This is a genomic window from Salinivibrio sp. EAGSL (genome assembly GCF_013366455.1).
GTDB lineage: Bacteria > Pseudomonadota > Gammaproteobacteria > Enterobacterales > Vibrionaceae > Salinivibrio > Salinivibrio costicola.
Window position 1 is genome coordinate 1 of record NZ_JABWMG010000002.1, and the last position, 115,343, is coordinate 115,343.

A 115,343-nucleotide genomic window follows, 5' to 3' on the forward strand; every position below is an offset into this window, starting at 1 on the left:
CACGCGCAGCACCGCCGTATACTTTTGCAAGTACAGTACAGATAGCTGCAGTCAGCGTAGTTTTACCATGGTCAACGTGGCCAATAGTACCAACGTTAACGTGCGTTTTCGTACGTTCAAATTTTTCTTTAGACACGATCGTCTTCCTTCCTAGTTGTGAGTTAAGGGGCTTTGCCTAATAACTCAGAAGTCAGTGTTTGATGCCGGTGATCGCACCGGCATCAGGACCAAAATAATTAGCTACGCTCAGCAATTAGAGCATCAGCAATGTTCTTCGGCACTTCACCATACTCGCTGAATTCCATCGAGTATGACGCACGGCCTTGTGTTGCACTACGTAGGTCTGTAGCGTAACCGAACATTTCAGACAGTGGCACTTGGGCACGTACGATCTTCAGACCCGCTGGGCCTTCGTCCATACCGCCAATCAGGCCACGACGACGGTTCAAGTCACCGACAACGTCACCCATCCACTCTTCTGGCGTGGTTACTTCAACCTTCATCATTGGTTCAAGCATAACAGGTTGCGCGTCGTGTGCACCTTTCTTGAATGCCATTGATGCAGCGATCTTAAACGCCATTTCGTTGGAGTCAACATCGTGGTAAGAACCATCGAACAAGGTCGCTTTAACGTCGAGCACTGGATAACCGGCGAGTACACCGTTTTTCATTTGCTCTTCGATACCTTTTGATACCGCACCGATGTATTCGCGTGGAACCACACCACCAACGATTTCGTCAACAAAGACGAAGCCTTCGTTTGGCTCTGAAGGTTCGATCTTCAGCCATACGTGACCGAATTGACCACGACCACCAGACTGCTTCACGAATTTACCTTCAACTTTGGTGCTACCACGGATGGTTTCGCGATAAGCAACCTGAGGCTTACCAACGTTACACTCAACGTTAAACTCGCGACGCATACGGTCAACGATGATGTCTAGGTGAAGCTCACCCATACCCGAGATCAGGGTCTGGCCAGACTCTTCGTCAGACTCAACGCGGAAAGACGGATCTTCTGCCGCTAGTTTACCCAGCGCGATACCCATTTTCTCTTGGTCTGCTTTAGACTTAGGCTCAACCGCGATCTGGATAACAGGATCTGGGAACTCCATGCGCTCAAGAATAACTTTTGAGTCCATAGAACATAGAGTGTCACCCGTAGTCACGTCTTTGAGACCAACACCTGCAGCGATATCACCGGCGCGGATTTCTTTGATCTCTTCACGCTTGTTAGAGTGCATCTGTACGATACGGCCCAAGCGCTCACGCTTTTGCTTCACTGAGTTGTATACACTGTCGCCAGAGTTCACCACACCAGAGTAAACACGCATAAAGGTCAGCGTACCTACGAATGGGTCAGTTGCAATTTTGAATGCCAACGCAGAGAACGGTTCTTTGTCGTCTGCATGACGCTCAATTGGGTTACCGTCTTCGTCTTCACCTTTGATCGCTTTAACGTCGATCGGTGAAGGCAAGTATTCGATAACCGCATCCAGTACCGCCTGAACGCCTTTGTTTTTAAACGCCGAACCACAGGTAGCTAGAACAATCTCGTTATCAAGGGTGCGCTGACGTAGCGCTTTCTTGATTTCTTCTTCGGACAATTCGCCTTCTTCAAGGTATTTGTCCATCAGTTCTTCAGAAGCTTCAGCAGCAGACTCAACCAGGAAGTTGTGCCACTCTTCTGCTTGCTCTTTCAGATCGTCTGGAATTTCTTCATAGGTATACGTCATACCCATGTCTTCTTCATTCCAGTTGATCGCTTTCATTTTGATCAGGTCGATAACGCCCTTGAACTGGTCTTCTGCACCAATGTTCAAGTGAATTGGCACAGGGTGTGCACCAAGGCGATTTTTGATTTGATCAACAACGCGCAGGAAGTCAGCGCCCGCACGGTCCATCTTGTTGACGAATACCATACGCGGTACTTCGTACTTGTCAGCCTGACGCCATACGGTCTCAGACTGAGGCTCAACACCTGATGAACCACAGAATACAACCACAGCACCATCAAGCACACGCAAAGAACGCTCAACTTCGATGGTGAAGTCAACGTGTCCAGGGGTGTCGATGATGTTTACACGGTGCTGTTTAAACTGCTGATCAGAACCGGCCCAGAAAGTGGTGGTCGCCGCAGAGGTAATAGTGATACCACGCTCTTGTTCTTGCGACATCCAGTCCATGGTCGCGGCACCGTCGTGTACTTCACCGATTTTGTGTGACAGACCTGTGTAAAACAGGATCCGCTCGGTAGTCGTGGTTTTACCGGCGTCTACGTGAGCACAAATACCGATGTTACGGTAGTGCTCGATAGGGGTTTTACGAGCCACAATAGTATCCTCTTGCTAAGGTTAACCTTAGAAAATGGGTTTGGCGTGCTCCGAGCGGAACACGCCATGAAGGCATTACCAGCGGTAATGTGCGAACGCTTTGTTCGCGTCTGCCATACGGTGAACGTCTTCACGTTTCTTAACAGCAGTACCTTTGTTTTCTGATGCGTCTAGCATCTCGCTTGCTAGGCGCTGAGCCATAGATTTTTCACCACGCTTACGAGCGGCTTCAACCAACCAACGCATAGCCAGGGCATTACGACGCACTGGACGTACTTCTACTGGCACTTGGTAAGTTGAACCACCTACACGGCGAGATTTCACCTCGACCGCTGGGCGTACGTTTTCAAGAGCTTGTTCAAATACAGCCAAGTGCTCTTTACCAGAACGCTCAGCCATGATGTCTAGAGCACCATAAACGATTTTTTCAGCAGTTGACTTCTTACCGTCAACCATCAGGATGTTTACAAATTTTGCCAGCAATTCGGATCCGAACTTAGGATCTGGAAGAATTTTACGCTGACCAATTACGCGACGACGTGGCATGGATTATCTCCGTTGTCTTCTTCAGGTTTTATCCAAAACTTTTCAGTTTTTTCAAAATTCAATTGTTTGAGTGTTTGGCCTTACTTAACGGAATCCATTAAGACTTAGGACGCTTCACACCGTACTTAGAACGACCTTGTTTACGGCCGTTAACGCCTGCACAGTCAAGTGCGCCACGAACAGTGTGGTAACGCACACCCGGCAAGTCTTTAACACGACCGCCGCGGATCAGAACAACACTGTGCTCTTGCAGGTTGTGGCCTTCACCACCAATGTATGAGGTGACTTCAAAGCCATTAGTCAAACGTACACGGCATACTTTACGCAGTGCGGAGTTTGGTTTCTTTGGAGTAGTAGTGTAAACACGAGTACATACACCACGTTTTTGTGGACACGCTTCCAGCGCAGGCACGTTGCTTTTCGCAACTTGCTTCAAGCGTGGTTTGCGGACCAGCTGGTTAATAGTTGCCATTAAATAGCTCCTGATATTACTTAACGTATAAGTGTGAAAAATCTAGCCCCAATACAACAGGGACGCGAAATTTTAGGCGTCGGGGTATAGGGTGTCAAGATTTATACAGAGATCTTTGCATTGTTTGTTTTTCAAGCAGCGCGCAGGGGGCGTTTTCACGCTATACAGGCTAGGGTATTACCATGTCATTTGCGTGACATGCTCGACGCTCAAGCTCACTAATTTGTTCATCTCAATCATCACCGCGCTGGGATGAAGCTTATCGCCGAGTCCTCGAGCGTGAACATCATCACTGAGCAAATAAACAACATGATTCCCGGTAAATAAGCGCGTCGCCCACTCGCTTTTATCTACTCCCGCCAGTACCGCATCACTGATTAGTACAATCACACTGTCCTTATCGATGTAGTTTAAGCACAACGTTAGCGCTTGGTCACGATAGGGAGACGATTTCACGATATGAAGCACGTCGACTCCTTAAAAATGTAGTATACGGTCGCACTCTGACAACCGCTTTTTGACTTGTTCAAGTGCCAGAACTTGAGTGGGTAAGACGGTCTCGGCGTGCTCCAGCCCACGAGATGCCAATGAAGCGCGGCACACATAGATGTTCTCAACGTCACACAGCGGTAGCATTTTAAAGCTGGCAATGTAATCGCGGCTCAGGATCTGTTGCGGTTGCTGATCCGCTATAAGTTGTAGAACCCCATCACCAATAAAAAAAACCGATAAGGTGTCGCAAAACGCCGAGGTGGCGAGTAACGCATCTAGCCCTTCTCGACCGCTCGCCGACCCGTGGGGCGATGTAGAAAATACAAACCCTATTTGCATGAAGCCCTCTTAAAATTGCATCACTCGGTCAGCGGTTAACAAAGCGTCAGCCAATGCGCCTAAGCCTGCCTGAGAGAATCCTTCTGCCAAGGTCGCCGTCGATAATTGATGCTGCGTCGCTTCTTGCTCACTGATAATCCCGCGTCGTAATGCCGCGGCAACACAAGTTTCCAGCGCAACACCGTGATCATGCGCCAACCGCTGCCACGCTTCCACCAAATCAAATTCATCATTTGCAGGCACTGTGGTTGCGACGCCATTCAGTACACCTTCTTGATAGAAGAAGACTTTACTCACCTGATGCCCCGCCTTTATTGCTGCACAGGCAAACTGATAGGCAGTGCGTGCCAACTGTGATCCATACGCTGGCTCGGTCACGACTAACACATAACGCAGACTCATGATTCGATCTCTTCTGTTTTGCGCTGTCTAACGTAAAGATAGACCGTATGTTTCGAGATATTGAGACGAGATGCCACACGATGAATGGCATCTTTAATATCAAAAATCCCTTTGTCATAGAGCGCCATGACTATCTGACGGTTTTTAGTGTTATTAGACACCGTTTTGTCGGCATTGACTTCTTCAACTGTCCGTTCAACGGTTTGATCCACCAGCTCTTCCACGTCACTGGCAAAGTTTACCGACGAGGCCGCTTGTTTGGCGAGATCATCCGGAATGAAGGCTTGTAGTACCTGTGAAAAAGGCGCATCTAAATTAATGTTGATACACAATAGCCCGATGATACGATTATCCCCATTGCGAATCGCTACCGTGATCGACTTCATCAAGGTGCCACTTTTCGCTCGGGTAAAATAAGCCCGTGAAAAATTACGCTCTGAGCCTTCAATATCGCGCAACATCCGCAGCGCAAGATCGGTGATTGGCGATCCCACTTTTCTACCCGTGTTTTCACCATTCGCGATCTTGATCGCTGATTTATTTAAATCGTCTAATGCGTGCAGCACGATTTCACAATGTTCACCGATCAGCGCCGCAAGCCCATCCACTACCGCCGCATAAGACCGCAGAATAACACTGTCTTGTTGATTCAATGGATTAGACTCAATGAGCTCATTTTCCGTCATCACGTTCGCGCCAAAGCCTTCTGTCGGTACCACGTACGCCTATCCTTATTCGACCGTCAATGTAAATGTCTCTGCGCACAGTTTAACAGAATTTAAGCCTAAAAATGCAAAAAGCCCCGGCGATGCCGGGGCGGATATTACACAGTCAGACGAGGCTGTCGTTTAGCCTTCGCTCGCCGCGTCTTTTTTGGTATCGTCTTTTATTTCAAGCAGTTCAACATCAAACACCAGGGTTGAGTTGGCAGGAATTGATGCGGTATCTTGATCACCGTAAGCCAACTCAGGTGGCACAACAAAAGTAAATTTAGAGCCAACAGGCATTAGCTGCACACCTTCAGTCCAGCCTGGAATCACGCGGTTAAGCGGGAAGGTAGCTGGCTCACCACGATCGTAGGAGCTATCGAACTGGGTACCGTCAGTCAAGGTGCCTTTGTAGTGAACAACCACGGTATCTTCTGCGGCTGGCTTATCGCCCTCACCCATGCTATCCACTTTGTAAAGTAAGCCAGAGTCCGTTTCTTTAACGCCGTCTTGCTGGGCAAAGTCAGCACGGTATTTTTCACCTTCCGAAATCGCGGCTTCTGCTTTCTCTTTGGCTTGCTGTTGCGCCAGTTTAGTCACGCGCTGATCAAGTGATTGCAATGCCGCTTGCGCTTGCTCATCGGTCAGTTTTGATTCTCCTTGAAAGACATCTTGCACCCCTTGAAGTACCACCTCTTTATCAAGCTCTAAGCCGATGTCTGCTTGTTGCTCTAAGTTAGCGTTGAGGTATTGGGCTAAAGACGCACCGATCGCGTAGGCTGCTTTGTCGTCATCGTTGGCAAACGTTGCTTCTGCTTGTTCGGCAGCTTGATTGGTTTGCTCTACTTTAGCGTCGTCTTGCTGACAGCCGACGGCAAAGGCAACGGTTGCCGCGAGTAGCGACATCTTCATTACTGATTTCATTGGGTACTCCGTTGATGACAAGGATAAATCCTCGTATGGTTGTTACTGACGCATCAACAATGCGAAAGCCTGATTCTATCAATATACTCGTGGTTATATGGCTGCAAACACTGGAACTCAAGCATGATGCCAAAAATCCGCCACATTATTTGCATTTTTATAGTTATTAACAGCTTAACCGGTTGTTGGCAGTCTGGCAAAGAAGCCCAGCGCTGGTCAATCCATCCGGAAGGGGCGACCAGTTTTAGCCTCAGTCGTGACGGCCGTTTTGCCCTGATCGCGTCTGAAGAAACGGATATTGTCCTATGGGATCTTGTCACTAATCAGCAGCTAGCCGAACTCGGTGCGCAAGATCCGGACGCCAATCCGGTCGTTGTTAGTCATATTTCCGATAATAAGCGCTATGCCATTACCACAACAGCACAAAACTTTGCCGTCTGGGACCTCGCCTGGAGCCAAGCTCAAGGGTTATGGTCCATTTCTGAAGGCATCATACGCGATGCCGCGATCAGTAATAACGGTGAAAAATTGGTGCTAGCGTTGTCGAATGGAAAAGCACTATTTATCGACTTAGGCACGGGAAGGCGCTTAGAGTTCCTCGCCCACCGCGATAAAATCAATGCAGTCTCGATTTCCCCCAACGGCGCCTATGTGCTCTCAGGTGGCAATGACCATCACGCCTACTTCTGGGATACCCAGTCTGGCCAGATCATCAATGACTTTGCTTATGATCGGCGAGTGAAACAAGTCGCCTTGCATCGTGAGGGGAAGTACGCATTTGTCTCTGACGGTGGCAACCGCGCTGTGATTTGGGCCCTACCCAGTGGCGAGAAAGTCAGTGAGTTGGATATCTTTGCCCGCCAAGCCATTTATGTCAGTGCCCGGTTTTCCGATGATGGTACCTTGCTAGCCACCGGCTCACCGTCACAACGGGTCGAATTGTGGGATGTGAAAACGGGTGAAAATATAGGTCGTTGGCAAGCATTGGCCCAGCCGGATACTCGCCCACCCAGCGCAGTGGTGTATGATGTAGCGATTGATCCAACTGGACGTGTTATTTCAGGTACCTCGGCCGGGATTGCCCAAGCTTGGTTAACCGACGCGCAATAACGAGAGAGCAATATGAGCGAGATAGATAAGTTACAACAGCAAATTGATGATCTTGAGTACAAAGTGGCGTTTCAAGAAGACACGATCGACCAGCTCAATACCGCATTGACGCGACAACAAGGTGATATTGAGCGCATGACGGTCCAAATCCAGTACCTTGTCAGCAAGCTCCAACATGTTGAGCCAGAGAATATTGCTAGCCAAGCTGAAGAAACACCCCCCCCGCATTATTGAAACCACACCGTATGCGTGACGATTAGCGCGCGGTCACGACGGCCAAATAAAAAAAAGGCGCCAAACGGCGCCTTTTATTCGATGGTACTCATTACCACTTATCTGTCGTCGTGATTAGTGGTCGTGGCCACATTCTTCACCGTCTTGGTGAATGTGCCCGTGTGAAAGCTCGTCTTCAGTGGCTTCACGCACATCAACGATTTCCACTGAGAAGGACAGGGTTTGGCCTGCAAGCATGTGGTTGGCATCAACAACAACTTCATCACCTTCAACCTCAGTCACTTCGACTGGGATCTGGCCTTGGTCGGTTTCAGCCATAAAACGCATACCAACTTCAACTTGATCGACGCCTTGGAACACGTTAGCCGGTACACGTTGTACCATGGCTTCTTGGTAATCACCGTAAGCTTCGTCTGGGCCTACCGTCACTTCAAAGTTCTCGCCTTTTTCACGGCCTTCCAGCGCGCTCTCAAGTCCGACGATCAAGTTACGATGACCGTGTAGGTATTGGAGAGGCTCTTGTGCTGTTGATTCATCAACAAGTGCACCGTCTTCATTTTTTACTTGGTAAGCCAGGCTGACTACCACATCTTTTGCAATTTTCATGCTCGCTCCGAGACCGGAAGGTAAATGGACTGCCGATGATAACGGATCCCCTACTCCGGTTTAAAGATCCCAATGACATTCTCTGCCGACTCGGCGCCAGAGTGTGACTGTTGTGCCGATTCCGGTAACCGACTATCATGGTAATCGCAGCTGACACATTCCACTTTGTCAATGTTATTCTCACGCCACACTCGCAATGTATCGCGTTGTTGGCACGACGGACAGGCAGCGCCTGCGATAAAACGTTTTTTCACATCAACACCTTATTCGTCTCGATTCCAACTTTGATGCCGCTCACTATCACCGCGCATCTCTCGGTCAAAAATTTCTTCCAGCTCTTTGCGCGCTTCTTTAACTCGTGATGCAGTCGCGACATCTTGACTGTGCTGAGGCAATAAATCTTCCAGCACCCGCATATCGAGTTTACGGAACAATATTTCTGCGCGTTTCGCTTTGTATGGGTGCATGCCTAGGGACTCTAACGTTTGCCGCCCAAGATCCAGCGCGCCCAAAAAGGTTTCCCGAGAAAACTGATCGACACCGTGCGCCATCAACTGATACGCCTCGACACGACTACGCGCACGCGCCATTACTTTTAGATTAGGGAAGTGATGGGCACAAAGATCAACAATCTCCATCACTTCGTCTGGCGAATCGGTACAAATCACGATCGCTTCAGCCGTCTTTGCACCAGCGGCACGTAATAAATCGAGTTGCGTAGCATCACCATAATACACTTCGTAGCCATAGCGGCGTAGTAACTTGATTTGAGTCGGATCACGTTCCAGGATGGTCACCCCGATTTTATTGGCGAACATCAAGCGACCGACTACCTGACCAAACCGACCAAATCCGGCAATGATGACTCGCGAGTCTGTCTCAGTAAATGGCGCTTGCGGAGGCAAGGATTCAGGCTCGTTAAAAGTACGCGCAAACCAACGCTGCTGGAGCGAGAGAATTAACGGTGTAGTCATCATCGACAAGCTCACGACCACAAGCAAAAAGGCATTTAATTCTTTATCCAATAGCCCTTGGCTACGCGCGGCAGTGAAAATCACAAAGGCAAACTCTCCCCCCTGACTGAGCAATACCGCCATTTGACTGCGCGCCTTGGGCGCGACACCAAACGCACGCGCCAGTCCATACAGTAAGCAGGCTTTACCACCGACTAACGCAGCCACGGCACCGATGATCGCCCAGGGATATTCCAGTAAAAGCCCTAAGTCGACCGTCATCCCGACCGCTATAAAAAACAGCCCGAGTAATAACCCTTTAAAGGGCTCAATTGCCGTCTCAAGCTCATGGCGGTATTCACTCTCAGCCAACAACACCCCGGCTAAAAACGCCCCCAGCGCCATCGATAGACCAAGGCTTTGCATGGCCAATGCAATCCCGATGACCAAGGCAAGCGCGGTGACATTAAACAACTCGGTGACGCCACTCATCGCGATCAGACGAAAAATAGGGCGCAAGAAAAAGTGACCGCCGGCCAAGAGAGCGCCAATGCCTAAAAACATCCAGAGGACATCAAACCAACTGCCTGCACTGCCACCGGCCAACGCTGGGATCACAGCCAGTATCGGGATCACGGCGATATCTTGAAATAATAAAACGGCAAATCCAGATTGTCCGGTTTCGCTGCGCATTAAGCGTTGGTCTTCGATGATTTTCATCGCAATCGCGGTAGAAGAAAGTGCCAGCCCCGCCCCGATCACCACGCCTTGTGGCAACGTGAGCCCAGCGAAGACACTTAATGCCCCTATCACGACCCCGGTCAGCACCACTTGACTACCACCAAGGCCGATAATGGGGCGCCACATTTTCAATAACTTTTTAGGGTTAAGCTCCAAGCCAATCAAAAACAGCAGCAGCACCACACCAAATTCGGCAAAATGCAGGGTTGAGTCGACATCATCGATTAAACCCAGCCCCCAAGGGCCAATCACAATGCCTGCTACCAAGTAGCCAAGCACCGAGCCCATCCCCAAACGCTGCGCCAAAGGCACCGCAATCACAGCTGCCAATAAAAAGATAAACGCAATGAGCAGAAAGCTATGATCCACGATGTGCCTCCTGCTTCGCTAAAGGGTTAGCCAACCAGTCCGCATAGAGTTCAGCAAAGGCATTGCGATCAGCATCGGTGACGCGGCGCGCCCAGTGAAGAACTAAAGGTGAGACCCAGTGCATGCGGCATAACGCCGCCGTCAGTTCAAAAGGTTGCAATAACTCCTCCATGGAATATTTGTTGTAGCCGATTTTACTGAACGCTTCTGCTGCTCCACCTGTGGTGACCACAAAACGACATGTTTTTCCCGCTAACGCATCCCCCCCTTGCCCATGAGCAAAGCCTTTTCCGAGTACCACATCAATCCACTCTTTCAATAACGCCGGGCATGAGTACATCTGTAGGGGGTGTTGAAACACCAACACATCGGCGTCAGTCACCAACGCACGCTCGTGATGGACATCCACCACAAAATCCGGATAAGCGGCGTAAATATCATGCACAGTGACATTCGCCAGCGGGCGTATCGATTCGAGTAATCGGCGATTGGCGACCGATTCATCCGGATCAGGATGCGCCACGATAACAAGCACCTTGGGAGAGCGTGGGTTGTCCTTCTTGTCTTGAGGCATACGCTTCCTTGTCGTTATGATTGGCCAAGCACACAATCTGTTCTTTATGCCATGTTTTTAACTTTAACATACAAAAAGGCCAACCCCCTGTCTAACCACTCGCGCCACCGGTGGAATTTGGCAATCTCCGCATCAAGCTGGTATAACGACCGCGCAACGTGCATCCATCAACCCAAGACAGACTGAGTAATCATGATTCGCTTCTCCGACATTCAATTGCTTCGTGGTGGTAAGCCCCTGCTTGACCACACCTCTGCCATCATCGCACCCGGGGACAAAGTCGGCTTGGTGGGTAAAAATGGCTGTGGCAAGTCCAGCCTGTTTGCCTTGCTACGCCACCAACTTTCTCTTGATGCAGGGCACTATGATTACCCCAGTCAATGGCAAGTGGCTTGGGTGGCACAAGAAACCCCCGCATTGGATAAAAGTGCGCTGGAATATGTGATTGATGGCGATACTGAATACCGTGAGCTGCAAGACGCGCTGCGTAACGCCGAAGCCAAAGATGATGGCAATGCAGTGGCGTTGTTACACGATAAGCTCGATGCGATTGGCGGCTATACCATAGAGGCGCGCGCCGCAAGTTTGCTGGATGGCTTGGGGTTTAGTCAGACGCAAATCCATTGGTCATTAACGCAGTTCTCTGGGGGCTGGCGCATGCGACTTAACTTGGCACAAGCTTTGTTATGTCGCTCAGATTTACTGCTACTCGACGAGCCCACCAACCACCTCGATTTGGACGCAGTGATGTGGCTAGAAAAATGGTTGCAGCAGTATCCGGGAACCTTGGTCTTGATCTCACACGACCGTGATTTTCTTGATCCTGTGGTCAATCGTATCATTCATATTGAGCACGCTAAGCTGAATGAATACACCGGTAACTACTCGGATTTTGAAAGCATGCGCGCGCAAAAGTTAGCACAACAGCAAGCGCAATATGAGAAGCAACAAAAGCAAGTTGCTCACATGCAATCCTACATTGACCGTTTCCGATACAAAGCCAGCAAAGCCCGCCAAGCGCAAAGTCGGATAAAAGCGCTGGAACGCATGGAAAAGGTGCTACCGGCTCAATACGATAATCCATTTAGCTTTACCTTTTTACCCCCTGATGCATTGCCCACTCCCATTCTTATGATGGATAAGGTGGCCGCTGGCTATAACAAAACGCCAATTATCGAGAACATTCGCCTTAACTTAGTGCCTGGGGCGCGCATTGGCCTGTTAGGGCGTAACGGCGCGGGCAAATCAACGCTGATCAAGTTATTGTCGGGCGATTTGCCGGCGATGGCTGGCGAGCTAAGCTACTCTCAAGGGGTGAAAATAGGTTATTTTGCCCAGCATCAACTCGATACCTTACGTATCGATGAAACGCCGCTCCAGCATCTAAATCGCTTAGCACCAACTACTGCCGAGCAAACCCTGCGAGATTTTCTCGGACGGTTTGGCTTTCAAGGTGACAAAGCGTTGGAAAACATTGGCCCTTTCTCTGGCGGCGAAAAAGCACGTTTAGTCCTTGCATTGTTAGTTTGGCAAAAACCGAACTTGTTACTGTTGGATGAACCGACTAACCATTTGGATCTCGACATGCGCCAAGCGTTAACGCTCGCATTGCAATCCTATGATGGCGCGATAGTGATCGTCAGCCACGATCGCTTTTTATTGCGTGCGACAGCCGATGACTTGTATTTGGTGGACAAGGGCGCAGTGCTACCCTTTGATGGCGACTTAGACGACTATCACCGCTGGCTGACCGAACAACAACGCGCTGATCGTGCGGAAAACAAAAAGCAAGCCGCAGACGAAAAGCTTGCCCCACAGCAAACGCAGTTAGATCGAAAAGCACAAAAGCGTCGTGAAGCCGAATGCCGAAAACAAACGGCGCCACTACGAAAAAAAATTGACCGTTTAGACACAAAGATCGAACAACTTTCTGCCATTATCGCAGAAGCAGAAAACCAATTAGCGGATCCCGCTATTTACCAGAGTGACAACAAAGCCCGTTTAACGGAGCAATTGCAACGCCAAGCCGATGCAAAGTCGACGCTCGAAGAGGTGGAACAAGAATGGATGGAGCAACAAGAAGCGCTAGAAGCCCTGGAGGCGACATTCAACCAACACTAACGCCTGGGATGGCAAACGCCGCCGATCTTTGGCAGTTTTGTTTGCACCACTATGCTAAGCAAGAGGTCAAACAAGCCTGCCTTAAATTACAAGACGAGCACCAAGGCAATGTGAACCTTGCTTTGTTGCTCGCTTGGATTGAAAGCCACGGTTACGGGCTTAGCCCCGAGAGCCTCACCCAGCTTAAGCACGCCTTGAGCCGGTCTGAACATTTGCTGATCGCTTATCGCCATCTAAGACGCGATCTCAAGCCACGCGTGGGCACCGGCCAATATAAAAAAATGCTCAACTTTGAACTCAGTTTAGAGAAGTTCCAGCAACAAGACTTGATTGAAGTGCTTAATCGTCAATCCTGGCTCACACAAGCCGCGTCTCCCTTGGCCTATTATTGCCGCCAGCTATCCCCCTCTGCCCGTAATCTCTATACACCACTACGGGTAGACCGGCCTACAAAAGAGGATGGAGCAGACGATGATGATACCCTTTAACCCCATTCCAACTGCCCGTAATGCGCATCTGCAAACCTTACTGCCACGCCTGCTGCGCCGGCAACCGCTTTTTGCGCCTATTTGGCAAGCGTTTGATCTGCCTGACGGTGACTTTGTCGATCTTGCATGGACGCATCATCCCGAGGTAGGACAGCCTATTATTGTCTTGTTTCATGGCCTAGCAGGAAGCTTTGATAGCCCTTATGCCAATGGATTATTGGCCGCTTTTAAACAGCAAGGCTGGTGCGGTGTGGTGATGCATTTTCGCGGTTGCAGTGGCCGTCTTAATCGCGCGCCGCGGACTTATCATTCCGGCGAAACGGAGGACGCTCGGGCATTTTTGACCTATTTACGCCAGACCTACCCGAACAATGAGATTGCCGCTGTGGGAGTCTCTTTGGGAGGAAACATGTTGGTGCGCTACCTGGCCGACTATCAGCATGATCCGATTGTCAGTTGTGGTTGTGCTATTTCTCCCCCGCTCGATTTAGCGGCGTGCTCGACCCGTATTCAACAAGGGTTTTCCCGTGTTTATCAAGCGTATTTGCTACGGTCGATGCGACAAACCTTATCGGAAAAACTTACCCGACACCAAAAAGTGGGTCGGTGGCATGCTGGGGAGCGGCCAAAGATTAAAACTCTGTTCGAGTTTGATCAAACGGTCACCGCACCGCTGCATGGCTTTGACGATGCTCAACACTACTATCAAAGCTGTAGTGGTTTATCTGTCCTTGACGCTATTACGGTCCCACTTGCGATTATCCATGCGAAAGACGATCCCTTTATGACCGACGCAGTGATCCCAACCTCGCCTCTGCCCGCGAATATTGACTATCAACTGAGCGAACATGGTGGGCATGTTGGTTTTGTTACCGGCAGTTGGCGCCAGCCACAGTTCTGGCTGGAGCAGTCGGTGCCTCACTGGTTAGCCTCACGCCTTTGCTCGTCCCGTTAAAAAAGGACGCCACGCAAAGCAAAAAAGACCGACGCACATTGATCTACTGCATTGTGTTGAATGATTGGGTAAAATGCGAGCTGATTCACAATATCAGCATCAAGCACCCTAACGTCTCAGCCATAAATCAACAAAAGGTGATGTAGTATGATGGTTCCTTGGCAATCGGTCCCTGAGGAAACACTGACTCGTTTAATCGAGCACTTTGTGTTACGGGAAGGAACCGATTATGGTGAGCAGGAAGTCAGCTTTGCACAAAAAGTGGCGGATGTTCGCCAACAACTGCAATCCGGCGACGCCGTGATTGTGTATTCTGAGTTGCACGAGACAGTGGATATTCGTCGTAAAGAAGCACTCAGATCTTAGCATCGCTGTACGCAATAAACAGCGATACACATTCAGACTGAATGACAGGGCGCGTCATGTCGGCTAAACATCCAATCATCGCGGTCACCGGCTCTTCAGGAGCAGGGACCACCACCACATCCGAAGCATTCCGTAAGATGTTCCAGATGATGAACATCAAAGCGGCGTGGCTAGAAGGGGACAGTTTCCATCGCTTTACGCGACCGGAAATGGACGTCGAGATCCGTAAAGCACGTGAGCAAGGACGGCACATTAGTTACTTTGGCCCCACCGCCAATGATTTTCCGCGATTAGAGCAGTTTTTCCGTGAGTACGGTGAACTCGGCACAGGCAAATATCGCCGCTACTTGCATACCTTTGACGAAGCGGTGCCCTACAATCAAATGCCAGGGACCTTCACACCATGGCAGGATTTACCCGACAATACCAACGTACTATTTTACGAAGGCTTGCACGGCGGTGTGGTTGATGGTGAGGTCAATGTCGCCCAACATGTCGACCTATTGATTGGTATGGTCCCGATCGTCAACCTTGAGTGGATTCAGAAGTTTGTCCGCGATACCCGCGATAGGGGCCACTCACGCGAAGCGGTCACCGACTCGATTGTGCGGTCGATGGACGATTATTTGCATTATATTACGCCGCAATTCTCACGCACTCACATTAACTTTCAACGGGTGCCGACGGTCGATACCTCCAACCCACTGAACGCCAAAGGCATTCCTTCGTTGGATGAGAGCTTTGTGGTGATCCGCTTTCGAGGGATGAAAAACGTCGACTTTCCTTATCTGCTGCAAATGATCACGGGGTCTTTTATGTCACGGCATAATACACTCGTCGTGCCAGGCGGTAAGATGGGCTTTGCGATGGAACTTATCATCCGTCCATTGATTCAGCAGCTAATCGAAAAAGGCAAGATTGGCTAGGGCGTAGCGCATCTATCGTGTATTACTTCTCAAGCCGTGATCTTAGCCACGTTTTTGCCAGTTTTTTAGGCGGTTGGCCTAGATCAAAATCAAGAAATTGCTAACAAAAAAAGATACACTCTTGTTAACATACAGTGAGCTTGTAGCCCGCGCCCAGACTTCGTATTCTGTGCATAGATCTGGTGGGTTACCCCTCAGACAAAGATAGGACGTTGTTGCCGGGCAACACATGCAGAGGAAATAAGTTATATGGTTCCAGGAAAACCTCAAACAGACCCTACACTCGAGTGGTTCCTTTCACATTGTCACATCCACAAGTATCCGTCTAAAAGCACGCTGATTCATGCAGGCGAAAAAGCGGAGACCTTGTATTACATCGTGAAAGGGTCTGTCGCCGTTCTAATCAAAGATGAAGAAGGCAAGGAAATGATCCTGTCTTATCTTAACCAAGGTGATTTCATCGGTGAGCTAGGCCTTTTCGAAGATGATCAGGAGCGTACCGCTTGGGTTCGGGCTAAGTCTCCTTGTGAAGTGGCAGAAATCTCATTCAAAAAGTTCCGCCAACTGATCCAGGTTAACCCCGATATATTGATGCGTTTGTCCTCACAAATGGCGCGCCGTTTGCAAGTGACCAGCCAAAAAGTGGGGGATCTTGCCTTCCTGGACGTCACGGGCCGTATTGCGCAAACCTTGTTGAATTTAGCGAAGCAACCCGATGCCATGACGCACCCTGATGGCATGCAAATTAAGATCACACGTCAAGAAATTGGCCAAATCGTTGGCTGCTCGCGTGAAACCGTGGGGCGTATTCTTAAAATGCTGGAAGAGCAAAACCTTATTTCAGCCCATGGTAAAACCATCGTGGTATACGGTACCCGCTAATCACAGCGCTCTCTGTATTCCCAACCGACGCCCTGGCGTCGGTTTTTCTTTTTAAAACAAAAAAAAAGGAAGAGCGAACTCTTCCTTAACCGTTTAGGCCTCGTTATATCCACTATTTGTTAGTGCGTGCTCTCAAAAATTTTATCCGCTGAAGCGGCAACAAACCCCTGGTACAACTCACCGTTGGGCAACACATAACGCTTAGCAAACTCATAAAACCCACCTGGAATGGTTTGCGTGCCATCAGAGAAAACAACAGGGACACGGTCAGCCATGGTGGAGGATTGCTCCAGATAAACGGATGCGTCCCCTTTTACTTCCCCACCCGCTTCGTTAATTGCAAAGCCATTGTCTCGCAGCTTTTGATTAACCGATTGGCAATGATCATGAGCCTTTAACTGATTGACACTCACTGTGAAATGATTCGCGCCATAACCGTGCGCGGCTACCCAGGACGCGTATTCACTCTCCTCAGCAAGCGCTTGATAGGTGGCGCTATCGATGTCCCAAAGCCGCCCCTGATGAAGAAAATCGCTCCCTGTTAGTGACGACGCATCGACTTGTGCCACCAGCTTATGAACAATGGCTTGCAGCGCAGGCGAGCATTGCTCGACCATCAATTCACTGATAAACACTTTCGGCATCAAAGGATCGGGGTGCTCGAAATGGCAGGCATTGAGCTTTTTCGCTTCAAAGGTATAGTCCCCTTTTTGCTGATAGCCTAGCGCCAGGAAGGGGCGCGCCAAGACCTCAAGCCCAACCTTGGGCAAACCAAATGTCCGCAAGGCAATATGATCATTGATTAAAGGCTGCCCTTCTTCGAGCAAGGCATGTACCTGATGTGCCGATGGGCAAAGACGGTTAATATAGTCTTGCCATAATTTATCGAATAACGCTTGGCCACTGTCCATATTGGTCTCCTTAATCTTGTTGAGTCGGAATACCGGGGGCGAACGTCTCAGGCAGTACCACCTGCTCCCCTTCCATTGATGCCATGGGATAAGCGCAATAATCGGCGGCATAGTAAGCGCTTGGACGTAAATTACCCGACGCACCTGGCCCGCCAAATGGCGCATCACCGCTTGCCCCTGTCAACTGACGATTACGATTCACAATCCCTGCGCGAATATGATCGAGGAAGTATTGCCATTCGCCCTCGTCTTCACTGATAAGGCCTGCCGACAAACCATAGCGGGTATCATTCGCCTTCGTGATCGCATCAGCCATATCCTGATAGCGCTGCACTTGTAGTAGCGGACCGAAATACTCTTCGTCGGGTAACGCTTGAATGCCACTCACATCTAAAATCCCTGGAGAAATCACCGCATCGTGTAAATGCTCGCACTCTATGACGGGGGTAGCTCCCAGATCGATCAATTTCTGTTGTGTGGCCAAAATCCCCTCGGCGGCAGCCATTGAAATTTGGGCGCCCATGAAAGGCGCGGGATCATCAAACTGGCCACCCACTCGCACGGTTTTGGTCCATTGTGCTAGGCGAGTCAAGATCTTGTCACCCACTTCTCCCTCAGGCAGCAGCAGGCGGCGTGCACACGTACACCGCTGACCGGCACTGAGGTAGGCCGATTGAATAATGGTGTATACCGTGGCGTCTAAATCACCGAACTGATCACTCACCACCAAGGGGTTATTGCCTCCCATTTCCAGCGCCAGCATTTTATCGGGCTGGCCAGCAAACTGACGATGAAGAATATGCCCCGTATTGGCGCTACCGGTAAACAATAAACCGTCAATACCGCGCGCTTGGGCCAGCGCCTCGCCGGTATTGCGCCCACCTTGTACCAGGCTGATCAGTCCTTGCGGTAATCCCGCTTCGAGCCAATAGCCCAAGGTCTTCTCTGCGACTTTTGGCGTCAGCTCAGAGGGTTTAAATACTACGCTGTTGCCCGCCAATAAAGCTGGAACAATGTGGCCATTAGGTAGATGCCCAGGGAAATTGTAAGGCCCGAATACCGCCATAACGCCAAGTGGACGATGGCGTAATACCGCTTGGGTGCCATTGACGTCTTTTTCACGTGAGCCTGTTCTTTCGTGGTACGCGCGCAAGGAGATCGCCACTTTGCCTACCATGGCCCCGACTTCGGTTTTGGTTTCCCACAAGGGTTTGCCCGTTTCTTCGGCAATGACCCGAGCCAGTTCATCGGTATTGGCTTTCACTATCTCGGCAAAGCGCTCCACCAGCGCTTGGCGCTCAGAAAAATCGGTATTACGCCAACGCAAAAACGCGTCGCGTGCGGCGCTGACTGCTTGCTCCACTTGCGAACGACTCGCTTCTGCACCTTGCCAAATACATTGACTATCAAAGGGGTTTTGCGAGGTCATGATCTCGCCCTCGCCTTTTACCCACTCGCCATGAATCAAATGGCCTGCTGATTGCTTTGTCATTTTATCCCCCCATGGCAATCAAACGCAGTTGATCGCCGTTTTTTACATTCAATGCATCGGCAACCGCTGGGCTAATCACAACTTGATTGGTTTCGTGATCGATCGCAGCTTTCGCCGCGGTGGCACGGAAGCCAGCAAAATCGGTATTCGATATTAAATAATCCTGTGCGCTACTGTGCTCTCGTACGCGCGCTGAGGCGGTGAAAGAGTGACGTACAGACTCAATATTGGGGCGTAAGCATTCTACCGTTGGGCCCGCATCAAAGATGTCGACATAACCACGGCAAGAAAAGCCCTCTTTTTCCAACAAGCGTAATGCTGGACGGGTATTCGGGTGCACTTGACCGATAACTGCACGAGCTTCCTCACTCAGTAGGCTCACATAAATCGGCAATTTAGGCATTAAGTCGGCAATAAACCCTTTGGCACCAATCCCGGTGAGATAATCCGCCAAGGTAAAGTCAATGTTAAAAAAGTTGTCTTTTAGCCACTGCCAAAACGGCGAGTTACCCTCGTCATCCGACACACCGCGCATTTCGGCAAACACCACGTCAGCGAAGCGCTCTGGAAATTGCGCCAGCATTAGGAAGCGGCATTTAGACAATAACTTACCGTTTAACCCGCCACGAAACTCTGGACGCATAAACAGGGTGCAGATTTCTGTCGCCCCCGTGTAGTTGTTGCCAAAGGTCAACACTTCAACAATGTTGTGCACGTTCAGTTTGCGTGATGAATGTACCACCTTGGTCAGATGGTAACTGTAAAACGGGTTATCAAGACCAATGGCGGCTTCGATGCCCGTGGTCCCTGCGATTTCACCGGTTTCTAAATCTTCGGCGACCATCAGATATCCCTCTGGCCCCGGCTCTGTCACCTGTTTGGCAAAACTCTCAAGCGAATTATTAATCCGCCCCTGTAGCAAATCGGCATCGACCGGCAAGGAGGTGAATCCATGCCCGGACGCTTCCGCACACAACATCAGTGCATCAAAATCTGATGCACGGATCGGCCGAATAACTAACATCTCAAATCCCTCCGAGTGAGTCAGGTCGCTTATCCTGCGACGACCTTGGCAATCGCACGTTCTAGGCGTGCCATTCCTTCTTCAATATCCGCTTTGGTAATGACCAGTGAGGGAGTAAAACGCACCACATTAGGCCCGGCAACGAGAACCAATAAGCCTTCTTCGCCTGCCGCAACCAAGATATCGCGTGCTCGGCCTTCCCAGTTTTGGTTCAGTGCCGCACCGAGTAACAAGCCTTTGCCACGCACTTCACTGAAGATGCCATATTTATCATTGATCGCTTCTAACCCGTCACGGAACCATTGCTCACGCTCTATGACACCGGCAAGCACGTCGGGTTTGGTCACTTCATTAACCACCGCTTCTGCCACCGCACAGGCCAGTGGATTACCGCCATAAGTAGAGCCATGAACCCCCGGCTTCATATGCGCAGCCAAGGCGTCGGTCGTTAACATGGCACCAATTGGGATCCCGCCACCGAGTGATTTTGCGGTGGCCAAAATATCGGGCTCGACCCCAGACTCTTGATAAGCATAAAAAGTACCGGTGCGCCCGTTCCCCGTTTGCACTTCATCAAACACTAAAAGCGCATTGTGTTTATCACACAGTTCACGCACGGCTTGGAGAAAACCTGGCTCTGGCGGCACAATCCCACCTTCACCTTGTAAAGGCTCCATCATCACCGCACAGGTTCGGTCCGAAATATGATCGGCCAATGCGGCAATGTCATTGTAAGGAAGGTGTGTGACATCGCCGGGTTTAGGTCCAAAGCCATCGGAATACGCGGGCTGACCACCTACGGTGACAGTAAAGAAGGTGCGACCATGGAAGCCTTTGGTAAAGGCAATGATTTCACTTTTATGCTCACCATGTTCTTCTTTTGCCCAACGACGTGCCAGTTTCAGGGCCGCTTCGTTCGCTTCAGCGCCCGAGTTAGCGTAAAACACGCGGTCGGCAAATGAGAGTTCGGTGAGGCGTTTAGCCAGACGCAACGCGGGCGCATTGGTCATGACATTACTCAAATGCCACAGCTTCTGGGCTTGCTCCGTTAACGCATCAACCATGACCGGATGACAATGGCCTAAACAGCTCACCGCGATACCACCGGCAAAATCGATATACTCTCGGCCTTCTTGGTCCCAAATGCGCGACCCTTTACCGTGATCAGGAATCATCGGCATTGGGTTGTAACATGGCACCATGACTTCATCGAAGAGTTTACGTTCTACTTTGTGCTCCATTGTCATCACTCAATCCTTCTATGTTTTATCTATGAGGCATAGTATTTACATTATTTTAACCGCAGCAATAGCAGATTATGTTTTGTTTTCAGCATGGTAACAAAGCTCATGCAGTTTAAAGAGATAGTTATGCATAAACTGTGAGCAAAGAGAAGATGAAAGTGAGTAAGGCTATGATGCTAAGAAGGCAAGATTAACGGACTAGAGACCGACAGTTGCATAAGGTTGCAGCCGTTGACAAAGTGATTAAAAACAGCGAAATGTAAAATTAGTGATAAAGATCGCTATTTTTTGCAACCATTGCTGAAAAAAAAGACTCAAGAAAGGAAGACATACGGTAAAGGCTGCACGATAGAGGCCGCCACAGATAGAGCGTCAAAAGACGAACATATTAACCTGCCCGCACCGCTACCTAAGATTGTTGAAGAAAATTGGCTAACAAGGCATGGCCCTGCTCCGTCAGAATACTTTCCGGATGAAATTGCACCCCCTCAATCGCCAGCTGGCGATGTTTGAGCGCCATTATAATCTCACTGCCATCGTTATCGATAGCGGTCGCTGTGACGGCCAAACAGTGAGGTAGGCTTTGAGGTTCAACTAATAAAGAATGATAACGCGTGACAGTGACAGGGCTAGGCAGGCCTGCGAAGACCCCTTCTCCTTGGTGGGTAACTTGGGACGTTTTGCCATGCATTACCGTACGAGCTCTCACGACGTTCGCGCCAAATACTTGTGCCAGCGCCTGATAGCCAAGACAGACCCCTAAAATTGGAATTTTCCCGGCAAAGTGTGCAATCACCGCTAAGGAAATCCCCGCTTCATCCGGGGTACAAGGGCCAGGGGAGATAACGATGTGCGAGGGAGCCATCACCTCAATATCCGCCACACTAATGGCGTCATTTCGCGCAACATGGACCGATGCGCCCAGCTCACAAAAGTACTGATAAAGGTTATAGGTAAAGGAATCGTAATTATCGATGATAAGAAGCACTGTGCTACGCCATGCGATGGAAAACCGGCATGATGCTACCACAGTGCTGAATAGGCGTCATCCAGGTGCGAGCAACCTTCGCTGCCCGCCACAAGATTACGGCTGGGTGAGCTGACAGCGAAATCCGGTGTATTTAACCGTCATCGCGCTATCTGCAGGTGCACGGCCGCAGTAAACCGGGATCAGCCCTAGCGCTTTCACGGATACCCTTATCGAATCATCCGGCTGCAGCGCCAAGGATTGAACTAAAGGGCTAGCCTGGTCAAAGGTGCGCGTCGCGCGCCATTTCATCCACGCATGATCCGGACTTTTTTGTCCATTAAGTAAGGGGATAATAGGCAAGAAACTGCGATTATTGATCGTCACCGAGACGGGGACCACGGGCTCAGGATAATCGAGTGAGATCAGCACAGGATCGTGATCGGATGACGAGAATGGATTACTCGATTTCACCAATTCTCCGCTATATTGTCGGCTGTACTCAAACAGAGTGCTCTCTACCGAGTTAATATGCCACTCTTCCACCCCGACCACTTTGCTCGCCAAACTGGCATTGGCGAGTGCATGATCTAACGCGCCCAGTTCTCCAGAAAATGAGTACGAGTAGGCTTTATCCCCTAACCACTGCGTTGCGAGGTTGGTATAACCAAGACCTTGCTCAACGACGCTTGGCGTTGGATGCATAGGCACACCACGAATTTCAGTGCCCGCCGCGGTGATAATATCGCGCTGGCCCTCAGTACGCTGATAATCCGTTAGCACCCGCACCGGATCTTCTTGCGCATAAGCATTGAGATCACCCAAAATTAATACGTCACCGTCGACCGCTTTGAGATGGTCACGCAATGCAACGGCGGCAGACACGCGAAACGCATTGCAGTGTCCCTGCATATCCGCGGTATCGGTATCAAACTCACCCGCGATCCAGTCTTCATAGCAGCCTGAGCCTTTCGATTTAAAGTGATTCACCACCACACTGAGCGGCTGGTCGTTAACCATAAAGCGTTGAATTAGGCTATCGCGCTGGTATTTGTCGAGTGTCTTGGTTTCTCCGTCTGGACTTTCGCCGCTGATATGCTGCTCTGGCATGGGTACCGCTTGCGCCTCACCTGCGAGATTGACCTTCGCGGGGCGATAAATCATGCCCACCATAATCGCATCTGAGCCAAAATAGGCGCCCTGATTTTTCTCTTGGTCACTGGGTTCGACAAATTGGTAATGATCACGCGAGTCAGCAAATTGCGCATTTAAATGGGTCACCAGATCAGCAATGGCGCTGCCAGCCTCAAAGCCATTATTCTCAATTTCCATCAAACCGACAATGTCGGCGTCCATCGCGGTGAGTGCATTGACAATTTTAGTGCGTTGCAACCCAAACTCAGCCGCCGTTTTCGCCCCACGGTTACAGCCACGATTCGCATCGGCATCGGCACGATCATCACAGGTCACGTTGAGTGGGCCACCGACCGCACTGGCACTGGTGAAATAGTTAAGTACGTTAAAACTCGCCACCTTAATGTCAGCGCCAGGCACGTTATTCGGTGCCAGTTGACGATCATTTTGGTGCACAATATCACCGGCAGTGATGGTGTTTGTTGCAACAAGTCGGTATTGGTCGTAGCTATAACCCATAACACCGCTCAAACGCTCGACCCGATCGCCAATACGTAGATATCCCTGCTCGGCATCTAAGCCTGGAAAATACGGGATCTTGCCGTCTTTCGCTTTTTGATCGCTCTCGATATACAGCTGGTTATCGCTATTTTTTGCGGCTAATGCCTCAGCGTCAGGCGTTAACGCGGGATACTGTTGCGTGGGTTTGTATAAAGGGGATTGATGCGATAACACCATATTGTTACGGAAGGCATCGTAGTCAAAGCCAAAGTTACGCGTGATCACCAAATCGCTATCCGCGTCCATGGTGACGTACATCCCTTCGTAGCGCTCAAGTGCCTCGTGCAAAGTCTCATCGGGTTGAACACGGAGTGCCGTCGGTGCAATCGTCCCCTGAGGTGCTCCCTTAGCCACTTGTTCATCGGTAACACCCAGTTGGGTATGGCCGTAATACTCGTTGATGTAACCACTGGCACATAAGGTGTCACCGGGCTGTAAGTTGAGGTCATCAGCGCCTCGCAAGTAAACAAATAAGCCATCGGAAGTGGCACGATTACCATCGCCTTGCGGATCTTGTATCCAGGCTCCTTTATACAAGCCTTGGGTAACGGCAGTGACTACGCCTTGTACCGCATAAATTTTATCTGAGCGGTACTGCCCGTCTGGAACCAATGGGCTACGCGCGCCGTCACCTTGAATCGCGTAGATGGGGGTTGGGGTTGTCACACCACATTGATAAGTTTCAGTCGGTGGGGCTTTTGCCGCCGCGGGCAGTGCAACGCCGGCCAGCACCAAAGCAAGGGGCGACCACATCAATGGCTTTTTCATACCTGTTCCTTCACGTAAATTGAGTGTTTACTCGAAAATCGGATGCATTATTCATGATAGATACAGAATATGACGTGATATGAATCGCATCGAGGCTAGCGATTATTGATGAATTCGTTAGAAGTGAGAGGCCGGTTCAGCCTTGATCAAAAAAGCAGCGAGACTGGCCCGCTGCTTACTTGTTTTGTGATTGTACCAGGTTTGTACTATTACAAACGCGTGCTACACACGTGGCACAAAACCGACCGCATCATAAACTTTGCGTAAGGTGTCTTGTGCCCGTGCAGAGGCATGCGCCGCCCCTTTTTGCATCACATTATCGAGCATTGCGCGATCAGCTCGAAACGCATGATAGCGCGCTTGCAACGGCTCTAGCATCGCGACGACGGCGTCTGCAGTGTCTTTTTTCAGGTGGCCATACATCTTGCCTTCATACGCTTTTTCTAGCGTATCAATTGACTCACCCGTCGCCCCAGACAATAACCCAAGCAAGTTGGAAACACCCGGTTTTTGTGCACTATCAAAACGGACACGCGGCGGCTCTTCTGAGTCCGTGACCGCACGTTTGATTTTTTTCGCAATCGCTTTTGGATCTTCGAGCAGCCCGATCACATTGTTACGGTTGTCGTCAGATTTCGACATTTTTTTGGTCGGATCTTGCAGGCTCATGACCCGCGCATTGACATCGGGTGTGTAAGGCTCAGGCAGAGCAAACACATCGCCATAGCGATTATTAAAACGGGTCGCAACGTCACGCGCCAGTTCAAGGTGCTGCTTTTGATCGTTACCCACCGGCACTTGGTTGGTTTGATACAAAAGAATGTCTGCCGCCATCAATACCGGATAACTAAACAATCCCGCGTTAATGTTCTCAGCATGGCGCTGCGACTTATCTTTAAACTGGGTCATCCGATTCAACTCACCCATTTGGGTGTAGCAGTTTAACACCCAGCTGAGTTGAGCATGCTCAGGCACGTGGGACTGGACAAACAAGTTGCTTTTTTCTGGACTGACTCCCACCGCGAGACACAGCGCCAGCGCATCTAAAGTCGCTTCGCGCAAGGCATCCGCATCTTGGTGAACCGTAATGGCATGTAAATCCACCACACAGTACTGACAATCATAATCATCTTGCATCTGTTCCCACTGACGCAACGCGCCCAGATAATTACCAATACTCAGCTCGCCTGAGGGCTGCACACCACTCAATACAATGGGTTTCGAAGATTGACTCATGATGATTCGGTTCCTTTACATGTTGCCCGTGTGGGCGGTCTTATTTGCTGGTTGAAAGCGTTACGCGGAGTAATTAGCCACCACTGCCTCTAGTTGGCTAAAATGGTCCAGCACATAGCTGGGTTGGCTGTCACTGATTGGCTCACCGTAGTTGTAGCCATAAGTGAGGCCAACGGAGGCCATTCCCGCATTGTGTGCTGCTAAGATATCATTTTTTGAGTCACCGACCATCAACATCTGGGCATTGGTTAACCCATGCTTATCGCGCAACAGGTGCAAGCCTTCTGGGTCAGGTTTGCTGGTTGACAGACTATCACCACCAATCACATCACTGAACAAGGGCGCTAACCCTAAATCCTCTAAAATAGCGGGCACGAAAGCGATCGGTTTATTCGTGACGACGCCCAGCTGATATCCCTGCTGGTGCAATGCGGTTAGGGTCTCTTTCACGCCAGGGTACAGCACGGTTTTTTCGTGACCATTGTGCTCATAATGGTAATTAAAACGCGTGCGTGCAGTTGCGACCAGCTCAGGGTCAAGCGCTGGATCATGATCATGCGCACGGGACAATGCGCGACGAATCATAATATCCGCACCATTCCCTATCCAACCGGTCACCTCGGCTACACTCACTGTTGGCCGGTCCAAATCCGCCAGCATCATCTGCAGCGCTTGGGTCAAATCGGGCACGCTATCAACCAAGGTGCCATCTAAATCAAATGCAATATAACGCAGGCTCATACGACTTCATTACCTTTCTACTTTTGCCAGTTCGGCACGCATTTCTTCAATTGCGGTTTTATAATCCGGTTGACCAAAAATGGCCGACCCTGCGACAAACATATCCGCACCCGCTTGGGCAACGTCTGCAATGTTATTGGCCTTTACACCGCCGTCAATTTCCAGACGAATATCTCGCCCGCTGGCATCAATACGCTGACGGACCTCACGCAGTTTATCTAAGGTGGTGGGAATAAAAGACTGGCCGCCAAACCCAGGATTGACCGACATCAGCAGGATCATATCGAGCTTATCCATCACATAATCTAAGTGGTGGAGCGGCGTTGCCGGGTTAAAGACCAAACCCGCTTGCATGCCGTGCTCTTTGATCAACTGCAACGTGCGGTCAATATGCTCACTGGCTTCAGCATGAAACGTCACCATGTTCGCGCCCGCTTTAGCAAAATCAGGAATAATGCGGTCGACCGGCTTAACCATCAAGTGAACATCAATCGGTGCGGTGATCCCATAGTCACGTAAAGCCTGACAAACCGGGGCACCAAATGTCAGGTTCGGAACGTAATGGTTATCCATCACATCAAAGTGAATCACATCTGCACCCGCCGCCAATACGTTTTCAACTTCTTCGCCCAATCGGGCAAAGTCTGCAGATAAAATCGATGGCGCAATCAAAAAATCCTTCATAGTGCGGTCGCCTCAATTGCCAAAAAGTCGCCGTAATTCTACCCGATATCGGCCATGAAGTCTTACCTTAACCATGCTTAATCTCAGCGAACACTGGCAAGTGCCAGAGAATTAACTAGAGTAAAAACAGAGGCTGAAAATGGAGGCAGGATGGGCGAAAAACCTAGACTGAAACAGGTAGTAACAAGTGTCATCGCTGCTTTGTTTGGGGTGCAATCACAACGCAATCGCGAGCGAGATTTCGGCTATGATTCACCGGCAATTTATATCATTACCGGCGTTATCATGATCGGACTCGTCATTGGCGCGCTGCTGGTGATCGTGAGCTGGTTGACGTGAGCGCTTTGAGGCAACAGCGCTTAAGGCGTGGATGGCTGAGGGGAAAAAAGTGCCAATAGCTCATCTACCTTATTACGACCATTGCCATTACGGCTGATGGTACGCTTAACTTTCACCACATTAAAACTCGCGCCACGATATAAACGGCGTGTATAGGGCGTATCGTGATTGGAGATTAATACCGGCACCCCTTGGGCCAACGACGCTTGCTCAGCATGCTCAGCCAGCAAGGCTTGATCATCCAGCGTAAAACCATTGGTGGCGTAGGTGGTAAAATTCGCCGTAGCAGTTAAAGGCGCGTAAGGAGGGTCGCAATAAATCACTGTTCCTTTCGTCGCCCGAGCAAAACTCTCCCCATACCCTTCACATACAAATTCTGCACGCTGGGCCTTTTCTGCAAAGATCGCGAGCTCTTTTTCCGGAAAATATGGCTTTTTGTACGACCCAAATGGGACATTGAAGCCGCCTTTTTTATTGTACCGACACAAGCCATTAAAGCCGTGACGATTCATATACAAAAAGTACAGCGAGCGTAAATAAGGGTCTGTGGTAAGATTAAACTCCCGGCGGACATCTAGATAGCGCTCTTTTTGGTTGTACTCTTGGCAAAAGAAGACGCGCGCATCCGCCACAAAACGCAACGGCGTTTGCTTAATAATATTGTATAGGTTGATAAGATCTGGGTTGATGTCAGCCAGAATGTAATGTTCGTAATCGGTGTTTAAAAATACCGATCCAGCACCGACGAAGGGCTCGATAAGCGTGTTCCCTTCGGGAAGATGACGACGAATGTCATCGACTAGCGAGTATTTACCACCAGCCCACTTTAGAAACGCGCGATGCTTTCTCATTGCCCCTGATCTATCTCTGCGGTGTGAAAAGGGGCGGATTGTACCCTATTTTGGCTCATCAATCAGCGGATTTTACTGCCCATTTGCGCGGTTGATTTCACGGTGAACCTGACTAAAAGACTTCACAAACGGCTGCAGCGCCCGTAGATTATCCGCCAATGTCAGTTCCGCACGACGCGCATCCGTGACGCTGGCATAATCACCCAGTAACACCATGTACCAGTCAGCATTGTTGCGTTGGGTTTGATATACCTGAACCCGATCACTCAGTTGGTAGTTAGCGATAAAGTCTGTCGCATCTTGACGCGAACGCAACGCTGCGAGCTGCAGGGCATAACGCTGGGCAGGTACATCAAGCAAAGCTTGCGCGTCAAAAGATAAGCGATTATCACTGGCCGCGTCTGCTGTCGACGCTGTCTCTGTAGACGACGAGGCGGCGGTATTTTGCGATTGCGCCACATCTGAGGGCTCATCCGGTGTCGCGGGCGCAGGAATCGCTTGGTTAATCTCGCTAGCAAGTGCTTCCTCAACCGCCTGGGTGCCATCGCCACCGGCATCTTGTTCGTTAATAATGGCGTCAACAACATCATCAGGTAAAACCACTCTCTGGCCCGCATCATTGCGACCGACGGTTAACCCCTCACCGTTGACTTCCTGCGGTAAATTCGCCTGATCATCGGTCACCGCTGCATTCGAGCCCGCTACGGTGTCGGTTTGATCCACTGCCGAGTTGCTATCTTGGCCCGTCACTTGCCCATCAAGGGTTTGTGGGTCAGTGGTCGCTTGCTGCTCGTTGAGCAAATCATCCAAGTTTTTTAACCCGTCAGGGAGCATTGTCTCAGCCGACGAGGCGTCATCTTGACTCGGAAAAGCCCACCAGATCGCACCGGCACCCACAATCATCAGCACCACGGCCAACAGCAGCATTAAAAAGGGTTTATTATTTTTCGCGGGCTTTTTATTGTCTTTACTCACAGCGCCTATCTCCTGATTGTCCTTTCCCATGATGGTGCCGGGGTAAACGGTTTGATTAGCAAGCTTGGCTAACCACTGTTTTTTACCCGCTGCATCAATACGTTGCGTGACGGCTAACACATCGATGAACATCTCTTCTTCACCGTCATTAAGCGGCGAGATCTCGAGCTCCAGCGGCTTTTGGTCGTGCCCGTAAGACACCTGACGTAGCCACTTGTTCAACTTTCCTGGCAAGGCAAAGAGTACAACATTGATACGCCAGTGTGCTTGATGCTGTGCATATTGCACCAACGCCCATAGCTCAGACAGTAATCCAGGAGTCAGCCGATGCGCATCATCAATCACAATGAGTGCATCACACCCAGCCCCGTCAAGCATCATCGTCAAGCTATCTAGCAGCGGATCCGCTTGATTAAAAACACCGTCTTTGACAATTTGTCGTAGCAAGATAGCGCGACGTTGGTCATCGCTTTGTGCCGTATGGCACGCGAGTAAGGCATGAACATGGGCATCCGCCCACTGCTCCATGTAGCGCTCACTTAACCAGGTTTTACCCGCCCCATCAGGCCCGGTGACTTGGATCAGATTCGCGCTAAATCGAGTGATAAATTGCAGTCGAGAAAGGAGCTGGGTTTGGCTTTCCAGATCCAGAGCTAGCGTATCAAACGTGTCTGTCATGCATTCAATGGTTAACCGGCATCAATCACATCAGCGATTAGCTGGTGTGGAACATCTGCAACCACTTGAGCCTGGCCTATCGCTGTTGGTAAAACCAGACGCAACTGTCCTGAAAGCACTTTTTTATCACGCATCATGTGCTTAATAAAAGCATCGTAGTCCATTTCACGGGGAGCCTGCACGGGAAGATGTGCACTTTGTAACAGGGCCGTGATGCGAGTAACCGTTTTTTCATCAATCAAACCATGCTGGCACGCCGTTTTTGCCGCCAACACGGTTCCAGCAGAGACCGCTTCACCATGAAGCCAATTGCCGTAGCCCATTTCTGCTTCAATCGCATGACCAAACGTGTGCCCCAAATTCAACAGCGCGCGCACGCCTGTTTCGGTTTCATCTTCGGCCACCACATCGGCTTTGATTTGACAACAACGCCTTATCGCGTAAATCAATGCATCAGGAGAGAGCGCGGTCAGCGCCACCATTTCACTGTCAAGCCAATCAAAGAAAGGGGCATCGGCAATCACACCATACTTGATCACTTCTGCCATCCCCGCAGCAAACTCACGACCGGGCAAGGTGCTTAGCACCTGCGTATCAATCACCACCGCTTTGGGTTGATAAAATGCGCCAATCATGTTTTTGCCAAGAGGATGATTAATTGCTGTTTTCCCACCGACGGACGAATCGACTTGCGACAGTAATGTCGTGGGAACTTGAATAAAATCAACGCCGCGCTGGTAACAAGCACTGGCAAATCCAACAATATCGCCAATCACGCCGCCCCCGAGGGCGACGAGCACGACATCACGGTTATAATTATTTTCTAAAAGAAAGGTGTTGATGGTGTTAAACGTTTCGAGCGATTTATACGCTTCACCATCAGGCAAGCTAAGGCAGGCTACATCAGTTGCGCCTGCCCGCTGAAGGGTTGAGACCAGAGTGGCGCCATAAAGCGGCATCACTGTCTCATTGCTAATAACAGCAACCCGACGGGAATGGACGCCCTCAAACAGGCTCGCATCTGCTAAAAGCCCTTCACCAATCGAGATAGGGTAGCTACGTGCCCCTAAGTTAACGTCTATCCGTTCCATGGTCGGGTCCTGTGGTCGGTTATTGCTGCTCTAAGAGCGCCATGATTTGATTTGCCACCACTTTAGCGCTTTGATCATCAGTTCGTACAACGTAATCCGCAATTTCTTGATACAAAGGATTACGTTCTTCTGCCAATGACTCCAGCACTTCACGTGGTTGGTCAGTTTGCAACAATGGTCGTTTCTTATCGCGTTGGGTACGTGCGAGCTGCTTTTCGATGGTGGTTTCCAAATACACCACCACCCCACGAGCAGAGAGGCGATTACGGCTTTCTTTGCTCATAATCGAGCCACCGCCAGTCGCGAGAACGATACCTTGCTCTTCAGTGAGGTCGTTTATCACGTTTTCTTCGCGTTTACGGAAACCTTCTTCACCCTCAACGTCAAAGACCCATGCAATGTCTGCTCCAGTACGATCTTCAATCACTGAATCAGAATCATAGAATTCCATGTGAAGTTGCTGAGCGAGATGACGACCAATTGTGCTTTTACCAGCCCCCATAGGGCCTACCAAAAAGATGTTTCGTTTTTCAGCCATTTTAAGCAATTTTACGCGCGGTTAAATAAGACAACACCGCCCGCAGGCTTAATGTAAAAAGCCCGAGGCGCCAATTCCTCACAGATATTTCGTGATCAGATTAAAAATTATCTCAGGACAGTGACCCCTTTGGCAACACCTAACCTACCCTGTGACGATTTTAGGGGTCACAAAGATCAGAAGTTCGCGTTTTGCATGGTCTTTTAACTGATGTCGAAACAAACCTCCGAGCAAGGGAATATCCCCAAGGAGAGGCACTTTGGTTTCTTTGTTGATCATCGTGTGCTGAAAAATGCCACCTAAGACCACGGTTTCGCCATTCCGCGCCAAGACTTGGGTATTGATCCGTTTGGTACTGATCGACATCGCCTCACCTTTTCCGGCCACGACCGACTTTTCCGGCATATCTTGGGTCAGCTTTAAATCCAGCACCAACGTATTATCCGGCGTGATCTGAGGCGTGACCGACAAACTCAACACTGCTTTCTTAAAAGAGACGGCCACCGCCCCACTGGAAGAAGCTTCTAAATAGGGCAACTCCGTCCCTTGTTCAATATAGGCGGCTTTTTTATTGGTAGTGATTAATCTTGGGCTCGAGACCACTTCGGCTTTTCGTTCGCTCTCGAGCGCAGAAAGCTCCAAATCGAGCAGTAAATCGTTGCCTAACTTAGCCACTTGAAAGGCCATGCTCGAGGCAGAAGGATTGACTGCAGCTAAATTAACATTGAGGAAATCACCAATACTGCTCCCCTCACCGGCGGCTTCATTTAGGCTGTCAGGACCTTGCTGCGCCAAATCGCTATCCCACATGATATTCCCTTCGACCGACGATCCCACCGAGGTTGAGCCGTTGCGATTCAAAAGCCCCCAACGTACGCCAAGCTCGTCGACCGAACCTTGCTCTACCGTGACAATACGCGCTTCGATTTCCACCTGCTTAACCGGCACATCGAGGTGCTGAACCAAGGTGCGGATACGATCAATGTTCTTGTCAATATCGCGAATGATGATCGCATTGGTCCGCTCATCCAGCGACACCGCCCCCCTTGGAGATAACAAGCTCACGCCTTGCGTTTGACCGCGAATTAATGCGGCTACCTCGCTGGCTTTGGCATAATTTACCGTGATAACCGCCGACGATAGCGGCAACAAGGTTTCTGCTTGCTGCGCCATTTCCAAATCCTGCTTTTCTTGCGCCATCAGCTCTCGACGAGGGGCAACAAGCATCACCTCGCCACGTTGACGCTTGTCCAACCCTTTCACTCTTAAGATAACCTCTAACACGTCTTGCCAAGGCACACCGTCAATCCGCATGGTGATATTGCCCTGAACACTGTCTGAGGTGACTAAATTAAACTGATTTTGCTCGGCAATCAGTTGGAGCACAGCACGAACTGGAATGTCTTGGAAGTTGATCGATATCGGTGCATTCGGATCAAAGGATGCAGGTGTCGTCGGTTCGGTGGCTTGTATGGTTACCACTAACTGTTGTTTTTGTTGATGGTAATCAAAGGCGATCGCTTGCGCCGCTTGCAGATAAATTTTTGCGTGTCCAGAGGATTGCGACACATCGATCGCCGTAATTGCCGAATCCCTGTCTTGGGTATCGATCCGCTTCATTAATGACGGTTTAATCGTTACCTGCGGTAATCGGATATGGAGTTGATCGGCGCTGGGCTGACGAAAATCCGCCATGATCGCAGGGCTGTCGAAGCCCAAAATCAGTTGCGCCTCTCCCTGAGCAGAGCGGGTTAACTGCAACTGGCTCAAGGTTGTCATCTCCGCAGCCTGAGCGCACGCGCCCATAAAACACACCAGGATCAGCGCCACGCGCACAAGCGACCACGGTATAAGGGTATATCGGGCGTTATACGCCGCGAAAATCATCATAACAGTTATCCTTTACGACAGGTTAGGTTCGATTGAAAGCGTCACGGTCCGTTGCTGCCAGCATCCTAAACCATCAGGTAGTGCCTGGTTTATCGCGACATGATCACGCGTCACCGCCATCACTCGGCCGTGGTGTTCACCAAGCCGGTCGCCACGTGCGACTTGCTTGACCATCCCATTCGGCAAAGCAATGAGTGCCTGTTTTTGCCCCCCTTTAGTGAGGCTTCCTTTCATTTCAAGTTGTGCTAAAGGTAAGGTTGAAAGCGGACTGTCACGCCAATGCAAGGCCGGTTGCCAGCAGTCACCAGGAGACATCCGTTGTGGGTCCGATGCGACCGACAGAACAAATGGATCGCGCGTTTCTTTTGCAAAAGGGACAGGTTGATAAACACTAGGCGGCGGCGTGCGTGTCGCGGTAACCGTCGCTTGCGCTTGCACCTGGCGCATAAACTGATGAATGTCATCATCCGTTTTTTGACAACCACTCAAGATCACGATCAACACAAATACACAGGCTCTTAACATGACGCGTCCTAGTTTGTAGGTTGATTGAGCGCGGGGCGGCCGGTATAGCGATACGTCGTCGCAGACACCGAAAATTGCAATGGCGCTGCAGACGGCGGCTGTTCGGTCTCGCGCGCGAGGACAAAGTCCTGCAATGACACTAAGCGAGTCATCGCGGCAATATCGGCACTGAACGCGCCAATATCTCGATACTGGCCTTCAAGGACAATGTTGATTGGAATGGCGTCTAGCCAGCTTCCTTGCTTTCTCGGCTGCCATGCGAGCGTTTCAAACTGCAACTGGTGACGCATCCCCACCTCGTTCACACCAGCCAGCAGGCCCGCGAGCTCTTCTTCCTCAGGCAATTGCTGAATCAGTCTTGCGTAGCGTTGATTAAGCGTCTCTATTTGCGCCTGGACATCGGGTAACGCAGCCACCTCATGCGCTAACTGTCGATAACGTGCTTTCAGGTGAGACTCTTGCCGGTGAGCATCAAGCAAGGTCGCTTGATTTGGCTGTCCAGCGCCTAACCAGCCGACATACCCCATCACTGTCAGTAAAGCACCCCATAAACTCAGCTTTACCGACCAAGGCGCAAACGGTAGTCGTCGCCACTCCCATGCCATCGAATCCATCACTGTTCGTCCTCCTCGCGCTCCGGTAATTGGGGGGAAACATAGTGTGTCAGTGAAAAGCTCAGTCGAAACCGTTTATTGGGCCCGACGGTGTGATCACCCGTCACTACGGTATCGATATCGAGCGCCTCTACCGCTTGCTGCGCTTCCAACGCGGCCAGCAAACGCGCGAGCTCTGCGTTTGAATTCACCCACCCTTCTAAACGGATATGGCCTTTTTGTTGAGCCAACCGGGTTAAATAGGCACCAGCAGGCATCACCGTCGGTATAAAGTTGAGTACCTCAGTGACATTATTACGCTGTCTTTGCAGTTGATTGACCAACCCGAGCCGTGATTGCAAGGCGCGACGTTTAGTGTCTTGTTGCTCAAAGCGCACTAAGGTTTGTTTAAACTGCGTGATGCCTTGTTCAAGTTGTTGATTACGGTGTTGCTGCCCCACTATCTGATAATGCTGCCACTGGATGAATCCCATCACGATGATCAGTGCGCTCCCCGCAACCGCAAGGGTTTGCAGGATAAAATAGCGTGCCTGTCGACGTTGCACTTGCGCGCGCCAGGGGAGTAAGTTAATCCTCATGAACCACTCGCTCCTCGGAGCGCAAGCCCAAGCGCCGAGCAAGCATGAGGGCTTAGAGAGGACGCGCCAAAGGGTTCGCCAGGTTGAATAAACACACGTTGGGCAGATGAGGGGCAGAGAATGTCGCTGGGCCAGTGACCGCTTAGCCATAGGGTTGAGATAGGCACCGCGTGTTCGCTCTCCACGCGTTGATAGGCATGTTCCAAATGTTGTTGTAGAACGCGAGAGGACGCTGTTGCCTCGCCTTCTGAGCCAGATCCTCCTAGCGGCATTGCGACGGTCAAAGATTGTTGGTACAGCCCGCCATCGGATAACGCGCGCACCGCCGTCAACTTGCCGGCATCAAGATGTAGCCATAGCGGTGAAGTCTGTGGTTGGTAGTGACCTATCAACGCATCATAAACTGCTTGCAGCCCATGCTGCTGCGTATCGACAACACTTACCTTTAATCCCACGTCTTTCAACGCCGAAAGTATTGGCGTGAGTGTCTGTTGGCGACAGGCCACTACCTGGTACTGCGCCTGTCCTGACTGATGGTTCAACGCATGCTGTTTGGTGAAATCGAAGAAAAGACCACTAATTTCCATATTGAGCGCCATGCCTAATGCTTGTCCGACCACGGCTTCCTGCTCGAGAGGATCATCCACATCGGCTGCCATCAGGGTCTTACTGATCACGGTGTCATCCTCAACGCCTACCACCACACTCGGTGACAAACGTTGATACCAGGATACTCGGCTCAATAGTGTGTCTTTGAGCGTTTTCATCGTGGTTGTCAGGGTGTCTTCATCACCAGCGGTCAAGATATGATGCCCGGAAACCTTGAAGGATGAAGGGGACGGGCATAGCGCAATCGCGTGGCTTTCCGTTTGGCCCAAAGCGATACCTAAAACTGCCGAACTTGGAATCATTTCGTGTTAGGCTCCAACGTCAGAGTAAGGTCAGTATTTACAAAACTGTCCTCATCACGGGTTATTTTTTATGCTGGTGCCTTTATACTACTCACGTATGATTATTAAACGGCTAAACGGCAACGAAACGGGAAATCTCAGGTGAAGTTCATAAAGCGTTTGCTTATCTTTGCACTGGTTTGCACAGTGCTTGGAGTCACAACAATCTTTGGGTTTTACCTTTATGTGAAACCCGACCTCCCCGATGTGGCGACATTGCAAGATGTTGAGCTACAAACTCCGATGCAGGTCTATAGCGCGGATGGTGAGTTAATCTCGCAATTCGGCGAAAAACGGCGTATTCCAGTCAAACTCGAGGATATACCTCAACCCATGATTGATGCCTTAATTGCCACCGAAGATAGCCGCTTTTATCAACACCCAGGCATTGATCCTATTGGTATTGTTCGTGCCGCGGCGGTTGTCGCCATGTCTGGCAGTGCCAAGCAAGGTGCCAGCACCATCACCCAACAGCTAGCACGAAACTTCTTCCTGACCAACGAAAAGCGAATTATGCGCAAGATAAAAGAAATTTTTATCGCGGTGCATATCGAACAATTGCTCAGTAAAGAAGAGATCCTTGAGCTCTATTTCAACAAAGTCTTCTTGGGGTATCGCTCTTATGGCGTAGGGGCAGCCGCACACGTGTATTTTGGCAAAACCTTAGATCAACTGACCTTAAGCGAAATGGCCGTGATCGTGGGGTTACCCAAAGCGCCCTCCACCATGAACCCACTTTACTCGCTTTCACGCTCAACCGAGCGACGGAACGTAGTGCTCGGCCGGATGTTGAATGAGGGCTACATTTCTAATGCGGAATACCAGCAAGCGAAAAACGAGCCTATTGTCGCCAGCTACCATGGCGCCGAAATAGAACTCTCAGCACCCTATGTTGCTGAAATGGCTAGGGCTTGGGCGGTCGATGCGCTTGGCGAAGACGCCTATACCTCAGGGGTACGTATTTTCACCAGTGTGGATGCGGATATGCAGCGCGCGGCCAATCACGCCGCCATAGAGAATATCCTCGCCTATGACCGACGCCATGGTTTTCGTGGCCCAGTAGCCACGCTTTGGCAAGCACCTAGCGAACGCTGGCAACATCAACGTATTGTTGATCACCTTGCCAAGCAACCCAGTTACGGCCCCTTGGAGCCTGCGGTCGTGACCGATGTAAAGGCACAATCGGCTCAGGTTGTCGGCCCTAATGGTCGTGATATCGAGCTGCCTTGGAAAGGACTCGACTGGGCGCGACCTTATATTACTGATAGTCGCCAAGGCCCAGCGCCCAAACGTGCTGACGAGTTCCTCGCCAGTGGCCAACAAGTGTTTATTCGTCGCGTCAATGACAGCTGGCATTTGGCGCAAGTACCTACCACCAATACGGCCTTAGTTTCTATGTCTCCGTCAACGGGGGCAATCAAAGCCTTGGTCGGTGGGTTTAACTTTGTCCACTCCAAGTTTAACCGTGCCACCCAGTCGGTACGGCAAGTCGGGTCGAGTATCAAACCCTTTATTTACTCCGCCGCAGTCAATGAGGGAATGACGCTAGCCAGCCTTATCAATGACGCGCCCATTAACCGTTGGGATCGCAGCCAAGGGGTGGCATGGCGTCCGAAAAACTCGCCGCCACGTTATGAAGGGCCACTACGTGCTCGCCTTGGACTGGCACAATCGAAAAACGTGATGGCTGTGCGTGTCCTCCGTCGTGTTGGCTTGGACGATACCTTAGATTATCTGACTCGCTTTGGCTTTAAACGTGATGATCTCCCTCGCGCCGAAGCCATTGCACTCGGCGCAGGCAGCTTAACCCCCGTCGAAATGGCACAAGGCTTTAGCGTGTTTGCCAATGGCGGCTATTTTATGGAGCCTTTTATCATTGATCGCGTTGAAACCCCCTTCGGCGCGGAGATCTATCGTGCCAACCCACCGGTTATATGCGACCACTGTGAGCGCAAACCGGAAAAGGCTGACCCGTTTAATGAGCAAAACTTATTGACGGACAATGGTAATGACCAACCAACAGCGAGCAATGCCAAGCAAGTGATTGATGAACAAAATGCCTTCTTAGTGCGCGAAATGATGCAAAGCAACATTTGGGGCGGCGGCGATTGGCGTTATGGCACCGGTTGGAACGGCACGGGCTGGCGCGCTCAAGCGCTTAAACGTCGCGATATCGGCGGTAAAACCGGGACCACCAATGACTCAAAGGATACTTGGTACACTGGCTATGGCCCAGGTATCGTCACCACGGTTTGGGTTGGCTTTGATGATCATTCGCGTGAACTCGGTCGCACCACTCGTAATGCTAATTTAGGCGACGAGCGTCAACCGATTTATGGGGCGGAATCTGGCGCGAAAACCGCAGAACCTGCTTGGATTGACTTTATGCAACAAGCTCTCGCTGACGTGCCAGAGCAAAATAAAGTGGTGCCGTCCGGCATAGTCAAAGTACGGATCGATCGCGAGACCGGACTGCTGACAAGAAAAACCGATCATACCTCGATGTTTGAGTACTTTATCAAAGGCACCGAGCCGACAGAATATGTATCGGATCAGTCTGATGGCAACATTTACGAGTCCAGCACGGAATCCTTGTTTTAACTCGATAAACGCTTAAACCACAACGCCCACATCCGTGGGCGTTGTCACCTCAATGCCAGTATCTTGTGTTAGCGGTGATTTAAGCCGCTCATTATCGCGGTCATCTGGCCACCAATGGCGTCCGCAAGCTGTTCATATCGTCCTCGTAGCGGCGAGCCAGGGCGATAATCGAGCGTGATTTGTCGCGACGGCGTCGGTGACGTAATGGGGATATACACCACACCATCGCGTTTATCGGCAGGCACGGACAGCTGAGGCAATAAGGTAATCCCACTTCCTGCGGCCACCATGTTGCGTAACGTTTCTAGACTGGTCGCGCGGAAACGTTGATCCTCTTGCGCACCGACTTTAAAACAAAAGCCCATGGCTTGATCGCGCAAACAGTGGCCATCGCCCAGCATCAACAAGGTTTCCCCGTCTAACACATCAAGCGCAACTTCAGCACATTCCGCCAACCGGTGCTTTTCGTTGACCGCAAGCAACATCGGCTCATCATAGAGTGGCAGCTCTTTAAGGTGCTGTGTTTCTTCGACAGAGGCCAGGATAACGCAATCGAGCTTGCCTTCTTCCAACTGCTGAACCAGTTGCTGGGTTTGTCCCTCATGAATAAACAGCTCTAAATCTGGGAAACAATCTCGCAGCATCGGAATGATTTTGGGTAATAGATACGGCCCCACGGTGGGAATAAAGCCAATATGTAGGGGGCCGGTCATACTTTCACCTTGCTCACTGGCCAATTCGGTTAAAATTGTGACTTCCCGCAATACGTTACGTGCTTGCTGTACTAACCTCATACCGGCATCGGTGAACAGAACCCGACGACTGGTACGCTCAAGTAAGCTGACGCCGAGTTCATCCTCCAGTTTACGAATTTGGCCACTCAAGGTCGGCTGGCTGACAAAGCAAGCCTCAGCGGCTTTGCGAAAATGTCGGTGTTCAGCCAACGCAACCAAATACTCCAAGTCACGAATGTTCATCGTTGTCTCTTCTATAGGGGATAACTATCAAAACCATAGCATCAAGCGATTAGAACTATCAATCTTATTTAGCAATACTAGACCCATCAAAACACAGCGAGTCACTTCTCGCTTAACAACTTTAATTGAAAACAAAAGGAACGATTCATGACAGCAACCAAAGAAGGCCAGCCAGTACCACAAGTAACCTTCCGCACTCGCGAAGGCGATCAGTGGAAAGACGTGACCAGCGATGACATCTTTGCCAACAAAACCGTCATTGTGTTCAGCCTGCCAGGCGCGTTCACCCCGACGTGTTCTTCTTCGCATCTACCACGCTATAACGAGCTGTACCCTGTCTTTCAACAACACGGCGTTGATGACATCGTTTGTGTCTCGGTCAATGACACCTTTGTAATGAACGCATGGAAAGCCGACCAAGATGCTGACAACATCCATGTACTACCTGATGGTAACGGTGAGTTCACCGATGGCATGGACATGCTGGTCGACAAAAATGATCTTGGCTTTGGCAAACGCTCATGGCGCTACAGCATGCTGGTAAAAAACGGCGTGGTCGAAAAAATGTTTGTTGAGCCAAACGAACCAGGTGACCCGTTCAAGGTCTCTGATGCCGACACCATGCTGGGCTATATTGCTCCTGAGCATAAACTGCAAGACTCGATCACCGTGTTTAGCAAGCCAGGCTGCCCATTCTGTGCCAAAGCAAAACAAGCACTGATCGATGAAGGACTTCAGTTCGAAGAAATCATCCTCGGTAAAGATGCCACCACGGTCTCTTTGCGCGCAGTCACCGGCCGTGCCACGGTGCCACAAGTATTTATCGGTGGCCGTCACATCGGTGGCAGCGAAGAGCTCGACACTTACCTAAACCAGTAATCCGCTGTTTGGGCGGCAGCCTTGCCGCCCGTTATTTTCCCAGGAGAAAGCAATGAAAACATTAACGGTTGATGTGGCTGTGATTGGTGGCGGGACCGCCGGACTCGGTGCCTATCGCGCGGCAAAAGCACAGACAGATAGCGTGGTGATGATTGAAGGCGGCCCGTATGGCACCACCTGTGCACGTGTTGGCTGCATGCCATCCAAACTGTTAATTGCGGCCGCCGAAGCGGCGCACCATATCGACAAAGCGCCCGGTTTTGGTGTCTACCCAGGCGGAAGTACCGAGATAAATGGTCGTGAGGTAATGGATCGGGTTAAGCGCGAGCGTGATCGCTTTGTCGGCTTTGTATTGGAAAGTGTCGACGACATCCCCGCCCAAGACAAAATCGATGGCTATGCACGTTTTGTCGATGATCATACCTTGATGGTTGACGATCACACCACTATCCATGCTGACCGCATTGTGATTGCGACCGGCTCGCGTCCGAGCTGGCCCGAGGCCTGGAATCACCTCGGTGATCGTTTGGTGGTTAACGATGATATTTTCGAATGGGATGACTTACCTGAATCGGTCGCCGTGTTTGGTCCGGGCGTGATTGGCCTTGAACTGGGTCAAGCGTTACACCGCCTCGGTGTCGAGATGACTATGTTTGGCGTCGGCGGCCAAGTGGGTCCACTCACCGACCCAGATATCATGGCATATGCGGATAAAACCTTCAGCGAGGAGTTTTATCTCGATGCCGATGCCAAGGTTGAAGAGATGATCCGTGAAGGTGATAAGGTCCAAATCCGTTACCGCGACAAAAACGGCGAAAGCCAGTTGCGTTGGGTTGATTACGTGGTTGCCGCCACCGGTCGTCGCCCCAATGTCGACAAACTTAACCTTGACGCGACCAGCATCAAAGTGGATGCCCGCGGGGTGCCGGTTGCCGATAGTTACACCCTGCAAACCACCGCACCGCACATTTTTATTGCCGGTGATGCTAACAACCAAATTCCACTGCTGCACGAAGCGGCTGACCAAGCCAGAATTGCCGGTGACAACGCGGGGCGCGGCAAAGATATCCGTGCGGGACTGCGCCGTAGCAAGCTATCCGCGGTCTTCTCCGACCCGCAAATTGCGATGGTGGGCGAAAGCTATAAAGCAATTACCGATCGTCTCGGCCCATGTGGCTGTTTTGAAATCGGTGTGGTTTCCTTTGAGGGACAAGGTCGCTCACGGGTCATGCTACGCAATAAAGGCTTATTGCATGTTTATGCCGAGCAAGGCACAGGGCGTTTCTTGGGCGCAGAAATGATTGGGCCGAACGCCGAGCACTTAGCACACTTACTCGCCTGGGCTCACCAAAACCAAATGACCATTTCGCAAATGTTGGATATGCCCTTTTATCACCCAGTGATTGAAGAAGGGGTACGTACCGCGCTGCGGGATGTGAATGCCAAGCTCAAACTCGGCCCTGAAATGATCAAACACTGCATGGACTGTGGCCCAGGCTGCTAATCCACTGCCCTTTTCGCCGATTTTCGGCGCTTTACAGGCACTGCCTGTTGCTTCCCCAAGCACTTGCTTACCTTTTGCCCTCCTTCGCGGAGGGCTTTTTTGTATCCAACGACTCACTGCGCCACAATGGCGTATCGCCCTCACTGACCAAGAGAGCCCATATGGCTTGTAAATATTGTCAATCTGGCATTTGGAAGCAGAAGTTAGGACGCTGCACGCGCTGTATGACCCAACTTGCTGTCATTTCTGCCATACTTTGGCCGTTTTGGTGGTGGGTCTATGCCGACACACCACGACAAGTGGAGTCGATTGCCTTGTTGTTCGCCGCCGGCAGTGCCAGCGCCTTGCTCACGCTTCATTTATTAATTTATCCATTTCGGCGCAACAGAAAGCGGCCCTAAAGCCGCCCCACACTTTTTTACTCAATCTCTGCATGTGAGAAGGTCGAGATCGTCGCTGGCCCCGCAATGTTATAGGTCAGAGCCACTTCGTCACAGGCATGAAAGCGCGGACAGATTTCACAATCTTTCATCACTTTCTCAGGCAGTTGCGATTTCGACACTGGGGTAAAGCCTAATTGGGTGAAAAACTCGGGCACCCGGGTGAGGACAAAGACTTGCTCGATCGCCATTTGCTTGGCTTTTTTAATCAAGTGCATCATCAACGCCGTACCGTGACCTTGGCGCTGCCAGCCAGCTTCTATTCCCAAAGAGCGAATTTCTGCCAGCCCTGAGTCGTAAATATACAGCGAGCCGCAACCGGTCAAATCCCCTTGATGCTCGGATACCGCAAACAGGCCAATATTGCGCACCAATTCATGGCGGTCGCGCGGTAAGTTCTCCCCCAACTTCGCCCAATACACCACCATGCCTTCGATGGTATCGAGATCGGTGAGCCTTGCTGAGCGCACCGTGACTTTGGGGGTAAAGCGCTTATCCAAACGCTTTTGCGCTTCTTGAATGGCAAAGCTAACCTGCTCGGGCGCGACCCCACCGAGTGCACGACGTTGGGCCAGGCAGGATTCAATCGTGAGCATGGCATACACATCATCTTCAACCACCGGTGAGAATTGCTGCAAGGTTTCTAGCGGCAGCGCTTCCAGCGCACACCCTTGCTCAATGGCTGACACCACCGCCACGCCAACAATATGGTGGGCTTCACGGAACGGGATCCCTTTGCTCACCAAATAATCGGCCAGCTCGGTCGCATTGGCATGACCTTGCTGCGCCGCTTGCAAGGTTTTGTCTTTATGGATGGTGATGCCTTCAAAGCACAGGGCCGCCATGTCTAAGCAGTCATGCCAGGTGTCCATGGCATCGAATAGCCCTTCTTTGTCTTCTTGCATGTCCTTGTTGTAGGCCAGCGGCAAGGCTTTCACTGTCATCATCATTGCCGACAAGGAACCATACACCCGACCCGTTCGACCACGTATCAGTTCTAACGCATCGGGGTTTTTCTTTTGTGGCATCAGCGACGAGCCTGAGGTGACGGTATCGGCCAGCTCGATAAACCCGGACTCGCCCGAGTTATAGAAGATCATATCTTCGGCCATCCGCGACAGATGCAACATCGACATGGATGCAGCAGACATCATCTCCATCACATGATCGCGGTCCGAGACCGAATCCAAACTATTACGGGTGGCCCGTCTAAATCCCAGGTTTTGTGCCAAGGCATCGCGATCAATCGGGTACGCGGTGCCTGCCAGCGCCCCCGATCCGAGTGGGCAGGTATCCAAGCGACTAAGCGCATCTTGCAAACGCGTGGTATCACGCTCAAACATCTCCAGATAGGCCAGACACCAATGGGCAAAGGTCACCGGTTGTGCACGCTGCAAGTGGGTGTAGCCAGGCAGCACGGTACCATGGTGCTGACCCGCCACATCCACCAGCTGCTGCTGAAGCTTATCGAGAGACAGCAAGATTTGCTGGCCTTGCTGGCGACACCACAGTTTGAGATCCGTGGCCACCTGATCGTTGCGTGAGCGCCCGGTATGCAGCTTTTTGCCCAAATCCCCGACTTTATCGATCAGTTGCTGCTCGACCCAGCTGTGAATGTCTTCGGCCTCTGAGTTTAAGATCTGCTCAGGGTTTTCCATCACCGACAGCTTGAGCTCATTGAGCGCCAGCTCCAATTGCTGTTGCTCGTCATCACTCAGCACGCCCACTGAACGCAAGGCTTTCGACCAAGCAATGGAGCCCACAATGTCTTGCTCTGCTAAGCGATAGTCAAAGCGCAGCGAATCATTAAACGCTTGAAACCGTTTGTCTGCTGCTTGACTAAAGCGTCCGCCCCATAATGCCATGCTGTCTCTCCTTACTGCTCACGATGCTTTTTTAATTAGGATTGTTTTTGTTTGTTCAGTGTCCGAATCCGGCTCGACAGCGAATACAAACGGATAAAGCCTTCGGCGTGGCTGTGATCGTAGACGTCATCATCACCAAAAGTGGCAAAGTCTTCCGAGTACAAGCTATTGGTCGAGCGCTTTTGTACCACCGTCGCTTGCCCTTTATAGAGTTTGATCACCACCTCGCCCGTTACCGGCGCGGCAAGGGAATTGGCCGCGGCAACAATCGACTGACAAAGTGGCGTAAACCAACGCCCATCATAAATCAGGTGAGAGGCTTTTAAACCGAGCTCCTCACGGAACTGATAACTCTCTTTATCTAGCACCAATTGTTCAACGCCGCGCAGCGCTTCCATGATGATGGTGCCACCCGGGGTTTCATAGCAGCCGCGAGATTTCATCCCCACCAAACGGTTCTCAACGATATCAATCCGTCCCACGCCATGTTCAGCACCTTTGTCATTCAATAGCGTTAACACGTCATAAGGCGACATGCATTCACCATCGACCGAGACCACTTCCCCGCTTTGTACTCCCAAGGTGACAAACTCGGGCGTATTGGGCGCCTCTTCCGGCGCGACAGTCCATACCCAGCAATCTTGGTTGGCCGCCGTCCAGGTATCTTCTAACACGCCGCCTTCGGTTGAGACGTGCCAAGCATTGGCATCACGTGAATAGATTTTCTCAAGGCTCGCCGTGCACGGAATATCACGGGCGGCCAAGTAATCGAGCAGGGCTTCACGACTGGTGAGATCCCACTCACGCCAAGGCGCAATCACTTTCAGCTGCGGCGCCAGCGCGGAGAAGGTGCTCTCAAAACGGACTTGATCGTTCCCCTTTCCGGTACAGCCGTGGCAAAGCGCATCCGCGCCGACCTCGAGGGCGCACGCGACCTGCGCTTTGGCAATGATAGGACGCGCCATCGAGGTGCCAAGTAGGTACTTGCCTTCATACACCGCACCGGTTTTCAGGCTGGAATAAATATAATCCGCTACCATTTCGTGTTTTAGATCGGCGATAAAACACTGTGATGCCCCCGAAGCGAGCGCTTTTTGCTCAATGCCTTCGAGCTCTTGTTCGCCTTGACCGACGTCGGCGACAAAGGCGACGACTTCACAGTCATAGTTTTCTTTTAGCCAGGGAATGATGGCCGAGGTATCCAATCCACCCGAATAGGCCAGTACCACTTTGTTGACTTTGCTCATCTTGCTCTCCTTAAATCATGATGCGACGGTTTGAGTAGCGTCGTTATACGTCTTATTAACTGGCGCTAAACCGGGTGCCGATTTGCTGGCCATCGAATAATTGGGTGAGTTTTTCTGGGTAACGCCAAGTGGCAATCTCCACCGGTTTACCCAGTTCGCGGGCGGCGGCAAACGCCGCGTTGACCTTGACCACCATGCCATCGGTGATCACGCCTTTTTCTATCAGGTGTTGCGCATCCAGCTCGGTCAAACAGGGCAGTAGATGGCCTTTGCCATCCAATACACCACTGACATCCGACAGCAGCACTAGCTCCGCCCCGAGGGTGGTAGCCACCGCGACCGCTGCTTGGTCGGCATTAACGTTCATCAGCTCACCTTGGTCACTGATACCAATCGAGCTAATAATGGGGACACAATCTGCGGCCAGTACCGCCTGCAGCAGGCTGGGATCGCCGGCGCTGGCTTCTCCCACCGCACCCAGCTCAGGGTCCAGCTGGCTGACCTGACACAGGCCACCGTCGGCCAAGCTCAAGCCACAGCTTTTAATGTTTGCTTTACGTGCTTGGGCTAACAGCAACTTGTTTGCTGTCCCTGCCAACGCACCGGTGACATAATCAATCTGGTCGGCGGGCGTGACCCGTAAGCCTTGGTTTTTGACACTGGTGAGGTTGAGCTTTTTGAGCAGATCATCGACCAAGTAACCGCCACCATGCACCAGCACTAACGGGCGATCCGCCTCACTGCGATAGGTATTGATCGCGCCGAAAACCTTGGCGAGGGTCTCGCTGCAGCTCAGTGCCGCGCCGCCTAATTTAATCACTAATGGCGTTTTCATCCGTTTCTCCTAGACAATCGCGGTAGTTTCGGCAAAGCCAAACTTCAGGTTTAAACACTGCACGGCTTGGCTGGCCGCGCCTTTAAGTAAATTATCAATCGCACTGGTAAGGATCAGATGCCCATGCGCGGCCTGATAGCCAATATCGCAAAAGCCGGTATGTTGCACCGCGTGTAGCTTGGCCACCTCACCGGCAGGAAGCACCCGTACCAAAGGCGCCTTTGATAGGCGTGAGAGAGTGCCTGCCCCACCTCCGCCTCACTAACACCTGGCGCTAATTTGGCGGTAATGGTGGCAAGAATGCCGCGTTTGTAGCTGCCAAGGTGCGGGGTGAAAATCACCGGCGTATCTAGGTGTGCGGCAATCTCTGGCTGATGACGATGAGAAAACACCCCGTAGGCATGCAGGCTCACTTCGCAAAAACTGTTGGTCAGACTCGCTTTGCGCCCCGCGCCCGTCACGCCGCTGGTAGCATTAATCACCGGCCACATTTGTTTATCCAACAAGCCTGCATCCAGCATAGGTTTCAGCGCTAATTGACTGGCGGTGGGGTAACACCCAGGTACGGCGACTAGCTGCGCTGCTTGCAATGCCTCACCCTGCCACTCGGCCAAGCCATACACGGCTTGCGCCAGCCATGTCGGCGATTGGTGCGCAAAACCGTAGTGTTCGGGATAAAAATCGGCTTGATTGACCCGATACGCCCCCGACAAATCAAACACCACGCAACCTTGAGCCAGAAAAACCGGCGCCAATTCATGACTGACCGCATGCGCGGTGGCTAAAAACACCACATCAGCTTGCTTGGCGACATCCTGTGGCGAGGACAATGGCATCAGTGGCATATCCACCACGCCACGCAGTTGCCCGTGCAACGCACTCACAGGACGATTAGCGTCTTCACTGCCTGCCGAGACATATAAACCGGCCAAGTGCAATTGCGGATGGCGATGGACAAGGGCGACAAGCTCGGCTCCTGTGTAGCCACTGGCACCGACAATAATGGTGTTAAGTGTCATGGGTGTCTCTCTTTATGGATATTTAAGGCGTGCTGCGGCGCAGCAGAGTATCGAGGGCGTAGCGGATAGCCACGCAAAGCAGGCTAGCGTCGTCGAAGGGCAAGGATATTGTGTTTGGCGGTACCTAGTATCATGGTCGACTCGTCTTAGAAAATATTTTTATTCATAAATAGTGAATGGTTATTTTTTATCGCATTCCCGTTTACCCGTCAACCCCAAAAAGCGTAAAAAATCACTTTTAATCTCTATTTATTCATATTAGAGCAATAATTCTATCTAACCATGCAAATAACACGGTCGTCATTTACGACAAAATCCCACGATGACGAGCGCGGAGAGACCCTCTAGAAGCTAGCAAACATGAAAGCTGAAACTTTTTTTCATCTTTTGAGGTGGCTCTATGATAAGCATCAAATCCGGTAGCCAGTTTTCGCGCTAACTTGCGGTTAAGTTGACCCGATCACGCAACATTCGCTAGATTGGGTCTTTACAGTCACAGTAGGATGTAACTTTGTTACAGAATGGATACGCTATGAACGAAAAGTACTCTGCCTTAAAAAGTAACGTCAGTATGCTTGGCCATCTGCTGGGCAACACCATTGAAGATGCCCATGGCCCCGCACTTTTAGAAAAAGTTGAGGAAATTCGTCAGCTCTCAAAATCGGCTGCAGCAGGTAATCAGGATGATCATGCTAAGCTGAAAACCGTGCTGCAAAACTTACCCGCAGACCAACTGCTTCCGGTCGCCCGCGCCTTTAGCCAATTTTTGAATCTGACTAATATTGCTGAGCAATACCATACGGTGTCGCGCCAATCTGACACCCATGAGTGTAGCCCCGATGCGATTGATAACCTGCTCCGACGCGTCAGCCAAGGTGAGATTGATGCCAATGACGCGCAGAAGGCGATCGCCGATTTAAAAATTGAGTTAGTCCTGACCGCGCACCCCACTGAAATTGCGCGCCGTACCACCATTCATAACTTGGTGCAAATCAATAAATGCTTATCCAAACTCGAGCTGAGCGACTATTTAGGCGCCGACGAGCGAGCCAAAACCGAGAAACGCCTTGAACAGTTGATTGCACAAGCCTGGCATACCGATGTGATTCGCCAAGAGCGCCCGACACCGCTCGACGAGGCCAAGTGGGGCTTCGCGGTGATTGAAAATTCATTATGGCAAGCAGTGCCCGCATTTTTACGCCAATTCGATCAGCAGCTTGAGAGCCATTTAGACATCAACTTGCCCATTGATGCCAAGCCAGTACAAATTTCCTCTTGGATGGGCGGTGACCGCGACGGCAACCCGTATGTCACCAGCGAGGTCACCCGTGAAGTGATGCTGCTTTCACGCTGGAAAGCCGCCGACCTGTATTTGCGTGATGTGCAAGATCTGATCAGCGAACTGTCGATGACTCAGTGTGATGACACCGTGCGCGAGATGGCCGGCGAGGCGCACGAACCGTATCGCGCGATCTTGAAAACGCTGCGCAGTCAGCTCAATCACACATTAAGTTATTTAGATGCCAAGCTGAAAGGCGAACGCACGTCATCACAGGGCATTCTGACCGACACCCAGCAGCTGTGGCAGCCATTACTGGCGTGTTATCAGTCACTCCACCAATGCGGCATGGGCATTATTGCCGACGGTAAGTTGCTTGATTTGCTTCGCTGCGTGCAATGTTTTGGTGTTCACTTAATCAAGCTCGATATTCGCCAAGAAAGCACTCGTCATGCCGATGTGCTCTCAGAAGTGACCCGCTATTTGGGGATGGGCGATTACGCACAATGGAGCGAGCAAGACAAACAAGCCTTCTTGATCCGTGAATTGTCCTCGAAACGGCCGCTATTACCCCGTGATTGGACCCCGTCGGATGACGTCAAAGAGGTGATCGACACCTGCCGGGTGATTGCCCAGCAGCCGCGTGAAGCGCTGGGTGCCTATGTGATTTCAATGGCGAGGACCGCATCGGACGTGCTGGCGGTACATTTGATACTCCAAGAAGCCGGCTGCCCATTCCGCATGGATGTGTGCCCGTTATTCGAAACCTTGGACGACCTGAACAACGCGGAATCAGTCATTGGCGAGCTCATGGCGATTGATTGGTACCGTGGCTTTACTCAGAACTTCCAAATGGTGATGATAGGCTATTCGGACTCAGCTAAAGATGCCGGGGTGATGGCAGCCGGTTGGGCGCAATATCGCGCCATGGAAGCACTGGTCAACTTATGCGATGACCAAGGGGTTGATTTAACCCTCTTCCATGGCCGTGGCGGCACCGTAGGCCGTGGCGGTGCGCCCGCCCATGCCGCCTTGTTGTCACAGCCCCCTCGTAGTTTAAAAGGTGGCCTCCGTGTGACCGAACAAGGCGAGATGATCCGCTTTAAACTGGGGCTGCCCGATGTCGCGGTCAACAGTTTGAACCTCTACACCAGCGCCATTTTGGAAGCTAACCTGCTACCGCCACCAGAGCCCAAACAAGAGTGGCGTGCGCTGATGGATACCTTGAGTGACATTTCTTGCCAAGCCTATCGCGATGTGGTTCGCGGCCATGAGCAATTTGTGCCTTACTTCCGCTCCACCACACCAGAGCTTGAGTTAGGCAAATTGCCACTGGGATCGCGCCCTTCCAAACGTAACCCCAATGGCGGTGTCGAGAGCTTACGGGCAATTCCTTGGATTTTCGCCTGGAGTCAAAATCGCCTCTTACTTCCAGCTTGGCTGGGCGCTGGACAAGCGATCGATCATGCCATTTCCAAAGGCCATAAAGCCCAGCTAGAAGAAATGTGTCGTGAGTGGCCATTCTTCTCCACCCGGCTTGGCATGCTGGAGATGGTGTTTACCAAAACCAACCTCGATATTGCCAAATACTATGATCAGCGTTTGGTCGATGAAAGCCTCTGGCCTTTGGGTGAATCACTCCGCGATCAATTACGCCAAGACATTCAAGTGATTTTGGCGGTGGAAAACAGCGATAACCTGATGGAGCAAAACCCATGGGGCGCTGAAGCGATTCGCTTACGTAATATTTACGTCGAGCCACTGAATATGCTGCAAGCTGAGCTGTTATACCGTACACGGCAATGTGAAGAGGACGATCAGTCGCTTGACGATGCCTTGATGATCTCCATCGCGGGCATTGCCGCAGGCCTGCGTAACACTGGCTAATCGACTCAAGCCGTACCCTCGGGTGCGGCTTTTTTTGTATCAAGCGAGCAAATAGAAACCGACGCACACGCGAGATTTTTTATCCATAGCCACGTCTAAGGCTTGCTGTTACATTGATAGTATTATTACTATGGAAGGTCGCGGTGACGCGATTTAACAACGCAAAGGAAAACGCAAAGGAATTGCCATGAAAGACGAAACCCTCTCGATTCATTACGGTTATCAGACCGATCCGACCACCAAATCAGTCGCTACCCCCATCTATCAAACCGTCGCCTATGAGTTTGATAACGCCCAACATGGTGCTGATCTGTTTAACCTCGATGTGCCGGGCAATATCTATTCGCGGATCATGAATCCCACCAACGATGTATTAGAACAACGTGTGGCGGCATTAGAGGGCGGTATCGCAGGCCTATGCGTCAGTGCTGGCGCCGCGGCAATTACCTATGCAATCCAAACCCTAGCCAAGGCCGGTGATAACATCGTCGCCACACCACAGCTTTACGGCGGCACCTATACCTTGTTTGCTCATATGCTCCCCGAACAAGGCATTGAAGTACGTTTTGCCCAAAGTGACGACGCCAGTGCGATTGAAGCGCTGATTGATGCCAATACCAAAGCGGTGTATTGCGAATCGGTTGGTAATCCGGCCGGCAATATTGCCGATATCCCCGGTCTTGCCAAGGTTGCCCACGCGCACGGTGTCCCTTTGGTGGTCGACAATACCGTGGCCACGCCCGTGCTATGCAAACCGATTGAACATGGCGCCGATATCGTGGTGCACTCGCTAACCAAATACATTGGCGGCCATGGCACCACCCTAGGCGGTATGATCGTTGATGGCGGCACCTTTGATTGGGTGGCACATCAAGCCCGCTTCCCGCAATTTTCACAGCCCGAGCCGGCGTATCACGGCGTGGTCTATAGCGATACCTTTGGCCCGGCGGCATTTATTGCCCGCGCGCGTACCGTGCCTTTGCGTAACAGCGGCGCCGCCTTATCGCCGATGAACGCCTTTATGTTGATGCAAGGTCTCGAAACCTTGAGCCTGCGTATGGAGCGTCACTGCGAGAATGCCAAAGCGGTGGCGGATTACCTTGCCAGTCATCCAGCGGTGGCATGGGTGAACTATGCCGGTCAACAAACTCATCCTCATTACCAACGTGCCCAGTCGCTTATCCGCGGCGGATTGCCCGCATCACTGCTGTCTTTCGGCTTAAAAGGTGGCTTTGATGAGGGGGTACAGTTTTATGATGCGCTGAATGTATTTAAACGCCTGGTCAATATTGGTGATGCTAAGTCACTTGCTTGCCATCCCGCCTCTACCACCCATCGTCAACTGAATGCGCAAGAGCAAGCGAAGGCCGGGGTGACCCCAGAAATGATCCGTCTTTGTATCGGCATTGAGCATATTGATGACATCATTGCCGACCTTGAACAAGCATTGAGTGCAGTAAAATAGCCCGAGACAGGCGACTCATGCGAACCGATTGTTATACCAATAAATGTGGATATAAAAGATGTCACTTCCCCATGTCATACTGACGGTACTCAGCAACTGCGAAGCCACGGGTTATGATATTACCAAGGCGTTTTCTACCACTATCAGTAATGTGTGGAAAGCCAGCCATCAACAGGTATATCGTGAACTGACTAAGCTCGCCGAGCGAGGTGCTGTGACCTATCGACTTGAGCCGCAAGTCGGCAAACCAGATAGAAAAGTCTATGCCATCACCCCTGTCGGCACCGAGGTGTTAGAGGCGTGGTTTATCCAAGCGCCTAAGCTGGCCCCGCCTCGCGACGAGTACGTCGCACGCCTACTCAGCTGTGAGGTCTTGGACCCCACGCCGATGCTCGAGCATATCAATAACTTGATTGCGGAATCACAACAACTACTTAATCATTATGCTCTGCTTGAGCAGCGTGATTACGGTCAATCCACATCATTAACGCAACAACAACGCCTCATGCGATTAGCATTACGACGCAGCATTCATCAACGTCGCGCTTGGATGGCCTGGGCGCAAGAAGTGCGCGATGAGCTTACGATGCTGGCCGCCAGCGCCTAACCAGAACAATAAACACAACTCGCAACCTAGGCGCCCCACGAAACGGGGCGCTTTTTTTGGCTAAAGGTAAACCGGTTTGGCGGTTTAGCGGTTTAGCGGTTTAACGGTTTAGCTAAGGTGCGACAGCCAATGGGCGAACCCCCAAAGTATGGCAAAGTGCATAGGTCAATTCGGCCCGGTTGAGGGTATAAAAATGAAAATCTTTTACCCCTTCACGGCTGAGTACGCGCACCATATCGATAGCAATCGAGGCACCGACCATCTGCCGGGTCACAGGGTCATCCTCAAGACCTTGATACTGTTTGTGCATCCACTGTGGGACACGCACATGCGTCATTTGCGCAAACCGAGAAGCCTGCTTAAAGTTGGAGACGGGCAAAATCCCCGGCACAATCTCGACATCAATCCCCGCCGCCACACAGCGGTCACGAAAACGTAGGTAGCTTTCCACATCAAAGAAAAACTGGGTAATGGCACGACTGGCACCGGCATCGACTTTCCGTTTCAGATTAATGAGGTCCGCTTGCGCACTTTTCGCTTCCGGGTGCACTTCAGGATAAGCGGCGACAGAAATATCAAAGTCATGTTCTTCTTTGAGCAACCGCACCAAGTCCGCCGCATACATAGTCGGCTTTTTCTCCGGCGACGGTAAGTCTCCGCGCAAAGCCACAATGTCACGAATACCATTTTGCCAGTAGTCACGGGCAATATGGCGCAGCTCATCTTCAGTGGCGTCGATACAGGTTAGATGGGGCGCCGCCGCGACCCCCGTTTGATCATGAATACTTTTCACGATGTCATGGGTGCGATCACGCTCACCAGAATTGGCGCCATAAGTCACTGACATAAACTTAGGTTTAAGCCCTTTGAGGCGGTGCACGGAATTCCAGAGAGTTTCTTCCATACTGGGCGTGCTGGGCGGAAAAAACTCAAATGAGACGTTAATATCACCGTCTAAGTCGGCAATATTCTGATTAAGTGCATCAATGTGGCCTGCGTGCGTATAGCTCATACCCTCTCCCTGCAACCGGTTTTATTCGCGATGATGTGCGTTTTTGGTTTATACGTTTAGACGTCCATATGTCTAAAGGTTGTCGTTATTTGGGTGAAATGTCAACGATCTCGGCCATGAAAAGAACTCATAGTATTATGAAGATAGTCAACATGCAGGAAGCAACCGAGAGCAGCAGCCAAAAGCGCGTCATATAACGTGATCTTCAGATAAAAAAAAGCTGTCTTATGTGGAGTAAGACAGCTTTCACGTTTGCGAAGATCACGTTTACTAAAAGGACATTAGTGAAGACGCCCAATTAAGCGATTCAAATCCGATTGTATCGCCCCAGCGGTGACATCACGCCCCGCTCCCGGTCCGCGGATCACTAATGGATTTTCACGATACCATTGGCTTTCAATCGCAAACACATTATCACAGGGCAGTAGATGCGCCAGCGGATGCTCACTCGGTAAGGTTTCTAAGCTCACCTGCGCATTACCATTGGCTTCTAGACGCGCCACATAGCGCAACACGGCGCGATCTTGCTGCGCTTTTTCCAATCGCTCCTGTAAACACGCATCCATTTGATGGGCGTTATCGAGAAACGCATCTAACGACAAAGATTGCAGCGCTGGCGGTATCAGTGACTCAACCTTGACCTGCTCGGGCTCCAATGACAGGCCCGCCTCTCTTGCGAGAATCACTAATTTACGCACCACGTCGGCACCCGACAGATCGTCACGCGGATCAGGTTCAGTTAGCCCTTGCTGCCATGCCTGTTCAAGTAAAGCACTGAACGGGACCTCGCCGGTGAATTGCAAAAAAAGCCAGGATAACGTGCCGGAAAAGATCCCTGAGAGTGCGAGGATATGATCACCGCTTTCACGTAAGTCTTGAACCGCATAGTTAATCGGCAGCCCAGCGCCTACCGTGGCGTTATATAACCAATGGCGCCCCGTTTTCGCAAACGCATGTTGAATCGCATGGTATTGTTCGGCCGGTGCCGCGCCGGCTTCTTTGTTGGCGGAGATTAAATGAAAACCATGCTCGGCGAGACGCGGATAGAGAGCTGCCAGTGAGGTATTGGCAGTGACATCCAAAATCACCACATCATCATAAGGATGATTCAATAAGCGTGTTAACCATTCATCATCAAAGTATGGCGTGCCATTGTCATCAAAGTCATCCCTGATCTGCATTGGATCGATGCCAGCAAAATCTAACCATTGATTACGACTATCTACCACAGAAATCAGCGACACCTCCTTGCCATGACGCTTTTCGAGGTGCGATTTTTGCTCGGCAAACAAGCTGAGCCAACGCGCGCCAATGTTTCCTTTTCCTACCAACACCAAGCCAATGCGACGTTGGGCTTGGAACAGCGCATCATGCAAGCTGGCCACAAGGGCAGGCGTATGCACCTGACGCAAAATCGCCACCATGCTCAGTCCAGATGCAGATTCACTGATAAACTCTACAGGCTGTGACTTCAGCTGCTGATAAAAACCATGACAGTGCACGGGATTATTGACCACGCCGGCTCCGACGGCAGCAACCATGTTAAACCCTTCGCGCAGCTTCAACTCCGCGGATAGCCCGGCATCCTGGATCTGGGCCATGACCGAGGCCACGACCTCCGCCGTAAAGGCCAGCAAGATACGATACTGATCATCTTGATAATCCGTCGCCAGTGGTTGCACTTTCAGCTGAGAGAGGATGCGGCTCAACTCTTGTTTAATTGCCTGAAAATCTTCCCGCGGGCGACATCAAACTGCAATAGGCACACATCATCCAAAGATGTAATGATCTTTGCCCCGCGTCCGGTAGCCAGTACACGCTCTATATGGGTCGAGCCACTATCGGGGGCCTGGGTACAACGTAAGGTCAGATCGGTCGCACTTTGCGCCACTGGCTGTAAAGTACGGCTATGAAGCACGGGCGCCGCCAAGCGTGCCAATTCGCCTGCTTCATCCAATCGGATTAAGGGTAACAAGCAAGCATTCTCGACATGGCGTGGATCCGCACTGTATACACCGGCAACATCACTCCATATAGTCACGCGGCGGACCCCCGCTAACGCACCGAGTACCGTGGCCGAATAATCTGACCCGTTACGCCCCAAAAGCACGGTTTCCCCAGCTTGATTTTGCGCCATAAATCCCGTAATCACGACGTGAGATTGCGTGTGCTGAGAAAGTTGCTGCCGTAATAGTGGCCATGATGCGCCGCGATCGACCTCGGGTTGAGCCGCACGTTCCGCGCGTAAACAGTGGCGCGAGTCCAACATCACCGCCTGACGACACTGCTGATTAAGCAGCGCGGCTAATAAACGCGCCGACCAAACCTCTCCGAACCCTTGCACATCGGCTTGTACGCTGTCGCTCAGCGCTGTCTCCCCGAGCGACGCGATCGTCGCGATGTCAGCAGATAAGGCATCAACCAACTGTTGTTTGTGATCACCGTTGATCAGATTTTCAATCAAGTCTTGCTGAAAGGCACGGACGCCTTGCAAGGTCTCATGCGCCAACCGGCCATCTTTGCCCAGTTGAGCGAGCCAAGCAATGAGCTGATTGGTCGTTTTCCCCGCCGCAGAGACCACAATTAAGTCGTGCGCCTTTGCATGCCCCGTCAGCACATCGACCACACGGCGATAACAATCTGGGCTCGCTAAACTGCTGCCACCAAATTTATGCAATTGGCGTTGTGATTCGGGGGCGGTGTCCATCGGTTGCGCGTGCATGGCGAGGTCTCTCTTGGTCTCAATGAATATCAATAAAGCGGCGTGCTATGACAGCAACACCTATAGCAATCGGTTTTACTGGTTAGCTAAATGGGCGAAGGCATGCGCCAAATCGGCCACTAAGTCTTCTGCGTCTTCTAGTCCAATAGAAAAACGCAGCAACGTTGGGGTAATGCCAGCCTCGGCTTGCGCGTCATCACTCATCGCACGATGGGTCATTGATCCTGGATGCGTGACCAGACTTTCTACCCCGCCCAGCGACTCGGCAAGCGCAAATAAGGATAAGCCTTCAATAAAACGTGCGATCCCAGCAGAGTCCGTGTCCAGCTCGAGGCTGAGCATACTACCAAATCCAAACTGCTGACGGGCGGCAATGTCATGGCCTGGATGTGTCGCCAAACCGGGATAATAGAGTTGCCGCACCGCAGGGACTGTTTGCAAATAGGCTAATACCGCTTGCGTATTTTGTTGATGTTGTTTAACCCGAGCGCCCAAAGTACGCAACCCTCGCAATGTCATATAACTGTCAAAGGCGTTGCCTGTTGCGCCCAAGCAGTTGCCCCACCACGCTAATGTTGCAGCCAATTCAGGCGTCTTCGCCACTACAGCGCCACCGACAATATCAGAGTGACCATTAATAAATTTAGTAGTGGAATGCACGATGATGTCCGCACCCAGTGAAAACGGCTGTTGGAGTGCTGGCGATAAAAAGGTGTTATCGACCACCACCCATGCCCCCACTTGGTGGGCCTGTTGGCAGATTTTAGCAATATCGACCACACGCAATAGCGGATTAGAGGGTGTTTCAACTAACACCAGTTTCGGCTGTTTTGCCAGCGCAGCGGTTAACGCCTGGTGATCAGATTGATCGACAAAACTGACCTGCCAAATCCCTTGCTTGGCGCGTGACTCTAACAAGCGAAAGGTACCACCATAACAATCATGCGGTGCAACAATATGATCCCCTGCATCCAGTAAAGACAACACCAAGTTAATGGCTGCCATCCCACAGTTGGTCACCACGGCACCGGCTCCGCCTTCCAGTTCCGTTAACGCTTGCTCTAACTGAGCTCGAGTTGGATTGCCCCCACGGGCATAATCATAAGTGGGAACGTCGCCAAAAGCAGGAAAACGATAGTTGGTTGATAAATACAAAGGCGGCACAACCGCATGATGTTGCGTGTCAGTGCCAATTCCTGTTCGAACGGCAATGGTGTCGGTTTTTTTACCTGTCATGGTTCATCCTTGCTCTTGTTGCGCTGGCACGGTTTACGTGATCCAGTCGTCATCATACTACTTTACCTCGGCGCTTTTGGGACGTCAACACTTCTAGACGTCTAAACACCTTTGCATGTGGCGGTTAATATAGCTAAAATCTCCGCAGCATCATTCTGGGTATTCCATAATCAAGATAGGTGAGACATGGCGCAGTGGAACGGCGATTACATTAATCCGTATGCCGAACATGGTAAAAAGAAAGAGCAGGTAAAGAAGATCACCGTCTCTATCCCACTTAAAGTATTAAAAATTCTTACTGATGAGCGCACTCGCCGTCAGGTTCATAACCTGCGTCATGCGACCAACAGTGAGCTATTGTGTGAGGCATTTTTACATGCCTATACCGGGCAGCCTCTGCCAACCGATGACGACATCCGTAAGGATAAACCCGATAGCATTCCTGCCGAGGCACGTCGGATCATGGAAGAGTTGGGCATTGAGTTTGACGACAGTGAATACTAAACAAAAAACCGCCATCGGCGGTTTTTTTATGGTAAGACACTGTTTTCTAATTACAACATGTTTTCTTTACAGCATGTTTTCTTTACAACATGTTTTCTTTACAACATATAGTTGTCTGGCATCTCAATACGGGCTACGCCGGTTTCGACGGCCGCAAGCGCCACGGCACGTGCTACCTTAGGCAGTAAACGGGCATCCATCGGCTTGGGAATGATGTAATCCGGGCCAAAACTGAGTGAAGACAAGCCCGCGGCATCTAAGACCGATTGTGGTACAGGCTCTTTCGCCAAACCACGAATCGCTTCAACGGCGGCCAACTTCATCGCATCATTAATCTCACTGGCACGCACATCTAATGCTCCCCGGAAAATAAACGGGAAACACAAGACGTTATTCACCTGATTCGGGTAATCCGAACGCCCCGTTCCAATGATCAGATCATCCCGGACTTGGTGCGCAACCTCTGGGTTAATTTCAGGATCTGGGTTTGAGCAGGCAAACACGACAGGCTTATCCGCCATCAGTTTTAATGCCTCAGGCGAGAGCAAATCCGGGCCTGATACGCCAACAAAGAGATCCGCACCTTCAATCACATCTTCGAGGGTACGCTTATCCGTGTTATTGGCAAACAGCTGCTTATACTTGTTAATGTCATCACGACGGGTGTGAATCACCCCTTTGCGATCCAGCATGTAAATCTTTTCGCGCTGGGCGCCACATTTAATCAATAGCTCCATACAGGCCACCGCAGCGGCACCCGCACCGAGACACACGATGGTGGCTTCACCAATATCTTTGCCTTGCAACTCGAGCGCGTTAAGCATCCCCGCAGCAGTGACAATCGCGGTACCATGTTGATCATCATGGAAGACAGGCACTTCACAGCGTTCAATCAGCTGCTTTTCGATCTCAAAACAATCTGGGGCTTTGATATCTTCAAGGTTGATACCGCCAAAGGTGTCAGCAATATTGGCTACGGTATCAACAAACTCATCGATGGTGCGGTGTTTAACTTCAATGTCGATCGAGTCCAAGCCGGCAAAACGCTTGAACAATAACGCTTTGCCTTCCATGACAGGCTTTGACGCCATCGGCCCTAAATTCCCTAACCCCAAAATCGCGGTGCCGTTTGAGATCACCGCAACCATATTGCCTTTACCGGTATAGCGATATACGGCATCCGCATCTTGGGCTATTTCACGCACAGGTTCAGCAACGCCTGGGCTGTAGGCGAGAGCAAGATCCGCCGCTGAATCAGCAGGCTTACTGAGTTCGACAGAGATTTTTCCGGGTGTAGGGTATGCATGATAATCCAGCGCTTGCTGGCGTTTATCGTCCGACATGTCGTTTTCCTAGTTATTATCGTGAAGGGGTAACCAATACCGGCAGGGAAGGATGACCGATATTAGCCAGACACTCTACAAACCACACAGGAAAGGTTTGTATAAGGGTAAAGATGGTAACGCAGCGGGGAAACGTCCACCAGTACTAACGCCGTATTCGCGATGATGCTCGGACCTGTTGTCCGAATACTAGGACGATACGATCAAAAAAAGGGACGCTGATGCGTCCCTTCTCTATATTCGGTCAATAGCTGCTTATTTTTTGCTGCTAAGGGCACCGAAACGTTTCTTAAAGCGATCAACACGGCCACCAGCATCAAGGATACGCTGCTTACCGGTGTAGAATGGGTGACATTTGTCACACACGTCTAGGTTGATGTTTTTACCTAGGGTTGTGCTGAACGCAAATTCGTTACCGCAAGAGCATTTTGCTGTGACGGCTTTGTACTCTGGATGGATACCAGCTTTCATAGGGATAACCTCATTTTAAAGGCCGTGTCGCTCTCCCGATCCTAAGCCGGGCACCACACGTCGTTAACAAATATTTTCTAAGGCGCGCAATTCTAATCAAGCCCCCTCGGTTTCGCAACTTTTTTGTGCAATCACCACGCCGCGTCACCGTACAACAAGGCTTTGCCAACCGAAGGCGAACCGTTACACTGAGCCCCCTTCTGGTCAATAAGATGTTGTGATGGAACAGTTTGCTCAGGTGGCCCTACCGGTCCCGTTAGCGAAAACTTTTGATTACCGAATCGGTGAGAATCAACACCCCATCATCGGTGGGCGGGTAAAAGTGCCCTTTGGCCGCCAACACAAAGTTGGGATTGTCACCGGCTTATCCGCAACCGCCAGTGTGGACGCGAGCCAACTCAAGGTGCTCGATGCCGTATTGGATACCCAACCGGTTTGGACGCCCGGCGTCTATCATTTACTCCAATGGGCAAGCCGCTTTTATCATCATCCGCTAGGGGATGCGATGGGCGCTGTGATGCCAACCCTGCTTCGAAAAGGACGCCCTGCGGCATTACAACAGCAAAAATGGTGGCAAATTACCGAGTCAGGACAAAACCAACCCCTCTCGGGCCTGAGCCGTGCCCCTAAACAAGCTCGGGTATTGCAGTTGCTCACACACGGCCCTGCCACCCATGCCGACTTGATCGAACAAGACATCGGCGCACCGGTGCTAAAAACCGTGGCTGAAAAAGGTTGGATAGCCCCCTACACACCACCGCTAAACGCTCAAGCCTGGCAACCGCATTTTGCCGTCACCGAAGACAAACCGGCACTCAACCATGAACAGGCGATGGCGGTTGCCACCATCAATGCCAATGACGGCTTTGCTTGTGCTTTACTCGAGGGGATCACCGGTTCAGGGAAGACAGAGGTCTACCTAAACGTGCTCGAACCTGTGCTTGCTCGCGGTGAACAAGCCTTAATTTTGGTACCAGAAATCGGCCTCACCCCACAAACCATTCGCCGGTTTGAGCGCCGCTTTCATGTCCCGGTAACCGTGATGCATTCAGGCTTAAATGATAACGATCGACTAAAAGCCTGGTTGGCCGCGCGCGAGAATCAAGCAGCAATCGTCATTGGTACACGGTCTGCCCTGTTCACGCCGATGGCTAATTTAGGCATCATCATTATTGACGAAGAGCATGACCCCTCGTATAAACAGCAAGATAGCTTTCGTTATCATGCCCGAGACTTAGCGGTTATGCGTGGTCATGAAGAAAAAGTGCCGGTGATACTCGGTTCTGCCACCCCTTCTTTGGAAAGCTTGCATAACGCAAAAACCGGTAAATATCAGTACCTCAAGCTGACTCAGCGTCCAGGTAATGCGGTGACCGCACGTCAGGGAATACTCGATATTAAGGGCCATTACCTCGACGCTGGATTATCCGCGCCGTTGATCGCCGAAATGCGCCAGCACCTACAACAAGGCAATCAGGTCATGTTGTTTTTAAATCGCCGTGGCTATGCGCCCGCCATGATGTGCCACGAGTGTGGCTGGCTCGCGAATTGTCAACGTTGTGATGCTTACTACACCCTTCACCAGCAACAGCAAGAATTGCGTTGTCATCATTGTGGCCACCAAAAACCCGTTCCGCACCAGTGTCACGATTGTGGCTCCACCCAGTTAATCAGTGTCGGCGTGGGCACCGAGCAGCTTGAAGGCCAGTTGGGCGGGCTCTTTCCTGAGTATAAAACCGTGCGTATTGATCGCGACAATACCCGCCGTAAGGGCAGCTTGGAAACCTACCTTAATGGCATAGAAAAGGGCGAATATCAGATCCTACTGGGCACACAAATGCTCGCTAAGGGCCATCATTTTCCCAATGTCACCCTAGTGGCGTTAGTTGATGTCGACGGTGCCTTGTTTAGTAATGACTTTCGCGCGCCTGAACGGTTGGCGCAACTGATGGTGCAAGTCGCCGGCCGCGCCGGTCGCGCCAGCAAGCCAGGGACGGTGCTATTACAAACGCACCATCCCGAGCACAGCCTGATCCAATCGCTGGTACACAAAGGCTATCAAGCCTTTGCGGAGTCGGCGCTCACTGAACGCCGCCAAGCTTGGCTTCCGCCCTATACGTTCTTAAGTTTATTTCGCGCCGAAGGCCATGAAGAAAACAGTGTGCAGCAGTTTTTACAACAAGTACGTCAAACGCTCGCTGCCTCCCCCATTCAACACGATGAAAGCCATGTCATGGGCCCTATGCCCGCAGCGATGGCCAAACGCGCGGGCCGTTATCGCTGGCAATTATTAATCCAAGCCCCAAGTCGAAAAGTGATGCAGCAGTGGCTAACGGTGGCTCTTCCTGCAGTCCATCAATTACCCCTTTCGCGCAAAGTACGTTGGTCTTTAGATGTCGAGCCGCAAGACCTTTCTTAATACTCCCTTGCCGTAAGTCGACACAAGTCACACTTTCATTGCAATAAGTGTTAGCTTGTCCGTATTTAAATTGGACAAGCATAGGTAAAATAGGGCCGCAATTGGCTAAGAAAACAGGTCAGATGAGCTAATAACTGTTTGATCTCACAATATAGATAACAAGAGGACTGTCATTATGGCGACAATGAAGGACGTTGCCCACATTGCCGGTGTATCCACAGCAACGGTATCGCGCGCGCTGATGAACCCAGAGAAGGTGTCAGCCAGCACGCGTAAAAAAGTTGAACATGCTGTGGTTGAAGCTGGTTATTCCCCTAATTCACTTGCGCGTAACTTGCGTCGCAATGAATCAAAAACCATCGTCGCTATTGTACCGGACATTTGTGATCCCTACTTTAGTGAGATTATTCGCGGCATTGAAGAAGCCGCCATGGAACATGGCTACTTAGTTCTACTGGGTGACAGTGCCCAGCAACACCACCGTGAAAATTCATTCGTCAATCTGGTGTTTACTAAACAAGCGGATGGCATGCTGCTGCTTGGCTCCGACGTCCCTTTTGATGTCAGCAAGCCTGAGCAAAAAAACTTACCGCCACTGGTCATGGCCTGTGAATATGCGCCCGATCTGGAATTACCGACGGTTCATATCGATAACCTTACCGCTGCCTTTGAAGCGGTTAATTATCTCACCCAAGTCGGCCATACTCGGATTGCTAACATTACCGGCGTACCGGAGACAGCATTAACGCAGTTCCGCTCACAAGGGTATCAGCAAGCGTTACATCGAGCGGGGATCACCATCAATCCAGCGTATAGCGTCGTCGGTGACTTTAGTTTTGCCTCCGGAGCGCGTGCCATCACCAACTTGCTCTCACTGCCTGAGCCACCCACTGCGGTATTCTGTCACTGCGATGTCATGGCCGTCGGCGCGATGCAACAAGCGAAACGTTTAGGCATGCGGGTCCCGCAAGATATCTCCATTGTTGGTTTTGATGATATCCAATTCGCCGAGTATTGCGATCCACCACTCACGACCGTTTCGCAGCCTCGCTATGACATTGGCCGCCAAGCCATGTTGATGCTGCTAAACACGTTACAAGGACGAGAAGTGACCCCCGGCTCCCGCCTTTTGGACGCCAAGCTGGTGATCCGTGAGAGTGTCGCCCCTCCGTCTCGGTAGTAAGACTAGTCAGCACGGGCTCAAGCCAGTAATATGAGCCCTTTACTGGCTTCTTAATTTGATTATTTGCTGTGGCAACTCGTGATTACGTTAAACGTGGCAAAGCGCCGCGTAAAAAAAATACTCGCCGCCAACCGACCAAGACGCGGGCTGGATTCCCATTTAAATGGGCGCTGCTTGCTGTCGTCTTAGTGGGTGCGTTTGCTTATGGCCTGTATTGGTTGAGCAAAACCGATGCACCGACACCCCCTTCTCCCCCCGTGTCTCACACGCAACCGGCCACGCAAAGCCAGGTAGAAAGTCTACCGAAAAAGCCCAAAGAAAAATGGAGCTACATCGAAGAGCTGGAAGGCAAGGAAGTAGAAGTGAAAGCAAAAGCGCTGCCACAATCGACCCGTCCTTACCTCATGCAATGCGGTGCTTACCGTAGCCAAGGGCAGGCTAATGAACGTAAAGCGATCATTGCGTTTCAAGGGCTAGAAAGCCAAATCAAGGTAAGCCCTGGTGAGAAAGGCACTTGGTATCGTGTGGTGCTTGGCCCTTACCCGCGCAAGCGCCAAGCAGAGAAAGATCGCAATATGCTGCGTCGCGCCGGTGTCGAACCTTGTGCTATTTGGTATTGGGAATAGCGAACGGGGAAAGTATTGCGCTCTCCCCTTGAAAAGTCAGCGTCAAAACCCAACCATCTAGATTAATCACCCATCTGGTGCACCAGACACAAACAAAGAGGTTCCCGTGACTACAATCGTCTCCGTCCGTCGCGAAGGTAAAGTGGTTATTGCTGGCGATGGTCAAGTATCGCTCGGCAATACCGTCATGAAAGGTAATGCGCGAAAAGTTCGTCGCTTGTATAACGGCCAAGTGCTCGCTGGTTTTGCTGGCGGTACCGCAGATGCCTTTACCTTATTTGAGCGCTTTGAGCGTAAGCTTGAGCTCCACCAAGGGCACCTAACCAAAGCAGCCGTTGAGCTTGCCAAAGAATGGCGAACCGATCGCGCGCTGCGTCGCCTTGAAGCCCTACTGGCTGTCGCGGATGAAACCGCTTCCTTAATCATTACCGGTAATGGTGATGTGGTTGAGCCCGAGCGCGATCTGATTGCTATTGGCTCAGGCGGTAACTATGCGCAAGCCGCCGCCGTTGCCATGTTAGAAAACACCGAGTTAGACGCCCGCGAGATTGCAGAGAAAGCGCTAACCATCGCCGGTGATATATGTGTGTTTACAAACCAACAACACACGGTTGAAGAACTCGAGAGTAATAAACAGGATTAGTGATGTCTGAAATGACTCCACGCGAAATCGTGCACGAACTTGACCGCCATATTATTGGTCAAGACAATGCCAAACGTGCGGTGGCGATCGCACTGCGAAACCGCTGGCGCCGTATGCAACTGCCAGAAGACTTGCGTGCGGAAGTGACCCCGAAAAACATCTTGATGATTGGCCCCACCGGTGTCGGTAAAACCGAAATTGCACGTCGTCTTGCGCGATTAGCTAATGCGCCTTTTATCAAGGTAGAAGCGACCAAATTCACCGAAGTCGGCTATGTGGGTAAAGAAGTCGAGACCATTATTCGTGATCTCGCGGATGTGGCGATGAATCTGACCCAGCAGCAGGCGATGGAAAAAGTCAAATTCCGCGCCGAAGAACAAGCGGAAGATCGTATCCTCGACATCTTACTGCCTCCAGCGCGTGATGCATGGGGCCAAAACGAAGCGACCCAAGAAGATTCGTCAACACGCCAAAGCTTCCGTAAAAAATTACGCGAAGGTAAACTTGACGACAAAGAAGTGGAAGTCGATGTTGCGGCGCCGCAAATGGGCGTAGAAATCATGTCACCACCGGGCATGGAAGAAATGACCAATCAGCTGCAAGGGATGTTCCAAAACCTTGCCGGCAACAGCACTAAAAAGCGTAAGATGAAAATCAAAGACGCAATGAAGGCGCTGACCGAAGAAGAAGCGGCTAAGCTGGTCAATCAAGAAGAAATCAAAGAGCAAGCCATCCACATGGTGGAAAACAATGGCATCGTGTTCGTGGATGAAATCGATAAGATTTGTAAGTCGGGTAACACCAGTGGTGGCGATGTATCACGTGAAGGGGTACAGCGTGATCTCTTACCGTTAGTTGAAGGCAGTACGGTCTCAACCAAGCATGGCATGATCAAAACCGATCATATCCTGTTTATTGCCTCTGGTGCATTTCAGGTCTCACGTCCGTCAGATTTGATCCCGGAACTACAAGGCCGTCTCCCGATCCGCGTCGAGCTAGAAGCATTGTCAACCAATGACTTCAAACGGATTCTTACCGAGCCGAACGCCTCACTGACCCAGCAATACTCGGCACTACTCAAAACCGAGGAGATTGACTTGAGCTTTGAGCCAAGCGGTATTGATGAGCTGGCTTCCGCGGCGTGGCGAGTCAATGAGAAAACCGAAAACATCGGTGCGCGTCGTCTGCATACCTTGATGGAGCGACTGATGGAAGATGTCTCATACGAAGCCAGTGAACGCGCCGGTCAACAGGTTGTGGTTGACGCAGAATACGTCCGTAGCCACCTCGAAGAGCTGGTGGATGACGAAGACTTAAGTCGGTTTATCCTGTAGTCACGACACGTCAACTATCGAACTTAGGGCAGCAAACGCTGCCCTTTTTTGCATCAAAACTTGAGCTGGCGCAATAGGAAGCCGGATTTCGGTCGCGAACTCGTTACTCCTTGTGCTGCTTGCGTAATAATAGTGACATCGTTTTTTCGTCTCGAGGATCGCTATGCTGCACCCTACGCTCGCTATTTGGCTTGATGCTGCGCGACCCAAAACGCTGCCGTTGGCCGTGACATCCATTTTATCAGGGAGTGCGGTCGCCGCAGCGCAAGGCAACCTCTCTTGGTCTATCAGTGTCATGGCGCTGATCACCGCTTTATTCTTACAAATCCTCTCTAATCTTGCTAATGACTACGGGGATGCGATAAAAGGCACGGACAACATGACCCGTTTAGGTCCGATGCGTGCCATCCAATCGGGCAAAGTGAGCCTCGCCACCATGCGCCGCGCTCTGGCCTTCAATATTGCCCTCACCGTGTTAAGTGGCGGCGGACTGATCGCGATTGCCTGTCAGCAGCCCACCGATATTATTAGCTTTTTATTGCTCGGCCTGATGGCCATCGTCGCTTCGATCACCTATACCGTCGGCAATAAACCTTACGGCTATCGAGGCCTCGGTGATTTATCGGTGCTGATGTTTTTTGGTTGGCTAGGCGTCGCCGGGACCTACTATTTGCAAGTTGGACAGATTGACTCGCTAGTGATCTTGCCTGCGACAGCATGCGGATTGCTGGCTGTCGGCGTGCTCAACATCAACAACTTACGAGACATTGATAATGATCGTGCTTGTGGCAAACACACCCTGGTCGTTCGCTTGGGTCCCGAGCGAGGCCGGCAGTACCATGTCATCCTACTTGCCGGTGCGATTGTTTGTTACTCATTATTTGCCGCGTTGACCTTACAAGCTTGGCTGGGATGGTTGTTCTTGGCGAGTGTGCCCTTATTGGTTCGCCACGGACGCGAAGTGTATCAAACGGCGAATGCTAACGCGCTTCGGCCAATGATGGGCAACATGGTGCGCTGCGCCTTAGTGACTAATGGGCTATTTATGACTGGGATGCTGTTAGTCTAATAAAGACACAGATTAGCCGCTTTGTCATTGCAAACCCTTATTGCCCCGTTATACTTGGACTTGCCATGTTGGCAGCGCAAGCTTGCCAGCCTTTTTCTGCCTCAACAAGAAGTTAGACTATGGAATACAATACCTCGGAACTATGCGACATGTACCTCGACCAAGTGGATGTCGTGGAGCCAATGTTTAGCTCTTATGGGGGCCGCAGCTCGTTTGGTGGCCAAATTACCACGGTAAAATGCTTCGAAGATACAGGCTTAATTCGCGAGATGGCCGAGCAAGACGGCGAGCAGCGGATTATGTTGATCGATGGCGGTGGCTCGTTACGTCGCGCCTTAATTGATGGCGAGATTGCACAGCTCGCGGCAGATAACGACTGGGCTGGCATGATTGTCTATGGCTGCGTGCGCGACGTGGATACCATCGATGAAATCGACATAGGTATCCAGGCCTTGGCCTCTATCCCTGTGGGCGCTGATGAACAAGGCACCGGTGAAACCGACGTCCCCGTGAACTTTGGCGGCGTCACCTTTTTGCCGGATGACCATGTCTATGCGGACACCACAGGCGTCATCTTATCGCCGGATCCGCTCAGCATCACCGAAGTCGACGAAGAAGACGATGATCTCGACGAGGATTAGTGGCGTCAGTTGACCGATAAAAAACAGAGCCCATCGGCTCTGTTTTTGGTTTATTCAACGCTCTCGATCTTACCGAGTAAGCTGCGGATACGATTCTGCCAAGCTTCTTGCTCTTCTTTTAACTTGGCGTTTTCTTGCGCTAATTGCTCACGGCTTTCTTTTTCAGCCACTGCATCTTGCTCCAGCGACCCGTTCTTTTCTTTGAGCTCTTCGATTTCCATTTGTAGCAGCGAAATCGTATCCACCGCCATTTGTACTTTAGCTTCGAGTTGTTCTAATACTTCCAATGACATCAAGGCCACCTTATTTCTGACGATTGATCCCGTTACTGCTTATCCGGCAGTAACCCGTGCAACAGGTGTGCACCCCGACTTTATTGTACTCAGGTGGTGTCAGACTGCCACTATTCTCACTACCTATGCATGGACAAGTGCGCAAAAATGCAGCGACTTCGCCAACTATCGCACGGCGAAGATAAAAATCACCGCCGCACTCGTCACGCAAACGTTTTCTATTTCTGGTAAACTGCGCGCAAATTAGGCTAACGCCTGTCTTAATGTGGCTGACATTCCGGAGTACTCATGAAACGTGATCTCGCATTGGCTTTTTCTCGCGTCACCGAAGGCGCCGCTCTCGCGGGTTATAAGTGGTTGGGAAGAGGGGACAAAAACGCAGCCGATGGCGCAGCGGTTGAGGTAATGCGTACCTTGCTAAATCTGACCGAGATTGACGGTGAAGTCGTCATCGGTGAAGGGGAAATCGACGATGCCCCCATGCTATATATTGGCGAGCAAGTCGGCTTGGGCGGTGAAGCGGTTGATATTGCCGTTGATCCGATTGAAGGCACACGCATGACAGCAATGGGTCAGGCCAATGCTTTGGCAGTGCTGGCCGCTGGAGAAAAGGGCAGCTTTTTAAAAGCGCCAGATATGTACATGGAAAAATTAGTGGTGGGGCCTGGCGCTAAAGGTGTGATTGACCTCAATAAGTCCCTGCTTGAAAACCTCAAGAATGTCGCCATTGCGCTCGGAAAAACCCTCGACACCCTCGTCGTTGCCACCTTAGCAAAACCTCGTCATGATGCCATTATTGCCAGTATGCAAGCGCAAGGGATCCGAGTATTCGCCTTTCCAGATGGTGATGTAGCTGCTTCTATTCTAACCTGCATGCCAGAAAGTGAAGTGGATGTCATGGTTGGGATCGGCGGAGCGCCAGAGGGGGTCGTCTCTGCGGCCGTGATCCGTGCACTAGGCGGGGACATGCAAGGCCGTTTGCTCCCTCGACACGATGTGAAAGGTGACACCCCAGAAAACCGTGTTTACGGAGAGCAAGAACTGGCCCGGTGTCAACAAATGGGGATTCAAGCCCGCCAAGTCCTCACGCTGTCACAGATGGCCAGTAGCGATAATGTTGTCTTCGCCGCAACCGGCATCACCAAAGGCGACCTACTTGATGGGATCAGCCGACAGGGCGATCTAGCCACGACAGAAACCCTGGTGGTACGTGGCCAATGTCGGACCATTCGCCGTATTCGCTCCACCCACTATTTAAGCCGCAAAGATGAAGCGATCAAACCGCACATCTTATAATCTTCACATTGATGAGTGTAGCCTCTGACTGGTCAAATCCATTGATTTCGATTACCCTTTTATAAATACTTTACTTTATTTAATTGTGAGTATGCGTTCGCACATTTGCAATTGGGGTAATCGAGGTCCGGACGATGAAATCCACTGACCGCATTTTAGACACCATAAAGCGCGAAGGCCGTGTCAGTGCAAAAGTCTTAGCGGATAACCTGAATATGACCACCATGGGCGTGCGTCAGCATTTACAAAGCCTTGAGCGTGATGGCTTGGTGGATTTTGAAGATATCCGCGCCAAAGTTGGCCGGCCTACACGCCACTGGTCTTTAACCGCCACCGGACACCGACGGTTTGCGGATAGTCATCATGATTTATCCGTCACCTTGATCGATTCGGTGCAAGAGGTTTTTGGCGACCAAGGGGTCGCAAAAGTGATCGCCCAACGTGAAGCGGCCACCTTCGCCCAATACCAAGATGCGCTCAAAGATTGCGATAATTTAGAGGCTAAATTGCAAACCTTGGCGTATCTTAGAGAGAGCGAGGGGTATATGGCCGAGCTCCATCGAGACGGCGCTGACTATATGTTGATTGAACATCACTGCCCTATCTGTCAAGCAGCGAAAACCTGTCCTGCGCTATGTCGCTCAGAAATCCAGTTATTTCGACACTTACTGGGCGACCGCTATCGGGTGGAACGTGAAGAACACATTGTTTCAGGACAGCATCGCTGCACCTATCGCATTGGAGATAAAACGTGAGGAGGTAATATGGCCACTTGGATCAAGGCTGATGTCGTGGAGAACCAACATTGGACGAAGGATCTCTTCAGCCTGGTGTTATCCGCCCCTGTCGCGCCATTTACGGCAGGCCAATTCACAAAGCTAGGGATGGAGATCGATGGCAAACTGATCCAGCGCGCCTATTCGTTTGTGAATCCTCCACAAAGTAAATACTTAGAAGTGTATGCGACACGTGTGGCTGACGGCCTGATGTCACCACGCCTTCACGCGCTCGAGCCGGGTGATAACGTGATGATTACCCAAGATCCAGCCGGCTACTTTACTCTAGATGAAGTACCACAAGGTCAACACCTCTGGATGTTTGCCACGGGGACAGCCATCGGCCCTTATATTTCGCTGATGGAGCAAGGCGATGTCTGGTCACGTTTTCGCAAAATTATATTGGTCCATGCGGTACGTTTTGCTGCCGATTTAACCTATCAAGCACGCATTAACGCACTGGCAGAAAAATACCCTGACCAACTGGTGGTTCAGCCTTTTGTTAGTCGCGAACCTATAGCTGGCGCCTTATCAGGTCGGGTAACACACGCTCTCGAAGACGGATTGCTCGAACGCGTGGTTGGTCTGCCTCTGACCTCCGAGCACAGCCAGGTGATGTTATGTGGCAACCCAGCCATGGTAAAAGAAGTGAAAACACTGCTGGAAGGAAAAGGCCTCAGTAAAAACTTACGCCGCAAGCCCGGGAATGTGACCACTGAGCATTACTGGTAATTCCTCCCCCTGCTTTGCTGATACGCATACGGTAAAGCGGGGCATTTTTATCCACAAAAATAATCCCAGAAAAACGACGTTGATTCAATTGATTACTCAACACGTCGTCCATCTCTCTATCCACGGCGCCAGCTTAGCCAGACAGCGCAAGTTTGATCCCTGGCAAACCCCGACTCATAGTTACTTTAACGCTTTGGTAACACGGCCACGCGCCGACGACGCGTAAGGAGTATGCGATGAAGACCCTTCCTTCTTTTGATGAGTTAGCGGCGTTGGCCCAGACCGACCCTCGTGCATTAGAAACATTACGGCTTAAGATGAGCGAAGAGGTGATCGCCAATGCGTCCCACGCCACTCAGCCGCAGCTCCATGCCATGTTAAGCCATATTAATCGCATGATTGATCATGGTAAAAATCCATTACACGTCAACATGATGCTCTTCCAAGCACTGACTCGTCAGTATTCGCGCTTTTCGACTGCGTTTACCAACCCAGACGCCTTGCGCAGCCACCAAGCGGACATCATGGAATTTAAAGTGGGACAAACAGCCAACGCCCCCACACCGCCAACGCAATCGAGATAAACCGATTGAGCCACTCATAGTGCATGATTGGGTCCGACCCACTTGCGATAACTGGTGGTATCCATGTCACGAACTTCCACCGTTAGGCTGGTGACATGGCCTGCATGGTCACGCAGCGGCCCGGTTAATGCGTCACTGATTTGCTGTTTTTGTTGATCACTGCGTCCAGCCAGTAAGCGAAACTCGACATGCACAAACTCACCGCGATCGGCTTGCGCGCCGACACGCCAAACGGCGCATGGAACGGCGCGAGATTTGAGCGCGTCAGGGTCAAAACAATCGGTCGCGATCGCCGCTTGGTGCAGATCATCCACCAGCTGATCAATGTTCACGCGCTCTGCTAACGCGTCGGTGTATTCCATCACCAAATGAGGCATCGTTTCACTCCGTTGAAAACACAAACCTGCATCATGCCGCAAGATAGACGCCATCACGAGCACCTCTGTCACACTTTGGCCGCCCCATTGGCGCAATAATGATGAAATTTTACTACTTGAAGGTTCCCTTTTGCGCGCAAAACGGGTAAAAACGAGGACATTCTCGCCATTCTATGATTTTAAACAGAGAAGGCCGCGCTACAATAGACTACCTTCTTTACATCTTTTGACTTCAAATCAACTAAACCGCGGAGGAACTCCTATGCGCCGTCCATTGGTAATGGGTAACTGGAAACTCAATGGCAGCAAAGCCATGGTCACTGAACTGCTTAACGGCCTTAATGCTGAACTCAAAGACGTTGAAAGCGTTGACGTTGCCGTCGCACCACCGGTGATGTATCTGGCACAAGCCGAACAACTGCTGGCTGACAGCGCCATTAAGTTGGGTGCGCAAAACGTTGATACCAACAACAGCGGTGCATTCACCGGTGATATCTCTGCCGACATGCTGAAAGATTTTGGTGCAACCCATATTATTATCGGCCACTCAGAGCGTCGTGAATATCACCAAGAATCTGACGAGTTTGTGGCGAAAAAATTCGCTTTCTTGAAAGAAAATGGCCTCACGCCAGTACTTTGTATCGGTGAGTCTGACGCACAAAACGAAGCGGGCGAAACTCTGGCGGTCTGTTCTCGCCAGCTTGACGCTGTGATCCAATCTCAAGGCGTTGAAGCGCTAAACGGTGCGATCATTGCTTATGAGCCAATCTGGGCAATCGGCACCGGTAAAGCGGCAACCGCTCAGCAAGCGCAAGACATTCATGCAGCTATCCGTAAGCACATTGCGTCTTACAGCGAAGACGTCGCAAGCAAAGTGGTCATCCAGTACGGCGGTTCGGTCAAAGCTGGAAATGCCGCAGAGCTGTTCGCGATGCCGGATATCGACGGCGCCTTGGTTGGCGGTGCCGCGCTTGACGCTGCAGGCTTTGCTGCAATCGCGAAAGCCGCCGGTGAAGCGAAAAAAGCGTAATTCGTTGTGCGGTTAAATAGCCAATAGCAACGCGCTCGCGAATAAAAACGCCCCCTATTGGTAGGGGGCGTTTTTTGTCTGTCAGTCTGTTCGCTATGCGCCTTCAAAACCTAACTGGCGCCAGGCTTCGTAGCCAATAATTGCCACTGCATTGGATAAGTTGAGGCTGCGTGCATCTGGCTGCATCGGGATACGCAAACGCTGCGTGTCCGGCAGTGCCTGAATAAGATCCTGCGGTAGCCCCCGTGTTTCAGGGCCAAACAACAGCACGTCGCCAGGCGCAAATGTTGCCTGAGTATGATATTGCGTCGCTTTGGTTGTACAAGCAAAGATCCGACGTCCCGCCATGGCATCAATGAAGGCGGCATAATTCGCATGTCGCGTCACCCGCGCCAAGTCATGATAATCCAACCCCGCACGGCGTACCTTCTTCTCTTCCAAATCGAAGCCTAACGGCTCAATCAAGTGCAAGTTAGCGCCACAGTTAGCACATAATCGAATAATATTGCCCGTATTAGGCGCAATTTCTGGCTCATAAAGCGCAATGTCAAACATGGTCAGTTACCACAGTGAGAAATAAGCCGTTATTGTCGCAACCGCGGGAAACCAGCGCAATATTAATGCACCGGCCAGCGAAGTGTAACGACCAACCCGCCTTGCGGTCGATTGTGAGCCAGGACCTGCCCGCCATGCTGTTGTACCGCTTGCGCGGTGATCGCAAGCCCTAGCCCAGAGCCGCCAGATTGCCGCTCTCGGGCGGCAGAGACACGATAAAAAGGCCGAAAGATATCGGTCAACATGCTCTCTGGCACTCCCGGACCATCATCGGCAACCTGAATGACCAGCATGGTATCATCAATGAATGTGGTGATATCGATACCTAGGTGCGCATAACGGATCGCGTTTCTTAGTACGTTTTCCAACGCGCTACAAGCTAGGCGCGAATTAACACTCAATGTGACCGACGGCCATGGCGTTATCGTGATCGATTTGCCTTGTTGATTCGCTTCGAAACTCGCATCGTCCACCACCGACTGCCACAACACATCCGCACTAACTGACGCGCGCTCAAGCTGCCCTTGCGCTTGCAGTTTTGACAACGTAAGCAGCTCCGCAATTAAGGCTTCAAGCTGCCCCGCTTCCCGCTCAATCCTGGCCAAGCTATCACTGTGTCCTAATTCACGCTCCGCCAAGGCGCGTGCCATTTGTAAGCGCGTCAGCGGTGACCGTAACTCATGAGAAATATCCGACACCAGTTGCTGTTGCCCGGTCACCATTTGATTGAGCGCCGTAACCATATGATTAAATCCCTTCCCAGCCTCACTGAATTCTCTCGGGCCGCACTCTAACGCAGGATCCGGCACTAAATCGCCGTTGGCGACACGACGACTTGCCGCCTCAAACCGCCGCGCCGGACCCGTCAGTGTATAGGCCAACCAAAGCAACAGGGGGGTACTGACCAACATAGTGACCAGCAACAAATGCTGCGGCGTTTCCAGTATTTTCAACACGAAAGGAAGACGAGGCTGCCAACGACGGGCATGATAAAGATTGCCTTGCGCGTTATCCGTACTCACAGAAAAAGGACCGGCGAGCATGGCGCGACGCACCAAGCGTTGCATCGGCTGCTCTGTCTCATTGGTTTGAGCCATAAAGCGACGTAACTCGGTCGGTAAATCGTCAATCCGGGCCGATTTAGGGACCCAGTAAAGGGTGTTCGCTGCCCGACTGTGGCGATGACCACGACGCTGATTATGTCTGGCAACGAGCGTGGCTATCGGTATGTCGCGTGTCGTCGCGATGTTCACTAACTGATTTATTTGAGCAGCAATACGTGCTTGCTCCGCGGCCGGCACTGGGTGCAGCGATCGCGGATCGCCACGCTGGGCCCAAATGACCGCCGCTAATACCAGTAATAATGTGAGCCAAAAAATCACGAAAACCCGACCATACAAACTGGAGAAAAAAGGAACACGCGACAGGGTTTGGCGCACGCTGGCTAGTCGACCCATAAATACCCCTTTCCTCGCAGCGTTTTGATTCTTGGTTTAGCATCAGCACGCTCAGGTAACTTTTTGCGCAAATTGGAAATGTGCACATCCACGGCACGGTCAAAGGGCATCAAACGCTTACCTAACACCTGCTCACTCAAGTGGGCTTTACTTACCACTTCACCCGGGTGCGCCAGCAAGCACGCCAACATTTCTGTCTCCATGCCGGTCAGATCGACCGTCTCGCCTTGGCATACTGTTTCCAACCGATGCGGGTAAACGCACACATCGTCATGGGCTAAAACAGGCTCTTGCGCTTGGGTCGGCGGATCGGGGTCCGGTAAGCGAGTGCGTCGTAAAATCGCCCGCATTCTTGCTAGAAGCTCTCGATCACTAAACGGTTTGGCCAGGTAATCATCCGCCCCAAGCTCTAAGCCCATCACGCGGTCTACTTCTTCACCTCGTGCGGTCAACATCAAAATCGCAACATGTGACGTGGCGCGGAGTTGCCGTAACGTTTCCATACCATTTAAGACCGGCATCATGACATCGAGCAAAATAATATCTGGCGGTAACTCACTCGCCATTGCTAAGCCCATTTGTCCATTGTCCGCGCAGCGAACCGAAAACCCTTCCAATGACAGCAACTCACCAAGCAGTGCGGTCAATTCGGTGTCATCGTCAATAATTAGAACCTGCTGCATCGCCCGTGACCCTCTCCTCAATTCAGTAACGCTGAATACAATCTTTTTATCATAGCGACATCGGCACAGGCATGACTTTACCCATCTTTACATCGCATAACGTGACTTTACATCCCAAGGGTTAATCTAAACGTGTACCTACTCAATGATGGAGAGACAGGATGAAACGTTTAACCCTTGGCTTAGCCGCCGCGCTCATTGCGATTCCCACCCTTGCTGCACCGCAGTTCGGTAACGACACCAACCGCGGGATCTGGCAGGATCTTGACTTAACGGAAGCACAACAATCACAACTCGACACCCTTCGCGACACTTACCGCGATCAACGTCTCCAGGCGCGTGACGGATTCCGGCAGAAAATGGGGGCACTGCTAACTCAACCAGAATTTGATGAAGCGGCGGCCACCGAGCTATTTAATGCCATGCCACAACATGGCCGACAAATGCACGGCCAAGGGATCGAGCGCGCTCGCCACATGCATGCCATGATGCAAGTGTTGACGCCAGAGCAACAAGAAATCTTCTTAGATAAGATGCATGACCAACGCCGACACGGCGGTTGGGATAAAGAAAAAGGCAAGCGCGGCCAAGGCCACCATGATCGTCGAGGCAATTGTTCACGATAAATCTGCGTCGTGTCATACGCATCGGGTCAACAGTCTATATACTAAGGGTTGCGTTTCACTACACAGCCCTTTTTTATGAAAAAACAGTATGCTTTCTGGGTCGAGGCCGCCGCGTGGGCAGCCACCGCGGTAGCGACCACCTTACTTCTGGCCAAATTGATTGCATGGTGGCTAACAGGATCGGTCAGTGTGCTGGCCTCATTTGTCGATTCACTGCTCGATCTACTGGCCTCGTTGACCAATTTAATTGTGGTGCGGTACGCCGTTCAACCTGCTGATAGTGAGCATAGTTTCGGCCACGGCAAAGCCGAATCCCTCGCCGCACTCGCCCAATCAACCTTTATCGTCGGATCGGCCTCCTTTTTGCTCCTCAGTGGCCTTGAACGTTTGTTCAAGCCAGTGCCGATTGCATCGCCAGAGCTTGGCGTTGCTGTCAGTGCCGGTGCCACCGTGATTACGCTAGGGTTAGTCTTATTCCAAAAATGGGTGATTCGCAAAACGGCCAGCCCAGCCATTGCTGCCGATGCACTTCACTATCAATCCGATTTATTAATGAATATTGCGATCATCGTCGCCTTGGCATTGAGTTGGTACGGCTGGACGCAAGCTGACGCTTGGTTTGCCATCGGCATCAGTGTTTTTATCCTATCTCAAGCTGTCAAAATGGCGTACGAGGCGGTCCAATCACTGCTTGATCGGCAGTTACCGCTTGAAGAGCAAGAGAAAATCGCGGTACTTTCCAGTTCTGTCGTCGGCGTTCATGGTATTCACCAACTGCGTACGCGCCAAGCCGGTATGACAAAATTTATCCAACTACACATAGAGCTTGATGACGAGCTACCCTTAGTGGATGCACATACCCTTGCAGATGCCGTAGAAGATAGGCTACTGGTCGCCTTTCCCGGTGCGGATGTCATGATTCATCAAGATCCAAAATCGGTGGTGGCAAGGGAAACAGGTGGTGGCAAGGAAAACAAAAGCCTTGATGAGAGGCTGAACAAAAGCTCATCGGGCTGACATGTATCAACTTTTTTTCTACAGTAATTGTAATACTATTACAGAAGTAGGAAAATTACAGTTTAAGCAAGCGTCATTGCGGGTTCACTGGGGCAAGCAGGTTGCCATTTCCGCAATCGGCACGAAATAAGTGACGAACAGTCAGAGGGTAACCATGGTTAGAAAAATTGGTGTTTTGACCAGTGGCGGTGATGCGCCAGGTATGAACGCAGCGATTCGCGGTGTGGTTCGCAGCGCATTGAGCGAAGGATTAGAAGTTTACGGTATTTATGACGGGTTTCTTGGCTTGCATCAAAACCGTATCGAACGCCTAAACCGAACAAGCGTATCTGACGTGATTAACCGCGGCGGAACCTTTTTAGGTTCAGCTCGCTTCCCCGAGTTTGCTGACGAAAAAGTACGTGAGCAAGCCATTCAAAATCTAAAAATGCACGGCATTGATGCGCTGGTGGTTATCGGTGGTGACGGGTCGTTCATGGGCGCGAAAAAACTGACTGAGATGGGCTATCCTTGTATTGGCCTGCCAGGCACCATTGATAACGACGTCGCCGGTACCGATTATACCATTGGCTATATGACCGCGATGAACACAGTGATCGACGCTATCGACCGTTTGCGTGACACCTCCTCGTCGCATCAGCGGATCTCTATTGTCGAAGTCATGGGGCGCCACTGTGGTGACTTGACCTTAATGGCGTCGATCGCTGGCGGCTGTGAATACATCATCACACCGGAAATTGGTCTTGATAAAGACAAGCTGCTTGCCAAAGTGAAAGAAGGCATTTATAAGGGTAAAAAGCACGCGATCATCGCGATTACAGAGCTAATGACCGATGCTAATGAACTGGCGAAGTTCATCGAAACCGAAACTGGCCGCGAAACACGTGCGACCATTTTGGGCCACATTCAGCGTGGCGGTCAGCCAGGCGCATTTGACCGTATCCTTGCTTCGCGCATGGGTGCCTATGCGGTCGACCTGCTCCAAAACGGCGAAGGCGGACGCTGTGTCGGGATTCAAAATGACAAAATGGTTCACCATGACATCATTGATGCCATTGAAAACATGAAGCGCCCATTCCGTGATGATCTTTACGAAGTGGCAGAAAAACTGTTCTAAGCCGCTCGCGATATTGCGCTGATTAGCGCATGGCGATCAAAAAACGGAACCGTGCGGTTCCGTTTTTTTTGTGGATTGGCGTCAAAGCAGTTATATGCCGTCCCCAGAGATAAACGTTTTGTGTGAGCCGTTAAACTCTTGATCCATATCCAGTGAGGGCATGTGTGAACTCGGGCGCCCAACGATTTTAGCCGGCACGCCCGCCACCGTGGTGTGCGGCGGTACAGGGTTGAGCACCACAGAGCATGATCCAATTTTCGCGCCCTCGCCAATATCGATATTGCCAAGGATTTTCGCACCGGCGCCGATCATCACACCGGTCCGAATTTTCGGATGGCGATCACCGCCTTCTTTTCCGGTCCCGCCGAGAGTAACATCTTGCAAGATAGAAACATTATCTTCGATCACCGCCGTCTCACCGATCACGATCCCCGTGGCGTGGTCAAACATGATCCCACGTCCGATAGTGGCCGCCGGATGAACATCCACCTGACTAGTCACTGAAATTTGGTTTTGTAGGTACGTCGCTAACTCTTTGCGACCTTGGTGCCACAGCCAATTTGCCACACGGAAGCCTTGCAAGGCATGAAATCCTTTTAGGTACAGTAAGGGCGTGGAGTACAGTTCCACCGCAGGATCCCGCTCTACCGTGGCACAAATATCGCAGGCAGCCGATTCAGCCACCGACGCATCATTGGCATACACTTCTTCAATCACTTCTCGCACCGCCATCGACGGCATCGACGGCGTCGACAATTTATTGGCCAAAATATAGCTCAGGGCACTGGCGAGATTATCGTGCTTGATAATTGTGGCATGGTAAAAGCTGGCCAACATGGGCTCGCGCTCTGAGTGTTCGCGTGCTTCTGTTTTTACCGCTTGCCACACACGGTTCTGTTGGCATTCTTTTTTAGCCTGATTCACTGCCTTCATCCTTATCAAAAATCACCGGCAACTGGGACGTTCCCCTACCGTGCCAGTGTATAAAAAAACGCGCGGTTCTCACCCCGCGCGCCTATTTATATGCTGATACACGTTGCCGTTATTCGGATTTTTTATCACGGGCCAGCAAGTCTCGAGCAGCGTGATGCGCCAATTTACCCTGATATAAAACTTGATAAATTTGCTCCACAATCGGCATTTCAACCCCAGCGCGCTGCGCCAGGGCCCACACCTCTTTGGTATTGCGAAAGCCCTCAACCACTTGACCGATATTATCCTGCGCCGCTTGCACGCCTTCACCTTGGCCAAGCGCCAGCCCAAAGCGGCGATTACGCGATTGATTATCGGTGCAGGTTAAAACCAGATCACCTAAACCGGCCATGCCCATAAAGGTCTCTCGCGATGCGCCTAGCGCTTCACCCAAGCGCGTCATTTCCGCCAAGCCACGCGTAATCAGAGCCGTGCGCGCATTGGCGCCAAACCCGATACCATCAGAAATCCCAGCCCCAATCGCAATCACGTTTTTTACCGCGCCACCTAATTGCATGCCGATAAAATCATGATTGCCGTAAACGCGGAAACTCTGCTGGCAATGAATCGTCTCTTGCAAATCACGCACAAACTCGGGGTCAGGCGAGGAAACAGAAATCGCCGTCGGCATACCAGCCGCCAGCTCTTTAGCGAAAGTGGGACCCGAGAGTACCGCCAGCGAGCGCGAATCACCCAGTTGTTCACGCGCGACTTCTTGCAACAGGCGTCCGGTTTCCGGTTCTAGCCCTTTTGTGGCCCAGCAAACGCGAGAATCCGCGCGTAAGTAGGGCCGGATTTGGCCGAGCACTTGACCAAAGACGTGGCTGGGCACCACCACCAATAAATCACGACTGGCATTCACCGCCACGGACAAATCGGCACAAAGCACCAGCGAGTCTGGAAAGGCGACGCCTGGTAAAAAAGCCTGGTTAGCACGGTCAATTTCCAGCTGCGCAAGATGACGTGGATCGTGCCCCCATAACACAACGTTGGCACCATTTCTCGCCAGTGAGATCGCTAAGGCAGTGCCGTACGAGCCAGCGCCCAATACAACAATCGCGGCGTCTTGAGTGGGAGCAAGATCTGTCATAATGACCCCTTAGGCTTGCGCGTCTTCTTCTTCGCCAGATTTCGCGTCCGCCTGCTGTTGCAGGTAGTTCATGAACAAGGCATCAAAGTTTACCGGTGCAAGGTTAAGCTGTGGGAACGTCCCTTTAACGACCAAGCTAGAAATCGTCTCACGCGCGTAAGGGAACAGAATATTCGGGCAAAAAGCGCCGAGGCAATGCGCTAATTGCGGCGCATCCATGCCGGTAACCGAGAAGATGCCGCCTTGTTGTACTTCGCACAAGAACGCACTGCTCTCTTGGTTTTTCACGGTCACGGTTAGACGCAGAACAACCTCGTAAATGCCTTCACCCAGCTCGCGGCTTTGCGTGTCTAAATCTAAGTTAACGTCAGGTGCCCAGTCTTGCTGAAAAACGTCAGGTGAATTTGGCGCCTCAAAAGACACGTCTTTAAGAAAAACGCGTTGGATAGCAAAGTTTTGCTCGGCTTGTTGGTTGTTTTCTGCTTCAGCCATGGTGGTTCGTCCTTTCTAACTAGTTGCTTATGTGCCGGGCACATTAAAAATGCGAGCCACTGCGTCATGCAGTCGCTCGAGATTTGAGTGAGGGATCACTTTTTCTTTTTGCTTTTGCCTTTACCGCTTTTGGCGCGGACCAGTGGCATTTTGGCATCGTTCCACGAGGTCAAGCCATCTTTGAGCACATACACAGACTCAAAACCCGCTTTGGCGAGTTGATTCGCACTGTCAGCCGCGGTTTGACCGGTCTTGCATACTACGATGATGGGGTCAGTTTTATGTTTTTCAAGTTCGCCAAATGAGTGCGATTTAATTTCACTGGGCAATACATTGATTGCGCCCGTGATATGGCCCGCACGAAACTCGTCATGACTGCGAATATCCACAAACACCCCATTTTCACGGTTGTTCAGGATCGCGGCATCGTTCGGAGCCACCACTTTGTAAGCGGCGGTTTTCTGTTTGATCAGCGACATCAACAAGGTGGCAGCTAAGCCAACCCAGACCAGTGTCAGAATCATGTTGTTGGAGACAAAATCGATATATTCCTGCATAACCTTTGCTCTATACTGCTTGTTTGTCCCGCGAGGCGAGAGTCCATCAAGGGGTGAAAATGGTGTCGAGTATAACCTGCTCGTCAGGGTTTTACAGCCTGCCAAGACGAAATCGCGCGCTTGCTCACTCACGGTGATCGAATGATAAATTTTCGCTCCCCTCAATATGTTAAAAAGAAAGAAGGTTTCATCAATCGCAGACATCGAGTCAAGCCATTCGCGTATACCGACAATCTTCGCCATAATGAGGGGAGTCAAGGGTAGAAGGCAAGCCATGCAACCCTTGCTGGTTAACTTATCAGCTGGAATAATTGATCTTAGCCTACGTATCCTTGCGTAAAATGTTGTAAAATTACGCACACTGCACCACTGAGGCCTGATGCTAGCCTCAAATCTGGCATCAAGCCTCAGTGGCTGCTCCATGACATCCAATGTCAGTGGCATCCAATGTCAGTCTTTAGCTTGAATTAAGAGGACGTAATATGTCTGCGAAAAAACCACTTGCACTGGTGATTCTCGATGGCTGGGGCTATCGTGACCCACAAAGCGATAATGCCATCACCAATGCTAACACGCCGGTTATCGACAGCCTGATGGCCGACAATAGCACCTTGATTTCAGCATCCGGTTTTGACGTTGGCCTGCCTGATGGGCAAATGGGTAACTCAGAAGTCGGTCACGTGAATATCGGTGCTGGCCGCGTGGTGTATCAAGAGCTCACCCGTATCACCAAATCCATCGCCGATGGCGACTTTAACCAGACCCCCGCACTCACTGCCGCGGTCGATAAAGCCGTGGATAAAGGCAAAGCCGTTCATATCATGGGTCTGATGTCACCAGGTGGCGTTCATAGCCATGAAGACCACATTGCTGCCATGGTTGAGTTGGCCGCTGAGCGTGGTGCGGATCAAATCTATCTGCACGCCTTCTTGGATGGTCGTGATACGCCACCACGTAGCGCAAAAGCCTCACTTGAGCGTTTTGACGCCCTTTTTGCCAAGCTAGGCAAAGGACGTACGGCCTCACTGGTGGGTCGCTACTACGCGATGGACCGCGACAACAACTGGGATCGTGTAGAGCGAGCTTACGATTTGTTGACCTTGGCGCAAGGCGAGCATAGCGCAACGAGCGCGGTTGAAGGCCTCGAAGCGGCGTATGCGCGTGAAGAAAATGACGAGTTTGTCGCCCCAACAGAAATCTTCCGTGAGGGTGACAACAAAGCGACCATCAACGACGGCGACGCAGTCATTTTCATGAACTTCCGTGCCGACCGGGCGCGCGAAATGACTCGTGCCTTTATGCCTGAGTTTGATGGGTTTGCGCGTAAGAAGTATGCCGAATTGTCCGACTTTGTCATGCTGACCGAATACGCAGCCGATATCGATACGACGGTGGCTTTCCCACCGACAAGCCTGTCAAACACCTTGGGTGAGTGGCTATCGAAAACCGGTAAAACCCAGCTACGTATTTCAGAAACTGAGAAATACGCGCACGTCACTTTCTTCTTCAACGGTGGTATGGAAACCGTATTTGAAGGCGAAGAGCGCTCTTTGGTGGCGTCACCCAAAGTGGCCACGTACGATCTACAACCCGAAATGAGCTCTGAAGAGCTAACGGATAAACTGGTTGATGCGATTAAGTCCGGAAAGTTCGATATGATCATCTGTAACTACCCGAACGGTGATATGGTCGGTCATACGGGCGTCTACGAGGCTGCTGTCCAAGCGTGTGAAGCTGTCGATGGCTGTATCGGTCGCGTGCTAGAAGCGATTAAAGAAGTGGACGGTCAAATGCTGATCACCGCCGACCACGGTAACGCTGAAATGATGGTTAACGAGGAAACGGGCGGTGCATATACCGCACACACCAACTTGCCAGTCCCACTGATGTATGTCGGTAGCAAACCAGTGACCTTGAAAGAAGGCGGTAAGCTGTCTGATCTGGCACCGACCATGTTGGCATTGTCCGATATGCCGATTCCTGAAGAGATGACTGGCAAGCCTCTGTTCGATCTGAAATAATCTCCCTATGCGGGAGAAACGAACACGCCTCGGTCAAACCCTCCGCGCCAGTGCATTATGCACTGGCGTTTTTCTGTGTCTATTCACAGGGTCTGTGCACGCTAACTCACAACTTGAGGGCGTGAGCGATGAGATTGCCCGCCAACAATCACAGCTGGCCGCGCACAATAAAAAACTCAATACACTTCAGCGCGACTTAAAAGCGCAATCTAAACGGATTGACACCTTGTCCAGGCGCATCCGCCAAGCGCAAGCTAGCCTGCAAGAAACAGATACCGACATTACCCAGCTGACGCAACAACAAGCACGATTAAAGCAGGAAATGATCGCCCAACAAGCCCAACTGGGCGAGCTTATCGATGCGCAATATCGTCAAGGCAAACACGATCAACTCAAACGACTGCTCAGCCAAGAATCGCCAGCCACCCTTGACCGGTTAACGCGCTATGCCGAAATCGTTGCAGGCACAATGCAGCAAACGATTGAGTCACTCGCCGCTACCCGTACCGATTATCAGCTCACCGCTCACCAGCTCAAACAGCAGCGGGATAAGCAAACGCAGCTCGTGGCAGAGTTAACCGATAAAAAGCGTGAGCTTGAGACTGAGCAAAACGCACAAAGCCAAACGGCGAAACAAATTCGCGCCAAGATTGCCAGTGACAGCGCATATTTAGCCGAGCTCAAAACTAATAAGCAGCGCTTGCAAGAACAAATCGCCGAGGCGGCACGACGCGCGCAGGTCAATATGGCAGGCATTAGTGACGCCAAAGGAAAACTCACTTGGCCCGCCCAAGGCAAACTCCTGCACCGCTTTGGCGAGCGCCAATCCGGTGAGGTGACTTGGAATGGCATCGTGATTGATGCCAAGCGTGGCACGGAAGTGAAAGCGACGCATGCAGGAAAAGTGGTGCTATCCAGTTGGCTACGTGGCTACGGGCTATTGATTGCCGTCGATCATGGCAAGGGGGATATGAGCTTGTACGGCTATAATCAAGCATTACTCAAAGACGTCGGCGACACAGTGACCGCCGGCGAACCGATTGCCTTAGTTGGCGACAGTGGCGGACAATCAACACCATCGCTATATTTCGAGATTCGTCGTAAAGGCAATACCACTAACCCAGTTCCTTGGTTGGATTAAAAACGCCCACCCCATGGGTGAGCGCTGTCAATATTGCCAAGCGCCTGGTGAGCCTTCAATCACCCGGTCATATGGCGTTATAGGCCTCTTACATTAGCCCTGCCAGTCGAGGATCACCTTACCAGACTGCCCTGAGCACATCATCTCAAAGCCTTCTTGAAAGTCATCCACGTGGTAATGATGGGTAATGATGGGGGTTAAATCCAACCCTGATTGAATCAAGGAGGCCATCTTGTACCAAGTCTCAAACATTTCGCGACCATAGATGCCTTTGATCACCAAGCCTTTAAAGATCACTTGGTTCCAATCAATGCCCATATCGCTCGGTGGGATCCCGAGCAAGGCAATATTGCCGCCATGGTTCATGGCCGACAACATGCTATTAAAAGCGGCAGGGACGCCCGACATTTCCATGCCAACGTCAAAGCCTTCCGTCATTCCAAGCTCAGCCATCACCGATTCTATCGAGGTCTCGGCGACGTTTACCGCCCGAGTCACTCCCATATCCCGAGCAAGTTGTAGGCGGTACTCATTCACATCAGTGATCACCACATGTCTTGCGCCCACATGACGCGCAACCGCCGCAGCCATAATACCAATCGGGCCGGCACCTGTGATTAGCACGTCTTCGCCGACCAGATCAAACGATAACGCGGTGTGCACCGCATTGCCAAATGGGTCAAAGATCGAGGCTAAATCGTCCGAAATTTCCGCTGGAATTTTGAAGGCATTAAACGCTGGGATCACTAAATATTCCGCAAATGCGCCAGGACGATTGACCCCGACCCCTTCGGTATTCCGGCAAAGGTGGGTGCGTCCGCCGCGGCAATTGCGGCAGTGACCACAAGTAATGTGGCCTTCTCCGGAGACGCGATCACCGATGGCGAAGCCTTTGACTTCTTGTCCAATCCCAACCACTTCACCTACATATTCGTGACCGACTACCATGGGAACCGGAATGGTGTTTTGCGACCACTCATCCCACTTGTAAATATGAACGTCGGTACCGCAGATGGCGGTTTTGCGGATTTTGATCAGTAGATCGTTATGCCCAAGCTCAGGCAGCGCCGCCTCCGTCATCCAAATACCGGGCTCGGCTTTTAGCTTCGCCAGGGCTTTCATGCTTGTTTGTGTCATACGATTACCCAATCAGTTGCATTTCTTTACCGACTTTGATGAAAGCATCAATCGCGCGGTCCAGTTGCTCACGCGTGTGTGCGGCTGACATTTGAGTGCGAATACGTGCTTGCCCTTTCGGCACCACCGGATAAGAGAAGCCCACTACATAGACGCCTTCTTGCATCATACGTTCGGCAAACTCACTCGCGACTTTGGCATCTCCCAGCATCACCGGAATAATGGCATGATCCGCGCCTGCTAGCGTGAAACCTGCCTCAGTCATACGAGCTCGGAAATGTGCGCTGTTATCCCATAGCTGTGCGCGCAAATGGTCACTTTCCGCCAGCATATCGAGCACGCGAATAGAGGCCGACACAATCGCCGGTGCCAGTGAATTCGAGAACAGATAAGGGCGTGAACGTTGACGCAACCAATCGATCACTTCTTTTTTACCCGATGTATAGCCACCCGAGGCTCCCCCCATGGCTTTACCCAAGGTCCCAGTGATGATATCAACGCGGTCCATGACTTGGTGGTATTCGTGGGTACCACGGCCATGATCGCCCATAAAGCCCACAGCATGGGAGTCATCCACCATCACCAGCGCGCCATACTGCTCAGCCAGATCGCACACCGCGGGCAAGTTAGCGACCACGCCATCCATCGAGAAAACACCGTCGGTGACAATCAAGATATTCGCCACATTGGCTGCTTTCGCGGCTTTAAGTTGGGCTTCCAGCTCGTCCATATCGTTGTTGGCGTAACGGAACCGCTTCGCTTTACACAAGCGCACCCCATCAATGATCGAAGCATGGTTCAACGCATCTGAGACAATGGCATCATCAGGCCCCAGGATAGTTTCAAATAAGCCGGTATTCGCATCAAAGCATGACGAATACAAAATCGTATCTTCCATGCCCAAAAAGTCAGATAGCTTGGCCTCAAGGGTTTTATGGGCGTCTTGCGTGCCACAGATAAAGCGCACTGACGCCATGCCAAAGCCGTGCTCATCCATCCCTGCTTTGGCAGCCTCAACCAAAGCAGGATGATTGGCTAACCCTAGATAGTTATTCGCGCAGAAATTGAGCACTTGTTGCTCATGATTAACGGCCACACTGGCCGATTGCGGGGAAGTAATAAGGCGTTCACTTTTGTACAAGCCATCAGCTTTTACTTGCTCAAGCTGATGACGCATTTGCTGATAGAAGGCAGCCGTCATCGCAATCTCCATGCTGGTGATGATTACTTTTGGAAGGCCGCCGCACAGTTTCTGTACGGCGAATGATTGGCTGCTATCATGGCACGTTCATTAGGGTTGTGCCAATAACCCGCACGAGACAGTGATTCATATCGTGTATTCCGCCTTAGGCTGGCGGAATATCGCGCAAAACACAATAAACGACGTTGGACCGGTTAGTTTAAGGTATCCAGTGCGCGTATATCTTGGCGAACCAATTGCTGCTGATAGTGGTCCATTAATGCAGCGATAGCGGTTTGCCCTTGCGAGGAAGTCAGCGGATGTAGCAACGCCAACATCTGTAAAACGCCTTTGTAGATCACACCGGCATGAATATGTGTTTGTGGCGCTTGCGCACTTTGGTAGAAAATCCAGCTTGACGCGACCTGCTTCAAGGTTTCGCCCACGGCAGCCAACCCACTCTCACTCAGATTCAACCACCCCGCATGGCTGTAATGCTGCAAAATAGTCATCAGGTTGGTTTGAAGCTGTTGTTGTGCATCGAGGTACTTATGCTGTAGCGCTTCATCGCGACGCAGAATATCGGGCAGATTGGCGTAAAAAAAGCGGTAGCGCCACATCAAACTGAACGTTGCATCGAGATAATGTTGCAACAGCGCTTGGGTATCTTCTTGAGGCTGACTAGGATCAAAAGCAAGGGCGAGATCTTGCGCGTATTGATCAAAAATGCTGTGTATAATCGCCTCTTTATTACGAAAGTGGTAATAAAGGTTTCCCGGGCTTATCCCAAGATCAGCCGCAATATGATTCGTGGTAATATTTGGCTCACCGTGTTGATTGAATAAAGCCAGTGCAGCATGGATAATTCGGTCTTGGGTTTTCATGTATGGTTCAGTCCTCTGCCCGGTTGATGCGTAACCATACTATCACAGTCAACAATAATGGCGACGGCGTCTGTCGCCTGCAACGATGAATTAGGTAACGATATGATTTTTGTGACTGGTGGTGCCGGCATGATCGGTAGCAACTTAGTAAAAGCACTTAACGAGCAAGGCTATCGTGACATCGTTGTCGTCGATAACCTTAAAGACGGCACCAAATTCGTTAACCTGGTTGATTTGGATATTGCTGATTACATGGATAAGGAAGACTTTCTTACCCAAATCATGGCCGGTGAGAACTTCGGGCCTATCGAAGCGATTTTCCACCAAGGTGCTTGCTCAGCGACCACCGAGTGGGACGGCAAGTACATGATGCTCAATAACTATGAATATTCTAAAGAGCTATTGCATTACTGCATTGACCGTGACATTCCGTTTTTATACGCCTCGTCAGCGGCTACTTATGGCGGCCGCGACAGAGACTTCATTGAAGCGCCAGAGTATGAAGGCGCGCTGAATGTTTACGGCTACTCGAAGCAGCAGTTTGATAATTATGTCCGTCGCGTGCAAGACGATGCCAAGGCTCACGGTGAAACACTGCCACCGATCACCGGTTTTCGTTACTTCAACGTTTACGGCCCTCGTGAGCAGCACAAAGGCAGCATGGCGTCCGTTGCTTACCACCTGAACCAGCAAATCTTAAACGGTGAAAACCCGAAGCTGTTTGAAGGCAGTGACACCTTTAAGCGTGATTTCGTCTATGTTGGCGACGTGTGTCAAATGAATATCTGGTTCTGGCAGCAACAAATCTCCGGCATTTTTAACTGTGGTACTGGCCGTGCCGAACCGTTTAGCGCCGTCGCCAACGCCGTCATCGCGTTTCACGGTCAAGGGAAAATTGAAGAGGTGCCGTTCCCCGATCACTTAAAAGGCCGCTATCAAGCTTACACGCAGGCCGATTTGACCAAGGTTCGTGAAGCCGGATATACCGCTTCCTTTAAGACTGTGGCTGAAGGTGTTGCCGCCTATCTGGCTGAAATCAATCGCTAATATAATGATGTTTACGCCAAGCCGTGACGCTTGGCGTATGAGAAAATCGAATAATGACAAAACAGCGACCCGATTACGATCCAAATGCCTATAACCCCGAATTTTCGCGTGCCTTCCTCGCACCGAAATATTGGGGCACCTGGCTGATGTTATTGGCTGCCTTGCCAATCTGTTTGTTGGTGCCTGCGCGAGCAAAGTATCGCTTTGCCCAATGGGTGGCACGCAAACTGGTGAAAAAGAAAAAAGGCACGATTTTGAATGCATGGCTCAACCTTGAAGCCTGCTTTCCAGAGCAATCAAAGCAAGCACGCGAAGCGATCTTGGTCGAGACGCTAACAACCGCAGGAGCGTTTTTACTCAGTTTTCCACTGATTACGTTACGTGGTCGTCAGTGGTTTCAACAGCACTGTGATGTCATTGGCATGGAGCATATTACCCGCCACACCGATCATGGTGAGCCGGTGATCTTGCTTGTCCCCCATACCTGGGCGATTGATGCGGCGGCGATTTTATTTGCCTCACAGGGCTTACCTGTCGCTGCCTTCTCAAAACGACAAAAAAACGGTCTCCTCGACTGGCTGATGCACCGCCAACGAGTACAATATGGTGGTAACTGCTACGAACGAGAAGCAGGGATTAAACCTTTTATTCGTGCGGTTAAACGAGGCTTCTTGGGCTATTACCTGCCCGATGAAGATATGCGTGATGAGAGCAGTGAGTTTGTTCCTTTTTTCTCAACAACCAAGGCGACATTGCCAAGTCTCGGCAAGTTGAGCAAAGTCACGCGTTCGCATATCGTGCCTGTGCTATCTGGCTTTGATGCCAAAACCGGCCGGTTTGTCATTACCATCCATCCAGCATTTAGCGAGTTTCCAACCGGTGATAGCAAAACGGACGCCCACATGATGAACCAACACATCGAAACCATGCTCGAGGGTCAATACGATCAATACATGTGGATCCTACAGCTGCTCCGCACACGCGAAGACGGCCGCAATATCTACCAAGAGGCAAAAAGGAAACGGGCATCATGACACGAGTACTCGTCATTGGCCCGTCTTGGGTCGGCGATATGGTGATGTCGCAATCACTGTATAAAGCCATCAAACAACAACACCCTGACGCCACCATTGACGTGATGGCGCCTGGATGGTGCGCCCCTATTTTGGCGCGTATGCCAGAAGTTAATCGCAGTATCGACATGCCATTGGGCCATGGAGAATTTGCACTCGGTAAGCGCTACCAATTAGGTAAACGCTTAGCAAAACATGGCTATGACCATGCCTATGTATTGCCTAATTCCGCCAAATCGGCGCTGATCCCTTGGTTTGCTGGGATCCCAACACGTACCGGTTGGAAAGGTGAAATGCGTTATGGTTTGCTCAACGACCTGCGTCCCAATAAAAAAGCGTTTCAATATATGGTTGAGCGCTATGTTGCCCTGGCACACCCACGCGCCACGATGCAAAGTTCGGTCTCACTCGGCGGCCTTGAAGGCCTACCAAAACCTGAATTAACCATTGATCCTGACGCACAAGCGGCTGTGATCACTAAGCTAGGCTTAAACCAAGATAGACCCATCGTGGGTCTTTGCCCGGGTGCCGAGTTCGGCCCAGCCAAAAAGTGGCCTGAGCAACACTATGCCGAGGTCGCTCGCCAGATGCATGCTAAGGGGTTTCAAGTTTGGCTGTTTGGCTCAGCCAAAGATATCGACACCTGTGAAAAAATTGCCGCCCTTGCCGACAACGCACCGAATATTCATGTGTTAGCGGGTAAAACCAATTTAATTGAGGCTGTTGATCTATTAGGCGCTTGCCAAACCGTCGTCAGTAATGACTCCGGCTTGATGCACATCGCCGCGGCGGTCAACTGCCAGGTCATTGCCATTTATGGCTCAACGTCCCCCGATTACACGCCGCCTTTAACCAGTAAGGTCGACATTGTGCATACAGATATTGAATGTCGCCCCTGCTTTCAACGCGAATGTCCACTTGGGCATTTGAAGTGTTTAAAGGATTTGGACCCTAGCCGCGTTATTTCTTTAATAAAAATGGATAAAGCGTCATGAGTGAAGGGAATACAACCGTTGCCGTTGCACTTATCGTTAAAAACGAAGCGCATAACATTGATCTATGTTTGCAGTCTGTATGCAATTGGGTGGATGAAATCGTTGTACTGGACGCGGGAAGCTCAGATAACACAACTGAAATAGCTAAACAGTATACGGATAAAGTCTACGTAGCTTCAGACTGGCGGGGGTTTGGAAAACAACGCCAGCGCGCTCAATCATATGTAGAAAGTGACTTTGTGTTTTGGCTAGACGCAGATGAAAGAGTCACACCTGAATTAAAGAAAAACATCTTAGGCGTTATCAATGACCACCAACCTAACTGTGTTTATTACATAAATAGGCTTTCTAACGCCTTTGGGAAAGAAATCAAGCACTCTGGTTGGCACCCAGATTGGATTTGCCGACTTTATAAAACATCAGAAACTCATTATTCTGACTCTCTCGTGCATGAACATGTTGTTGTTCCTAATACACATAAGAAAATTTATTTAAATGGTGTTCTACTGCATAACACGTTTAATTACCTCTATGAATATACCGCTAAAACCAACCAATATATAAAATTATGGAGCGATCAGCGCGAGGGCAAGAAGAGCTCAAGTGTCTCCAAAGCTTTAGGGCATGCTCTTTTTAGATTTATTAAGATGTATTTCTTGAAAAAAGGATTTTTAGATGGTCGACATGGCTTTATCCTCGCACTTCTCAGCGCCAACGTCGTTTTTACGCGTTATGCCGACTTATGGCTAAGAGACTATGTCAAAAAACAACGTTAAGATGCACATTTGCCACGTTAATCTCGCTTCTGGTTTTAGCGGCGGTGAGCGACAAACGCTCACACTGATTAAACAACAGCTCGCAATGGGTTATCGACTCACCGTAGTGGTAAACCCCAAAAGCCCGCTCGCTGATAAAATTCGCGCGTTAGAACAATGCCAATTAGTGCTTTGTCCGCACTATACTCGACGACATGAGCGCTCAATCACCGCAACATGTGATCTGGTCCATGTCCACGAAGGCCGAGCGATTTATTGGGCATTGCTCCAGCGCTTATTACATAATGTGCCTTATATCGTGACACGCCGCATTGATAACCCTTTAAAGAAAAAGTGGTTATCTCAACTTGCATACCGCAAAGCGAGTGCCCTGGTCGGTTTGAGTTCGGAGATTATCCATCAACTAGAAAAACATTACCCTGATGCCAAGTTAGTCAAAATTCCTAGCTCTCCTGTCACCTACCCTGTATCGCAAGATAAGGTTGAGAAAATCAAAGCGCAATTTCATAGGAAGTTCTTAGTGATTCATGCCGCCAATATGTATGCGCATAAAGGCTTTAATGTCACGATAGAAGCGGCACGGTTACTTGCTAACACATCGCCCAACATCCAGTTTTGTTTGCTTGGTGATGGTAAAGAGCGTGAAGCGTTAGCGCTTCAAGCGAAAGGACTCAGCAACGTTCACTTTGCTGGCAAACAAACGAATATGGGCGATTGGTTCGCAGCGGCCGATTTACTCGTCCATCCTTCCTATTCAGAAGGCTTAGGTTCGGTCATTTTAGAAGCAATGGCAGCCGGGCTCCCTGTTGTTGCAACGCGTGCTGGCGGGATTCCTGATATCATCACACATAGTATATCTGGACGGCTTATCGAGGTGGGAGAGGCTGATCAACTAGCGAGTTCTATCACAGATATAGCCAATGATACGACTCTTAGAAACCGCCTTATTGTCGGTAGTCTCGAACAAGCTAAAGCCTGTGATATCAATCAAACCGTCCTAACCTATCAATCCCTATACCAAACGATAAAAGACGGGTCCAAGATTGTATGACGAGTGTCTGATAAATCTTAGAGACTGGAGCTCGGTTGGAGAGAATGCCACTATTTATCGCACCCAAACGTCCATAGGAGTTTCCCTGTGCGCTGGTTATACACATTATTACTCACACTTGCTGCCCCTTTTTTGCTTGTCGGGCTTTATCGTAAACGGCCCGGTAAGCCGGCGGTGGGGGAGCGCTGGCAAGAGCACTTTGGTCGTACACCCAACATTGAGGGGGCGCCGATTTGGTTGCATGCGGTTTCCGTAGGGGAAGTCCTCGCCGCCAAGCCGGTGATCAGTGCACTGCAACAAGCTTATCCCGATGTTCCTATCCTCATCACCACCACTACAGCCACTGGGGCCGAGCAGGCAATGCGCATCAAAGGTGTGAACCATCGCTATATGCCGGTTGATTTTCCGTTTGCGATTCGTGGTTTTTTACGTGCAGTCTCTCCACGGCTATGCGTGATCATGGAGACCGAGCTTTGGCCCAATACTTTGCATCATGTCGGTCGTGCCGGTGTTCCCATTACGATCATTAATGCGAGGCTTTCTGAAAAGGCATGCCACCATTATCAAAAAATTGCGCCGCTCTTTCGTGCCATGAGTCAGCATATCGATCTCATACTGTGTCAGCATACCACTGATAAAGCACGTTTTGCCGCACTGGGGGTCCCCGCAGAAAAACTAAGCGCAGTTGGGTCGGTGAAGTTTGATATCAAGGCGGTAAATCCTGATTTAGGCGCTGCGCTTCGTGACGCTCGCGGTGAACGCCCTTGCTGGATAGCGGCCAGCACCCATGCAGGCGAAGATGCCATCATGTTAGCCGCCCACAGTATTTTGCTACGTGATTATCCGGATGCTTTATTGATTATGGTCCCTCGCCACCCTGAGCGCTTTGATGATGTCTCGCAACAAGTCGCGGCTCAGGGCCTCAGTATACAAAGACATACTCAGGGCGAGACGCTTGCCACGAGTACGCAAGTGTACCTTGGCGATACCATGGGTGAGATGATGATGTACCTCGCCAGTGCAGATGTGGTTGTCATGGCAGGGAGTTTTTTAGGCGCCAAAGTTGGCGGTCATAATCTGTTAGAGCCCGCTGCGCTCAGCAAACCCTTATTAACCGGACCCAGTTACTATAACTTCCAAGTCATTGGTGATGCTTTAATAGACGCAGGCGCACTGCAAGTATGTAACGATAGCCAAGATCTCGCGGCAAAGATTGGCGCTTTCTTTAATGCACCGCCACTGGCAGCGCAAGCAGGAAAAGCCGGTTTAGCGGTGGTCGAAGAAAACCGTGGCGCCGTTGAGCGAACCTTACAAGCACTCACCCCTTGGCTTCGACACTCGCACTGAGTGGCGACTACTTTCGAATATGATTGTAACCTTTTAAGACCGCAGCCCAATCCTCGGGCTGCCAGCGGATTTGGCGCTTCTCTTTTTCTTTTTTAAAAGAGCGATGCAAGCGTGCTAAGTTGTCTTCTTTCCATTGCTCACCTTCACGCTGTTGGCACTTATCAAAATCAATCAGCCACAGTTTGCCTTTTCTATCACGAAGAATATTATGGATATTCAGATCAGAATGGCACACGCCGGCATCATGTAAACGACGCACCAAGCGGCCAATGGCGTGATAATCGTGAGCTAGCAAGCTGTTTTCGCTTAATATCGCCACCAAGTCACGGGCTCCTGGGACTTTTTCTACCAAGATATCGGCACGATAGGTACGGCCTGTCTTTACCGCACGAGCAGCGACGGGGCGCGGTACAGGGATCTTTTTCTCGCGCAAATAAGCCAATAAGCGCAACTCCGCACCGCAGCGCGTTTCCTCCCAGCCCGTAAACCAGTATTGGTCTTTCACCAATTTGCCGAACAGGCCGCCGCGATAATAATGCCGCAGTGCCATCTCCATTTTCGGGCCACGGACAAAAAAGGTTATCCCTCGCCCTTTGGCCGAGCCGGTGACGGCAGCCTGTTGGTGCCAAAAATGAATATCAAAATACTGGCGCGGCTCCCCGACCACCAAGGTAGGATCGTACCAGATGCACTCGTTTTCGCGTTGCTCGACTTCTATACTCACGGTTTTTCCTGTTTACGCACTGACGCTGGCGCACATCAGTGTACCTTGCTCGCGGTTAGAATCACAGGCAAGGGCACGCAAGAGAGTCAGAACAATGCGCGCAGAACAAGGATTTGATAACCTCTTCCCAATACACGTTTTTAAGGATAAGCCAGTGACACAAAAACAACATACCCGCGTGATTTACCCGGGCACATTTGATCCGATCACCAACGGTCACTTGGATCTGATTGAGCGCGCGGCACGAATGTTTGACGATGTGATTGTGGGCATTGCCGCCAGTCCAAGCAAACAACCGCTTTTTGATCTGAATGAACGCGTCGCCCTGACGCAAACGGTCACCGCGCACTTATCCAATGTCTCCGTGGTTGGGTTCTCAGGATTACTGGTCAACTTTGCCAAACAGTACCAAGCCAACATTTTGGTCCGTGGTTTGCGTGCCGTATCAGACTTTGAGTATGAGTTTCAGTTGGCCAACATGAACCGGCGTTTAATGCCCGAGCTAGAGAGTGTCTTTTTAACCCCGTCGGAGGAACACTCTTTTATCTCTTCCACACTCGTCAAAGAAGTGGCTTTGCACGGGGGAGACACGCGAGAATTTGTGCACCACGAGGTACTCAACGCTCTGAAAGACAAGCTGCAGGCAACGCCTTCATCCTAAAGGCTGGCATTGCGGGCAAAATACCGTTGCCCGCTGTCCAATGACGATACGCTCAAGCACAACGTCACAAGCCGGACAAGGCTGACCGGATTTACCATAAACACGCAGCGCTTGGGCGAAATAACCGGCTTTACCATCCACTTGCGTAAAATCTTTAAGCGTGGTTCCTCCTTGAGTGATGGCGGCTGCGAGAACGGTTTTAATTTCGTTCACCAAGCACGCCGCCTCAGTCGCCGTGAGACTGCCCGCGGGTCGCTTAGGATGAATCCCCGCACAAAATAACGATTCGTTGGCGTAAATATTCCCCACCCCAACCACTACCGCGTTATCCATAATAAAGCTCTTCATCGCCATTTTTTTCCCTGTTGCTTTGGCTAACAGGTAGTCAGGGTCGAAGGCATCGGTTAATGGCTCGGGGCCCAATTTACCCAAAACGGTATGGGGCGTCTCACCGTCTTGCCACAGCCAGGCGCCAAAGCGGCGTGGATCATGATAACGCAGTAAGCGCCCATTACTGAGTGTCACATCGACATGATCGTGCTTCTCGGGCGCCAGTGACGTCGGTAGCACCCGCAAACTGCCTGACATCCCCAAATGGATAATCGCCGCCCCGACATCAGTTTCTAACAACAGATACTTGGCCCGACGGGTAACTCGGCGGATCACCTGCCCTTTAAGTTGTTGTAGCGCATCGGGAATGGGCCAACGTAACTTTGGCTGACGAATGGTAATATCGGTCACCGTTTGCCCTTCGACATACGGTATGATGCCTAAACGGCTTACTTCTACTTCCGGTAATTCTGGCATAGAGATGGCTCTGGATTATCACGATTTAGTTAGCGGGAAAAGATACCGACGATCAACAGACACCGCCAGCCATTGCCCCTGCTCATTTTGCATCAACCAAAATTGGGGCTGCTGATAATAAGTAATACGGATCGGCTCTTTGTCTGGACTCCGGGTCAACTCGAGCGTACGGGGAGCGGTAAGTTGTGGGCGCAGTGACTGTAAGGTTGCTTCATCAACTTGGGTGCCTGCCAACCCTAGCCACCGCTGAGCCAGCTCGGTTGGGCTGATCACTAACGGCTTATCCGTTTGCCAGCCATCCAAGGTACGGGTGAGCGTTAAATGCGCAAAGCGCAGTGATAACACCTCACTGCGTGAGTCCACAAGCGCAATGACGCCTTCAGGCATGGCATTTAATTGGCGCTGATGACGTAAATAATCGGGCAATAGCATTAAGCCAAAAAAATCACGACTGAAAAAATCAGGATGTTGTTCCACGTCTGCCGTTTTAGCTTCATGTTTTCTCACCCAAGGCCGCTGTACGTATTTATCGCAGTATATACCCAAACACTGACGGATTTTAGTTATAAAAAAACCCAGCCGAAGCTGGGTCTTTTATCAAAGCATCGATCAAATTACTTGATTTTGGCTTCTTTATACATAACGTGCTTGCGAACTACAGGATCAAATTTCTTGATCTCGAATTTGCTAGGCATGTTACGTTTGTTCTTGTCTGTGGTGTAGAAGTGACCAGTACCCGCTGAGGATACTAGACGAATCTTCTCACGAACGCCGCTTTTAGCCATTCTCTAATTCCTCTTATACTTTCTCACCGCGGGCACGCATATCTGTCAATACAGACTCGATGCCTTTTTTGTCGATGATGCGCATACCTTTAGTGGATAGGCGCAGTTTAACGAAGCGTTTTTCGCCTTCTACCCAGAAACGATGAGTTTGCAGGTTCGGCAGAAAACGACGCTTGGTGGCGTTCTTAGCGTGAGAGCGGTTGTTACCAACTACAGGACGCTTGCCAGTTACTTGGCATACTCGTGACATGAAAGTCTCTCCAAAATCGTTTCGGCTCGATATCAACCTTGTCCGCCAGTCCTGCAACGTTAAGGTCAGGTCGAAGGTCAAGGCTATCAAAGGTGGCGCATTATACTAACTGAATTCACATTGCTCAAGTCCCGAGCAGATCCTTTTATGCGCTTTTTGATCGTTTTTTTCGCCAAAGGCGATCCTTAGGAGGATAACAACCAACCTCGTTCAGCGAACGATACCACATCTCCGTCCCCGACCACCAGATGATCTAACACGCGTACATCCACTAATGACAAGGCATTGGCGATTTTATCAGTGATATGTCGGTCCGCTTGGCTCGGTTCAGCGACCCCAGAAGGATGATTATGTGCCAAAATTAACGCAGCGGCATGAAGCTCTAATGCACGGCGAACAATTTCTCGCGGATAAACACTGGCGGCATTGTGGGTCCCTTCAAATAATTGCTCATCGGCAATCACTCGGTGTTGGTTATCGAGAAATAACACATAGAAGGCTTCACGTGGCCGATCGCGCAGTAACGTCGAGAGGTAACGCCGAGTATGATCGGGGCTGGTCAGGGCATCCGTTTTACTTAACGTCTCTTTTAAATAACGACGGCTGAGCTCCAGTACCGCTTGCAGTTGCGCGTATTTCGCACTGCCTAACCCCTTACGCTGACAAAACGCCGTTTGATCGGCTCCCATCAGCGCGCGCAACGAACCAAAGTCCGTTAATAGATGATCAGCCAGCGCAACCGCACTCATCCCTGTGACACCGGTGCGTAAAAATATCGCCAGTAACTCAGCATCCGATAAACTGTCCGCCCCACGTGCTAATAGACGCTCCCTTGGACGACAATCCAAGGGCAAAGTTTTTAAGCTCATTATTATCCCTCTTTGATTTTGTCGCCAGTTAAGACACGCGAGGGATCTCGCACAATCCTTTTCGAGCGGAACTGCGGCTCGCTCGCGATTTTCCCTTGATAAGCACTCAAGGGTTTCAACCGCTCAGTGCTTAGATCGCATTCTACTTGGCTCACATCCCACGCGCTTTCCTTTGCGCTACCACACTTTTTGCACGGCGGATTATGGTATGGTTTCGCCATTCAAGCACAAACACACAGAGCATTATGGCCAATTCTTCAACACAGCCAGCCCAAACGCTGGCAGGTAAACGTATTCTGCTTGGCATGGGCGGTGGAATTGCCGCCTATAAGTGTGCCGATTTGACCCGTCGCCTGATCGAGCGTGGTGCCACTGTCAAAGTGGTAATGACACGCGCCGCTAAAGAATTTATCACACCGTTAACCCTGCAAGCGGTCTCAGGCCATCCGGTATCTGATAGCTTGCTCGATCCAGCTGCTGAGGCCTCAATGGGGCATATCGAGTTAGCGAAATGGGCTGATTTAGTATTGATTGCCCCCGCTACCGCCGATTTAATTGCCCGTATTCACGCTGGGATGGGGAATGATTTGCTCACCACGGTGTGCTTGGCCACCGATGCACCGATTGCGATTGCCCCGGCGATGAATCAGCAAATGTATCGCGCTCACGCTACCCAAGCGAATATACAGGCCCTACGCACGCGCGGTTGCCTTATTTGGGGTCCGGACAGCGGTGCCCAAGCCTGTGGCGATGTGGGGCCAGGCCGTATGCTTGAGCCACTGGCCTTAGTGGCAGAGTGTGAACACTGGGCCGGCCCAAAACCGCTCACCAATAAACGGGTAATGATTACCGCCGGGCCAACCCGAGAAGCCCTGGATCCGGTTCGCTATTTGTCGAATCACAGCTCTGGAAAAATGGGCTATGCTTTGGCCGAGGCCGCCGCCAGTTTGGGTGCCGAAGTGACCTTGATTTCCGGTCCGGTTGCATTAAGCACGCCCACCGGTGTCACGCGCGTGGATGTCACCACAGCCCAACAAATGCATGATGCTGTGCATGCCTCTATCACCGAGCACGATATCTTTATCGGCTGTGCCGCGGTCGCTGACTACCGTCCACAAACGATGGCCGAGCAGAAGATGAAAAAGCAGGCAGATAAAGACACGATGACCGTTACCATGGTGAAAAACCCCGATATTATTGCCTCGGTCGCCAACTTAACCCAGCACCGTCCATTTACGGTCGGTTTTGCCGCCGAAACCCAGGATGTTGCAGCCTACGCACGTGATAAACTCACCCGCAAAAAGCTCGATATGATTTGCGCAAATGATGTGTCTCACGCCGATCAAGGCTTTAACAGTGATCATAATGCCCTGCACCTATTCTGGTCTGACGGTGACAAAGCGCTCCCCCTTGCGGATAAACCGACGTTAGCGCGTAGCGTAATAGCACACATTCACACGCGCTATTTGCAACGATCGATAAAAGAATAAGGGAGAAGCCCAGCACACCGGAGCCCTTAGCTCCGGGTGAAAAACAAGTTCAAAAGCGTGCGCCATGGCCACGCTTTTTGCTTTTAATACAGAGACCTCGTCGCTAAGATAAGAGGAAAGCGTCACACTCGGCGGCACCTCTCCATGATGCCTCCTTTAAACGTCGCCAGTGTGATAGATAAAAAGACAAAGGAATCGCATCCATGGCAGCCCCGAAAAAAAGTAATCGCCGCGAAGAGATCCTCCAAGCGCTCGCGCAGATGCTGGAGTCAACCCAAGGCAGCCAGCGCATCACCACCGCCAAGCTCGCCGAGCAAGTCGGGGTGTCAGAGGCCGCGCTTTATCGTCATTTTCCCAGTAAAGCACGTATGTTTGAGGGCTTGATTGAATTTATCGAAGACTCGCTCTTATCCCGCATCAACCTCATTATTGAAGAAGAAAAGGACACCTTGGTTCGTCTCAAGTTGATTCTGCAATTATTGCTGGTGTTTGGTGAACGTAACCCAGGGCTGACACGCATCATGACAGGCCATGCGCTGATGTTTGAGCAAGACAGGCTACAAGCGCGCATCAACCAGCTTTTCGAGCGCGTTGAAGCACAGCTCAAGCAAGTATTACGTGAGCGTCGCTTGCGCGAAGGAAAGGGCTTTCCTTTAGATGAAGCCGTGCTTGCCAGTCAGCTTATTAGCCAAGTGGAAGGCGGCTTTTGTCGTTACGTACGCTCATCGTTTAAGCAGCTGCCAACCGCGAATTTTGAACAATACTGGCAACTGCTGACCAATCAATTGCAATGAGCGGTGTTGGCTGCAACGCAAATGGGCGCAATGCAATCGGCGTCGTTCAACGAGCGCAATGCAACTGGCTACATCTATAACGCTAGCCAGCTGCATGCACGTTGCTTAAATGCCGTAGTTCGCTTGGTACCCTTTCACCGCGGCTAACTGCGCCGGATCCGCTTGGCTTTGTTCTAAGTAAGCGACTAAATCAGACAAACTAATGATAGAGACGACTTGGCAACCAAAGTCACGCTCCACTTCTTGGATCGCCGATAACTCACCTTGGCCGCGCTCTTGGCGATCAATTGCCACCAAGACACCCGCCAGTTGTGCGCCTTGCGCCTGAATCAGTGTCATGGACTCGCGAATCGCGGTGCCGGCGGTAATCACATCGTCCACTAACATTACTCGACCTGCGAGTGCACTGCCTACCAAGTTGCCACCTTCGCCGTGGTCTTTAGCCTCTTTGCGGTTAAAACAATATGGCGTATCCACATCATGATGCGCCGCGAGCGCCACCGCTGTGGTGGTCGCAATGGGGATCCCTTTATACGCCGGGCCAAACAGCACATCATAATCTATGCCTGCATCCATCAACGCCGCGGCATAAAATTCACCCAGTTTTGCCAAATCGCGCCCGGTATTAAACAACCCCGCATTAAAAAAGTACGGGCTCTTACGCCCCGACTTCAGGGTAAACTCGCCAAACTTCAAAACCTGCCGCTCAAGGGCAAACTCAATAAACTGGCGCTGATAGGCTTTCATGCAGTCCTCTCTTGCTGTCTGTGATTATTATCGGGCGTTCGCGACGCGCGCCCATCTCAGGTTAATAGATAAAAAAATAGCCCCCGAGATGGGAGCCATTGCAATAGGATTATTCGGCCAGGGCCGATTTTTGCGCGACGACAATGTCATCAATGCCCTTACTGGCCAGTGCCAACATGGCATTGAGCTCATCGGGAGTAAACGGCTCAGCTTCTGCCGTGCCTTGCACCTCAATCATGCGGCCATCTTCGAGCATCACCACATTCATGTCGGTATCTGCCGCTGAGTCTTCCACATACTCGAGATCGCAAATCGGCGTTTGTTGATAAATGCCCACCGACACCGCAGCCACGTGGCCACGCATTGGATTCGCAGCAAGCTTGCCGTTACGCACTAACGCATTAAGCGCGTCCGCCAGTGCCACACTCGCCCCCGAAATGGACGCCGTGCGTGTGCCGCCGTCGGCTTGAATTACATCACAGTCAACCGTAATGGTGCGCTCACCCAATGCTTTTAAATCGACCGCGGCGCGCAAACTGCGGCCGATCAAACGTTGGATTTCTACCGTTCGGCCACCCTGCTTACCGTTTGACGCTTCACGACGGTTACGGGTGTGGGTCGCACGTGGCAACATGCCATACTCGGCGGTCACCCAACCTTGGCCTTTGCCTTTGCCTTTCAAAAAGCGTGGCACGCCCTCTTCGATCGTGGCATTACAAATCACCTTGGTATCACCAAAGCATACCAACACAGAGCCTTCTGCGTGGGCCGTAAAACCGCGGGTAAAGCTAACGGGACGAATTTGGTCGAGTGCTCTTCCACTTGGGCGCATGCAAGTTACCTTCATTGACTGAAAAATGTGATGGCGATTATACGTGTTTATCTGCTCGCTTGCGATCCCTGTCCGCCTTGCCGTTCAAGACAGCTGACGCAAGAAGAGCAGATGCGTATACTCTTCATTATTCACTCTTAGCACACAAAAGCAGGTACACATGATCCACAGTATGACCGCCTACGCGCGACAAGAACTCAAGGGCGATTGGGGCAACGCGGTTTGGGAAATCCGCTCCGTCAACCAGCGCTACCTTGAAACCTATATCCGCATGCCTGAGCAGTTACGTAGCCTCGAGCCTGTGGTGCGCGAGCGTTTCCGTAAGCGCCTCGCCCGCGGCAAAGTGGAATGTAACCTGCGTTTTGACACCTCCCAGGCAAGCCAAGACAAACTCACCATCAACGAAGGCTTGGCCAAACAAGTCATTGACGCCGCACAGTGGGTCAAGGATACCGCGGGCGAAGGCAACATTAACCCGTTTCAGGTATTAAACTGGCCGGGCGTGATGGAAGCGCCGGAGCAAGATACCGATGAGTTGCACCGTGTATTACTCGCCGGTTTAGATGAAGGGCTAGAGGCTTTTGTGGCGGCTCGGGCCAGCGAAGGCGACAACATGAAAGTGCTGATTGAGCAGCGATTGGATGCGATTAGCGCTGAAGTGATCAAAGTGCGCGAAAAAATGCCCACCGTGATTGAGTGGCAGCGTGAACGTTTGACCACGCGTTTGGAAGAAGCCAAAGTGGAGCTCGACCCGGCCCGCGTTGAGCAAGAAATGGTGATGCTGGCACAAAAAGTCGATGTGGCCGAAGAGTTAGACCGCCTCGACTCACACGTTTCAGAAGCGCGCAAAATCCTCAAAAAAGGCGGCGCCTGCGGCCGACGCTTGGACTTTATGATGCAAGAGTTCAACCGCGAAGCCAACACCCTGGCCTCCAAATCAATCAGCACCGAAATCACCGCCTCCGGCGTCGAGCTCAAAGTGCTTATCGAACAAATGCGCGAACAGATCCAGAATATTGAGTAATCACTAGCGATTCTCAGCACTGACGTTCAGACAGATAGAGATAGCTCGAGCGCTATACATTAAGCTGCCTCTATCTGCTTACCCTATATTCGCTCAGCCATTATTTGCCCTACATTTGAGGCTCGTGGCGACAAAAGACACGCATCGGTCTCTAGCCTACCGCCAACTTCGCCGCCTGCTGCCACATAAAGTTTGGCATCGGAGTGGCTAGCTCCCACGTAATATCCATCGGCTGAGATCCGGTGTGCGAGATATAATTCACTTCGCCAAAATTCACAAACCCCATGGTACGCCCGAATTCATCCTTCGTTTGCTCACGTACAAACAAAAACAGGCGCTTCCCTATCTTTTGATGTTGAATGTAATCTTTGCCTCGGCCTTTATCAGGGCGCGAGCTGTTTTGCGACTGCCAGTGAAAGCGTGATGCGTTGATCGCATAATCGTGATACATGGTCGTCGGGGAAAATTGCTTTTCATTTTTATCCAAGGTGACAAATAACAGTTCGATGTTTTGATCTTTCAGCGGATAGAGCCCCTCTCGTGCAGGTGGCTGCCGCTCCAACGTGGTAGCGCCAAACCCAACTAGAATTTGCTCACGCGCATATCGAGCATGAAGTCGCAATGGCACATCAGGCAAATCGTCCATCCTTAACTGCTCGTGCTTGGTTTGTGACAGTTTCCAGTTCACCACATCCATTAATTCTGCTTTGATGCCCAGCCGTTTTAACGCGGCAAAGCTTTGCGCAATGGATGAAAAGCCAAGAGCTGGCCCTGTTTGTTGCCAAACATCATAATGGCACATGAGTCGATGCCGTTCGCTACCCGTATCAGGCGCAAAGTCTGTTTGGCAAAGCTGCTTTAAAAACTGTAGATACGCATGATCATCCGTGGTTAAAATCCGCTGAAAAATCGCCTTCTTGATTGTTTTAAGTGCACTTTCATCAACAGAAGAATCATTGACCTGTAGATCTGCTTTGAACACCAGTTCTGACCAACAGCCTCGCTTGTATAGTTCGTTCAAATCAATATGCGGATACAAGGTTAGGAAGTTCGCTAGCGTCAGCGGCAGGTGGGTGTGCTGAGGATATTGCCGAACCATTGCCGCTAAGCGTCTTAGCGTTAGCGACGCTTTGCGAATGTTATCCAAGACCATTTCTAGCGTGCGCTTAGTAAGCTCAATACGACAGCCCAAAGGCGCATGGGGGAAGCCTTGTTCAATCTCATGGTTAATCGCTCGAGCGCTCTTGCCCACCAGCGCCCGAAACTTATTTGCAAAGTCATACTCGGGACGCGAATGACCGACAAAGTCGAGGACGGTGCAGCACTCTTTGCCCTCGGCTAACCGTAAACCGCGGCCTAGCTGCTGAAGGAAAATGGTTAAACTCTCGGTGGGACGCAGAAACAATAAGGTATCGACTTCAGGTATATCGACCCCCTCGTTGAAAATATCAACCACACAAAGCACATTGACCTCACCGGCGCGCAGCGATTGCTGCTTTCGCTGGCGCTCATGCCGATTGTCGCTGGTTAACACATCCGCCTTAAGCCCTTGCAGTGAAAACTGTTGAGCCATGTATTGAGCGTGTTCTTTACTCACACAAAAAGCGAGTGCTTTCATACGGCTAAGATCCGTGATGATCTCGTTCATGCTGAGTAATATCTTATCCACCCGGGCTTGGTTGGAGGTATAGAGGTTAGTCAGCTGTGCAATATCATAGCGGCCACGCTGCCAAGGAATGGTCCGTAGATCGGTATCATCATCAATACCAAAATATTGGAATGGGCAAAGATGACGACGATTAATCGCCTCTGGTAACCGAATCTCAGCCGCAATAACGCCACCAAAATCCGCGAGAATATCGCCGCCATCGTGACGCTCAGGTGTCGCCGTCAGGCCCAGTAGTATTGACGGTGAAAAGTGGTGCAAAACCGCTCGATAACTGCTCGCGGCAATATGATGCACTTCATCAATCACAATGTAGTCATAGTAATCGGCCGTCAATTGAGCGTATCGAGCTGGTTGTTCAATGTTTGAATCGAGACAAACAACTGGCGGTAATGATCTGGCGTGTGACCACCGACCCACAGCTCACCAAAGGAGCTGTTGCGTAATACCCCTCGATAGGCCGCACGCGCTTGCTTAAGGATTTCTTCACGATGGGCCACAAATAAAAAGTTGGCATCAGGGTGTTTTTTCAAAAAACGGGCAAAATCAAACGCAGAGATCAGTGTCTTACCAGTGCCTGTTGCCGCCACCACTAAATTGCGAAAACGTTGATGCGTCTGGCGCTCAACCGTCAGCTGCTCCAAAATCTCCTTCTGGTGAGGGAAAGGAGAGAGGTCGAAGAAAAACGTAGCACCATCTTCTTCGCCACCCCGCTGCTGCCGAAGGGCTTGATTCAGTTTTTCGGTACTTTTTACATCTCCGTCAAATCGTTCAAATTCATTCGAGGCCCAATACGTTTCAAAAGTGCTGAGTGATTTATTGATAATATGGGGGATTTCTTGCGAGGTAATTTTGAGGTTCCACTCCAAGCCATTCGTCAGTGCAGAATGAGAGAGGTTTGACGATCCGATATAACCGGTGTGATAGCCGGTCTCGCGCAGAAACAAATAGCTTTTTGCGTGAAGACGCTCGCGCTCAGTGTTGTAGCTTAACTTCACCTCGGTATTGGGTAGGCTGGCTAAATACTCCACCGCTTTCGCGTCTGTCGCGCCCATGTATGATGTGGTGATGACCTTTAACTCGCGACCACTGCGGGTAAAGGCTTCCAGCTCTTTTCGAAAAATTCTTATCCCCGCCCATTTGATGAATGACACCAACCAATAGATTTTGTCTGCGGATAAAATCTCTCTTTTCAGCTCTGACTCCAATGAAAGACCCGCATTACTGCCACAAAAAAGCTCACTTTGCGTTAAGCCGGTGAGTGGGAAAATATCTTGCACATAGCGCGCTAAATCAGATGCTATCGGGTTTTCAAACTCATAAAGGGCCGTCAGGATTTTCCCCTGACTCGCGAGCAGGTTATCGTCGATAATGTCTTTATCGTGGATCTGGGTTTTCAGCCACAACAAGAATTGGTTGGATAGTGTGATTTGCTGCTCTAGGCGATCGTCACTGGCAGGCACGGCGTCGAGCACATGGTGCAAAACATGCGATAAAAAGCGAGACAACCAAACTGACGCCTCGTTGCTGGTAAGCGTCCGCTCGCCAACATAAAATCTTTCTCGATCAATACGGCTCTTAATAAGCTGCGTTACCAGCTGCTCATAAATTCCGACCTGCTGCATTTTTTCCTTCCAAGCTATGAGCCAGTTTAATCTTACAAACCACAGATTGTAGGCGTTATGAAAGGATCACTTTTCTATACTTTTCAAACAATAGCAACAAAGAGTTAAGTCACACTCTCGTCTGAGGTCTACACAAAGTGACTTCACAGGTAACAATGTGTAGACCTAAAGGCGGGCATAAAGGCTTTCAACCAATCAAAACTCAACGATATTTTTTGCTAACAACACTGGGTCTGCCTGAGGTGAACCCAATCATTTAAGCAAACCACTCAAGCGATTTAACAGTGCTTTACGACGCCTATTAGCTGCCACAAACCGCTTAAACTGCTGATCAAAGGACGCAGAATTATCGTGAAGCTGATAGGCCTCAAAGAGCTGATGTAAATAGCGTGACGCCGCATCATAGCCAGTGGGGCAAGTGCGATCCGCTTGCTCGTGCGCTTGCTGCCAGTAGTGGTCACGCTGGTTGTAGAGATCTATTAAGGCTTGTTCTTTTTCTGCTTTTTCAATGGCTAGTTTTTTTGCAAGTGCCTCGGCTTGTTGTTGCTCAAACTGTCGTTGTGCGGTTGCAATATAGGGAGCCACGAGGTCGGGGTTTAACCAATACTGATAAGTTTCGTCTTTGTTGGCTGGTTCTTTTCGCGTCAGCGCTACGGCTTGGTGACGAGTTAATTGGCCTTGCTCAAACAACGTGCGTAATAGTGTGTTTTTCTCCGCTTCCGTGAGCGTTTTGAGCCAATCTTCAAACTGAAGCTGGGTGTGTTTGGCTGGGTGACTGGGCTGTTCATTCAGCACCATCGTAAGCGCTTTAACCCAAGGTAAGGGAATCGCATACAGCGCAGCAAAAGCCTGTAATCCTTCGCTAAGGCGCTCAAAATCGAATTGGATTAACGGTATCGCGTCAAGCTCATCATCGTCATCTACCGCTTTGAGCCACGCTAAGTACATAAGCCGCCAGTCACCTTGGATTAACTGATTGCGTAAACCGGGTAAATGCTGGAAAAAATCGTCCGCATCTTCATCATCAAAATACGCACCATACTCTTCGATAGAGAAAGTGAGCAATTGCCACTCATCGGTTTGACGAACCTTAAAACCATCGTTCGATAACCCAAGCATGGCATCGGGTATGGTCTCGGCAGGTAGTTTGATGTAGGCATCCATCGAGCCCCAGTTGGCATAGTAAAAACCGATATCGAAGTGCTTTAGCATGACCTCGTATGCCTTAGCCTTTAGATCGCTAAAGTTGTAAACCACCTGGAAAGACGTTGCCGTAATATCGGCTCGGCGTGAAATGGCTCTGAGTGCTTGGCGCGCGGTGCTGTCTAAATACCCATCTAAGCGCTCAAATTTATAGTATTGATATTCGCTCACGATGCCCTGCTATCGGTTAATATGGAATTGAAAGGTTTGCGCTAACAGCGGCTGAGTCTGAGCGGTGAGCGCAATGGGTTCGCCGTTTATAAAACGCCTTGGATCCATCGTCACAAATCCCCAAAACTGCAAAAAGCGCGCAATAAATCGCGTTTCGATAAGTCCGCTTAACAACGCTTCCGGCGGGGCGTAATCGTCCGTTGGGAACGCCTTTAACACATCGGGAAAAGCAACCATCACTTCTTGAGTAAGCTGATCGACGCTGTGATGCGCTTGTATGCGCCACAACATGAATACCCAAAAGGTGCGCAAATCAACATCGTATTCAAAGCTATCTAAATACGCCCAGTTATATTTGCCGGTTGCAGCTGCCAGCATCGGCTTAAAAAAGGCTTGCACGCCCATGTCTTGATACTGTTTTTGCGCCGCTTTTTTCACATGATAACGGCCGCTGCGTCGGTAGATAATACCGCTAATTTCGGCCAGCACGCGGGTATAGTGCAAGGCATTGAATTTGTCTTCGTTAAACCCAGCAAACTCGCTGATACTAATGTGGCGTTGGAATTGAGAAACTGAAAACTCAGGCAATAATTCACTGGCTTGTTTGACCAACTTAGCCGGTAAGTTGCCTTTGCTGGTTGCTTTAAAAGCACCGCCTTGCGCCATCGCATGTTCAAGCATCAGAGCCAAATATCGCATCACTGGGCTGGCGGAAAGATCGGCGGGTGTCGTGATCGTCACCCACTGTAATTGATCAAACGGCGCATAAAGCCAATTGGTCATTTGCGTGAGTGTCACACCACAAAAATCGGGATGAGGTTGATTATTGCGATCCTGCACTTGGCGCTGTAACACAGCATTGAGTTCATCGATACTCATACCTGGGTTATTCGCCAGCATGGTTTCAGCGTCATCAACGACTTGCGCATGTTGCTTAGACACACCGTCCATACAACACCGTTTGAATTTTTTACCACTGCCACAATGGCAAGGATCGTTGCGACCGAGCTTCATTACTGTCCCCTCGCATTTTTATTGAAGCAGCGCGGCATTTTCCTGTTTACGCTGACCCAGCGTCTTAGCAATTGCAGATACTGTGGTTTTTCTAACCCCTTGCTGCTTTGCGAGATGCGTACATTGGCTGATAGCTTCTGCGACTTCTTCAATAACTTGCCTTGCATCATGCCAACTCCCATAGCCAGCACTTGCTGCAAGTTTTTGCATTACCTTAAGCGGTGGCGCTTTGCCATACCCACCAAATGCAGTGGCATGCTCGTTAAATGGATGCGGGCTGTAGGTGACATCGTAAAAAGGCGCAAGGTTCCATTGACCGTCGTCCGCTTGTAAAAACGCCCAGTTTTTACTGTGATCATCTTGGTTAGACGACAGTAGATTAAAAACGGCACGGCGAAATTGCAGCTGTCCCGCAGCTGGAGATTGACATAATTGACGGCTGGCTTTGATCAAGTCAATGTAATCTAAACTTGGCGTTCGAAAATCTGCATCCAGCAATCCGCAGGCACTGTGCATATGCAAGCGGCCCGTGCTATGTCCACTCACTAAATCGGCTTGTCCAGCGACATAATCAAAACGCTTGAGCGCCAACCATGCAACCGCACCACTTTTTGTTGGTGCCTCAATAAGTTGCCAGCGTGGGGGTTGGCATTTAGCTTGCTCAGCCATTTGCAAATATACCGCCTCACACAAACCTTCTTCATGCCCGAGTGCTAGATTTTTCGAGGTAAACTTAACCAACCACGCTTCATCACCTCGCTGTGCAAAGGTGCGACATTGCTCAATTTCCCCCGTCGGCATATAAATCTGTGCTTTTGGTCTTGCTCCACCCGAACTACCACCAGCGACTAGTGCTGCCAATACCTGTTGAGTATGCCCATCTAACTTCTCATGGTTATTATCCATATAGTCTGACATTGAAGCATCGAAAAGCGTTTGAGCCTCTAAGCCCAAGGTTGCTAGATTAATATCAGCGTGCGTCGAGGCTGAAAACTCAGACACCGGAGAAAAAGACAACGCCCCGATGCCTTTATCACCGACAAAGGCCAATCTGTCCATCGCCGTTAATTGATTCGGCAGGATGCCTTTTTGCCGGAAAACACGATCTTGTAACATCATGCCCCAACCATCAGGCAAACAATCCCCAAATACGCCATGCACCCCTTGATGAGGCTGTTTAGGTGCGGCTTGTACTTGCATGCTCGACTGTAAAGTAAACGGTGATAAATTGCCAAACTGCTGCAAATAGCCGTCTGTATACTGAAAAAAAACACCTTGCCGATTCTGAGCCAAGATCCCTACAGCAACCTGCTCTCCTGAACTTAACGTACGGGTGACAGTAAGTTTTTGAATCGGTCTAAAACTCATCTTTTAGTACCTCATCAATACTCGAGGGCGCAGTGACGCGCTCTTTATGCGGCTGGGTGAGCTGATAAAGCCTATCCAATGAGTCTAGGGTCTGCCAAAGCAACAGCAATTGGCGAAAGGAAATTTGTCCAGTCAGCTCAAACTTTTTAATCGTTGAGGCAGGCACGCAGCTTCGCTTTGCCAGTGCCGCTCGTGAGAGCTTTGCGCGCTGACGCAACGCCCGTAAATAAGCAGCATAGGCTTGGCTTACATCGGTATCATCCAGTAAGGTGAAATTCATCTTCAATGGCCATTGGATATTATTATATCTAATATAGCGGAAAATAAACCAAATTGGCTACTATTATATCCAAAAACCCCATGTCTTCCATCAAGCTTTTGCTGATGAAGCACCCCCGATGTTGGATGTCCAACTACTGGGGGTTTTCACCAAAGGGGCCTTGGGCATGTACTTAACTCACCGCTTCAGGCTTTTTTTCGGCCACCAGTTGCTCAGCGCGGCGTTTGTGTTTGCGGTATTTAGGATGGGTGATCGGAATGGCAGAGAGCAGCGTTTGGGTGTACTCGTGCTGCGGCTGGTGGTAGACGGTTTCGGTCGGCCCCTCTTCTACCACATGACCAAAGTACATCACCGCCACCTTATCGGAGATATGACGGACCACCGATAAGTCGTGCGAGATAAAAATCATCGCCAAGTTCATCTCTTGCTGGAGTTTCAACAACAGATTAAGAATTTGTGCCTGCACCGACACATCCAAGGCGGAGACGGACTCGTCACAAATCAGCAGTTTCGGTTTGAGGGCGATCGCCCGGGCAATACCAATCCGCTGCCGCTGACCGCCCGAAAACTCATGCGGGTAGCGGTTTACCGCATCGTGGGGCAAGCCGACTTTATCCAACAGCTCAAGCACCCATTGGCGACGCTCTTTCGCGGTACCAACATTGTGAATAATAAAGGGCTCTTCTAAGATCCCGCCGATGGTATGACGCTGGTTGAGCGACTCGAGCGGGTCTTGAAAGACAATCTGCATGTCTTTACGCAGTGGCCGCATCTGTCGTGGCGACAACGGGGTGATGTCTTTACCTTCAAAGAAAATTTTCCCTTCGGTAGGCTCAAACAACTTGAGAATGGTACGACCCAGGGTACTTTTGCCACACCCCGACTCCCCCACCAGACCAAGTGTTTCACCTTGTGACACCGACAACGATACGCCGTCGACGGCTTTAATGGTGTAACCTTGACGAAGCAGGCCTTTGCCGGAGACAAAATACTGCTTCAGATTTTCTACTCTGAGGACTTCCTTGCTCATCGCGTTCTCCTGCAACTATGTCGATGATGGCGCTGCATCAAAGTCTTCCAACGGGCGAATATCAATCATCTGCTTGGGTTGGTGAGTACGCCCCGGCATTAACCCCAGCAAACGCTTGGTATACGGATGGGCGGGGTTGTCAAATAAAGTAAAAATATCGGCCCGTTCGCGAATTTGGCCATCGTACATCACTGCCACGTCGTCACACACCTCGGCGACCACGCCCAGATCGTGGGTGATAAAAATCACCGCCATGCCGGTGTCTTCTTGCAGCTCGTTAATCAAGTCCAAAATCGAGGCCTGCACCGTCACATCTAGGGCGGTGGTTGGCTCATCACATATCAAGATATCGGGCTTACAGGCCAGTGCCATGGCAATCATGACCCGTTGGCGCATCCCACCAGACAGGTTGTGCGGATACTCATTGAGACGCTTTTCAGGCAGTGGGATTTTTACCTTGTTCATCATATCCAATGCGCAGGCATACCGGGCTTTTTTATCCAGCTCCGGGCGGTGCAACATCAAGACTTCATTGATTTGCCGACCAATGGTATGCACAGGGTTCAGCGCCGTCATTGGGTCTTGAAAGATAATCGAGATCCGATTGCCACGCATCGCATAGCGCTCTTTGGCGGGCAGAGTGACCAAGTCCGTCCCGCGATACAGAATCTCGCCGCCGGTCACTTGCCCATAGGGTTTAGGCAGCAAGCCCATAATTGACATCGCAGTAACACTTTTGCCACTGCCCGACTCTCCCACCAAGCCGAGCGTGCGCCCGGCTTTTACTTCAAAGCTCACCCCGTGAAGTACCTCACGGGGGCCATCGTCAGTGGTAAAATTAACGGTCAAATCCTTAACCGAAAGAATGACATCCTGGGTCATAAGCGCCTCTACAGCTTGTATCTGTCATCAATGATGGTCACCGGCTCAAAGGCTTTATCGTCGTCCATGGCCTCTTCGGTAGCGTCTTTCATCGCTTCATCAATCCAGAAGGTGCCAAAGCCCATCACGCGGCCGCTGGTGACCATGTTTTCGGTGCGCTTGGTCATCGCGTTATCTGGGATTTGTACATAACGCCAAAAACCTTGACGCACATACGGCACCATGTACCCCGGTACAATCACACTGGCCTCTGAGATTTTGGTGCGGATTTGATGCGACAGCTGATACTTTTTCGCCGTATCAAACTCGCTTTTATAGGCCATGATCAGCTTATCCAATGCCGGTGAGCTGTAGTTAGAGTGATTGTTTGTTTGCGTTTTATTGGCGTTATCCGAGTGGAAGTACTCCCAATAGGCCGGAATTTCCGAGGTACCCATATTAAGAAAGGCCAACTGATGCTTTTTCTCGAGTACGTATTTAAACGCCGATGAGCCATCGACCAAGTTAATAGTAAATTCCAGCCCTGCTTGCTTAGCCTGCTCTTTTAAGTAAGCAATGCGTGGTGTGTGCTGCTGATACCCATAAGTAATCGCGAAGCTTAAACGCTCGCCTTTGTCATTGACGCGAATACCATCGGCGCCAACCTGGTCAAAGCCGGCTTGTTCGAAATGGCTGATCGCTTTTTTAGGATCAAACGCTGGCGGTGTTGCACCATCATTGTCGTATTCACCATGACCAAAGCCCATTGCATGCGGTTTACGCGAGTAATCGCCACGGGTGATTTTTTCAATCATGCCGTCAAAATCGGTGGCATAGAGAATCCCTTTGCGTACATTGATATCATCCAGCATTGGCATGGCCGAGTTCATCCACAAACCGCCCGCGCCAACCGGCACTTCGTTATACCCCCAGAACTTGGTGATATAGCCTTTTTTATAAGGTTCAGATTGGGTTTTTTCATGCCAGATATCTGGAAGCACCAAATCGAACACATCCAAATTGCCCTTTTCAAAATGCTTCATGGCAATGTCGTTATCGCGGATCACGCGCATTCGAATACGCTCAACATTGTAGCGATTTTGGTAATAGGGGTTGGTATAACCCCACCAATCGTCGACATGATTAAAGGTAAGTCGGCGTCCTTTTTGCACACGGCCCAGCTCATAGGGCCCCATGGTGGGCTCGGCTTTAAAGTTATAGCGGCGCACATAGTCGTCAGCAATGCCGTCTTGGTTTTCATCTTTGCGCGGATTAGCGTAAAAATGCGCAGGGCGCGGAATTAAGCTTCCTAAGGTATACATTAATTCTTCTTGGTTTTTCTCTACTGCACTCGATATGGCCACAGTATGCGCGTCGATTTTCTCCACGCTACCAATGGTGTTGGTGTAATAGTCGTTATACCAAGGGGCAACAATGTCTTTAGAGCGATAAAACTGCATCATAAACACAAAATCATCGGCGGTCAGTGGTTCGCCATCTGACCAAGTCGCTTCTGGGTTAAGCTTAAAATAGATGGTTTTGTTGTCGTCACTAAATGCCCACTCGTTGGCCAAATCCGGGATCCATTCCAGTGTATCTGGGTGGCGCTTTACCAGTGAGGGCATTTCATCAAGAAAGTAACTGCGCAGGCCTGAGTTTGAATCCGGCCCCACAGTGCGTAATGTCTGCGGAAAACTCTGCAAATGGGTACGCAGTGTACCGCCGCGCTTGGCGTCGGGAGACCCGATTTTGGGGGCATCCCAGTTGGTTTGCCAATTAAGATTTTCAGGCAATTCCGCCGCCCAGCCGCTGAGGCTAAACAGGGAAACGGAGGTAGCAAGGATCAGTTTTTTCATCGTGATGTCCTTATCTTGATGCACACATTGCTTGTTATATTTAAAAATTGCTTGTTGTATTTAAAATCAGTCATAACGGGTGAACTTTTTCGGATCAAACGCGGCTCGGACCGCTTCCCCAATAAAGGTCACCATCACCAACACCAACACCAGAGACGACACCACAGAGGCAACAATCCATGGCGCATCCAGATTTGATTTACCTTGCTGTAACAGCTCGCCCCAACTTGGCGTCGGTGGCATCAGCCCCAAACCGAGGTAATCCAGCGCCGTTAACGCAGTAATATTGAGGGCGATGGTAAAGGGCGCCAAGGTCACAATCATCACCATGGTGTTGGGCAAAATATGGCGAAACAGGATCCGGCTAGTAGAGGCACCCAATGCACGCGCCGCCATCACATAATCACGCGACGATTCTTTGTACGTCATGGTGCGCATATACCAGGTAATCGCCATCCAGCCGAATAGCACATTAATCGCGACGAACAAGGCAAAAGTGGGTTGGAGAATCGAGACTAGAATCATGATCACGTACAAAAACGGCACCATCGACCAAACCTCGATAAAGCGTTGGAAAAACAAATCAAACTTACCGCCCCAAAACCCCATCGCACAGCCCACGGCGGTGCCAATCGCATAAGACGCAGCCATGGTCAGTAACGCAAAGCCCATGGCAATACGAAAGCCGTATACCAGGCGGGCGAGAATGTCGCGGCCGATATCATCGGTACCGAGGTAATGCTTGTCTGCGGCACTTGGCGCCGTGGGCGGAAAGTCGCCACTAAAGTCTTGCTCAAGCGGGTTCCACGGCACCAGTGGCATGACTACATAATTGTCGCCG

At 50.8% G+C, this 115,343-nt stretch carries 111 protein-coding genes and 3 pseudogenes (1 of these 114 running past the window's edge); 44 read left to right on the forward strand and 70 right to left on the reverse strand.

From position 1 onward, the window contains the following. The 9 genes from HLG76_RS01390 to fkpA form a co-directional block, all read right to left on the reverse strand. Positions 1-136: GTP-binding protein (locus HLG76_RS01390; RefSeq protein WP_254877718.1), on the reverse strand; the 136-nt coding region annotated here is incomplete at its 3' end. A gap of 100 nt (positions 137-236) precedes the next feature. Next, positions 237-2,333: an elongation factor G gene (gene fusA, locus HLG76_RS01395; RefSeq protein WP_175992953.1), complete on the reverse strand. Its 2,097-nt coding sequence runs from the start codon at positions 2,331-2,333 to the stop codon at positions 237-239. 75 nt (positions 2,334-2,408) lie between these two features. Then, the gene (gene rpsG / locus HLG76_RS01400) at positions 2,409-2,879 is read right to left on the reverse strand and encodes a 30S ribosomal protein S7 (protein WP_025673237.1); all 471 of its coding nucleotides are present in this window, start codon (positions 2,877-2,879) and stop codon (positions 2,409-2,411) included. Positions 2,880-2,976: 97 nt separating this feature from the next. Continuing rightward, entirely contained in the window at positions 2,977-3,351 is a 375-nt protein-coding gene (gene rpsL / locus HLG76_RS01405) for a 30S ribosomal protein S12 (RefSeq protein WP_025673238.1), read from the reverse strand. Positions 3,352-3,528: 177 nt separating this feature from the next. After that, a complete protein-coding gene (gene tusB / locus HLG76_RS01410) occupies positions 3,529-3,819 on the reverse strand; it encodes a sulfurtransferase complex subunit TusB (protein WP_175992954.1) in 291 nt (96 codons plus the stop codon). Positions 3,820-3,828: 9 nt separating this feature from the next. After that, the gene (gene tusC / locus HLG76_RS01415) at positions 3,829-4,182 is read right to left on the reverse strand and encodes a sulfurtransferase complex subunit TusC (protein WP_077660302.1); all 354 of its coding nucleotides are present in this window, start codon (positions 4,180-4,182) and stop codon (positions 3,829-3,831) included. Positions 4,183-4,191: 9 nt separating this feature from the next. Beyond that, the gene (gene tusD, locus HLG76_RS01420) at positions 4,192-4,584 is read right to left on the reverse strand and encodes a sulfurtransferase complex subunit TusD (protein WP_077660303.1); all 393 of its coding nucleotides are present in this window, start codon (positions 4,582-4,584) and stop codon (positions 4,192-4,194) included. Beyond that, positions 4,581-5,303: a transcriptional regulator gene (locus HLG76_RS01425; protein WP_025744272.1), complete on the reverse strand. Its 723-nt coding sequence runs from the start codon at positions 5,301-5,303 to the stop codon at positions 4,581-4,583. Before HLG76_RS01425 ends, tusD begins: the two co-directional genes overlap by 4 nt. A gap of 129 nt (positions 5,304-5,432) precedes the next feature. Continuing rightward, positions 5,433-6,215, reverse strand: coding sequence for an FKBP-type peptidyl-prolyl cis-trans isomerase (gene fkpA / locus HLG76_RS01430; protein ID WP_077679223.1), 783 nt, complete (start codon positions 6,213-6,215; stop codon positions 5,433-5,435). A 126-nt stretch (positions 6,216-6,341) separates the two neighbouring features. On the opposite strand from fkpA, the gene HLG76_RS01435 reads away from it, so the two are divergent. Next, entirely contained in the window at positions 6,342-7,325 is a 984-nt protein-coding gene (locus HLG76_RS01435; protein WP_077660411.1) for a WD40 repeat domain-containing protein, read from the forward strand. A 12-nt stretch (positions 7,326-7,337) separates the two neighbouring features. After that, on the forward strand, positions 7,338-7,559 hold the full coding sequence (locus HLG76_RS01440) for a SlyX family protein (protein ID WP_025744270.1): 222 nt from the start codon (positions 7,338-7,340) through the stop codon (positions 7,557-7,559). Between the two features lie 114 nt (positions 7,560-7,673). Here the strand turns inward: HLG76_RS01440 and slyD are convergent, their stop codons facing one another. Genes slyD through kefG form a run of 4 tightly spaced genes read right to left on the reverse strand, consistent with a single transcriptional unit; the run spans position 7,674 to position 10,802 of the window. Further along, positions 7,674-8,165, reverse strand: coding sequence for a peptidylprolyl isomerase (gene slyD / locus HLG76_RS01445; RefSeq protein ID WP_077660305.1), 492 nt, complete (start codon positions 8,163-8,165; stop codon positions 7,674-7,676). Positions 8,166-8,215: 50 nt separating this feature from the next. After that, positions 8,216-8,419 carry a YheV family putative zinc ribbon protein gene (locus HLG76_RS01450; RefSeq protein WP_025744269.1) on the reverse strand — a complete coding sequence of 68 codons (204 nt, stop codon included), beginning with the start codon at positions 8,417-8,419 and terminating at the stop codon, positions 8,216-8,218. A 9-nt stretch (positions 8,420-8,428) separates the two neighbouring features. Beyond that, on the reverse strand, positions 8,429-10,228 hold the full coding sequence (gene kefB / locus HLG76_RS01455) for a glutathione-regulated potassium-efflux system protein KefB (protein WP_077676568.1): 1,800 nt from the start codon (positions 10,226-10,228) through the stop codon (positions 8,429-8,431). Beyond that, on the reverse strand, positions 10,218-10,802 hold the full coding sequence (gene kefG, locus HLG76_RS01460; RefSeq protein WP_077676567.1) for a glutathione-regulated potassium-efflux system ancillary protein KefG: 585 nt from the start codon (positions 10,800-10,802) through the stop codon (positions 10,218-10,220). Before kefG ends, kefB begins: the two co-directional genes overlap by 11 nt. A 192-nt stretch (positions 10,803-10,994) precedes the next feature. On the opposite strand from kefG, the gene HLG76_RS01465 reads away from it, so the two are divergent. The 6 genes from HLG76_RS01465 to crp all read left to right on the forward strand — a co-directional run bounded on the left by HLG76_RS01465 (position 10,995) and on the right by crp (position 16,540). Next, complete coding sequence (locus tag HLG76_RS01465) at positions 10,995-12,923, forward strand: ABC transporter ATP-binding protein (protein WP_175992955.1); 1,929 nt, start codon at positions 10,995-10,997, stop codon at positions 12,921-12,923. 8 nt (positions 12,924-12,931) lie between these two features. Beyond that, positions 12,932-13,411, forward strand: coding sequence for a TIGR02444 family protein (locus HLG76_RS01470; RefSeq protein ID WP_101494532.1), 480 nt, complete (start codon positions 12,932-12,934; stop codon positions 13,409-13,411). After that, the gene (locus tag HLG76_RS01475; RefSeq protein WP_254877604.1) at positions 13,398-14,366 is read left to right on the forward strand and encodes a hydrolase; all 969 of its coding nucleotides are present in this window, start codon (positions 13,398-13,400) and stop codon (positions 14,364-14,366) included. Before HLG76_RS01470 ends, HLG76_RS01475 begins: the two co-directional genes overlap by 14 nt. Positions 14,367-14,513: 147 nt before the next feature. After that, positions 14,514-14,732, forward strand: a complete 219-nt coding sequence (locus HLG76_RS01480; protein ID WP_025744266.1) for a YheU family protein — start codon at positions 14,514-14,516, stop codon at positions 14,730-14,732. A 56-nt stretch (positions 14,733-14,788) separates the two neighbouring features. After that, complete coding sequence (locus HLG76_RS01485) at positions 14,789-15,658, forward strand: phosphoribulokinase (RefSeq protein WP_025744265.1); 870 nt, start codon at positions 14,789-14,791, stop codon at positions 15,656-15,658. A 249-nt stretch (positions 15,659-15,907) separates the two neighbouring features. Further along, the gene (gene crp, locus HLG76_RS01490) at positions 15,908-16,540 is read left to right on the forward strand and encodes a cAMP-activated global transcriptional regulator CRP (protein WP_025673251.1); all 633 of its coding nucleotides are present in this window, start codon (positions 15,908-15,910) and stop codon (positions 16,538-16,540) included. A 119-nt stretch (positions 16,541-16,659) separates the two neighbouring features. Here crp and HLG76_RS01495 read toward each other — a convergent pair whose 3' ends face one another. The 9 genes from HLG76_RS01495 to rpe all read right to left on the reverse strand — a co-directional run bounded on the left by HLG76_RS01495 (position 16,660) and on the right by rpe (position 27,302). Then, positions 16,660-17,451 carry a DUF1338 domain-containing protein gene (locus HLG76_RS01495; RefSeq protein WP_077646906.1) on the reverse strand — a complete coding sequence of 264 codons (792 nt, stop codon included), beginning with the start codon at positions 17,449-17,451 and terminating at the stop codon, positions 16,660-16,662. Between the two features lie 10 nt (positions 17,452-17,461). Then, positions 17,462-18,943, reverse strand: coding sequence for a succinylglutamate-semialdehyde dehydrogenase (gene astD, locus HLG76_RS01500; RefSeq protein ID WP_077577179.1), 1,482 nt, complete (start codon positions 18,941-18,943; stop codon positions 17,462-17,464). Between the two features lies 1 nt (position 18,944). Beyond that, positions 18,945-19,967, reverse strand: a complete 1,023-nt coding sequence (astA, locus tag HLG76_RS01505) for an arginine N-succinyltransferase (protein ID WP_077461564.1) — start codon at positions 19,965-19,967, stop codon at positions 18,945-18,947. Between the two features lie 29 nt (positions 19,968-19,996). Continuing rightward, positions 19,997-21,214, reverse strand: coding sequence for an aspartate aminotransferase family protein (locus tag HLG76_RS01510; protein ID WP_077668927.1), 1,218 nt, complete (start codon positions 21,212-21,214; stop codon positions 19,997-19,999). Positions 21,215-21,620: 406 nt separating this feature from the next. Beyond that, entirely contained in the window at positions 21,621-22,199 is a 579-nt protein-coding gene (locus HLG76_RS01515; protein ID WP_077461562.1) for an aminodeoxychorismate/anthranilate synthase component II, read from the reverse strand. A 96-nt stretch (positions 22,200-22,295) separates the two neighbouring features. After that, positions 22,296-24,641 carry an ExeM/NucH family extracellular endonuclease gene (locus tag HLG76_RS01520; protein WP_175992957.1) on the reverse strand — a complete coding sequence of 782 codons (2,346 nt, stop codon included), beginning with the start codon at positions 24,639-24,641 and terminating at the stop codon, positions 22,296-22,298. Between the two features lie 222 nt (positions 24,642-24,863). Continuing rightward, a complete protein-coding gene (gene trpS / locus HLG76_RS01525; protein WP_174566329.1) occupies positions 24,864-25,877 on the reverse strand; it encodes a tryptophan--tRNA ligase in 1,014 nt (337 codons plus the stop codon). A gap of 60 nt (positions 25,878-25,937) precedes the next feature. Beyond that, positions 25,938-26,618 (reverse strand): phosphoglycolate phosphatase, encoded by a 681-nt coding sequence (locus HLG76_RS01530; protein ID WP_025744260.1) that lies wholly within the window; start codon positions 26,616-26,618, stop codon positions 25,938-25,940. A 9-nt stretch (positions 26,619-26,627) separates the two neighbouring features. Beyond that, positions 26,628-27,302 carry a ribulose-phosphate 3-epimerase gene (gene rpe / locus HLG76_RS01535; protein WP_025744259.1) on the reverse strand — a complete coding sequence of 225 codons (675 nt, stop codon included), beginning with the start codon at positions 27,300-27,302 and terminating at the stop codon, positions 26,628-26,630. Positions 27,303-27,452: 150 nt separating this feature from the next. On the opposite strand from rpe, the gene HLG76_RS01540 reads away from it, so the two are divergent. Continuing rightward, positions 27,453-27,641, forward strand: a complete 189-nt coding sequence (locus HLG76_RS01540) for a DUF2970 domain-containing protein (RefSeq protein ID WP_037367268.1) — start codon at positions 27,453-27,455, stop codon at positions 27,639-27,641. A 20-nt stretch (positions 27,642-27,661) separates the two neighbouring features. Here the strand turns inward: HLG76_RS01540 and HLG76_RS01545 are convergent, their stop codons facing one another. The 9 genes from HLG76_RS01545 to pilM all read right to left on the reverse strand — a co-directional run bounded on the left by HLG76_RS01545 (position 27,662) and on the right by pilM (position 36,292). Beyond that, positions 27,662-28,492 carry a Dam family site-specific DNA-(adenine-N6)-methyltransferase gene (locus HLG76_RS01545; protein WP_077461556.1) on the reverse strand — a complete coding sequence of 277 codons (831 nt, stop codon included), beginning with the start codon at positions 28,490-28,492 and terminating at the stop codon, positions 27,662-27,664. A gap of 72 nt (positions 28,493-28,564) precedes the next feature. After that, positions 28,565-30,145, reverse strand: coding sequence for an AAA family ATPase (locus HLG76_RS01550; RefSeq protein WP_175992958.1), 1,581 nt, complete (start codon positions 30,143-30,145; stop codon positions 28,565-28,567). A gap of 11 nt (positions 30,146-30,156) precedes the next feature. Continuing rightward, positions 30,157-31,236, reverse strand: coding sequence for a 3-dehydroquinate synthase (aroB, locus tag HLG76_RS01555; protein ID WP_175992959.1), 1,080 nt, complete (start codon positions 31,234-31,236; stop codon positions 30,157-30,159). Between the two features lie 19 nt (positions 31,237-31,255). Beyond that, positions 31,256-31,774, reverse strand: coding sequence for a shikimate kinase AroK (gene aroK, locus HLG76_RS01560; protein ID WP_025739049.1), 519 nt, complete (start codon positions 31,772-31,774; stop codon positions 31,256-31,258). Between the two features lie 144 nt (positions 31,775-31,918). After that, on the reverse strand, positions 31,919-33,664 hold the full coding sequence (locus tag HLG76_RS01565; protein WP_254877598.1) for a type IV pilus secretin PilQ: 1,746 nt from the start codon (positions 33,662-33,664) through the stop codon (positions 31,919-31,921). A gap of 12 nt (positions 33,665-33,676) precedes the next feature. After that, on the reverse strand, positions 33,677-34,189 hold the full coding sequence (locus tag HLG76_RS01570) for a pilus assembly protein PilP (protein ID WP_077676560.1): 513 nt from the start codon (positions 34,187-34,189) through the stop codon (positions 33,677-33,679). 8 nt (positions 34,190-34,197) lie between these two features. Then, the gene (locus HLG76_RS01575) at positions 34,198-34,803 is read right to left on the reverse strand and encodes a type 4a pilus biogenesis protein PilO (protein WP_077676559.1); all 606 of its coding nucleotides are present in this window, start codon (positions 34,801-34,803) and stop codon (positions 34,198-34,200) included. Then, positions 34,803-35,381 (reverse strand): PilN domain-containing protein, encoded by a 579-nt coding sequence (locus HLG76_RS01580; RefSeq protein WP_158011543.1) that lies wholly within the window; start codon positions 35,379-35,381, stop codon positions 34,803-34,805. The genes HLG76_RS01575 and HLG76_RS01580 overlap by 1 nt, the downstream gene beginning before the upstream one ends. Next, positions 35,378-36,292: a pilus assembly protein PilM gene (gene pilM, locus HLG76_RS01585; protein ID WP_108743451.1), complete on the reverse strand. Its 915-nt coding sequence runs from the start codon at positions 36,290-36,292 to the stop codon at positions 35,378-35,380. Before pilM ends, HLG76_RS01580 begins: the two co-directional genes overlap by 4 nt. Before the next feature lie 141 nt (positions 36,293-36,433). Between pilM and HLG76_RS01590 the strand changes: the two genes are divergently transcribed. After that, the gene (locus HLG76_RS01590; RefSeq protein ID WP_175992960.1) at positions 36,434-38,932 is read left to right on the forward strand and encodes a PBP1A family penicillin-binding protein; all 2,499 of its coding nucleotides are present in this window, start codon (positions 36,434-36,436) and stop codon (positions 38,930-38,932) included. 68 nt (positions 38,933-39,000) lie between these two features. On the opposite strand, the gene oxyR is transcribed toward HLG76_RS01590, so the two are convergent. Further along, positions 39,001-39,909 carry a DNA-binding transcriptional regulator OxyR gene (gene oxyR, locus HLG76_RS01595; RefSeq protein ID WP_025744252.1) on the reverse strand — a complete coding sequence of 303 codons (909 nt, stop codon included), beginning with the start codon at positions 39,907-39,909 and terminating at the stop codon, positions 39,001-39,003. A gap of 147 nt (positions 39,910-40,056) precedes the next feature. Between oxyR and HLG76_RS01600 the strand changes: the two genes are divergently transcribed. From HLG76_RS01600 to HLG76_RS01610, 3 genes are all read left to right on the forward strand, one after another. Further along, positions 40,057-40,788: a glutathione peroxidase gene (locus HLG76_RS01600; RefSeq protein ID WP_025744251.1), complete on the forward strand. Its 732-nt coding sequence runs from the start codon at positions 40,057-40,059 to the stop codon at positions 40,786-40,788. Between the two features lie 52 nt (positions 40,789-40,840). After that, positions 40,841-42,292 (forward strand): dihydrolipoyl dehydrogenase, encoded by a 1,452-nt coding sequence (locus tag HLG76_RS01605; protein ID WP_175992961.1) that lies wholly within the window; start codon positions 40,841-40,843, stop codon positions 42,290-42,292. Positions 42,293-42,453: 161 nt separating this feature from the next. Continuing rightward, positions 42,454-42,693 carry a DUF3624 domain-containing protein gene (locus HLG76_RS01610; RefSeq protein ID WP_077679207.1) on the forward strand — a complete coding sequence of 80 codons (240 nt, stop codon included), beginning with the start codon at positions 42,454-42,456 and terminating at the stop codon, positions 42,691-42,693. Positions 42,694-42,710: 17 nt separating this feature from the next. Here the strand turns inward: HLG76_RS01610 and argH are convergent, their stop codons facing one another. From argH to argC, 4 genes and pseudogenes are all read right to left on the reverse strand, one after another. After that, positions 42,711-44,597, reverse strand: coding sequence for an argininosuccinate lyase (argH, locus tag HLG76_RS01615; RefSeq protein ID WP_175992962.1), 1,887 nt, complete (start codon positions 44,595-44,597; stop codon positions 42,711-42,713). A 35-nt stretch (positions 44,598-44,632) separates the two neighbouring features. Then, positions 44,633-45,844 carry an argininosuccinate synthase gene (locus tag HLG76_RS01620; RefSeq protein WP_175992963.1) on the reverse strand — a complete coding sequence of 404 codons (1,212 nt, stop codon included), beginning with the start codon at positions 45,842-45,844 and terminating at the stop codon, positions 44,633-44,635. A 55-nt stretch (positions 45,845-45,899) separates the two neighbouring features. Next, entirely contained in the window at positions 45,900-46,679 is a 780-nt protein-coding gene (gene argB / locus HLG76_RS01625) for an acetylglutamate kinase (protein WP_175992964.1), read from the reverse strand. Between the two features lie 9 nt (positions 46,680-46,688). Continuing rightward, positions 46,689-47,698: pseudogene (gene argC, locus HLG76_RS01630) on the reverse strand (N-acetyl-gamma-glutamyl-phosphate reductase). Positions 47,699-48,230: 532 nt separating this feature from the next. On the opposite strand from argC, the gene ppc reads away from it, so the two are divergent. From ppc to HLG76_RS01645, 3 genes are all read left to right on the forward strand, one after another. Further along, the gene (gene ppc, locus HLG76_RS01635; protein ID WP_077461540.1) at positions 48,231-50,864 is read left to right on the forward strand and encodes a phosphoenolpyruvate carboxylase; all 2,634 of its coding nucleotides are present in this window, start codon (positions 48,231-48,233) and stop codon (positions 50,862-50,864) included. Positions 50,865-51,051: 187 nt separating this feature from the next. Continuing rightward, a complete protein-coding gene (locus HLG76_RS01640) occupies positions 51,052-52,329 on the forward strand; it encodes an O-acetylhomoserine aminocarboxypropyltransferase/cysteine synthase family protein (protein ID WP_175992965.1) in 1,278 nt (425 codons plus the stop codon). A gap of 58 nt (positions 52,330-52,387) precedes the next feature. Then, on the forward strand, positions 52,388-52,936 hold the full coding sequence (locus tag HLG76_RS01645; protein WP_077646886.1) for a PadR family transcriptional regulator: 549 nt from the start codon (positions 52,388-52,390) through the stop codon (positions 52,934-52,936). A 112-nt stretch (positions 52,937-53,048) separates the two neighbouring features. Here HLG76_RS01645 and metF read toward each other — a convergent pair whose 3' ends face one another. The 3 genes and pseudogenes from metF to metB all read right to left on the reverse strand — a co-directional run bounded on the left by metF (position 53,049) and on the right by metB (position 57,906). After that, positions 53,049-53,948, reverse strand: coding sequence for a methylenetetrahydrofolate reductase (gene metF / locus HLG76_RS01650; protein WP_025744244.1), 900 nt, complete (start codon positions 53,946-53,948; stop codon positions 53,049-53,051). A 281-nt stretch (positions 53,949-54,229) separates the two neighbouring features. After that, a pseudogene (locus HLG76_RS01655) lies at positions 54,230-56,655 on the reverse strand (bifunctional aspartate kinase/homoserine dehydrogenase II). Between the two features lie 90 nt (positions 56,656-56,745). Beyond that, positions 56,746-57,906: a cystathionine gamma-synthase gene (metB, locus tag HLG76_RS01660; RefSeq protein ID WP_175992966.1), complete on the reverse strand. Its 1,161-nt coding sequence runs from the start codon at positions 57,904-57,906 to the stop codon at positions 56,746-56,748. 186 nt (positions 57,907-58,092) lie between these two features. Here metB and metJ point away from each other — a divergent pair, with 186 nt between their 5' ends. After that, on the forward strand, positions 58,093-58,410 hold the full coding sequence (metJ, locus tag HLG76_RS01665; RefSeq protein WP_025673335.1) for a met regulon transcriptional regulator MetJ: 318 nt from the start codon (positions 58,093-58,095) through the stop codon (positions 58,408-58,410). A gap of 98 nt (positions 58,411-58,508) precedes the next feature. On the opposite strand, the gene HLG76_RS01670 is transcribed toward metJ, so the two are convergent. Together HLG76_RS01670 and rpmE are read right to left on the reverse strand one after the other, a co-directional pair. Further along, positions 58,509-59,753, reverse strand: a complete 1,245-nt coding sequence (locus HLG76_RS01670) for a malic enzyme-like NAD(P)-binding protein (protein ID WP_077461535.1) — start codon at positions 59,751-59,753, stop codon at positions 58,509-58,511. Positions 59,754-60,008: 255 nt separating this feature from the next. Next, positions 60,009-60,224, reverse strand: a complete 216-nt coding sequence (gene rpmE, locus HLG76_RS01675) for a 50S ribosomal protein L31 (protein ID WP_077461534.1) — start codon at positions 60,222-60,224, stop codon at positions 60,009-60,011. A 217-nt stretch (positions 60,225-60,441) separates the two neighbouring features. On the opposite strand from rpmE, the gene priA reads away from it, so the two are divergent. The 7 genes from priA (at position 60,442) to rraA (ending at position 68,139) form a co-directional block, all read left to right on the forward strand. Beyond that, a complete protein-coding gene (gene priA, locus HLG76_RS01680; RefSeq protein WP_175992967.1) occupies positions 60,442-62,643 on the forward strand; it encodes a primosomal protein N' in 2,202 nt (733 codons plus the stop codon). Between the two features lie 151 nt (positions 62,644-62,794). Further along, on the forward strand, positions 62,795-63,823 hold the full coding sequence (gene cytR, locus HLG76_RS01685; RefSeq protein WP_269087430.1) for a DNA-binding transcriptional regulator CytR: 1,029 nt from the start codon (positions 62,795-62,797) through the stop codon (positions 63,821-63,823). Positions 63,824-63,894: 71 nt separating this feature from the next. Further along, on the forward strand, positions 63,895-64,452 hold the full coding sequence (locus HLG76_RS01690) for an SPOR domain-containing protein (RefSeq protein WP_077461532.1): 558 nt from the start codon (positions 63,895-63,897) through the stop codon (positions 64,450-64,452). A 106-nt stretch (positions 64,453-64,558) separates the two neighbouring features. Next, positions 64,559-65,095 carry an ATP-dependent protease subunit HslV gene (gene hslV / locus HLG76_RS01695; protein ID WP_077577212.1) on the forward strand — a complete coding sequence of 179 codons (537 nt, stop codon included), beginning with the start codon at positions 64,559-64,561 and terminating at the stop codon, positions 65,093-65,095. A gap of 2 nt (positions 65,096-65,097) precedes the next feature. Then, the gene (gene hslU / locus HLG76_RS01700; RefSeq protein WP_025744240.1) at positions 65,098-66,429 is read left to right on the forward strand and encodes an HslU--HslV peptidase ATPase subunit; all 1,332 of its coding nucleotides are present in this window, start codon (positions 65,098-65,100) and stop codon (positions 66,427-66,429) included. A 163-nt stretch (positions 66,430-66,592) separates the two neighbouring features. After that, complete coding sequence (locus HLG76_RS01705) at positions 66,593-67,498, forward strand: 1,4-dihydroxy-2-naphthoate polyprenyltransferase (protein WP_077660335.1); 906 nt, start codon at positions 66,593-66,595, stop codon at positions 67,496-67,498. A 119-nt stretch (positions 67,499-67,617) separates the two neighbouring features. Further along, entirely contained in the window at positions 67,618-68,139 is a 522-nt protein-coding gene (rraA, locus tag HLG76_RS01710; protein ID WP_025744239.1) for a ribonuclease E activity regulator RraA, read from the forward strand. A gap of 50 nt (positions 68,140-68,189) precedes the next feature. On the opposite strand, the gene zapB is transcribed toward rraA, so the two are convergent. Then, positions 68,190-68,432 (reverse strand): cell division protein ZapB, encoded by a 243-nt coding sequence (gene zapB / locus HLG76_RS01715; protein WP_025744238.1) that lies wholly within the window; start codon positions 68,430-68,432, stop codon positions 68,190-68,192. Positions 68,433-68,720: 288 nt separating this feature from the next. Between zapB and glpX the strand changes: the two genes are divergently transcribed. From glpX to HLG76_RS01735, 4 genes are all read left to right on the forward strand, one after another. After that, positions 68,721-69,728 carry a class II fructose-bisphosphatase gene (gene glpX / locus HLG76_RS01720; RefSeq protein ID WP_025744237.1) on the forward strand — a complete coding sequence of 336 codons (1,008 nt, stop codon included), beginning with the start codon at positions 68,721-68,723 and terminating at the stop codon, positions 69,726-69,728. A 134-nt stretch (positions 69,729-69,862) separates the two neighbouring features. After that, entirely contained in the window at positions 69,863-70,483 is a 621-nt protein-coding gene (locus HLG76_RS01725; RefSeq protein WP_077461527.1) for a metalloregulator ArsR/SmtB family transcription factor, read from the forward strand. A gap of 9 nt (positions 70,484-70,492) precedes the next feature. Next, on the forward strand, positions 70,493-71,236 hold the full coding sequence (locus HLG76_RS01730; protein ID WP_025744235.1) for a ferredoxin--NADP reductase: 744 nt from the start codon (positions 70,493-70,495) through the stop codon (positions 71,234-71,236). 236 nt (positions 71,237-71,472) lie between these two features. After that, on the forward strand, positions 71,473-71,820 hold the full coding sequence (locus tag HLG76_RS01735; RefSeq protein ID WP_025744234.1) for a DUF3135 domain-containing protein: 348 nt from the start codon (positions 71,473-71,475) through the stop codon (positions 71,818-71,820). Between the two features lie 14 nt (positions 71,821-71,834). Here HLG76_RS01735 and HLG76_RS01740 read toward each other — a convergent pair whose 3' ends face one another. Next, on the reverse strand, positions 71,835-72,269 hold the full coding sequence (locus tag HLG76_RS01740) for a 5-carboxymethyl-2-hydroxymuconate Delta-isomerase (RefSeq protein WP_241833864.1): 435 nt from the start codon (positions 72,267-72,269) through the stop codon (positions 71,835-71,837). A 190-nt stretch (positions 72,270-72,459) separates the two neighbouring features. On the opposite strand from HLG76_RS01740, the gene tpiA reads away from it, so the two are divergent. Then, entirely contained in the window at positions 72,460-73,227 is a 768-nt protein-coding gene (gene tpiA / locus HLG76_RS01745; RefSeq protein WP_025744232.1) for a triose-phosphate isomerase, read from the forward strand. Between the two features lie 93 nt (positions 73,228-73,320). Here tpiA and trmL read toward each other — a convergent pair whose 3' ends face one another. From trmL to HLG76_RS01760, 3 genes are all read right to left on the reverse strand, one after another. Next, positions 73,321-73,782 (reverse strand): tRNA (uridine(34)/cytosine(34)/5-carboxymethylaminomethyluridine(34)-2'-O)-methyltransferase TrmL, encoded by a 462-nt coding sequence (trmL, locus tag HLG76_RS01750; RefSeq protein WP_077461525.1) that lies wholly within the window; start codon positions 73,780-73,782, stop codon positions 73,321-73,323. 62 nt (positions 73,783-73,844) lie between these two features. Next, positions 73,845-75,239, reverse strand: coding sequence for an ATP-binding protein (locus HLG76_RS01755; RefSeq protein WP_077676542.1), 1,395 nt, complete (start codon positions 75,237-75,239; stop codon positions 73,845-73,847). Further along, entirely contained in the window at positions 75,227-75,922 is a 696-nt protein-coding gene (locus HLG76_RS01760) for a response regulator (RefSeq protein ID WP_025744230.1), read from the reverse strand. Before HLG76_RS01760 ends, HLG76_RS01755 begins: the two co-directional genes overlap by 13 nt. A 161-nt stretch (positions 75,923-76,083) precedes the next feature. On the opposite strand from HLG76_RS01760, the gene HLG76_RS01765 reads away from it, so the two are divergent. From HLG76_RS01765 to pfkA, 3 genes are all read left to right on the forward strand, one after another. Continuing rightward, entirely contained in the window at positions 76,084-76,548 is a 465-nt protein-coding gene (locus HLG76_RS01765) for a Spy/CpxP family protein refolding chaperone (RefSeq protein WP_025744229.1), read from the forward strand. A 75-nt stretch (positions 76,549-76,623) separates the two neighbouring features. Then, on the forward strand, positions 76,624-77,565 hold the full coding sequence (fieF, locus tag HLG76_RS01770; protein WP_025744228.1) for a CDF family cation-efflux transporter FieF: 942 nt from the start codon (positions 76,624-76,626) through the stop codon (positions 77,563-77,565). Positions 77,566-77,719: 154 nt separating this feature from the next. Continuing rightward, entirely contained in the window at positions 77,720-78,682 is a 963-nt protein-coding gene (gene pfkA, locus HLG76_RS01775; RefSeq protein ID WP_025744227.1) for a 6-phosphofructokinase, read from the forward strand. Between the two features lie 90 nt (positions 78,683-78,772). Here pfkA and cysE read toward each other — a convergent pair whose 3' ends face one another. The 4 genes from cysE to HLG76_RS01795 form a co-directional block, all read right to left on the reverse strand. After that, the gene (gene cysE / locus HLG76_RS01780; RefSeq protein ID WP_236719494.1) at positions 78,773-79,606 is read right to left on the reverse strand and encodes a serine O-acetyltransferase; all 834 of its coding nucleotides are present in this window, start codon (positions 79,604-79,606) and stop codon (positions 78,773-78,775) included. 118 nt (positions 79,607-79,724) lie between these two features. Then, positions 79,725-80,744, reverse strand: a complete 1,020-nt coding sequence (gpsA, locus tag HLG76_RS01785) for an NAD(P)H-dependent glycerol-3-phosphate dehydrogenase (protein WP_025744225.1) — start codon at positions 80,742-80,744, stop codon at positions 79,725-79,727. 9 nt (positions 80,745-80,753) lie between these two features. Then, positions 80,754-81,236 (reverse strand): protein-export chaperone SecB, encoded by a 483-nt coding sequence (gene secB / locus HLG76_RS01790; protein ID WP_025744224.1) that lies wholly within the window; start codon positions 81,234-81,236, stop codon positions 80,754-80,756. Positions 81,237-81,331: 95 nt separating this feature from the next. Then, positions 81,332-81,793 (reverse strand): rhodanese-like domain-containing protein, encoded by a 462-nt coding sequence (locus tag HLG76_RS01795; RefSeq protein ID WP_025744223.1) that lies wholly within the window; start codon positions 81,791-81,793, stop codon positions 81,332-81,334. Between the two features lie 482 nt (positions 81,794-82,275). Between HLG76_RS01795 and gpmM the strand changes: the two genes are divergently transcribed. Both gpmM and HLG76_RS01805 read left to right on the forward strand, forming a co-directional pair. After that, positions 82,276-83,814 (forward strand): 2,3-bisphosphoglycerate-independent phosphoglycerate mutase, encoded by a 1,539-nt coding sequence (gpmM, locus tag HLG76_RS01800; RefSeq protein ID WP_077646515.1) that lies wholly within the window; start codon positions 82,276-82,278, stop codon positions 83,812-83,814. A 94-nt stretch (positions 83,815-83,908) separates the two neighbouring features. Next, positions 83,909-84,955 (forward strand): murein hydrolase activator EnvC, encoded by a 1,047-nt coding sequence (locus HLG76_RS01805; protein ID WP_368656333.1) that lies wholly within the window; start codon positions 83,909-83,911, stop codon positions 84,953-84,955. Between the two features lie 93 nt (positions 84,956-85,048). Here the strand turns inward: HLG76_RS01805 and tdh are convergent, their stop codons facing one another. From tdh to HLG76_RS01820, 3 genes are all read right to left on the reverse strand, one after another. Beyond that, a complete protein-coding gene (gene tdh / locus HLG76_RS01810; protein WP_025744220.1) occupies positions 85,049-86,077 on the reverse strand; it encodes an L-threonine 3-dehydrogenase in 1,029 nt (342 codons plus the stop codon). Positions 86,078-86,096: 19 nt separating this feature from the next. After that, positions 86,097-87,293 (reverse strand): glycine C-acetyltransferase, encoded by a 1,197-nt coding sequence (locus tag HLG76_RS01815; protein WP_077461516.1) that lies wholly within the window; start codon positions 87,291-87,293, stop codon positions 86,097-86,099. Between the two features lie 194 nt (positions 87,294-87,487). Then, a complete protein-coding gene (locus HLG76_RS01820; RefSeq protein WP_077461515.1) occupies positions 87,488-88,156 on the reverse strand; it encodes a TetR/AcrR family transcriptional regulator in 669 nt (222 codons plus the stop codon). A 102-nt stretch (positions 88,157-88,258) separates the two neighbouring features. Here HLG76_RS01820 and rfaD point away from each other — a divergent pair, with 102 nt between their 5' ends. The 6 genes from rfaD to waaA all read left to right on the forward strand — a co-directional run bounded on the left by rfaD (position 88,259) and on the right by waaA (position 94,445). Next, positions 88,259-89,203, forward strand: a complete 945-nt coding sequence (rfaD, locus tag HLG76_RS01825) for an ADP-glyceromanno-heptose 6-epimerase (protein WP_175992969.1) — start codon at positions 88,259-88,261, stop codon at positions 89,201-89,203. Between the two features lie 53 nt (positions 89,204-89,256). After that, positions 89,257-90,237, forward strand: coding sequence for a lauroyl-Kdo(2)-lipid IV(A) myristoyltransferase (gene lpxM, locus HLG76_RS01830; protein WP_175992970.1), 981 nt, complete (start codon positions 89,257-89,259; stop codon positions 90,235-90,237). Next, positions 90,234-91,271: a lipopolysaccharide heptosyltransferase II gene (gene waaF / locus HLG76_RS01835; RefSeq protein ID WP_077461513.1), complete on the forward strand. Its 1,038-nt coding sequence runs from the start codon at positions 90,234-90,236 to the stop codon at positions 91,269-91,271. Before lpxM ends, waaF begins: the two co-directional genes overlap by 4 nt. Next, on the forward strand, positions 91,268-92,047 hold the full coding sequence (locus HLG76_RS01840; protein WP_077461512.1) for a glycosyltransferase family 2 protein: 780 nt from the start codon (positions 91,268-91,270) through the stop codon (positions 92,045-92,047). Before waaF ends, HLG76_RS01840 begins: the two co-directional genes overlap by 4 nt. Position 92,048: 1 nt before the next feature. Beyond that, entirely contained in the window at positions 92,049-93,098 is a 1,050-nt protein-coding gene (locus HLG76_RS01845) for a glycosyltransferase family 4 protein (RefSeq protein WP_175993005.1), read from the forward strand. 87 nt (positions 93,099-93,185) lie between these two features. Beyond that, the gene (waaA, locus tag HLG76_RS01850) at positions 93,186-94,445 is read left to right on the forward strand and encodes a lipid IV(A) 3-deoxy-D-manno-octulosonic acid transferase (protein ID WP_175992971.1); all 1,260 of its coding nucleotides are present in this window, start codon (positions 93,186-93,188) and stop codon (positions 94,443-94,445) included. Between the two features lie 7 nt (positions 94,446-94,452). Here waaA and HLG76_RS01855 read toward each other — a convergent pair whose 3' ends face one another. Beyond that, on the reverse strand, positions 94,453-95,163 hold the full coding sequence (locus tag HLG76_RS01855; protein ID WP_077676576.1) for a 3-deoxy-D-manno-octulosonic acid kinase: 711 nt from the start codon (positions 95,161-95,163) through the stop codon (positions 94,453-94,455). A 160-nt stretch (positions 95,164-95,323) separates the two neighbouring features. Here HLG76_RS01855 and coaD point away from each other — a divergent pair, with 160 nt between their 5' ends. Next, on the forward strand, positions 95,324-95,830 hold the full coding sequence (coaD, locus tag HLG76_RS01860) for a pantetheine-phosphate adenylyltransferase (RefSeq protein WP_025744211.1): 507 nt from the start codon (positions 95,324-95,326) through the stop codon (positions 95,828-95,830). On the opposite strand, the gene mutM is transcribed toward coaD, so the two are convergent. From mutM to radC, 5 genes are all read right to left on the reverse strand, one after another. Then, positions 95,822-96,637, reverse strand: coding sequence for a bifunctional DNA-formamidopyrimidine glycosylase/DNA-(apurinic or apyrimidinic site) lyase (gene mutM, locus HLG76_RS01865; protein WP_077676532.1), 816 nt, complete (start codon positions 96,635-96,637; stop codon positions 95,822-95,824). The two genes, coaD and mutM, sit on opposite strands and share 9 nt — an antisense overlap. Before the next feature lie 18 nt (positions 96,638-96,655). Continuing rightward, the gene (locus HLG76_RS01870; RefSeq protein ID WP_254877599.1) at positions 96,656-97,144 is read right to left on the reverse strand and encodes a hypothetical protein; all 489 of its coding nucleotides are present in this window, start codon (positions 97,142-97,144) and stop codon (positions 96,656-96,658) included. A 107-nt stretch (positions 97,145-97,251) separates the two neighbouring features. Beyond that, a complete protein-coding gene (gene rpmG, locus HLG76_RS01875) occupies positions 97,252-97,422 on the reverse strand; it encodes a 50S ribosomal protein L33 (protein WP_025673846.1) in 171 nt (56 codons plus the stop codon). Between the two features lie 13 nt (positions 97,423-97,435). Further along, positions 97,436-97,672 carry a 50S ribosomal protein L28 gene (gene rpmB / locus HLG76_RS01880; RefSeq protein WP_025673845.1) on the reverse strand — a complete coding sequence of 79 codons (237 nt, stop codon included), beginning with the start codon at positions 97,670-97,672 and terminating at the stop codon, positions 97,436-97,438. Positions 97,673-97,857: 185 nt separating this feature from the next. Beyond that, positions 97,858-98,541, reverse strand: a complete 684-nt coding sequence (gene radC / locus HLG76_RS01885; RefSeq protein ID WP_077461507.1) for a DNA repair protein RadC — start codon at positions 98,539-98,541, stop codon at positions 97,858-97,860. A 245-nt stretch (positions 98,542-98,786) separates the two neighbouring features. Between radC and coaBC the strand changes: the two genes are divergently transcribed. Then, positions 98,787-100,031: a bifunctional phosphopantothenoylcysteine decarboxylase/phosphopantothenate--cysteine ligase CoaBC gene (gene coaBC / locus HLG76_RS01890; RefSeq protein ID WP_175992972.1), complete on the forward strand. Its 1,245-nt coding sequence runs from the start codon at positions 98,787-98,789 to the stop codon at positions 100,029-100,031. Between the two features lie 203 nt (positions 100,032-100,234). Next, positions 100,235-100,825 (forward strand): nucleoid occlusion factor SlmA, encoded by a 591-nt coding sequence (slmA, locus tag HLG76_RS01895; RefSeq protein ID WP_025744387.1) that lies wholly within the window; start codon positions 100,235-100,237, stop codon positions 100,823-100,825. A 105-nt stretch (positions 100,826-100,930) separates the two neighbouring features. Here the strand turns inward: slmA and pyrE are convergent, their stop codons facing one another. After that, positions 100,931-101,572: an orotate phosphoribosyltransferase gene (gene pyrE / locus HLG76_RS01900; protein WP_077461505.1), complete on the reverse strand. Its 642-nt coding sequence runs from the start codon at positions 101,570-101,572 to the stop codon at positions 100,931-100,933. Between the two features lie 109 nt (positions 101,573-101,681). Then, positions 101,682-102,404: a ribonuclease PH gene (gene rph / locus HLG76_RS01905; protein ID WP_175992973.1), complete on the reverse strand. Its 723-nt coding sequence runs from the start codon at positions 102,402-102,404 to the stop codon at positions 101,682-101,684. Between the two features lie 160 nt (positions 102,405-102,564). Between rph and HLG76_RS01910 the strand changes: the two genes are divergently transcribed. After that, positions 102,565-103,428 (forward strand): YicC/YloC family endoribonuclease, encoded by an 864-nt coding sequence (locus HLG76_RS01910; protein ID WP_077461504.1) that lies wholly within the window; start codon positions 102,565-102,567, stop codon positions 103,426-103,428. A 151-nt stretch (positions 103,429-103,579) separates the two neighbouring features. Here HLG76_RS01910 and HLG76_RS15085 read toward each other — a convergent pair. From HLG76_RS15085 to HLG76_RS01955, 9 genes and pseudogenes are all read right to left on the reverse strand, one after another. Beyond that, positions 103,580-106,719, reverse strand: a pseudogene (locus HLG76_RS15085) (DUF3427 domain-containing protein). Positions 106,720-106,971: 252 nt separating this feature from the next. After that, entirely contained in the window at positions 106,972-108,093 is a 1,122-nt protein-coding gene (locus HLG76_RS01920) for a hypothetical protein (protein WP_175992974.1), read from the reverse strand. A 9-nt stretch (positions 108,094-108,102) separates the two neighbouring features. After that, positions 108,103-109,107 carry a YecA family protein gene (locus HLG76_RS01925; RefSeq protein ID WP_175992975.1) on the reverse strand — a complete coding sequence of 335 codons (1,005 nt, stop codon included), beginning with the start codon at positions 109,105-109,107 and terminating at the stop codon, positions 108,103-108,105. Between the two features lie 18 nt (positions 109,108-109,125). After that, positions 109,126-110,475 (reverse strand): type II toxin-antitoxin system HipA family toxin, encoded by a 1,350-nt coding sequence (locus tag HLG76_RS01930; protein WP_077461500.1) that lies wholly within the window; start codon positions 110,473-110,475, stop codon positions 109,126-109,128. Next, entirely contained in the window at positions 110,465-110,755 is a 291-nt protein-coding gene (locus tag HLG76_RS01935) for a helix-turn-helix transcriptional regulator (RefSeq protein WP_077461499.1), read from the reverse strand. Before HLG76_RS01935 ends, HLG76_RS01930 begins: the two co-directional genes overlap by 11 nt. Before the next feature lie 172 nt (positions 110,756-110,927). After that, on the reverse strand, positions 110,928-111,785 hold the full coding sequence (locus tag HLG76_RS01940) for an ABC transporter ATP-binding protein (RefSeq protein ID WP_077461498.1): 858 nt from the start codon (positions 111,783-111,785) through the stop codon (positions 110,928-110,930). Positions 111,786-111,800: 15 nt separating this feature from the next. Continuing rightward, positions 111,801-112,667, reverse strand: coding sequence for an ABC transporter ATP-binding protein (locus HLG76_RS01945; RefSeq protein ID WP_175992976.1), 867 nt, complete (start codon positions 112,665-112,667; stop codon positions 111,801-111,803). An 8-nt stretch (positions 112,668-112,675) separates the two neighbouring features. Further along, positions 112,676-114,502, reverse strand: a complete 1,827-nt coding sequence (locus tag HLG76_RS01950) for an extracellular solute-binding protein (protein ID WP_077678925.1) — start codon at positions 114,500-114,502, stop codon at positions 112,676-112,678. Between the two features lie 66 nt (positions 114,503-114,568). Continuing rightward, a protein-coding gene (locus HLG76_RS01955) for an ABC transporter permease (protein ID WP_175992977.1) crosses the window boundary here: on the reverse strand, positions 114,569-115,343 show its 3' portion. 269 nt of this gene lie beyond the right edge of the window; only the last 775 of its 1,044 coding nucleotides appear in the window; its start codon lies off the right edge, out of view; the stop codon is at positions 114,569-114,571.

Coding starts and splice junctions, on each gene's coding strand:
- gpmM (WP_077646515.1), top strand. CDS start 82,276: ATGTCTGCGAAAAAACCACTTGCACTGGTGATTCTCGATGGCTGGGGC.
- metF (WP_025744244.1), bottom strand. CDS start 53,948: ATGAGCTATACGCACGCAGGCCACATTGATGCACTTAATCAGAATATT.
- HLG76_RS01945 (WP_175992976.1), bottom strand. CDS start 112,667: ATGACCCAGGATGTCATTCTTTCGGTTAAGGATTTGACCGTTAATTTT.
- trmL (WP_077461525.1), bottom strand. CDS start 73,782: ATGTTTGACATTGCGCTTTATGAGCCAGAAATTGCGCCTAATACGGGC.
- rpe (WP_025744259.1), bottom strand. CDS start 27,302: ATGAAGGATTTTTTGATTGCGCCATCGATTTTATCTGCAGACTTTGCC.
- rpsG (WP_025673237.1), bottom strand. CDS start 2,879: ATGCCACGTCGTCGCGTAATTGGTCAGCGTAAAATTCTTCCAGATCCT.
- tusD (WP_077660303.1), bottom strand. CDS start 4,584: ATGAGTCTGCGTTATGTGTTAGTCGTGACCGAGCCAGCGTATGGATCA.
- HLG76_RS01575 (WP_077676559.1), bottom strand. CDS start 34,803: ATGGATTCGATGGCATGGGAGTGGCGACGACTACCGTTTGCGCCTTGG.
- rpmE (WP_077461534.1), bottom strand. CDS start 60,224: ATGAAAGCTGGTATCCATCCAGAGTACAAAGCCGTCACAGCAAAATGC.
- HLG76_RS01465 (WP_175992955.1), top strand. CDS start 10,995: ATGATTCGCTTCTCCGACATTCAATTGCTTCGTGGTGGTAAGCCCCTG.
- metJ (WP_025673335.1), top strand. CDS start 58,093: ATGGCGCAGTGGAACGGCGATTACATTAATCCGTATGCCGAACATGGT.
- argB (WP_175992964.1), bottom strand. CDS start 46,679: ATGAAAACGCCATTAGTGATTAAATTAGGCGGCGCGGCACTGAGCTGC.
- hslU (WP_025744240.1), top strand. CDS start 65,098: ATGTCTGAAATGACTCCACGCGAAATCGTGCACGAACTTGACCGCCAT.
- HLG76_RS01935 (WP_077461499.1), bottom strand. CDS start 110,755: ATGAATTTCACCTTACTGGATGATACCGATGTAAGCCAAGCCTATGCT.
- ppc (WP_077461540.1), top strand. CDS start 48,231: ATGAACGAAAAGTACTCTGCCTTAAAAAGTAACGTCAGTATGCTTGGC.
- HLG76_RS01470 (WP_101494532.1), top strand. CDS start 12,932: ATGGCAAACGCCGCCGATCTTTGGCAGTTTTGTTTGCACCACTATGCT.
- argH (WP_175992962.1), bottom strand. CDS start 44,597: ATGGCATTATGGGGCGGACGCTTTAGTCAAGCAGCAGACAAACGGTTT.
- HLG76_RS01530 (WP_025744260.1), bottom strand. CDS start 26,618: ATGAGCCTGCGTTATATTGCATTTGATTTAGATGGCACCTTGGTTGAT.
- radC (WP_077461507.1), bottom strand. CDS start 98,541: ATGAGCTTAAAAACTTTGCCCTTGGATTGTCGTCCAAGGGAGCGTCTA.
- rraA (WP_025744239.1), top strand. CDS start 67,618: ATGGAATACAATACCTCGGAACTATGCGACATGTACCTCGACCAAGTG.
- HLG76_RS01755 (WP_077676542.1), bottom strand. CDS start 75,239: ATGGGTCGACTAGCCAGCGTGCGCCAAACCCTGTCGCGTGTTCCTTTT.
- HLG76_RS01815 (WP_077461516.1), bottom strand. CDS start 87,293: ATGACGGCTGCCTTCTATCAGCAAATGCGTCATCAGCTTGAGCAAGTA.
- kefG (WP_077676567.1), bottom strand. CDS start 10,802: ATGCCTCAAGACAAGAAGGACAACCCACGCTCTCCCAAGGTGCTTGTT.
- slyD (WP_077660305.1), bottom strand. CDS start 8,165: ATGAAAATTGCAAAAGATGTGGTAGTCAGCCTGGCTTACCAAGTAAAA.
- HLG76_RS01845 (WP_175993005.1), top strand. CDS start 92,049: ATGCACATTTGCCACGTTAATCTCGCTTCTGGTTTTAGCGGCGGTGAG.
- HLG76_RS01435 (WP_077660411.1), top strand. CDS start 6,342: ATGCCAAAAATCCGCCACATTATTTGCATTTTTATAGTTATTAACAGC.
- HLG76_RS01510 (WP_077668927.1), bottom strand. CDS start 21,214: ATGACAATGGAGCACAAAGTAGAACGTAAACTCTTCGATGAAGTCATG.
- rpmG (WP_025673846.1), bottom strand. CDS start 97,422: ATGGCTAAAAGCGGCGTTCGTGAGAAGATTCGTCTAGTATCCTCAGCG.
- pyrE (WP_077461505.1), bottom strand. CDS start 101,572: ATGAAAGCCTATCAGCGCCAGTTTATTGAGTTTGCCCTTGAGCGGCAG.
- HLG76_RS01600 (WP_025744251.1), top strand. CDS start 40,057: ATGACAGCAACCAAAGAAGGCCAGCCAGTACCACAAGTAACCTTCCGC.
- rpsL (WP_025673238.1), bottom strand. CDS start 3,351: ATGGCAACTATTAACCAGCTGGTCCGCAAACCACGCTTGAAGCAAGTT.
- coaBC (WP_175992972.1), top strand. CDS start 98,787: ATGGCCAATTCTTCAACACAGCCAGCCCAAACGCTGGCAGGTAAACGT.
- rph (WP_175992973.1), bottom strand. CDS start 102,404: ATGCGCCCAAGTGGAAGAGCACTCGACCAAATTCGTCCCGTTAGCTTT.
- gpsA (WP_025744225.1), bottom strand. CDS start 80,744: ATGACAGATCTTGCTCCCACTCAAGACGCCGCGATTGTTGTATTGGGC.
- secB (WP_025744224.1), bottom strand. CDS start 81,236: ATGGCTGAAGCAGAAAACAACCAACAAGCCGAGCAAAACTTTGCTATC.
- metB (WP_175992966.1), bottom strand. CDS start 57,906: ATGACAGGTAAAAAAACCGACACCATTGCCGTTCGAACAGGAATTGGC.
- mutM (WP_077676532.1), bottom strand. CDS start 96,637: ATGCCAGAATTACCGGAAGTAGAAGTAAGCCGTTTAGGCATCATACCG.
- waaF (WP_077461513.1), top strand. CDS start 90,234: ATGACACGAGTACTCGTCATTGGCCCGTCTTGGGTCGGCGATATGGTG.
- HLG76_RS01950 (WP_077678925.1), bottom strand. CDS start 114,502: ATGAAAAAACTGATCCTTGCTACCTCCGTTTCCCTGTTTAGCCTCAGC.
- HLG76_RS01940 (WP_077461498.1), bottom strand. CDS start 111,785: ATGAGCAAGGAAGTCCTCAGAGTAGAAAATCTGAAGCAGTATTTTGTC.
- aroB (WP_175992959.1), bottom strand. CDS start 31,236: ATGGAACGGATAGACGTTAACTTAGGGGCACGTAGCTACCCTATCTCG.
- tpiA (WP_025744232.1), top strand. CDS start 72,460: ATGCGCCGTCCATTGGTAATGGGTAACTGGAAACTCAATGGCAGCAAA.
- tdh (WP_025744220.1), bottom strand. CDS start 86,077: ATGAAAGCCCTGGCGAAGCTAAAAGCCGAGCCCGGTATTTGGATGACG.
- HLG76_RS01610 (WP_077679207.1), top strand. CDS start 42,454: ATGGCTTGTAAATATTGTCAATCTGGCATTTGGAAGCAGAAGTTAGGA.
- HLG76_RS01765 (WP_025744229.1), top strand. CDS start 76,084: ATGAAACGTTTAACCCTTGGCTTAGCCGCCGCGCTCATTGCGATTCCC.
- HLG76_RS01550 (WP_175992958.1), bottom strand. CDS start 30,145: ATGACAGACACGTTTGATACGCTAGCTCTGGATCTGGAAAGCCAAACC.
- HLG76_RS01725 (WP_077461527.1), top strand. CDS start 69,863: ATGAAATCCACTGACCGCATTTTAGACACCATAAAGCGCGAAGGCCGT.
- oxyR (WP_025744252.1), bottom strand. CDS start 39,909: ATGAACATTCGTGACTTGGAGTATTTGGTTGCGTTGGCTGAACACCGA.
- astD (WP_077577179.1), bottom strand. CDS start 18,943: ATGACAAAGCAATCAGCAGGCCATTTGATTCATGGCGAGTGGGTAAAA.
- HLG76_RS01705 (WP_077660335.1), top strand. CDS start 66,593: ATGCTGCACCCTACGCTCGCTATTTGGCTTGATGCTGCGCGACCCAAA.
- HLG76_RS01730 (WP_025744235.1), top strand. CDS start 70,493: ATGGCCACTTGGATCAAGGCTGATGTCGTGGAGAACCAACATTGGACG.
- pilM (WP_108743451.1), bottom strand. CDS start 36,292: ATGATTCCAAGTTCGGCAGTTTTAGGTATCGCTTTGGGCCAAACGGAA.
- HLG76_RS01495 (WP_077646906.1), bottom strand. CDS start 17,451: ATGGACAGTGGCCAAGCGTTATTCGATAAATTATGGCAAGACTATATT.
- HLG76_RS01570 (WP_077676560.1), bottom strand. CDS start 34,189: ATGTTAAGAGCCTGTGTATTTGTGTTGATCGTGATCTTGAGTGGTTGT.
- astA (WP_077461564.1), bottom strand. CDS start 19,967: ATGTTAGTTATTCGGCCGATCCGTGCATCAGATTTTGATGCACTGATG.
- HLG76_RS01485 (WP_025744265.1), top strand. CDS start 14,789: ATGTCGGCTAAACATCCAATCATCGCGGTCACCGGCTCTTCAGGAGCA.
- HLG76_RS01475 (WP_254877604.1), top strand. CDS start 13,398: ATGATACCCTTTAACCCCATTCCAACTGCCCGTAATGCGCATCTGCAA.
- lpxM (WP_175992970.1), top strand. CDS start 89,257: ATGACAAAACAGCGACCCGATTACGATCCAAATGCCTATAACCCCGAA.
- HLG76_RS01620 (WP_175992963.1), bottom strand. CDS start 45,844: ATGAGCAAAGTCAACAAAGTGGTACTGGCCTATTCGGGTGGATTGGAT.
- HLG76_RS01910 (WP_077461504.1), top strand. CDS start 102,565: ATGATCCACAGTATGACCGCCTACGCGCGACAAGAACTCAAGGGCGAT.
- rpmB (WP_025673845.1), bottom strand. CDS start 97,672: ATGTCACGAGTATGCCAAGTAACTGGCAAGCGTCCTGTAGTTGGTAAC.
- HLG76_RS01930 (WP_077461500.1), bottom strand. CDS start 110,475: ATGAGTTTTAGACCGATTCAAAAACTTACTGTCACCCGTACGTTAAGT.
- HLG76_RS01670 (WP_077461535.1), bottom strand. CDS start 59,753: ATGTCGGACGATAAACGCCAGCAAGCGCTGGATTATCATGCATACCCT.
- HLG76_RS01440 (WP_025744270.1), top strand. CDS start 7,338: ATGAGCGAGATAGATAAGTTACAACAGCAAATTGATGATCTTGAGTAC.
- fkpA (WP_077679223.1), bottom strand. CDS start 6,215: ATGAAATCAGTAATGAAGATGTCGCTACTCGCGGCAACCGTTGCCTTT.
- HLG76_RS01640 (WP_175992965.1), top strand. CDS start 51,052: ATGAAAGACGAAACCCTCTCGATTCATTACGGTTATCAGACCGATCCG.
- HLG76_RS01565 (WP_254877598.1), bottom strand. CDS start 33,664: ATGATGATTTTCGCGGCGTATAACGCCCGATATACCCTTATACCGTGG.
- HLG76_RS01540 (WP_037367268.1), top strand. CDS start 27,453: ATGGGCGAAAAACCTAGACTGAAACAGGTAGTAACAAGTGTCATCGCT.
- slmA (WP_025744387.1), top strand. CDS start 100,235: ATGGCAGCCCCGAAAAAAAGTAATCGCCGCGAAGAGATCCTCCAAGCG.
- HLG76_RS01795 (WP_025744223.1), bottom strand. CDS start 81,793: ATGCAGGAATATATCGATTTTGTCTCCAACAACATGATTCTGACACTG.
- pfkA (WP_025744227.1), top strand. CDS start 77,720: ATGGTTAGAAAAATTGGTGTTTTGACCAGTGGCGGTGATGCGCCAGGT.
- glpX (WP_025744237.1), top strand. CDS start 68,721: ATGAAACGTGATCTCGCATTGGCTTTTTCTCGCGTCACCGAAGGCGCC.
- zapB (WP_025744238.1), bottom strand. CDS start 68,432: ATGTCATTGGAAGTATTAGAACAACTCGAAGCTAAAGTACAAATGGCG.
- HLG76_RS01580 (WP_158011543.1), bottom strand. CDS start 35,381: ATGAGGATTAACTTACTCCCCTGGCGCGCGCAAGTGCAACGTCGACAG.
- HLG76_RS01840 (WP_077461512.1), top strand. CDS start 91,268: ATGAGTGAAGGGAATACAACCGTTGCCGTTGCACTTATCGTTAAAAAC.
- trpS (WP_174566329.1), bottom strand. CDS start 25,877: ATGAGTCAATCTTCGAAACCCATTGTATTGAGTGGTGTGCAGCCCTCA.
- aroK (WP_025739049.1), bottom strand. CDS start 31,774: ATGGCTGAAAAACGAAACATCTTTTTGGTAGGCCCTATGGGGGCTGGT.
- rfaD (WP_175992969.1), top strand. CDS start 88,259: ATGATTTTTGTGACTGGTGGTGCCGGCATGATCGGTAGCAACTTAGTA.
- HLG76_RS01925 (WP_175992975.1), bottom strand. CDS start 109,107: ATGAAGCTCGGTCGCAACGATCCTTGCCATTGTGGCAGTGGTAAAAAA.
- HLG76_RS01645 (WP_077646886.1), top strand. CDS start 52,388: ATGTCACTTCCCCATGTCATACTGACGGTACTCAGCAACTGCGAAGCC.
- fieF (WP_025744228.1), top strand. CDS start 76,624: ATGAAAAAACAGTATGCTTTCTGGGTCGAGGCCGCCGCGTGGGCAGCC.
- HLG76_RS01520 (WP_175992957.1), bottom strand. CDS start 24,641: ATGAAAAAGCCATTGATGTGGTCGCCCCTTGCTTTGGTGCTGGCCGGC.
- HLG76_RS01605 (WP_175992961.1), top strand. CDS start 40,841: ATGAAAACATTAACGGTTGATGTGGCTGTGATTGGTGGCGGGACCGCC.
- HLG76_RS01735 (WP_025744234.1), top strand. CDS start 71,473: ATGAAGACCCTTCCTTCTTTTGATGAGTTAGCGGCGTTGGCCCAGACC.
- HLG76_RS01545 (WP_077461556.1), bottom strand. CDS start 28,492: ATGAGAAAGCATCGCGCGTTTCTAAAGTGGGCTGGTGGTAAATACTCG.
- HLG76_RS01820 (WP_077461515.1), bottom strand. CDS start 88,156: ATGAAAACCCAAGACCGAATTATCCATGCTGCACTGGCTTTATTCAAT.
- crp (WP_025673251.1), top strand. CDS start 15,908: ATGGTTCCAGGAAAACCTCAAACAGACCCTACACTCGAGTGGTTCCTT.
- HLG76_RS01480 (WP_025744266.1), top strand. CDS start 14,514: ATGATGGTTCCTTGGCAATCGGTCCCTGAGGAAACACTGACTCGTTTA.
- tusC (WP_077660302.1), bottom strand. CDS start 4,182: ATGCAAATAGGGTTTGTATTTTCTACATCGCCCCACGGGTCGGCGAGC.
- HLG76_RS01760 (WP_025744230.1), bottom strand. CDS start 75,922: ATGCAGCAGGTTCTAATTATTGACGATGACACCGAATTGACCGCACTG.